Origin of the sequence: Sphingobium sp. Cam5-1, assembly GCF_015693305.1 — a bacterium.
Lineage (GTDB): Bacteria > Pseudomonadota > Alphaproteobacteria > Sphingomonadales > Sphingomonadaceae > Sphingobium.
This window is the reverse complement of the sequence record NZ_CP065138.1, coordinates 791,477-904,242: the sequence shown is the minus strand read 5'-3', so window position 1 is coordinate 904,242 and position 112,766 is coordinate 791,477. Positions and strand designations below refer to the sequence as shown.

General features: G+C 61.6%; 107 protein-coding genes, 5 tRNA genes and 5 pseudogenes (2 of these 117 running past the window's edge). 72 read left to right on the top strand and 45 right to left on the bottom strand.

From position 1 onward, the window contains the following. Both rodA and IZV00_RS04575 read left to right on the top strand, forming a co-directional pair. Positions 1 to 379 carry the end of a rod shape-determining protein RodA gene (gene rodA / locus IZV00_RS04580; RefSeq protein ID WP_196225981.1) on the top strand. 737 nt of this gene lie to the left of the window's left edge, so only the last 379 of its 1,116 coding nucleotides appear in the window; its start codon lies beyond the left edge, outside the window; the stop codon is at positions 377 to 379. A gap of 124 nt (positions 380 to 503) precedes the next feature. After that, a tRNA-Lys gene (locus tag IZV00_RS04575) sits at positions 504 to 579 on the top strand. Positions 580 to 807: 228 nt separating this feature from the next. Here IZV00_RS04575 and IZV00_RS04570 read toward each other — a convergent pair. Further along, on the bottom strand, positions 808 to 1,215 hold the full coding sequence (locus IZV00_RS04570; RefSeq protein ID WP_196225980.1) for a MarR family winged helix-turn-helix transcriptional regulator: 408 nt from the start codon (positions 1,213 to 1,215) through the stop codon (positions 808 to 810). 63 nt (positions 1,216 to 1,278) lie between these two features. On the opposite strand from IZV00_RS04570, the gene IZV00_RS04565 reads away from it, so the two are divergent. Next, a complete protein-coding gene (locus tag IZV00_RS04565; protein WP_230463300.1) occupies positions 1,279 to 3,030 on the top strand; it encodes a chloride channel protein in 1,752 nt (583 codons plus the stop codon). A 241-nt stretch (positions 3,031 to 3,271) separates the two neighbouring features. Here the strand turns inward: IZV00_RS04565 and IZV00_RS04560 are convergent, their stop codons facing one another. From IZV00_RS04560 to IZV00_RS04540, 5 genes are all read right to left on the bottom strand, one after another. Further along, positions 3,272 to 4,309: a rod shape-determining protein gene (locus tag IZV00_RS04560; RefSeq protein ID WP_196225979.1), complete on the bottom strand. Its 1,038-nt coding sequence runs from the start codon at positions 4,307 to 4,309 to the stop codon at positions 3,272 to 3,274. Between the two features lie 163 nt (positions 4,310 to 4,472). Continuing rightward, entirely contained in the window at positions 4,473 to 5,912 is a 1,440-nt protein-coding gene (locus IZV00_RS04555; RefSeq protein WP_196225978.1) for a glycosyltransferase family 2 protein, read from the bottom strand. Then, positions 5,912 to 6,883 carry a HEAT repeat domain-containing protein gene (locus IZV00_RS04550; RefSeq protein WP_196225977.1) on the bottom strand — a complete coding sequence of 324 codons (972 nt, stop codon included), beginning with the start codon at positions 6,881 to 6,883 and terminating at the stop codon, positions 5,912 to 5,914. Before IZV00_RS04550 ends, IZV00_RS04555 begins: the two co-directional genes overlap by 1 nt. Before the next feature lie 2 nt (positions 6,884 to 6,885). Then, positions 6,886 to 8,007: a YaiO family outer membrane beta-barrel protein gene (locus IZV00_RS04545; RefSeq protein ID WP_196225976.1), complete on the bottom strand. Its 1,122-nt coding sequence runs from the start codon at positions 8,005 to 8,007 to the stop codon at positions 6,886 to 6,888. Next, a complete protein-coding gene (locus IZV00_RS04540; RefSeq protein ID WP_196225975.1) occupies positions 8,004 to 8,378 on the bottom strand; it encodes a response regulator transcription factor in 375 nt (124 codons plus the stop codon). The genes IZV00_RS04545 and IZV00_RS04540 overlap by 4 nt, the downstream gene beginning before the upstream one ends. 936 nt (positions 8,379 to 9,314) lie before the next feature. On the opposite strand from IZV00_RS04540, the gene IZV00_RS04535 reads away from it, so the two are divergent. From IZV00_RS04535 to IZV00_RS04460, 16 genes are all read left to right on the top strand, one after another. After that, positions 9,315 to 10,706 carry a sugar transferase gene (locus IZV00_RS04535; RefSeq protein WP_196225974.1) on the top strand — a complete coding sequence of 464 codons (1,392 nt, stop codon included), beginning with the start codon at positions 9,315 to 9,317 and terminating at the stop codon, positions 10,704 to 10,706. A gap of 148 nt (positions 10,707 to 10,854) precedes the next feature. After that, positions 10,855 to 11,046 (top strand): hypothetical protein, encoded by a 192-nt coding sequence (locus tag IZV00_RS04530; RefSeq protein WP_196225973.1) that lies wholly within the window; start codon positions 10,855 to 10,857, stop codon positions 11,044 to 11,046. A gap of 400 nt (positions 11,047 to 11,446) precedes the next feature. Then, positions 11,447 to 12,520: an outer membrane beta-barrel protein gene (locus IZV00_RS04525; RefSeq protein ID WP_196225972.1), complete on the top strand. Its 1,074-nt coding sequence runs from the start codon at positions 11,447 to 11,449 to the stop codon at positions 12,518 to 12,520. A 25-nt stretch (positions 12,521 to 12,545) separates the two neighbouring features. Further along, positions 12,546 to 13,364: a polysaccharide biosynthesis/export family protein gene (locus IZV00_RS04520; protein ID WP_196225971.1), complete on the top strand. Its 819-nt coding sequence runs from the start codon at positions 12,546 to 12,548 to the stop codon at positions 13,362 to 13,364. Further along, complete coding sequence (locus IZV00_RS04515) at positions 13,361 to 14,782, top strand: ATP-binding protein (protein WP_196225970.1); 1,422 nt, start codon at positions 13,361 to 13,363, stop codon at positions 14,780 to 14,782. The genes IZV00_RS04520 and IZV00_RS04515 overlap by 4 nt, the downstream gene beginning before the upstream one ends. After that, positions 14,779 to 16,137 (top strand): GNVR domain-containing protein, encoded by a 1,359-nt coding sequence (locus IZV00_RS04510; protein ID WP_196225969.1) that lies wholly within the window; start codon positions 14,779 to 14,781, stop codon positions 16,135 to 16,137. Before IZV00_RS04515 ends, IZV00_RS04510 begins: the two co-directional genes overlap by 4 nt. Continuing rightward, a complete protein-coding gene (locus IZV00_RS04505; RefSeq protein WP_196225968.1) occupies positions 16,134 to 17,042 on the top strand; it encodes a capsular biosynthesis protein in 909 nt (302 codons plus the stop codon). Before IZV00_RS04510 ends, IZV00_RS04505 begins: the two co-directional genes overlap by 4 nt. Further along, entirely contained in the window at positions 17,039 to 17,839 is an 801-nt protein-coding gene (locus IZV00_RS04500) for a WecB/TagA/CpsF family glycosyltransferase (RefSeq protein ID WP_196225967.1), read from the top strand. The genes IZV00_RS04505 and IZV00_RS04500 overlap by 4 nt, the downstream gene beginning before the upstream one ends. 82 nt (positions 17,840 to 17,921) lie before the next feature. Continuing rightward, on the top strand, positions 17,922 to 19,208 hold the full coding sequence (locus tag IZV00_RS04495; RefSeq protein WP_196226503.1) for a polysaccharide biosynthesis protein: 1,287 nt from the start codon (positions 17,922 to 17,924) through the stop codon (positions 19,206 to 19,208). A gap of 4 nt (positions 19,209 to 19,212) precedes the next feature. After that, positions 19,213 to 20,577 carry an O-antigen ligase family protein gene (locus IZV00_RS04490; protein WP_196225966.1) on the top strand — a complete coding sequence of 455 codons (1,365 nt, stop codon included), beginning with the start codon at positions 19,213 to 19,215 and terminating at the stop codon, positions 20,575 to 20,577. Beyond that, on the top strand, positions 20,570 to 21,499 hold the full coding sequence (locus IZV00_RS04485; RefSeq protein ID WP_196225965.1) for a glycosyltransferase family 2 protein: 930 nt from the start codon (positions 20,570 to 20,572) through the stop codon (positions 21,497 to 21,499). The genes IZV00_RS04490 and IZV00_RS04485 overlap by 8 nt, the downstream gene beginning before the upstream one ends. Next, positions 21,496 to 22,440 carry a glycosyltransferase family 2 protein gene (locus IZV00_RS04480; protein ID WP_196225964.1) on the top strand — a complete coding sequence of 315 codons (945 nt, stop codon included), beginning with the start codon at positions 21,496 to 21,498 and terminating at the stop codon, positions 22,438 to 22,440. Before IZV00_RS04485 ends, IZV00_RS04480 begins: the two co-directional genes overlap by 4 nt. Beyond that, complete coding sequence (locus tag IZV00_RS04475; protein WP_196225963.1) at positions 22,440 to 23,408, top strand: glycosyltransferase family 2 protein; 969 nt, start codon at positions 22,440 to 22,442, stop codon at positions 23,406 to 23,408. Before IZV00_RS04480 ends, IZV00_RS04475 begins: the two co-directional genes overlap by 1 nt. Next, entirely contained in the window at positions 23,405 to 24,532 is a 1,128-nt protein-coding gene (locus IZV00_RS04470; RefSeq protein ID WP_196225962.1) for an endo-1,4-beta-xylanase, read from the top strand. The genes IZV00_RS04475 and IZV00_RS04470 overlap by 4 nt, the downstream gene beginning before the upstream one ends. Beyond that, positions 24,529 to 25,614: an acyltransferase family protein gene (locus tag IZV00_RS04465; protein WP_196225961.1), complete on the top strand. Its 1,086-nt coding sequence runs from the start codon at positions 24,529 to 24,531 to the stop codon at positions 25,612 to 25,614. Before IZV00_RS04470 ends, IZV00_RS04465 begins: the two co-directional genes overlap by 4 nt. Further along, the gene (locus IZV00_RS04460) at positions 25,611 to 26,537 is read left to right on the top strand and encodes a glycosyltransferase family 2 protein (RefSeq protein WP_196225960.1); all 927 of its coding nucleotides are present in this window, start codon (positions 25,611 to 25,613) and stop codon (positions 26,535 to 26,537) included. Before IZV00_RS04465 ends, IZV00_RS04460 begins: the two co-directional genes overlap by 4 nt. Here IZV00_RS04460 and IZV00_RS04455 read toward each other — a convergent pair. The 3 genes from IZV00_RS04455 to IZV00_RS04445 form a co-directional block, all read right to left on the bottom strand. Next, a complete protein-coding gene (locus tag IZV00_RS04455; protein ID WP_196225959.1) occupies positions 26,522 to 27,913 on the bottom strand; it encodes a family 16 glycosylhydrolase in 1,392 nt (463 codons plus the stop codon). The genes IZV00_RS04460 and IZV00_RS04455 overlap by 16 nt on opposite strands. Positions 27,914 to 28,033: 120 nt before the next feature. Further along, positions 28,034 to 29,377, bottom strand: a complete 1,344-nt coding sequence (locus IZV00_RS04450; RefSeq protein WP_196225958.1) for a UDP-glucose dehydrogenase family protein — start codon at positions 29,375 to 29,377, stop codon at positions 28,034 to 28,036. A gap of 268 nt (positions 29,378 to 29,645) precedes the next feature. After that, positions 29,646 to 30,419, bottom strand: a complete 774-nt coding sequence (locus tag IZV00_RS04445) for a competence/damage-inducible protein A (RefSeq protein ID WP_230463298.1) — start codon at positions 30,417 to 30,419, stop codon at positions 29,646 to 29,648. 78 nt (positions 30,420 to 30,497) lie between these two features. Here IZV00_RS04445 and map point away from each other — a divergent pair, with 78 nt between their 5' ends. The 4 genes from map (at position 30,498) to IZV00_RS04425 (ending at position 34,455) form a co-directional block, all read left to right on the top strand. Next, the gene (gene map, locus IZV00_RS04440) at positions 30,498 to 31,328 is read left to right on the top strand and encodes a type I methionyl aminopeptidase (protein WP_196225957.1); all 831 of its coding nucleotides are present in this window, start codon (positions 30,498 to 30,500) and stop codon (positions 31,326 to 31,328) included. Positions 31,329 to 31,561: 233 nt separating this feature from the next. Further along, a complete protein-coding gene (locus tag IZV00_RS04435) occupies positions 31,562 to 31,900 on the top strand; it encodes a P-II family nitrogen regulator (protein WP_196225956.1) in 339 nt (112 codons plus the stop codon). A 104-nt stretch (positions 31,901 to 32,004) separates the two neighbouring features. Beyond that, positions 32,005 to 33,417 (top strand): type I glutamate--ammonia ligase, encoded by a 1,413-nt coding sequence (gene glnA, locus IZV00_RS04430; protein ID WP_196226501.1) that lies wholly within the window; start codon positions 32,005 to 32,007, stop codon positions 33,415 to 33,417. Between the two features lie 189 nt (positions 33,418 to 33,606). After that, positions 33,607 to 34,455, top strand: a complete 849-nt coding sequence (locus IZV00_RS04425) for an FkbM family methyltransferase (RefSeq protein ID WP_230463344.1) — start codon at positions 33,607 to 33,609, stop codon at positions 34,453 to 34,455. A 26-nt stretch (positions 34,456 to 34,481) separates the two neighbouring features. On the opposite strand, the gene IZV00_RS04420 is transcribed toward IZV00_RS04425, so the two are convergent. Together IZV00_RS04420 and IZV00_RS04415 are read right to left on the bottom strand one after the other, a co-directional pair. Continuing rightward, a complete protein-coding gene (locus IZV00_RS04420; RefSeq protein ID WP_196225954.1) occupies positions 34,482 to 35,126 on the bottom strand; it encodes a histidine phosphotransferase family protein in 645 nt (214 codons plus the stop codon). Between the two features lie 90 nt (positions 35,127 to 35,216). Then, complete coding sequence (locus IZV00_RS04415) at positions 35,217 to 35,618, bottom strand: Mov34/MPN/PAD-1 family protein (RefSeq protein ID WP_196225953.1); 402 nt, start codon at positions 35,616 to 35,618, stop codon at positions 35,217 to 35,219. Between the two features lie 17 nt (positions 35,619 to 35,635). Between IZV00_RS04415 and IZV00_RS04410 the strand changes: the two genes are divergently transcribed. From IZV00_RS04410 to mtgA, 3 genes are all read left to right on the top strand, one after another. Beyond that, positions 35,636 to 36,586, top strand: a complete 951-nt coding sequence (locus IZV00_RS04410; RefSeq protein ID WP_196225952.1) for an RluA family pseudouridine synthase — start codon at positions 35,636 to 35,638, stop codon at positions 36,584 to 36,586. A gap of 77 nt (positions 36,587 to 36,663) precedes the next feature. Beyond that, positions 36,664 to 37,575 carry an RNA polymerase sigma factor RpoH gene (gene rpoH, locus IZV00_RS04405; RefSeq protein WP_196225951.1) on the top strand — a complete coding sequence of 304 codons (912 nt, stop codon included), beginning with the start codon at positions 36,664 to 36,666 and terminating at the stop codon, positions 37,573 to 37,575. Positions 37,576 to 37,715: 140 nt separating this feature from the next. Continuing rightward, a complete protein-coding gene (gene mtgA / locus IZV00_RS04400; protein ID WP_196225950.1) occupies positions 37,716 to 38,414 on the top strand; it encodes a monofunctional biosynthetic peptidoglycan transglycosylase in 699 nt (232 codons plus the stop codon). Positions 38,415 to 38,675: 261 nt separating this feature from the next. Here the strand turns inward: mtgA and clpX are convergent, their stop codons facing one another. The 5 genes from clpX to IZV00_RS04375 all read right to left on the bottom strand — a co-directional run bounded on the left by clpX (position 38,676) and on the right by IZV00_RS04375 (position 43,706). Next, a complete protein-coding gene (gene clpX, locus IZV00_RS04395) occupies positions 38,676 to 39,944 on the bottom strand; it encodes an ATP-dependent Clp protease ATP-binding subunit ClpX (protein WP_066523548.1) in 1,269 nt (422 codons plus the stop codon). 132 nt (positions 39,945 to 40,076) lie between these two features. Next, positions 40,077 to 40,712, bottom strand: coding sequence for an ATP-dependent Clp endopeptidase proteolytic subunit ClpP (gene clpP / locus IZV00_RS04390; RefSeq protein ID WP_196225949.1), 636 nt, complete (start codon positions 40,710 to 40,712; stop codon positions 40,077 to 40,079). Positions 40,713 to 40,801: 89 nt separating this feature from the next. Then, complete coding sequence (locus IZV00_RS04385) at positions 40,802 to 41,779, bottom strand: glycosyltransferase family 2 protein (protein WP_196225948.1); 978 nt, start codon at positions 41,777 to 41,779, stop codon at positions 40,802 to 40,804. Between the two features lie 173 nt (positions 41,780 to 41,952). Beyond that, positions 41,953 to 43,554, bottom strand: coding sequence for a trigger factor (gene tig / locus IZV00_RS04380; protein WP_196225947.1), 1,602 nt, complete (start codon positions 43,552 to 43,554; stop codon positions 41,953 to 41,955). 67 nt (positions 43,555 to 43,621) lie between these two features. Then, positions 43,622 to 43,706: transfer RNA gene (locus tag IZV00_RS04375), tRNA-Leu, on the bottom strand. Positions 43,707 to 43,822: 116 nt separating this feature from the next. Between IZV00_RS04375 and IZV00_RS04370 the strand changes: the two genes are divergently transcribed. From IZV00_RS04370 to IZV00_RS04360, 3 genes are all read left to right on the top strand, one after another. Then, on the top strand, positions 43,823 to 44,014 hold the full coding sequence (locus tag IZV00_RS04370) for a hypothetical protein (RefSeq protein ID WP_196225946.1): 192 nt from the start codon (positions 43,823 to 43,825) through the stop codon (positions 44,012 to 44,014). A gap of 140 nt (positions 44,015 to 44,154) precedes the next feature. Continuing rightward, positions 44,155 to 44,754: a sigma-70 family RNA polymerase sigma factor gene (locus IZV00_RS04365; RefSeq protein ID WP_196225945.1), complete on the top strand. Its 600-nt coding sequence runs from the start codon at positions 44,155 to 44,157 to the stop codon at positions 44,752 to 44,754. Then, a complete protein-coding gene (locus IZV00_RS04360) occupies positions 44,678 to 45,073 on the top strand; it encodes a DUF4880 domain-containing protein (RefSeq protein ID WP_196225944.1) in 396 nt (131 codons plus the stop codon). The genes IZV00_RS04365 and IZV00_RS04360 overlap by 77 nt, the downstream gene beginning before the upstream one ends. A 30-nt stretch (positions 45,074 to 45,103) precedes the next feature. On the opposite strand, the gene IZV00_RS04355 is transcribed toward IZV00_RS04360, so the two are convergent. Next, a complete protein-coding gene (locus tag IZV00_RS04355; protein ID WP_196225943.1) occupies positions 45,104 to 45,802 on the bottom strand; it encodes an NAD-dependent deacylase in 699 nt (232 codons plus the stop codon). Positions 45,803 to 45,906: 104 nt separating this feature from the next. Here IZV00_RS04355 and dapB point away from each other — a divergent pair, with 104 nt between their 5' ends. The 4 genes from dapB to IZV00_RS04335 all read left to right on the top strand — a co-directional run bounded on the left by dapB (position 45,907) and on the right by IZV00_RS04335 (position 47,978). Continuing rightward, positions 45,907 to 46,671: a 4-hydroxy-tetrahydrodipicolinate reductase gene (gene dapB, locus IZV00_RS04350; protein ID WP_196225942.1), complete on the top strand. Its 765-nt coding sequence runs from the start codon at positions 45,907 to 45,909 to the stop codon at positions 46,669 to 46,671. Between the two features lie 7 nt (positions 46,672 to 46,678). Further along, positions 46,679 to 47,338: an endonuclease III gene (gene nth / locus IZV00_RS04345; protein WP_196225941.1), complete on the top strand. Its 660-nt coding sequence runs from the start codon at positions 46,679 to 46,681 to the stop codon at positions 47,336 to 47,338. Positions 47,339 to 47,441: 103 nt separating this feature from the next. Further along, positions 47,442 to 47,828, top strand: coding sequence for a hypothetical protein (locus IZV00_RS04340; protein WP_196225940.1), 387 nt, complete (start codon positions 47,442 to 47,444; stop codon positions 47,826 to 47,828). Positions 47,829 to 47,901: 73 nt separating this feature from the next. Beyond that, positions 47,902 to 47,978, top strand: a tRNA-Arg gene (locus IZV00_RS04335). Positions 47,979 to 48,118: 140 nt separating this feature from the next. On the opposite strand, the gene IZV00_RS21480 is transcribed toward IZV00_RS04335, so the two are convergent. Beyond that, positions 48,119 to 48,316, bottom strand: a complete 198-nt coding sequence (locus IZV00_RS21480) for a hypothetical protein (protein WP_443020062.1) — start codon at positions 48,314 to 48,316, stop codon at positions 48,119 to 48,121. Positions 48,317 to 48,325: 9 nt separating this feature from the next. Between IZV00_RS21480 and IZV00_RS04330 the strand changes: the two are divergent. The 6 genes and pseudogenes from IZV00_RS04330 to IZV00_RS21110 all read left to right on the top strand — a co-directional run. After that, positions 48,326 to 48,919: pseudogene (locus IZV00_RS04330) on the top strand (IS3 family transposase); the annotation flags it as partial. A gap of 32 nt (positions 48,920 to 48,951) precedes the next feature. Next, a pseudogene (locus tag IZV00_RS21475) lies at positions 48,952 to 49,041 on the top strand (IS5/IS1182 family transposase); the annotation flags it as partial. A gap of 53 nt (positions 49,042 to 49,094) precedes the next feature. Further along, complete coding sequence (locus tag IZV00_RS21115) at positions 49,095 to 49,238, top strand: hypothetical protein (RefSeq protein ID WP_230463297.1); 144 nt, start codon at positions 49,095 to 49,097, stop codon at positions 49,236 to 49,238. Beyond that, a complete protein-coding gene (locus IZV00_RS04325) occupies positions 49,235 to 50,581 on the top strand; it encodes an aromatic ring-hydroxylating oxygenase subunit alpha (protein ID WP_196225939.1) in 1,347 nt (448 codons plus the stop codon). The genes IZV00_RS21115 and IZV00_RS04325 overlap by 4 nt, the downstream gene beginning before the upstream one ends. A 48-nt stretch (positions 50,582 to 50,629) precedes the next feature. Beyond that, complete coding sequence (locus IZV00_RS04320; RefSeq protein ID WP_196225938.1) at positions 50,630 to 52,039, top strand: aromatic ring-hydroxylating oxygenase subunit alpha; 1,410 nt, start codon at positions 50,630 to 50,632, stop codon at positions 52,037 to 52,039. A 230-nt stretch (positions 52,040 to 52,269) separates the two neighbouring features. Beyond that, a pseudogene (locus IZV00_RS21110) lies at positions 52,270 to 52,810 on the top strand (IS5 family transposase); the annotation flags it as partial. Positions 52,811 to 52,846: 36 nt separating this feature from the next. Here the strand turns inward: IZV00_RS21110 and IZV00_RS04305 are convergent. Then, a pseudogene (locus IZV00_RS04305) lies at positions 52,847 to 53,738 on the bottom strand (IS3 family transposase). A 53-nt stretch (positions 53,739 to 53,791) separates the two neighbouring features. Between IZV00_RS04305 and IZV00_RS04300 the strand changes: the two are divergent. After that, positions 53,792 to 54,220 (top strand): annotated as a pseudogene (locus tag IZV00_RS04300) (Wadjet anti-phage system protein JetD domain-containing protein); the annotation flags it as partial. Positions 54,221 to 54,355: 135 nt separating this feature from the next. Here the strand turns inward: IZV00_RS04300 and IZV00_RS04295 are convergent. The 4 genes from IZV00_RS04295 to IZV00_RS04280 form a co-directional block, all read right to left on the bottom strand. Continuing rightward, positions 54,356 to 54,901, bottom strand: coding sequence for a methylated-DNA--[protein]-cysteine S-methyltransferase (locus IZV00_RS04295; protein WP_196225934.1), 546 nt, complete (start codon positions 54,899 to 54,901; stop codon positions 54,356 to 54,358). 91 nt (positions 54,902 to 54,992) lie between these two features. After that, positions 54,993 to 57,890 carry a M16 family metallopeptidase gene (locus IZV00_RS04290; protein ID WP_196225933.1) on the bottom strand — a complete coding sequence of 966 codons (2,898 nt, stop codon included), beginning with the start codon at positions 57,888 to 57,890 and terminating at the stop codon, positions 54,993 to 54,995. A gap of 107 nt (positions 57,891 to 57,997) precedes the next feature. Next, complete coding sequence (locus IZV00_RS04285) at positions 57,998 to 59,374, bottom strand: DEAD/DEAH box helicase (RefSeq protein WP_196225932.1); 1,377 nt, start codon at positions 59,372 to 59,374, stop codon at positions 57,998 to 58,000. A gap of 274 nt (positions 59,375 to 59,648) precedes the next feature. Next, complete coding sequence (locus IZV00_RS04280; RefSeq protein ID WP_196225931.1) at positions 59,649 to 60,119, bottom strand: pyridoxamine 5'-phosphate oxidase family protein; 471 nt, start codon at positions 60,117 to 60,119, stop codon at positions 59,649 to 59,651. Positions 60,120 to 60,232: 113 nt separating this feature from the next. On the opposite strand from IZV00_RS04280, the gene IZV00_RS04275 reads away from it, so the two are divergent. From IZV00_RS04275 to IZV00_RS04225, 11 genes are all read left to right on the top strand, one after another. Continuing rightward, the gene (locus tag IZV00_RS04275; RefSeq protein WP_196225930.1) at positions 60,233 to 60,808 is read left to right on the top strand and encodes a NifU family protein; all 576 of its coding nucleotides are present in this window, start codon (positions 60,233 to 60,235) and stop codon (positions 60,806 to 60,808) included. 94 nt (positions 60,809 to 60,902) lie between these two features. After that, positions 60,903 to 61,553, top strand: coding sequence for a tRNA (adenosine(37)-N6)-threonylcarbamoyltransferase complex dimerization subunit type 1 TsaB (tsaB, locus tag IZV00_RS04270; protein ID WP_196225929.1), 651 nt, complete (start codon positions 60,903 to 60,905; stop codon positions 61,551 to 61,553). After that, positions 61,550 to 62,029 (top strand): ribosomal protein S18-alanine N-acetyltransferase, encoded by a 480-nt coding sequence (gene rimI, locus IZV00_RS04265; protein WP_196225928.1) that lies wholly within the window; start codon positions 61,550 to 61,552, stop codon positions 62,027 to 62,029. Before tsaB ends, rimI begins: the two co-directional genes overlap by 4 nt. A gap of 112 nt (positions 62,030 to 62,141) precedes the next feature. Continuing rightward, positions 62,142 to 62,564 (top strand): MucR family transcriptional regulator, encoded by a 423-nt coding sequence (locus IZV00_RS04260; protein WP_196225927.1) that lies wholly within the window; start codon positions 62,142 to 62,144, stop codon positions 62,562 to 62,564. Positions 62,565 to 62,684: 120 nt separating this feature from the next. Continuing rightward, a complete protein-coding gene (locus IZV00_RS04255; RefSeq protein ID WP_196225926.1) occupies positions 62,685 to 63,107 on the top strand; it encodes a Fur family transcriptional regulator in 423 nt (140 codons plus the stop codon). A gap of 5 nt (positions 63,108 to 63,112) precedes the next feature. Next, positions 63,113 to 63,871: a lysophospholipid acyltransferase family protein gene (locus IZV00_RS04250; RefSeq protein WP_443020061.1), complete on the top strand. Its 759-nt coding sequence runs from the start codon at positions 63,113 to 63,115 to the stop codon at positions 63,869 to 63,871. A 9-nt stretch (positions 63,872 to 63,880) separates the two neighbouring features. Then, complete coding sequence (gene miaB, locus IZV00_RS04245) at positions 63,881 to 65,230, top strand: tRNA (N6-isopentenyl adenosine(37)-C2)-methylthiotransferase MiaB (RefSeq protein WP_196225925.1); 1,350 nt, start codon at positions 63,881 to 63,883, stop codon at positions 65,228 to 65,230. Positions 65,231 to 65,352: 122 nt separating this feature from the next. Further along, on the top strand, positions 65,353 to 66,357 hold the full coding sequence (locus tag IZV00_RS04240; protein ID WP_196225924.1) for a PhoH family protein: 1,005 nt from the start codon (positions 65,353 to 65,355) through the stop codon (positions 66,355 to 66,357). 50 nt (positions 66,358 to 66,407) lie between these two features. After that, entirely contained in the window at positions 66,408 to 66,917 is a 510-nt protein-coding gene (ybeY, locus tag IZV00_RS04235; RefSeq protein WP_196225923.1) for an rRNA maturation RNase YbeY, read from the top strand. Positions 66,918 to 66,928: 11 nt separating this feature from the next. Further along, a complete protein-coding gene (locus IZV00_RS04230) occupies positions 66,929 to 67,876 on the top strand; it encodes a hemolysin family protein (RefSeq protein ID WP_196225922.1) in 948 nt (315 codons plus the stop codon). 235 nt (positions 67,877 to 68,111) lie between these two features. Beyond that, entirely contained in the window at positions 68,112 to 69,560 is a 1,449-nt protein-coding gene (locus tag IZV00_RS04225; RefSeq protein WP_196225921.1) for a DUF2142 domain-containing protein, read from the top strand. Here the strand turns inward: IZV00_RS04225 and IZV00_RS04220 are convergent. Genes IZV00_RS04220 through IZV00_RS04205 form a run of 4 tightly spaced genes read right to left on the bottom strand, consistent with a single transcriptional unit; the run spans position 69,522 to position 73,372 of the window. Then, positions 69,522 to 70,295: a phosphatase PAP2 family protein gene (locus tag IZV00_RS04220; protein ID WP_196225920.1), complete on the bottom strand. Its 774-nt coding sequence runs from the start codon at positions 70,293 to 70,295 to the stop codon at positions 69,522 to 69,524. The two genes, IZV00_RS04225 and IZV00_RS04220, sit on opposite strands and share 39 nt — an antisense overlap. Continuing rightward, positions 70,273 to 71,670 (bottom strand): dihydrolipoyl dehydrogenase, encoded by a 1,398-nt coding sequence (lpdA, locus tag IZV00_RS04215; RefSeq protein ID WP_196225919.1) that lies wholly within the window; start codon positions 71,668 to 71,670, stop codon positions 70,273 to 70,275. The genes IZV00_RS04220 and lpdA overlap by 23 nt, the downstream gene beginning before the upstream one ends. 5 nt (positions 71,671 to 71,675) lie before the next feature. Then, on the bottom strand, positions 71,676 to 72,092 hold the full coding sequence (locus IZV00_RS04210; protein ID WP_196225918.1) for an acyl-CoA thioesterase: 417 nt from the start codon (positions 72,090 to 72,092) through the stop codon (positions 71,676 to 71,678). After that, on the bottom strand, positions 72,092 to 73,372 hold the full coding sequence (locus tag IZV00_RS04205; RefSeq protein WP_196225917.1) for a pyruvate dehydrogenase complex dihydrolipoamide acetyltransferase: 1,281 nt from the start codon (positions 73,370 to 73,372) through the stop codon (positions 72,092 to 72,094). Before IZV00_RS04205 ends, IZV00_RS04210 begins: the two co-directional genes overlap by 1 nt. 208 nt (positions 73,373 to 73,580) lie before the next feature. Here IZV00_RS04205 and IZV00_RS04200 point away from each other — a divergent pair, with 208 nt between their 5' ends. Beyond that, a complete protein-coding gene (locus IZV00_RS04200) occupies positions 73,581 to 74,036 on the top strand; it encodes a universal stress protein (RefSeq protein WP_097092817.1) in 456 nt (151 codons plus the stop codon). Between the two features lie 203 nt (positions 74,037 to 74,239). Here IZV00_RS04200 and rnr read toward each other — a convergent pair whose 3' ends face one another. The 3 genes from rnr to IZV00_RS04185 form a co-directional block, all read right to left on the bottom strand. Next, positions 74,240 to 76,591, bottom strand: a complete 2,352-nt coding sequence (rnr, locus tag IZV00_RS04195; protein ID WP_196225916.1) for a ribonuclease R — start codon at positions 76,589 to 76,591, stop codon at positions 74,240 to 74,242. A 228-nt stretch (positions 76,592 to 76,819) separates the two neighbouring features. Continuing rightward, entirely contained in the window at positions 76,820 to 77,470 is a 651-nt protein-coding gene (locus IZV00_RS04190; protein ID WP_196225915.1) for an MOSC domain-containing protein, read from the bottom strand. A 42-nt stretch (positions 77,471 to 77,512) separates the two neighbouring features. Further along, entirely contained in the window at positions 77,513 to 77,731 is a 219-nt protein-coding gene (locus IZV00_RS04185; RefSeq protein WP_196225914.1) for a DUF2945 domain-containing protein, read from the bottom strand. A gap of 120 nt (positions 77,732 to 77,851) precedes the next feature. Here IZV00_RS04185 and IZV00_RS04180 point away from each other — a divergent pair, with 120 nt between their 5' ends. The 4 genes from IZV00_RS04180 to IZV00_RS04165 all read left to right on the top strand — a co-directional run bounded on the left by IZV00_RS04180 (position 77,852) and on the right by IZV00_RS04165 (position 81,343). Continuing rightward, entirely contained in the window at positions 77,852 to 79,030 is a 1,179-nt protein-coding gene (locus IZV00_RS04180) for a glycosyltransferase family 4 protein (RefSeq protein ID WP_196226499.1), read from the top strand. Positions 79,031 to 79,057: 27 nt separating this feature from the next. Continuing rightward, positions 79,058 to 80,380, top strand: coding sequence for a replication-associated recombination protein A (locus IZV00_RS04175; RefSeq protein WP_196225913.1), 1,323 nt, complete (start codon positions 79,058 to 79,060; stop codon positions 80,378 to 80,380). Next, positions 80,377 to 81,237 carry a hypothetical protein gene (locus IZV00_RS04170; RefSeq protein ID WP_196225912.1) on the top strand — a complete coding sequence of 287 codons (861 nt, stop codon included), beginning with the start codon at positions 80,377 to 80,379 and terminating at the stop codon, positions 81,235 to 81,237. The genes IZV00_RS04175 and IZV00_RS04170 overlap by 4 nt, the downstream gene beginning before the upstream one ends. Before the next feature lie 30 nt (positions 81,238 to 81,267). Continuing rightward, positions 81,268 to 81,343, top strand: a tRNA-Thr gene (locus IZV00_RS04165). Positions 81,344 to 82,227: 884 nt separating this feature from the next. Here the strand turns inward: IZV00_RS04165 and IZV00_RS04160 are convergent. The 3 genes from IZV00_RS04160 to folE are packed head-to-tail and all read right to left on the bottom strand — an operon-like array spanning position 82,228 to position 84,499. Continuing rightward, on the bottom strand, positions 82,228 to 83,004 hold the full coding sequence (locus IZV00_RS04160) for an enoyl-CoA hydratase-related protein (protein ID WP_196225911.1): 777 nt from the start codon (positions 83,002 to 83,004) through the stop codon (positions 82,228 to 82,230). 53 nt (positions 83,005 to 83,057) lie between these two features. Next, a complete protein-coding gene (locus IZV00_RS04155; RefSeq protein WP_196225910.1) occupies positions 83,058 to 83,894 on the bottom strand; it encodes an SDR family oxidoreductase in 837 nt (278 codons plus the stop codon). Continuing rightward, the gene (folE, locus tag IZV00_RS04150) at positions 83,891 to 84,499 is read right to left on the bottom strand and encodes a GTP cyclohydrolase I FolE (protein WP_196225909.1); all 609 of its coding nucleotides are present in this window, start codon (positions 84,497 to 84,499) and stop codon (positions 83,891 to 83,893) included. Before folE ends, IZV00_RS04155 begins: the two co-directional genes overlap by 4 nt. 193 nt (positions 84,500 to 84,692) lie before the next feature. On the opposite strand from folE, the gene IZV00_RS04145 reads away from it, so the two are divergent. Further along, a complete protein-coding gene (locus IZV00_RS04145) occupies positions 84,693 to 85,274 on the top strand; it encodes a nucleotidyltransferase family protein (RefSeq protein WP_196225908.1) in 582 nt (193 codons plus the stop codon). Between the two features lie 4 nt (positions 85,275 to 85,278). On the opposite strand, the gene IZV00_RS04140 is transcribed toward IZV00_RS04145, so the two are convergent. Continuing rightward, a complete protein-coding gene (locus tag IZV00_RS04140; protein ID WP_196225907.1) occupies positions 85,279 to 86,940 on the bottom strand; it encodes an MFS transporter in 1,662 nt (553 codons plus the stop codon). Between the two features lie 149 nt (positions 86,941 to 87,089). On the opposite strand from IZV00_RS04140, the gene IZV00_RS04135 reads away from it, so the two are divergent. The 5 genes from IZV00_RS04135 to IZV00_RS04115 all read left to right on the top strand — a co-directional run bounded on the left by IZV00_RS04135 (position 87,090) and on the right by IZV00_RS04115 (position 93,684). After that, positions 87,090 to 88,298, top strand: coding sequence for an acetyl-CoA C-acetyltransferase (locus IZV00_RS04135; RefSeq protein WP_196225906.1), 1,209 nt, complete (start codon positions 87,090 to 87,092; stop codon positions 88,296 to 88,298). A 126-nt stretch (positions 88,299 to 88,424) separates the two neighbouring features. Then, on the top strand, positions 88,425 to 90,602 hold the full coding sequence (locus IZV00_RS04130) for a 3-hydroxyacyl-CoA dehydrogenase NAD-binding domain-containing protein (protein WP_196225905.1): 2,178 nt from the start codon (positions 88,425 to 88,427) through the stop codon (positions 90,600 to 90,602). Positions 90,603 to 90,841: 239 nt separating this feature from the next. Next, a complete protein-coding gene (gene galE / locus IZV00_RS04125) occupies positions 90,842 to 91,858 on the top strand; it encodes a UDP-glucose 4-epimerase GalE (RefSeq protein WP_196225904.1) in 1,017 nt (338 codons plus the stop codon). Then, positions 91,848 to 92,537, top strand: coding sequence for a 6-phosphogluconolactonase (pgl, locus tag IZV00_RS04120; protein ID WP_196225903.1), 690 nt, complete (start codon positions 91,848 to 91,850; stop codon positions 92,535 to 92,537). The genes galE and pgl overlap by 11 nt, the downstream gene beginning before the upstream one ends. Before the next feature lie 7 nt (positions 92,538 to 92,544). Beyond that, positions 92,545 to 93,684 carry an aminotransferase class I/II-fold pyridoxal phosphate-dependent enzyme gene (locus tag IZV00_RS04115; RefSeq protein ID WP_196225902.1) on the top strand — a complete coding sequence of 380 codons (1,140 nt, stop codon included), beginning with the start codon at positions 92,545 to 92,547 and terminating at the stop codon, positions 93,682 to 93,684. Positions 93,685 to 94,137: 453 nt separating this feature from the next. Here IZV00_RS04115 and IZV00_RS04110 read toward each other — a convergent pair. Next, positions 94,138 to 94,222: transfer RNA gene (locus tag IZV00_RS04110), tRNA-Leu, on the bottom strand. Between the two features lie 197 nt (positions 94,223 to 94,419). On the opposite strand from IZV00_RS04110, the gene zwf reads away from it, so the two are divergent. The 5 genes from zwf to IZV00_RS04085 all read left to right on the top strand — a co-directional run bounded on the left by zwf (position 94,420) and on the right by IZV00_RS04085 (position 99,950). After that, entirely contained in the window at positions 94,420 to 95,874 is a 1,455-nt protein-coding gene (gene zwf / locus IZV00_RS04105) for a glucose-6-phosphate dehydrogenase (protein ID WP_196225901.1), read from the top strand. Next, on the top strand, positions 95,867 to 97,693 hold the full coding sequence (gene edd, locus IZV00_RS04100) for a phosphogluconate dehydratase (RefSeq protein WP_196225900.1): 1,827 nt from the start codon (positions 95,867 to 95,869) through the stop codon (positions 97,691 to 97,693). The genes zwf and edd overlap by 8 nt, the downstream gene beginning before the upstream one ends. A 99-nt stretch (positions 97,694 to 97,792) precedes the next feature. Continuing rightward, a complete protein-coding gene (glk, locus tag IZV00_RS04095; protein WP_329604485.1) occupies positions 97,793 to 98,767 on the top strand; it encodes a glucokinase in 975 nt (324 codons plus the stop codon). Beyond that, positions 98,767 to 99,384: a bifunctional 4-hydroxy-2-oxoglutarate aldolase/2-dehydro-3-deoxy-phosphogluconate aldolase gene (gene eda / locus IZV00_RS04090; protein WP_196225898.1), complete on the top strand. Its 618-nt coding sequence runs from the start codon at positions 98,767 to 98,769 to the stop codon at positions 99,382 to 99,384. Before glk ends, eda begins: the two co-directional genes overlap by 1 nt. A gap of 53 nt (positions 99,385 to 99,437) precedes the next feature. Then, complete coding sequence (locus tag IZV00_RS04085; protein WP_196225897.1) at positions 99,438 to 99,950, top strand: hypothetical protein; 513 nt, start codon at positions 99,438 to 99,440, stop codon at positions 99,948 to 99,950. 121 nt (positions 99,951 to 100,071) lie between these two features. Here the strand turns inward: IZV00_RS04085 and IZV00_RS04080 are convergent, their stop codons facing one another. From IZV00_RS04080 to IZV00_RS04065, 4 genes are read right to left on the bottom strand one after another with little or no spacing between them, the layout of a single operon-like run. Further along, positions 100,072 to 100,659 (bottom strand): gamma carbonic anhydrase family protein, encoded by a 588-nt coding sequence (locus IZV00_RS04080; protein WP_196225896.1) that lies wholly within the window; start codon positions 100,657 to 100,659, stop codon positions 100,072 to 100,074. A 4-nt stretch (positions 100,660 to 100,663) separates the two neighbouring features. Next, positions 100,664 to 101,659 (bottom strand): porphobilinogen synthase, encoded by a 996-nt coding sequence (gene hemB, locus IZV00_RS04075; RefSeq protein ID WP_196225895.1) that lies wholly within the window; start codon positions 101,657 to 101,659, stop codon positions 100,664 to 100,666. A gap of 57 nt (positions 101,660 to 101,716) precedes the next feature. After that, positions 101,717 to 102,208, bottom strand: a complete 492-nt coding sequence (locus IZV00_RS04070) for a 2'-5' RNA ligase family protein (protein ID WP_196225894.1) — start codon at positions 102,206 to 102,208, stop codon at positions 101,717 to 101,719. Between the two features lie 37 nt (positions 102,209 to 102,245). Further along, positions 102,246 to 102,785: a peroxiredoxin gene (locus IZV00_RS04065; protein ID WP_196225893.1), complete on the bottom strand. Its 540-nt coding sequence runs from the start codon at positions 102,783 to 102,785 to the stop codon at positions 102,246 to 102,248. A 96-nt stretch (positions 102,786 to 102,881) separates the two neighbouring features. On the opposite strand from IZV00_RS04065, the gene IZV00_RS04060 reads away from it, so the two are divergent. Further along, entirely contained in the window at positions 102,882 to 103,301 is a 420-nt protein-coding gene (locus IZV00_RS04060) for a sugar transporter (protein ID WP_196225892.1), read from the top strand. 90 nt (positions 103,302 to 103,391) lie between these two features. Here IZV00_RS04060 and mltG read toward each other — a convergent pair whose 3' ends face one another. The 6 genes from mltG to fabD all read right to left on the bottom strand — a co-directional run bounded on the left by mltG (position 103,392) and on the right by fabD (position 108,381). Further along, positions 103,392 to 104,363 (bottom strand): endolytic transglycosylase MltG, encoded by a 972-nt coding sequence (gene mltG, locus IZV00_RS04055; RefSeq protein WP_196225891.1) that lies wholly within the window; start codon positions 104,361 to 104,363, stop codon positions 103,392 to 103,394. 10 nt (positions 104,364 to 104,373) lie between these two features. Continuing rightward, the gene (fabF, locus tag IZV00_RS04050) at positions 104,374 to 105,633 is read right to left on the bottom strand and encodes a beta-ketoacyl-ACP synthase II (RefSeq protein WP_196225890.1); all 1,260 of its coding nucleotides are present in this window, start codon (positions 105,631 to 105,633) and stop codon (positions 104,374 to 104,376) included. Between the two features lie 174 nt (positions 105,634 to 105,807). After that, the gene (locus tag IZV00_RS04045; protein WP_006950224.1) at positions 105,808 to 106,041 is read right to left on the bottom strand and encodes an acyl carrier protein; all 234 of its coding nucleotides are present in this window, start codon (positions 106,039 to 106,041) and stop codon (positions 105,808 to 105,810) included. A 192-nt stretch (positions 106,042 to 106,233) separates the two neighbouring features. Further along, positions 106,234 to 106,974: a 3-oxoacyl-[acyl-carrier-protein] reductase gene (gene fabG, locus IZV00_RS04040; protein WP_196225889.1), complete on the bottom strand. Its 741-nt coding sequence runs from the start codon at positions 106,972 to 106,974 to the stop codon at positions 106,234 to 106,236. 4 nt (positions 106,975 to 106,978) lie between these two features. Then, positions 106,979 to 107,407 carry a GxxExxY protein gene (locus tag IZV00_RS04035; protein ID WP_196225888.1) on the bottom strand — a complete coding sequence of 143 codons (429 nt, stop codon included), beginning with the start codon at positions 107,405 to 107,407 and terminating at the stop codon, positions 106,979 to 106,981. Positions 107,408 to 107,445: 38 nt separating this feature from the next. Then, complete coding sequence (fabD, locus tag IZV00_RS04030; protein WP_196226498.1) at positions 107,446 to 108,381, bottom strand: ACP S-malonyltransferase; 936 nt, start codon at positions 108,379 to 108,381, stop codon at positions 107,446 to 107,448. Positions 108,382 to 108,552: 171 nt separating this feature from the next. Here fabD and IZV00_RS04025 point away from each other — a divergent pair, with 171 nt between their 5' ends. The 4 genes from IZV00_RS04025 to IZV00_RS04010 form a co-directional block, all read left to right on the top strand. Continuing rightward, positions 108,553 to 110,001 carry an efflux transporter outer membrane subunit gene (locus IZV00_RS04025; RefSeq protein ID WP_196225887.1) on the top strand — a complete coding sequence of 483 codons (1,449 nt, stop codon included), beginning with the start codon at positions 108,553 to 108,555 and terminating at the stop codon, positions 109,999 to 110,001. Further along, positions 109,994 to 111,427: an efflux RND transporter periplasmic adaptor subunit gene (locus tag IZV00_RS04020; RefSeq protein WP_196225886.1), complete on the top strand. Its 1,434-nt coding sequence runs from the start codon at positions 109,994 to 109,996 to the stop codon at positions 111,425 to 111,427. The genes IZV00_RS04025 and IZV00_RS04020 overlap by 8 nt, the downstream gene beginning before the upstream one ends. Continuing rightward, positions 111,351 to 112,130 (top strand): ABC transporter ATP-binding protein, encoded by a 780-nt coding sequence (locus IZV00_RS04015; RefSeq protein WP_329604482.1) that lies wholly within the window; start codon positions 111,351 to 111,353, stop codon positions 112,128 to 112,130. The genes IZV00_RS04020 and IZV00_RS04015 overlap by 77 nt, the downstream gene beginning before the upstream one ends. A gap of 184 nt (positions 112,131 to 112,314) precedes the next feature. After that, positions 112,315 to 112,766: the 5' end (the start) of an ABC transporter permease gene (locus tag IZV00_RS04010; RefSeq protein WP_196226497.1), read on the top strand. It continues 754 nt past the right edge of the window; the window shows 452 of its 1,206 coding nt (coding positions 1-452); its start codon is at positions 112,315 to 112,317; its stop codon lies off the right edge, out of view.

Here is a 112,766-nt window from a genome sequence, read left to right as displayed (position 1 = left end):
CCAGAGCCACCTGGATTATCTTCCCGAGGGGCATACCGACTTCGTCTTCGCCACCATGGCGGAGGAATGGGGTCTCGTCGGCGGGATATTCCTGATCGGCGCGTTCCTGCTGCTCTTCCGGTGGGGCATCGGCGTATCGCTGCGCGCGAACGACAAATATGCGCGGCTGGTCGCGGCGGGCCTGACCACGACGATCTTTTTCTATGTCGCGATCAACCTCATGATGGTGATGGGCCTCGCACCTGTCGTCGGTATTCCCCTGCCTTTCATGTCCTATGGCGGGTCGTCCATGTTGACCGTCATGCTGTGCATCGGGATCATCATGGCCATTGACCGGTCCAGCCGACGGGGCGGGAGACGGCCTGGAAATTGGGGCTGAAAGTAGCCGCGACGCAAAATTTTCCGCACTGCGGCGATTTACTGTTTGCAAAGCCGGAGGATAATGCTAACCGCCCGGCCACGCCAAGGCGAGGCTCCAAACGGGGCCATCCGAAAGCGAGTGTGGACGCATAGCTCAGTTGGTAGAGCAGCTGACTCTTAATCAGCGGGTCCTAGGTTCGAGCCCTAGTGCGTCCACCATTTTTTCCTGAAAAAAATGCAGCATTTCATCCCGCGATGGCGTTGCCGCGCCCTGTTCTAATGGACATGCGGTAAGAGCTTCCCGTCCCCGATGTTGCGACCGGTTTCGCTTCGCAGAAGCGGGCCGTCGGCTAGTCTGGCTGGCTGCGGTCCCACGATGTCACCTCAAAACATGACGAAGTGACGCGTTACGCGTAGAATTTACGCGAAGCGCGCAAGGCCCGCTCCTTAAACCGCAACCCTTTCCAATAACTCCGTCAACAGCGGCCGCAGCCGCCCGATTTCCTGCCGATGCGCAGCGCTGAGTGTGGTGAGTATCCCATGCGCCTGCTCAGTCAGTTCGAGCAGCGCCTGTCGGCGATCCTGCTCCGATAAACGGCGCCGCACGAGGCCCAGCGCCTCCAGTCGGTCGATAAGGCCAGTCGCGCTATGGGGTTTGAGGATCAGCCGTTCCGCGACATGTCCGACCGTCGCCCTGCCCCGTGGTGCGGCGCGGATCGCGAGGAGAGCTTGATGCTGCTGGGGCGTCAGACCGCACTGCGCCGCCTCCCTTTCGCTGAACGCCTGAAACTGCCGTAGGGAGAAGCGGAAATCGGCAAGGGCCGCATAGTCTTTGTCGGTCAACTCATCGGCCATGCAACATCATAGCGTGCTAAGGGGCATTGATAAATATCGTAACGCGATATAGTTGCTCCCCGCATGACATTATCGACCTCCTCTCCATCGCAAAGCCTTCTTGCCGATCATAGCGCCAACCTACGCATGATGATGCTGGCCGCCGCCGCACTGATCGTGGGGACGGGCGGTGCGCTGGGCGCATGGCTGCTGCTTCGGGCGATTGCGGTGGCCACCAATCTCTTCTGGTTTGGCCGTCTCTCTGCCGCGCCTGCAGCGATCACGGACAACGCGCTAGGGATCGGCGTCATCGCAGTTCCGGTCATAGGCAGCCTGATCGTGGGTGTGATGGCGCGTTACGGGTCGGAGAAGATTCGGGGGCACGGCATTCCAGAAGCGATCGAGGCTATCCTCTACGGCGAAAGCCGCTTGTCGCCCAAGGTCGCGGTGCTGAAGCCCCTCTCCTCCGCCATTTCCATCGGCAGCGGCGGCCCGTTCGGCGCCGAGGGGCCGATCATCATGACCGGCGGAGCGATCGGGTCTCTATTCGCTCAACTCTTTCATCTGAGCGCGGCGGAGCGCAAAACCCTTCTGGTCGCGGGCGCGGCGGCGGGTATGACAGCGATCTTCGGCACGCCAATGGCCGCTATCCTGCTCGCCGTCGAGGTTCTGCTGTTCGAGTGGAAGCCGCGCAGCTTCGTGCCAGTGGTTATTGCAGTGCTGATCTCACTGCTATGGCGGCCAGTGCTGATCGAAAGCGGGCCGCTCTTTCCCGTGCACCATGCGGTAATGCTAACCCCCGTGCTGATCGGAATCGCACTGAGCATGGGGGCGATCGCAGGGGTGCAGGCGACGTTGCTGTCTGCGCTGCTGTATCGGATCGAAGATATGTTCGGGCGTCTGCCCGTCCACTGGATGTGGTGGCCAGCGATAGGGGGGATTGCCGTCGGTATCGGCGGGCTGGTGGACGCGCACGTGCTGGGCGCGGGTTATGAGAGTATCAGGGGTCTACTGGACGGGTCGTTGGCCGTGCGGGTGGCGCTGGCGTTGCTGGTGGTCAAGGCGGCGGTGTGGCTGATCGCGCTAGGATCCGGAACGTCGGGCGGCGTGCTGGCGCCGCTCTTGATGTTGGGCGGAGCATTGGGCTTTTTGCTCGGCCAATATCTGCCGGGCGGAAGCGCGCTGTGGGCAATGGCCGGGATGGCCGGGACGATGAGCGGGGCGATGCGAGCGCCGCTGACCGCCGCTTTGTTCGCGGCGGAGCTAACTGGGGATTTCTCGATGCTGCCACTGACGATTGCGGCGTCGGTAGGGGCCTATGCGGTGAGTGTGCTGTTGATGCGGCGCTCCATTCTGACCGAAAAGATTGCACGGCGCGGGCGGCATGTTCTTCAGGAATATACGGTTGATCCGTTCGATTTCCTTCAAGCGGAGCAGGTGATGACGCGAGAACCGCAGACGCTGGAAGGAACGATGTCCATTGGCGCGGTCATCGCCTTCTTTGCGGGGCAGGCCGTCCATCGCAGTTATCCGGTGGTGACCAAGGAAGGGCGGCTCATCGGCCTTGTTTCCCGTTCCGATGCGCTGCGCTGGCAGGTGGACGGCGCGCCCGTGCAAGCGACCCTCGCGGAAGTCTTGTCCGATGCATCGCAGCCCTATGGCACGCCAAGTGATCCGATCAGCCGCATCGCGGACATGATGGTCGACGCAGGCATCGGCCGCATCCCGATCGTCGAGCCCGCATCGAGCCGGGTCGTCGGTATTGTCGCGCGGCAGGACCTGCTCAAGCTGCGTTCCGTCCATCACGGTGCGGAGGTGGCCCGGACGAGGGGGTGACCGAGCCGTTCGGTCGGCGGGGTTACACGATCAAGGCAATATCCGAGAAGATCGCTGATCCAACAACTAACCCAAGGAAGGAATTTGGGGCATGATCCGCGTCAGGAAGGTGCGATGCGCTCCATCGTGACGATCCGGGCAGGAGATCTTCAGAAACGATATTGCTAGATGGACCACCCTGTTGGGCGGAGCCATCTGAGCTACCTTTCTCCGCGCCTCAGTGCACAGATTCCCCGGATGATCAGGAAATGGCCAGAACGCCCTGATAGGCGGGATCTTCCAGAGCCTTGCCCGCTCCCATTGCCACGCACATCAGCGGCGTCTCGGCGACCTTCACTGGCAAGCCGGTTTCCTCCATCAGCGCCTCGTCGAGTCGCCGCAGCAGCGCCCCGCCGCCCGTCAGGGTGATGCCTTCCTCGATGATGTCGGCCGCCAGTTCCGGCGCGGTCTGCTCCAGCGCCGTCCTGACCGCCATCTTGATCTGGCCGACAGGTTCGGCAAGCGCGTCCGCGATTTCCGCCTCGCTGATCGTCATTTCGGCAGGGCGGCCATTCACCAGATCGCGGCCCTTGACCACTATCCGCCGTCCTTCGCCGTCGGGTAGCGTCGCCGCTCCGAGATCACACTTCACCCGTTCGGATGTTGCTTCGCCGATCAGCAGGTTGTGGTTGCGCCGGATATGCGATGCGATCGCGTCGTCCATCCGGTCACCGCCGACCCGCGCCGAATTGCTGTAGGCGATACCACGCAGTGACAAGACCGCGACTTCCGTTGTTCCGCCCCCGATGTCGACCACCATCGCGCCACGCGGTTCCGTGACCGGCAGCCCCGCCCCGATCGCCGCCGCCATCGGTTCCTCAATCAATTGGACACGGGCGGCCCCGGCATTGGCGGCGGCGTCGCGCAGCGCGCGTCGTTCCACCATGGTCGATCCAGACGGAACGCAGACCACAACCTCATGCCGCCGACCAAAGCGGCTGCCGTTCAGCGCCTTGTCGATGAAATGCTTGATCATTTGTTCGGCGACGTCGATGTCAGCGATGACGCCATCGCGTAAAGGCCTGATCGCCTGTATATTGGCGGGCGTCTTCCCCATCATCAGCTTGGCTTCATTGCCCACGACCTTTACGCGACGGAACCCCTGCCGGGTTTCGATGGCGATGACCGACGGCTCATTGAGGACGATCCCCCGGTCGCGGACGTGGATAACCGTGTTAACAGTGCCAAGGTCGATGGCCATGTCAAAGGCAGAGGACGAAAAAAATCGGGGCAATTTCATCGAACAGAGGCAATCTTTTTGCGGGAAAGGCTGGCCTCGCCCCTGCCGATGCCTCTAGGCGAGCAGAAGAGCGCTGCGACGACCCGTCCGGTAACCGGGTCCAACCGAAAGGCCCAGCCGTGGCACTAGCGCATTGGGAAATCTGCCCTCGCTCGGACAACGCTCATTCTTTAGAGAAGCCCGCCCTCCCCGCTGCGGCCCAACGATTGTCCTTCCTGTAGAAGCGCCACATGCCATAAGTCCGGAAGGCCAAATTCACCTGGCGATATCCCAGATTTTCAACAACGGCAGCGACGCCGATCATGAAAAGATCGCGTGCGCTAGGCGTGCGTCTGAGCTGCATTTCCTCAAGCGCCAGGGTTCCAAGACTGAGCGCGGTTCCGAACAGCACCGTCAGAGAGAAGAAGGCAAGCACGACCGTGCCCGATCCGATCCCCAAAAAGTAAAGGATAGGGATCAGAAGGTAGCCGAACAGTTCGCAAGGCGGTCCAAGCACATCCTCAATCACGATCAAAGGCATACCGATCAGGCCGATACGGCCGTAACGAGGGTTGAACAGCATGCGCCTATGCTCGACGATCGTCTCCAGCGCGCCCTGTTCCCACCGTGCGCGCTGGTTGCGCAGCCCTCGCCAGCTTTCAGGCGCGTCGGTCCAGCATACCACTTCAGGAACGAAGGCAATGCGATAAGGCCGCTTCTGCTCCCGCATCCGGCGGTGGATACGCGTGACGACTTCCAGATCCTCGCCGACGGTGTCGTGCCTGTAGCCGCCGATTTCTACCAGTGGCGCCCGCCGGAATATGCCGAAGGCTCCGGAAATCAGCATCAGCATATCCAGCCGCGCATTGGCGATGCGGGCCGTCAAAAAGGCCCGAAGATATTCCAGTATCTGATAGCGCGGCAACCAGCGCCGCGGCAGCCTGATCTGACGAACATGCCCGCCTTCGACAATTGATCCGTTCGCGATCCGAATTGCTCCGCCTACTGCCAACAACGAACCGTCATCCGTCATGAAAGGCTCGGCAGCGCGCAGCAAGCCATCGGGCTCTATGATGGAATCGGCATCAATGACGCAAACCAGCGGCGCGGCAGCAAAGCCCAATCCTGCGTTCACGGCATCAGCCTTCCGCCCATTTTCCTTATCGATCAGGATGAGGTTCGGATAGCGAGCGGAACCATAGATGCCCAAAATGCGCGTTTTCTGGAGCACCGCCAATTGTTCCCGTTCAATCGGGCGGAGATCAAATTCTTTAATCAGGACAGGCAGCGTTGCGTCGCTGGATCCGTCATTCACCAGTATCACTTCATGGTCAGGGTATTCCAGCGCCAGCAGCGCGCGCGCGCTGTCTGCGATCGACAGCTCTTCATTGAAGCAGGGCGCGATGACCGACACGGGAAGAGCAAGGTCCGCGTAGCGAGACCAAAGGTCATAAGATCGCTGAGCAGGTCTGACACGCGTCGCAAAAACTCGCGCAGCAAGCAGCAACTGGATGGTCGAAACGAGATTGCGGACGGTGACTACCAGAAAGCACAGGACGCCTATCGCGACCAGGGCGCTCAGCCCAACGCCTTCCACCATAGAGGATATAGAACCCACCCCCATCAAGCAGTCCCCAGCACCTGTTGAGCCTGCTGCGCCCGAAGGCGCACCCAGGGGGAAGGATCTTTACGCAGTTCCGCGATAGCGGGCAGGCTGCTGTTCAGCCTCATCAACTGACAGGTGCGGATAGCTCGGGCGCGGACGGGAGGAGCTGGGTCGTTCAAAAGCGGCAATATCCATTTGGCGCTGCCGGGGTGCCCCAATCGGGCGGCCGAATCCAATGCGGCCAGACGAACGGGCGCATGGGTGTCGGCGGCCGCAGCTTCCAATAGTGAAAGCGCAGAGAAATCCTCCGTCCACCCCAGGGCGTCGATCACTAGTGCCCGCACCGCTGGGGGCAAATCGACGGACTGAGCCAGGCTGAACAGTTCGGATGGATGGCGTGCAGCGATCAACCTGAACAACGTTCGATGCAGCGGCGTGATCTGCGCGCTTCGCAGGTCTAGATGGTCGATCAACTTGTTCGGCGGAGGCAAGGCATCCAACCGAGCAAGCAGCGACGCGGCCTCCAACCGGGTGTCGAGCTTCGGATCCTCCCGCAGCACAAGGTAGAGCATATCGATCGCCTGCCCTCCTCCTATACTGCCGAGTAGTCGCAACGCGTCGATCTGCCGCCTCGGCCGGGACCGCCTTGCCGCCAGCAGCGCCTGCTTGAGCAACCCTTGCTCCTCCACCAGGGCAACAAGCCGCTCTCGGTCTTCACCCCTGAGTAGTTGAACAATCCGGCTGATCGCCGCCAGCCTTTCAGCTGGGCGGGCGAGCTGGAAAGCGGGAGACGCGGCGATATTCTGGCCAGCTCCCATGATTTCCCTCGTCAGGGCGCGGGTCAGTTCCGCCTTGGCGACGCTCGCGCGCTCCTTCCGATCACGACGCATCACCAGAAAGAGCAACCAGGCCGCCATCGCCAGTGCCCCGTAGACGGATATGAATATGGCGATCCGGGCAACATGATCGGCGATGGGGAAGCCCGGCACGATCAGAACCTGACCTGAAGACCTAGAGTTCCACCTGTCCGCCTGTAGGTAGCGCGACGGCGGTCATAGTCGACCCCTGCCCGAAGTGAGACCTTGTCAGCGATCGGCATCGTCGCGCCCGCGAACAGGGAATGAACCTGCCGGGTTATCCCCGCTTCCGTATCGGGATAGGTGGCTGCTCCAGCATAGAGTGTTGCCCCGCCCGAGAAGGCGCGATCCAATCGGCCCGACACGCCCCACCGGTGGGTGCCATCTTCATCCCACAGGTTGATCATCCGGACGGTGGCGGCCAGTCCCAACTTTTGCGCTGCAAGCCGAACGCCGGGCTGAAAGACGGTGACCGACGCATCGCGATATTCCGCATGCCGCAGATCAGCCAGCACCGTAGCAAATGAGGCAATGTCCGCCTCTACTCCAGCTGTCACGCCCCATTTTTCCCGGAAGTTCGCGTTCGGCGTCACGGCTAAAGCGAGGAAGGTCCGAGACTTGTTGCCAAACCGACGGTCGATGCGGGTCTCCAGGCGGGTGTCAGCAAATGATCGCCGGTCTTCTCTTTCCACGGTCAAGGCTGCCGACGTCTTGGAGTCAATGGCGCCGAAAAGAGCGATATTCGTGTCATACCAGGTTTGGCTGGGCCGATTGGCAAAGGACACGCGGGAAACGCTCTGCGTGGCCGCCAAACCCCAGTTCATCGGCGCGGCACTGGCAGGATCGCGATCGTCCAATTGACGCCTGAGGGCAATAGCGTCCGCGTTTGCTGGAGAGCGCTGCTCCATGGCGACAAGCTCCCGCTCTGCCGCTGCCCGATCACCAGACCACAGGTAAGCGCGCGCCAGCGCTGCGCGGATGTCGAGGTCTTCTGGTGCCAGCAGTTCTGCCCGACGGAGCGTTGAGATTGCCTGTGGATAGCGTTTGTCAAAGGCATAAGCACTGCCAAGCATGCGCAAGATTTCCGCATCATTTGGATTGGCGGAATCCGCCTGCTCCAGCCTGCCAACTGCAGCAGCGAAGTCTTGCCGTGCCAAGGCTGCCCGTGCTTGTGCGATCAACTCCGCACGCTGCGAAACAATCGGGCCATCCGGCGTGACGGTTGCCGCTGCAATCGCCAGAACGAGCAGGCTCATTGAACGGGCCTCGCAGATTTCAGGATGGCGTTTACCCGCACAACAAGTTCATCCGGGATGAACGGTTTCGTCAAATAGTCACGAGCGCCAGCGGTCAGCGCCGCCAATATGTCAGCCTGCGCCTTCCGCGACGTCAGCATGACAACCGGCATCCCAGGCCTCTCTTCTGCGAGAGTCCTGAGCACATCGGGACCGGACATTACCGGCATCATGGCATCGAGTACGAGAAGATCATACTCGCCTCTCCGAGCTTCTCTAAGCGCAGATGCGCCATCCTGCTTGATCGTAACATCATGACCTGCCGCTTCGAGCTTGAACCGAACCAGTTCGCCCAGCAGATCGTCATCGTCTGCGACCAGGATATGCGCCACCTGACCTTTTCCTCCGTTTTTGCCGATCCCTTAAGTATCAGCCACATGCGACTAGTGCGAAAACTTTCTTTTCTTAACAACGGGTAAACCGCCATTCCGGTTCAATTCGCCGTAGCGGAAAAACGCTTTGGCAGACGTGCCATGCTTTGTGGAAAGCTGATTTGGGCGCTGGAGCGAGAAATTGAAACGGCGCGACAAGGTCTGCCCTGCCCCGAAGTGGACGACACATCCGACAAATTGGATGTCGGACACACCGTGATCTAACAGCGGGTCTCGAACTGTTCAGTTAATATGCTGCACGCCCCAAAATGACGCGGAATTCGCTCACCAAAATTTACAACTCGAGTAGAAAGCTCTTCTTTTTTACATCAAAAGTTCTATTTATGAGGGGCATATCGCATTGGGGCTATTGCAGATGATCGACCTGTCACCTCAACCTCAGGATGAGACTTCCGACGGGGCAGAACTTCAGTCGGGGCCGCGTCACGATACAGCCATTGGGAGCCGCCCCGCAGAACCTCATCATCGCGCGGGGCCGTTTACCTATGAAAGCGCCGAGGCGAGCGTACAGTTTTTATCGCGTTGGGCGGGACCGATCGCCCTGGCAGGGACTCTTGTTCTTCTCGGATGGTGGCTCGTCGCCTGATTCGCGAAAATGACGGCCTGATTCGAGCAAGCGCTTCGTAAAGGCGGTAAATTTTCGCTTGCACATTTCCGCCGTTGAATTTCGGGTCGTCGCAGATGTGGGGCGCCGTATCTCCCGATCCTAACGGATCATCGGAAAAGAGCATCCGAGCGTCCCAGCAATGATTGCCAGCCCGATACAATTATGTCCTGCTGCTCCGCAACATAATCACAAGGCAGCGGATGCCTGATGTACACATTCGTTCTTCGGGATGAAGCGTAGTTGACGTCAGGACACGAAAAGGGTTGCAGATGTCGAAAATCGATCTGGCGATCGAGGGATTTCCCGGTCGCCAGCCTACAACATCCGCCGTTCAGCGGAACGCAAGGCTTTGGCTGTGCCTATTACTCGTGGCAGCGGATATGGCCGCTCTCGCAACTGGCTTTGGTCTTGGCTTGCGGGCGGCTGGCGTGCCCTTACTCTTCTCGGGGCTATGGCAACCACTTGGCGGGGGCATGATCGTCTACGGGATCGTCGCCTTCCACAATCAGGCATTCAATCCCGTCTGCCTGACCCAATTAACGCCCAGCTTGCGCAATGCATCGCTTGCCCTGGCTGGGACGCTGCTGATCTTCCTGCTCACGGTTTTCTCGCTGAAGGCGACCGGTCAGCTTTCGCGGCTGGGCATTTCGGCGGGCATTCTTTGCAGTGCGACTCTGTTGGTTATGCAGCGCTTAATTATCGTTCGCACGGTGCGGAGACATTTCAGCGACAATTTATTCGCACAACTGATGATCATCGATGGCGGCATGATTCCTGAAGATGTCAGCGGCATGGTAATTGTCGACGCGGAAGGTGCGGGCATCAAGGCAGACCTAGACGATCCTTATATGCTGCACAGGTTAGGCACCTTGCTACGCGATTTCGACCGTGTGATCATATCCTGTCCTGCCGATCGCAAGACGGATTGGGCTCAAATGCTCAAGGGCGGCAATATCCTGGGCGAGATCATCGTGCCGGAACTGGATTCGATGGCGCCCTTGGCTGTGCAAACTTACCGCGGCGTTTCCACTCTCGTCGTGGCGCGTGGTCCTCTCAACCTCGCGAACCGCGCGCAAAAGCGGCTTTTGGATATTGCCATCACCGTACCGCTGCTGATCGCACTGACGCCCTTGCTGGTTGCGATCGCGATCGCGATCCGGCTCGATTCGCCCGGCCCCATCTTCTTCAAACAAGAACGTATCGGTCGCGGAAATAGACTGTTTCACATTCTCAAGTTCCGAAGCATGCGGGTTGAACAATGCGATGCCGCTGGCGCCTCGTCCACACGACGGGATGATGATCGCATCACTCGAGTAGGTGCGTTCATCCGCAAAACCAGCATTGATGAACTGCCTCAACTAATCAATGTTCTGCTAGGCGAGATGAGCCTGGTGGGGCCGCGTCCTCACGCTCTGGGCTCGACGGCGGAAGAACAGCTGTTCTGGCAAGTCGACCGCCAATATTGGCATAGGCACGCGCTGAAACCGGGCATCACGGGCCTTGCTCAAATCCGCGGATTCCGTGGCGCTACCGAGACGCGCAGGGACATTCTCAATCGCGTGGAGGCCGACCTGGAATATCTCCACGGCTGGAGCCTGATGCGCGACATCGCCATCCTGATCGGTACATTCAACGTCCTTATTCATCGCAACGCTTACTAAAGGGCAGGCGGTGTCGCCCTCTACGTAGGATTTTTGCACCACCTCATTGAATTTGCGACGGAATGAGTGACGCTGGGCGCGTACATGAACTATTTGTTAAGCGTAAAATAGGATATGTCTGCTATCTTGAACAGGGCGGACAAATTACGTGGCAGACGATCTTGCGCCGGTTGCCGTTGCGCAACATTCTTCCTTTGATAACAACAAGGATTGTGCGTCCAAACTGGCGTATTCATCCTTCGCGGATCGCGCCGATCGCGGCATCGAAATTCTGTCCCGTTGGGCAGGGATCGTCACCTTCGCAGCTGCAACCTGTTCGATCATCTGGTATTTGGTCTGATTGGGACCCGGCCTAATCTTGCTGCCAGATGAACGGCATCTTGTTTGATACCTTGCTGGCAGATTAACAGTCCTCGACCGCAACAAAGCGCCGACGATCGCTCGTTTTCACGATGAAACGAAGCGTGGCATAGTCGCGACAAGCTGCAGGTTAAGAGGTTCGTTTTGCCCGCAAAGGCGCCTAGCATGCCCTGATTGCTGCAATGCAATAAAGGGTTGCACATTTGGTTATCACTTACACTCCACATTTTTGGAGGCGCTTTAACGCGCCTGCATGTCATGATCTTTCTCCGGTCACTCGGGTGGTTGCCGCAGCCCTAAGCTGTGCTGCGCTCACGGCTCTGCCCTGCCCAGTCAGCGCTCAGACGGCGACAGTCGATGACGCTTCACGGCTCAAGACGATGGGCCTCCATGCGACGGCTGGCGTCGACCTTCTATATGACGACAATGTTTATCGTGTGGATGATCGGCTGGAGAATCCCACCGACGACATCATCGTAACGCCTTGGGCTGAACTGACTTATGGAAAGCCGATAGGACGACATGACCTGCTGCTGAGAGGCCGGGTCGGCTATGATCGGTTTATTTCAGAAGGGCAGCGCAGCAAATTGCGGCTCGATGCCGAAGCGAAGGCAATCATTCGTTTTGGCGCGACCTGTTCCATCACGCCCGTTGCATCTTACAGGCAGCAGCGCGCCGATTATGGCGACATCAATCAGCAAACGGAAAATCTGCAGCGGTTCACCACTTTTGGCGCAGACCTGAGTTGCGAGCGCCCGGGCCTGTTCCCGGTGGCATCCTACCGTCGCGACATGACACGCAACGATAACGCCTTCGATTATGCGGATCAGACGAGCGACACATTTGTAGCCGGGATCGGCTATAACATGCCGAGCCTCGGTACGCTGACCGCCTTTTACGAGCGCGTGAACAGCGACCGAAACAACCTTGGCATCGAAAATCGAACCAATAGCTATGGCCTGCGGTTCAAGCGTGCGGTGTCTCCAATCACGCAACTTGATGCCGAGGTGCGCTGGCTGGATGTGAGCAGCGATTCGGCAGCCGTTGGCAATTATGACGGCCTAGGCTGGGATGTGAGTATTTCAACCAGCATCGTTCCCCGGCTCAAACTGACAGCCACGACAGAACGCAGCATTGTTAACGACAGCCTGATAGCCAGTGGTTTTGCCATCCGGACCAGATATCGACTGGAAGGCGAGTTCAACATTTCAGAGCTCACCTCGGCCGGACTCTACGGCGAACTGGAGCGGCGCAGGTTCCGCCAGGACCCCGCTTTGCGGCCATTTTCCATAACCGCCGACCGCAACCAGAGGTTCGGAGCGATGCTGAAACGCAAGCTGTCGGATCGCGTCGACATCTCGCTCGATGCGCAACGCTACAAGCGGCGCACCGATACGGATGTGGCTGAATATAGCGGAACCCAGGTGACACTGGGCACGGCGATCCGATTTTGACCTCGAACATAAAGGAGCATGAACTGTGAAAGCAGAGGCTCTCCTGACCAGCCTTTCGATCTTCCTTGCAGTCGCCGCGGCAGCACCCGCTGGCGCGCAGACGGCCGAAATGGCGGTCACTACTGCGCCGCCGTCGGCCAAGCCCGAAGCCGATGCGGGTTATCAATTGGGGCCTGACGACGAAGTAAGGATTGCGATCTTCGGTCAACCAGACCTGTCATCCACTACTCGCATCAAGGCAGACGGCACCGTCACTCTCGCCTTGATCGGGCCGGTCCAGGCGCGAGGCAAGACGACGTCGCAACTGGCTCAGGCAATCGCGGCCAGTTACGCGAGCGGAGGCTTCCTCGCCAATCCTTCGGTCAACGTCGAGGTGAGCAATTATGTCAGCCGCTTTGTGACCGTTCTGGGCAATGTTCCTCAAGCGGGCAATTATCCGCTGGATCGCAACTATACGGTCGCGTCGATGCTTGCCAAGGCTGGCGGCTCGACGAAGGATGGCGCCAACGCCGTCATCCTGACGCCAGCCGATGGCAGCGGTGCCGTCCGCATCTCACTCGCCGACATGGCTGTCGGGGGCAGTCGCCAGCTAAAGCCTGGAGACATCCTGTTCGTCCCGCCAGCCGAGAAGGTTTATGTCTACGGCCAGGTGCAGCAACCTGGCGCCTTCTCGTTCGCGCCGGGCCAGAGCTTCCGCCAAGCGCTCGCGCTGGCGGGAGGGCCAACGCTCGCAGGTTCTACCAAGCGCATAAAAGTACGCCGGGGAGGCAAGGAAATACAGGCGAACCTGGATGATCCGGTTCAGCCTGAAGACGTCCTCATAATCCGGGAGAAGCTGTTTTGACGACAATCGATCATGGCTTCGCGCAGGATCGGTCCAGCGGCATGCGGGACTGGCTCCTGTCCTTTCGCCGCAGCACGGCACGTGCCGAGACTCCCAATGGTGGGCCTCGCGCAACAATGGCTGAGCCTCTGCTGCTCGACACGCCCGTGGCGCCCGGGTTCCGGCAACAGCAAGATGAGGTGACGGATGTACCACGCGCTCTTTCGATGGGGGCGATGGCCGCGCCCCTGAAGCCGATCAGCTTGCGGCGGGATTCCATCTACAGCGCTTTCAGCACGGCGATGCCGGTGACGGATCGTCATGGGCTGGCGGGGCGGAATAGCGAGCTGGAAAAGCTGGTCGAGGCCATTGTCGTTCAGCGGAAGCATGCGGTGATCTTTGGAACGCGCGGGTCGGGCAAGACTTCGTTGGCGCGGGTTTTTGGTGATCTGGCGGATGAGGCCGGATGCATCGCGCTTTATGGGTCGGCTAGCGGGGATGCGGACTTCGACGCGTTGTTCCGGCCGTTCCTGAGCGAATTGCCGATGAGTCCGGGGGGGCAGGAAAAAGCGCGGAAATTAATGAATGAAACCATTGATGGAACGCGGTTGGCGAACCTGTTGGTCGAGGACGTACGTCAGCGTACTATCTTGATCCTGGATGAGTATGACCGGGTCCGGTCCGACGAGGCAAAGGCGGATGTGGCGACGCTGCTCAAGTTGCTGACCGATATTCATTCGCCAGTTCAGGTGGTGCTGGTCGGCATCGCTGGCGATGTGGATGGGCTGATCGCGGCGCATCCGTCCTTGCGGCGGCATATCGCGCCTCAGCGGGTTGCGCCCATCCCAAAGCCGGAGTTGGAGCGGCTGTTGATGAGCTGCGCGGACAATGCGCGGTTGAGGCTTGATCCCGACGCACTTGATGCGCTGGCGGGGGCGGCGATGGGGTCGCCATACCATGCGCGGCTGTTCGGCATGCAGGCGGCGCTCGTCACCGAATCAGCCGGGCGCGAACGCATGACGCTGGCCGATGTGGAGCAGGGCCTCGCGTCGGCGCTGGAAGATTGGGCGGAGATGAGCGGGGCGACCCATGCGCTGTTCCGCCGCGTGCTTTGGGAAGCCAATGCGAGCCGCCGGATGATCGCGCTGGCAGGCGTGGCTGCTTCGCAGATGTCGGTCATCTCCTACGAGCGGCTCGTTCGGCTGGGCCATGAGGTGCTGGGCGGCGGATCGATCAATGAAGGTCAGGCGGCCGATGCGATGCGGCGGCTGGAACCCGCCCTTACGCCAATGCCCGGTGGCGAGCTGTTCATGTTCGAGGACACGCTGGCGCCGCAGTTCCTGTTGTTGATGGCGAAGCAGCCGGTGCCAGCGACGCCCCCCGCCCCCACCCCCGCCGAAGAAATGCGGGCCATGTTGCGAGGAGTTGACGGGCTATGACCATGAACCCGATCGATCTGCTGTCGGCCGTGCAGGCGCGATGGCGGACGGCAGCGCTGCTGGGTGGCGCGCTGTTCCTGATCATCGCCATATTGGCGTTTATCCAGCCGCGCCAATATGCGGCAACATCCTCACTGCTGCTGGACCTGTCGCAGACCGACCCCACGGACGCCAACAACCAGCCTGGCGTCCGGGTCGAGGTCGACAGCATCCTCGGCACGCAGACCGACGTCATCCGATCCGCCAAGGTGATCAATGCCGTGGCAAAGGAAGCCGGTTTCGTCGATGCCCTGCCAAAGGACATTCCCCTGGACGCGCGTGTGCAACAAGCCGCTGACCGGGTGCGAGCCAATCTGACCGTGACGACGGGACGGCAGAGCAATGTGCTGCAATTGCAGTATCTGGATGCCGATCCGGCGATAGCAGCCAAAGTCGCGAACCTTGCCGCCCAGATTTACATGCGTGAGCAGGTCGAACTGCGCGCCTCCCCCGCGCGTGGTTCCGCCAAATGGTTCGACGAGCAGACGCAGGAAGTGCGCCGCCGCTATGAACTGGCGCAGAAGCGTTTGTCCGATTTCCAGCGGGCGCATGACATTATCGGCATCAACCGCATGGACCTTGAGGCCGAAAAGCTGAAGAACATGTCCTATCAGCTGACGCAGGCGCAGGCCGAGGCGGCGGCGGCACGGTCAAAGGCTGGCGCGGGGTCCGTTTCGGACATCGAAGGATCGCTGATCGTCCAGAATTTGCAGGAGCAGGTGGCGACACAGTCCGGGCGGGTTTCGGAGCTGTCGAAGACATTAGGTCCGAACCACCCGAGCATGGTCGCGGCCAATGCGCAATTGTCGGAACTGCAATCCAAGCTGGCGGCGGCGCGGTCGAGCCAGGCGGGTGCGGTGAATGCAAACAGCGTCGCTGCAAACCGCCGTGAAGGCGACCTCAAATCCAACATGGCGGGCCAGGAAGATCGCATGATCCGGATGTCGGAGGTGCAGGACCAACTGATGGTCCTGCAACGGGATGTGGATGCCGCGCGACAGACCTACGATACGGTTCGGCAGCGCTTCAACGAGGCCACGCTGAAAAGCCAAATCTCGCAGCCCAATGCAAGCCTGCTGGATAAAGCTTCCGTTCCGCTGATGCCCGCCAAGCCCAATCTGATGCTGTGGCTGATCGCCGGGGTCGCCCTGGGCCTGATCGGCGGGGTGGCGGCAGTCGTGATCGCCGAGATTCTGAAGCCCCGCGTTCGATCCGCCGCTGGCGTCGCGAAGGCGACGGAAGTGGAAGTCATTACCGAAATGCTGCCGGTCCCGACCCGGGGCGGCTGGTTTCTCAAAAGGCAGGAGGCCGCATGAGACTGCGTTCCACGGCAGGCGCCCCACCCCAGTTGATGCCCGGCGGCGGGACCGCCGCGTTACGCCCGAGAGGACGGGACAAGCAGAGCCTCGCGAAGCTGGCGGTCGATCACGGGTTCCTGGCGGAATCCGACGTCACCCGCGTTGACATGCATGCGCGCGAACATGGCCTTGCCTTCCATGAGGCAGCTGTTGAGATGGGCGCGCTGGATGCCGAGGCGGCAAATCTGCTGGCGGCGCTGGCAGGCGGCTTTTCGCTGTTGCCGGCGGGTGACGAGCGGATCGACCCGGCGGTGGTCGCAGCCTTCGACCCCGCAAGTCCCTATGCAGCCAAGGTCAGGACGATCCGGGCGAAGATGCGGTCAGCCGCGAAGGCGGGCGATCCATCCGCACTGCGGCTGGCGGTGCTGTCCGTCGATGCCGGGGATGAGGCCGCGGTCATGGCCGCGAACCTTGCCGTCGTACTGGCGCAGATGGACGGGCAGACGATGTTGATTGACGTCGATATGGGCAACCCGTCCCTCGACCGGCTGTTCCGGGTAGCGAACAAGGCTGGTCTCGCCGAACAGTTGATGGGTAGCGCAGCGTTGCTGCCCGCAGCCAAGACGGCGATCGACGGATTGTGGTTGATGACCGCAGGGCGCGTTTCCGGCAGTGCGTCGAGCCTGATCACGCGCGGCCCGCTGGCCGACACGGCCAACGGATGGGGCCTTAAGGAAACATCGATGCTGTTCTACCTTGCCGAGCGCAAGGGCGAGCAGACCCCGGTTGGCAGCATATTGGCGGGTTTCGACGCCGTGGTCATCGTGGCGCGGCGGGGCGATACCGCGATCGCCGATTTGCGCCGCATCATCGACGATCTGGACCGGCAGGGCGTGCCGATCGCCGGGACGGTCATTGCATGAGCGCAGAGCGAGCCATCCCCCAGCCTTTTCCGTCCGTCGAGCCGCAAGACAAGAGCGTGCTGGTCGGCGGCGTGCCGGTTTCGACCCTCTCGCTTGACGCCCTGATTACGAAGATGGTGCGGGAGGCGCCGCTGCGCCGAATGCAGAAGGAAGCGCCGTTGCTGGTGTTCGACTGCAACGGACAGGGGCTGTCCATGAATGCCCTCGATCCGAACTTTCGCGCCGATCTGGCTCAGGCGGACCTGATCCATGCCGATGGGCAAATCATCGTCATGGCGTCACGCTGGTTTAGCAAGACGCCGATTGCCGACCGGTCGAGCACGACCGACATGTTCATCGACAGCCTGCCGCAGGCGGCTGCGGGCGATGTCCGCTATTATCTGCTGGGCGGCGAGGAGAAGGTGAACGCCGAATGCGCGCGGCGGATCACCGATGCGACGCCCGGCCTGAAGCTGGCCGGGCGGCGCAATGGCTTCTGGAGCGCGGAAGAGGAAGATGCACTGATCGAGGAGATCAACGCGGCGGCGCCGGATGTGCTGTGGGTCGGTACAGGAAAGCCGCGAGAGCAGGCCTTTTGCGTCCGCAACCGGCACCGGATCAAGGCGGGATGGATCGTCACCTGTGGCGGCCTGTTCAACTATGTGACGGGCGATTATCCGCGCGCGCCGATGTGGATGCAGAATGCGGGGCTGGAGTGGCTGCACCGGATGGTCACGCGGCCGCGGCAGTTGGCCTGGCGCTATATCACGACCAATCCCCATGCGCTTTGGCTGATCTGGAAGCATCGCCATGGCTGATGGGACGGCGGTTGCGCAGGCCCACCCCCTAACCCCCTCCCGCTTGCGGGAGGGGGAAAACAAGGAGCGCGCCCCCTCCCTCATGAGGGAGGAAGAGTCCTCCTGCTCGCCGGAGACGCGCGTGCGGAAACTTGGAAGCATCTTTGGCCGCTTCGGCTTGGCCAGCCTGTCGTCCGCTATTGTTTCGGTCAGTCATCTGGCCGTGCAGCTGTTTTCGATCCATCATCTGGGCACCGCGGCGATCGGTACGCTGGCATTCCTGCTGGTTATCATCCAGTTCGGGTACAGCCTGTCGAACGCGCTGGTTTCGACGCCTTATACGATCGCGGTCAATCAGGATGATGAGGCCGATCACAAGTCTTTCGACTTTTTCTTTCCGGTGAACCTGTTGCTGGCGGTTAGTCAGGGTTTGATCTGTGCGGCGATTGCATGGGCGACGGCTTCCCCTGCTGCGGCGGCGATGTTCGGACTGGCGGGCACCTTGTCGCTGGTGCGATGGTTCGGGCGATCCAATGCCTATGCGCATCATCGGCCCGCGCGAGCGGCGCGATCCGATCTTGCCTATGCCGGGACGATCGTCGCGGGACTTCTGGTGGCCTCCCGGACGGGTGCTGATCTGGCGAGCATCGGCGCGATGCTGGTGGTGGCGAGCCTTGCCGGACTGCTGCCGTTCGGGCTCTCCTATTTGCGGCGGCACTTTGCTCTGCGACCGACCAGGGCGATCAGCGCCTATCGTCCGGTCTGGCGCGAGCAATCCGGATGGACCCTCGTCGGTGTGCTTTCGACCGAGGCGACGTCCAACGCGCACAGCTATATCGTGACTCTGCTCGCGGGGCCAACGGCCTTTGCGCCTGTCGCGGTGGGCATGCTGTTCTTCCGGCCCGTCAATGTGTGCATAACCGCACTTACCCAACTGGAGCGTCCGCGCATGACCCGTGCGGTGGCACGCGGCGATCATCACGCCGCGATCAGGTCCGAGCGTATCTTCATGGGCGCGCTGGTCTTCCTTTGGGCGGGGACATGCCTGCTCGCGGCGCTGGTGCTGTTCGTGTTTCCGCAACTGATCCTCAAGCCAACGCTCGATTGGCGGCTGGTCGCCATCGCCGTCGGGCTCTGCGCGCTGCTGTCGCTGGTCCAGTGCGTGCAGACGCCGATGAGCGTCATGACGCAGGCGCGTAAGGCATTCCGGCCGCTTGCTCATCAGAGCCTGCGCAGCTGCGGCGTGGGGATCATCGCAGTGACGCTGCTGACACTGGCGGTTGCGCCTATTTTCTCGATCGCTGGCGTGGTGCTGTCGCAGCTGGTGATGATGCTGGGTATCTGGCAGCTCGATCGCAAATGGCGAGCGGGCCAGCGGGCGGAAGGCTGAACCCATGGCGTCGACATGGCATCGCATGGGCACTGCGCCGTCCCTCCCCTCTCCTGCCGCTTCGCAGGAAAGCCGGATGGTGGTGGTCGCGCAGATCTTTTACTATGTGTTCCTGATGATGGTCTTCATCGGCCAGCAGCCTTTCGCTTCCCGCACGCAAGACGAACTGGTCGCGATGGCGGCGGACAATGACGGGTCGGACCTGTTCAAGCAGGCGCTGTTCATCGGCTTTGCGCTGTTGCTGACGGGCGTGCAGATATTCCGTCAGCATCCGTTGAAGTACCGTTTCACCTTCTGGCCGCTGGCAATCATGCTGGTGTGGTTCCTGATCACCTGTAGCTGGGGCGTCGATCCGTTCGTATCCTTCAAGCGGGTGATGCAGCAGTTCATCGTGATCTACATCACCTTCTGCGCATTGGCGCTGATCGGGCCGGAACGGTTGTTCACTGCGCTGCGATGGGCGCTGATTACGTCGCTGCTCATATGTTGGGTTTCGATGCCGCTGACTTCGGCCGCGGTGCATCCGCCGACCGAGAGCGACAAGGCGTTGATTGGGGCGTGGCGGGGTTTCTTCTTCCACAAGAATATCGCGGGCGCGGTGATGGCGCTGTGTTTCATCGTGTGCGGCAATGCGTGGATCGACCGCCGGAAATGGTATTATGCGCTGTTCGCGATCATGGCGTTCGTCTTCGTGATCGGGACAAAGAGCAAGACGTCGCTGGCGCTGTGCATCGGCATGCTGGCGATCAGCAACATCTACCGGGCGCTTAGCGACAATACGCAGAAGCGGGCGATATTGCTCATCATGCTCGGGTTCGGGATGGTGGGGTTTCTGGCGCTGTACATCGCCTATCAACCGACGATCGAGCGGATGTTTGCCGATCCGACGAGCTTTACCGGGCGAGTGTCGATCTGGCGCGTGGCGTTGGACTATCTGGCCGATCACCCGTTCCTGGGCGCGGGGTTCGGCGGCTTCTGGCAGGTGGGGGCGAACTCCCCGGCGCATGATTATCTCAATCAGCAATTCCAGATGCTGACCGCGCATTCGCATGATGGATATCTGGAGATTTGGGTGACGACCGGGCCTTTAGGGCTGGTCATGCTGCTGGTGAGTTTCCTGGCTTTGCCAACCTATTGGTTCCTGACCGGATCGACCAAGGAGAACCAGCATCTGATGGTTCCGGCTTTCGCCATCTGGGTGTTCGTTATGTACCAGAATCTGCTGGAAACCTCCTTCTTCGACAAGGACCGGCAGGTCTGGGTGATCTTCCTCGCGGCGATCGCCACCGCGCACGCCACCTTCAAGGCCAAGCCGCGCCCGCAATGGCAGCGGCGGCGCATTTCTTCCCCGGAGGCTGTTGATGGCTAGGGTTATTATCTGCATCGCTACGTGCAATCGGCCGCAAGGATTGCGACGGACGCTGGAATCGATTGCGGCGCTGGACACGGCGCACAAGCTGGAGGTGCTGGTCGCGGACAATGATGCCGCGCGGGCCGAGGGGATGGGCGTGGTCGAGCGGCTGGCTTCGCAAGGCTATCGCTGGCCGATCAAGGCGCTACTGGTGGCTGAGCGGGGAATACCCGTGGTGCGCAATGCTCTGGTGGCGGAGGCGCTGGCGCGACCCGGCGTGACGCATGTCGCGATGTTGGACGATGATGAAGCTGCCTCCCCCGGTTGGATCGATGCGCTGGTGGATACCGCAATGCGCTGGAATGCGGATGTCGTGGGGGGAGCCGTGGCGCGGGAAATGGATGCGCGGGTTGCGACCTGGGCTGCGCGGCATCCTTTGTTGCAGGCCAAGCGGCGCGGGACTTCGGGGCCGGTGGCATTGGTGGACAGTACGGCCAATGTGCTGATGTCAGCGCAGGCGCTGCACCAGATGGGCGAACGGCCATTCGATGAGGGCATGGCGCTGACCGGCGGGTCGGACAAGCAGCTGTTCAGCCGGATGGCGCGCAAGGGCTTTCGCTTTGCCTGGTCGGAGGAGGCTCTGGTGACGGAGCTGATCCCGGCGAGCCGGGTCACTACCAAATGGCTGCTGATGCGCGGCTATCGGCTGGGGATGACCGACATGATGGTCGAGCGGTTCCACAGGGGGCGGCTACGCACCTTGCTGGGCGAGGCGCCGCGCATTGCCGCAGGATTCTTGGTGGGCACGCTGGGCGCTGCGGCAACGCTCGACCGGGGCAAGCGCGTCGTGCGGCTGGGTAAACTCTACCGTGCTATCGGCAAGATCGCCGGAATCGCGGGCTTCCGTTACGAAGAATATCGAAAGGTGCATGGCGCATGAGCGATGCCGCCCCCTTCTTTTCCGTCGTCATCCCGCTCTATAACCGCGCCGATATCGTGGGTGACACGATCCGGTCGGTGCAAGCGCAGGACTGGCAGCATTTTGAAATCGTCGTGATAGATGACGGATCGCGCGACGACCCCGCTCCGGTGATCGAGGCCATTGGCGACGCGCGCGTGCGGTATATCCGGCAGGATAATGCGGGGGGTGGAGCCGCGCGTAATCATGGGATCAAGGCCGCGCGGGGTCGGTATATCGCCTTCCTCGATTCCGACGACCTCTTCCTGCCGGGCAAATTGTCGATCATGGCGCAGGCGCTGAAGGATGATGACGGCCGCACGGTCCTCTATTCCAGGATGAAGGTCGACCGGGGCGTCGATCGTTATTGGATCAGGCCTGATCGCGGCATTCGCGATGGCGAGGATGTCGGCGAATATCTGTTCTGCGCCAATCAGTTCATGCAGACATCGACCATGGTCGTGCCGAGCGAAATGGCCCGCAAGGTGCTGTTCGATCCGGCGTTGAAAAAGGGACAGGATCTCGACTTCTGCGTCAGGTTGCAGGGCGCGGGAGCGCGCTTCAAGATGATCGATGAGCCGCTGACGGTGTGGCTGGATGCAACGGAAGATGGCCGCACATCCTATGTCCGGGGTTATGAAACCTCGCTGGACTGGCTGGATCGCTGCGGCCACATGCTCACCGATCGGGCACGGCGCGGCTATCGCGCGACGGTTCTGGCCTATCACATGGCGCCCGTGCGCCCTGTCGCGGCGCTACGCGATCTGGTGATCGGCATGTTCGCAGGCGGGGTGCCGCCACGGGTGGTCGCGCGGCAGATATTGCGATCCTACCTTCCAAAGCCGCTCTACCGTTCACTGGTCAACCTGTTCGTACTTCGGTTCGGCAAGGGCGAACCCGCCCATAGCGGAGCGCGGTCGTGATGAGCGCCTGGCAACCTCCATCGCAGCTTCAGGCTGCCGTCGCCCAACCGCTATTTTCGGTTGTCATCCCTACCTATCAGCGTCGGGACGCAGTGGTCGCGGCGGTGCTTTCCGCACTGGAGCAGAGCATCGCGGTGATCGAGGTGATCGTCGTCGTCGACGGATCGACCGACGGCACCGAATTGGCGTTGGGGGCAATCAAGGACCCGCGCCTGACCGTCGTCGTCCAGCAGAACCGGGGTGCGTCGGCGGCACGCAACGCCGGTGTCGATCGCGCACGCGGGCGCTACATCGCCTTTCTTGATTGCGATGACCGTTTCCTGCCGCATCACCTTGCTGACCTGCTGCCCCTGCTGGAGGAGAGTGACGATATCGTCGCCTATGGGCAGGTGCTGGCCGACCGGGGCGGCGGGCGGAATTTCCTGAAACCCCCGCGCGCCATACAAAGAAATGAGCCGGTCGATCGTTACCTGATGTGCGATCGGGGCTTTATCCAGACCAGCAGTGTGGCGCTCAGTCGTTCGCTCGCCGAGAAGGTCCGTTATCGCGAGGATGTGAAGTTCGGCGATGACACCGATTTCGCGTTGCGGTTGTCGCTGGCGGGCGCGCGTTTCGTGATGGCCAGCCGCCCTGGTACAATCTGGGCAGACCGTCAGGCAGAGGACAGGCTGTCGCAGATCCGGGGAAGTGTAGGCAGCCTGACCTGGCTGGCGGACCTGCGCCCCCATATCTCGGCGCGGGCTTTTTCGGGATATATGGGTTGGCACGCGGCAAAGAGCATCTGGCCGACCAAACGGCTTCGGGCCATCCGCTACTATCTGACGGCATTGTTCCATGGCGCCTATGGGCCGCGTCTGGCGGGCGCGGTGCTGATGCAGATCGTTCTGCCGGACGGCGTTTATCGCAAAATCTGTGATCGCTGGATCGATGTCATGCGATTATTGAGCGGGCGGAGGCAAAGCCTGTGAGGCGGCGGGATTTTCTGGTGGGGGCAGCGACGCTGACGGCCTGCTCTCCCATACCGCCCGGCGCCGCCCGCGTCGTGTCGCGCGAAGGATTGGCGGATCATGCCAAGGCTTCCGGGCGCTATTTCGGCGCGGCTGTGAAATCGCGATTACTGCGCGAGGACAGCGCGTATCGCGCAACGGTGGCGCGGGAATGCGACATTCTGGTGCAGGAATATGAACTGAAGCGCGGAACCACCGAACCAAAGCCCGGCAAATATGACTTTAGCGGCGCTGACCAGATCATCGACTTTGCGCAAGCACATGGGATGCGGGCGCGCGGACATACATTGGTCTGGTACACGGCCAATCCGCCGTGGCTGGAACCGGCGGTGCAACAGGCGAGCGATGCGCAGCAACGACAGTTGATGACCGGCTATATCGACGTTGCCATGCGACGCTATGCGGGCCGGATTTCCGAATGGGACGTGGTCAATGAAACGATCGAGCCCAATCAGGGCCGCGCCGACGGGATGCGCGCGGAGAATTTATGGATGAAAGCCATGGGCGAACATTATATCGACCTTGCCTTCCACCGCGCGCGCGAGGTGGATAGCGGCGCGGCGCTGTTCCTGGGCGACTATGGGCTGGAGCATGACTCTCCGCGCTGCGAACGGCGGCGAACCGCCATGTTGAAGCTGCTCGATCGTCTGATGAGCCGGGGTGTGCCAGTGGATGCCATTGGCATTCAGGGGCATCTGAAACCCTATAAGGAGCCGTTCAATCAGCGGCAATTTGCCGATTTTCTGGCAACGCTGAGCGGATATGGATTGAAGCTGGCGATCACCGAACTGGATATCGCCGACCGTGGCGGGCCACCTAATCCGGACAAGCGCGACCGTGAGGTTGCGGCCTTTGCCAAGGCATTCCTGGACGTGGCGCTGGATAATCCGGCGATGGGATCAGTCCTGTGTTGGGGCGTGTCGGACAGGGATTCATGGCTGTCCAAATATCCCGAATATAAATGGCCAGACGGGCAGCTGTCCCGTGGCCTGCCCTTTGACGGTAAGATGGCCCGGAAGCCATTTTGGGACGCAATCGCTGGCGCCTTCGATGCCGCACCTCCTGCAAGGAGGAACCGGGCATGAGGGTCGCCTCACTCACCGGCCTGCGCGGGGTCGCGGCCGTTTCCGTCCTGCTTTATCATATCCCGCATCAACCGGCCTTTTCGCAGTTTGCGATCCCATTGTTTTCACGCGCCTATCTGGCGGTTGACCTGTTCTTCATCCTGAGCGGGTTCGTCATTTCCTATGGCTATCATGATCGGGTGGTGAAGCATCTGGGCCGGGCGAGCTATGTCGATTTCCTGATCAATCGCATGGCGCGAGTGTGGCCGCTGCACCTGATCGTGACATTGGTCTTTGAGCTGCGCATCCTGCTCAACGTGTCGGGCAACCAGTCGATAGAGTTGAACCCGGCCAATATCCTCAGCAACCTGTTCATGGTGCAGAGCTGGGGCTGGGGCACGGAGCCGATCGCGGGCAATAGCTGGTCGGTCAGCACGGAAGTTGCCGCATATCTGATCTATCCGCTGATCGCGATCCTTGCCTTTTCGCGCTGGGCTTGGGCGCAGGCGGCGATCTGCATTGGATTGCTGCTGTTCGTGGCATCGTCGGGACTGGGGGCCAGCGGGCCGCTCGACGTCAATGACAGTGACAGCGTGCTGACGCTGCTGCGCTGCCTTGCGGGCTTTTCGCTGGGCGTGCTGACATATCGCGTTGCGGATCATCCTTTGTGCAAGGCCGTGATTGATCGTAAGGGCGGATTTGCCGCGGTTTGTGGTCTGATCGCGCTGGCGCTGCTGTTGCCGGGCGCCGATGTGCTGGTCGTGTGCCTGATGCCTGCGCTGGTGCTGAGCTGCTATTATGATGGGCCAGCCGCGCGCGCTGTGATGGCCAACCGGCTGAGCTTTCACCTCGGCCTCATCAGCTATTCCATCTATCTTTGGCATCCACTGGTGCGCGACGTCGCCGCGCGAGCAATGGGCGTGGCGCAGCGGCATGGGATCGTCGGGGTGGACTGGCTGTTCGTGCTTGGGATGCTGGTCGTCACCTGGCTGATCTGCTGGGTAAGCTATTTGCTGATCGAGGTGCGAGGGCATCAGTTCATTAAATGGCTGCAAAAAGGGCGCCCGCAGCGTCCCACTGCGCTGGAACCGGCGGCGCCATGATTGGCAAGCCGATATGGATTGCCATTCCGACGTTCCGGCGGCCCGCCGAATTGCGGCACTTGCTGGAAACGCTGGCAAAGATGGTGCAGCGGCAGGATGTCATGGTGCTGGTCGCCGACAATGACGGGACCGAGGCAGAGGGTGGCGCTGTCGTGGAGGCTTTGCGGGATAGCGGCTATCCCTTGCCCCTGACGCTATTGCCGGTAGTGGAGCCGGGGCTTTGCTCGGTTCGCAATGCGATATGTGATGTTGCGATGGCCGATCCGGCTATGCGGTTCATTGCCATGATCGATGATGATGAGTGGCCGCAGCCGGGCTGGCTCGACGCGCTGCTTGCCTGTCAGGCGCAGGGGGGTGCCGATGTGGTCGCGGGACCTGTTGATTTTCACTTCAAGGATGGGCCGCCGCGATGGGCGCAACAGACTTTGGTGTTCCGGCCGGAGCAGCGTGCATGGGGCGCGACGGGCATGTTGTGGGCGAGCAATAACCTGCTGGTGAACCGCAGGGCGCTGGAGATGGTGCCACGGCCGTGGTTCGACATGCGCTTCAACCGGAGCGGGGGTGAAGATCTGGATTTCCTTGCGCGATTGCGGGAAGCCGGTGCGCGGTTCGCCTGGGCACCCGATGCGCGGGTGAGTGAATGGGTGCCGCCGGAGCGGGCGAAGCTCAGCTGGGTGTTGAAGCGGATGTGGCGGATCGGATTTACCGAGACGCTGGCGTGGCGGAAGCGGCGGCCGGGGCGCGTTGCGCAGGTTGTGCTGGTAGCGCGGACACTCGGCATTCTGGGGTTGCGTACCGTCGGCCTTGCAGGACTGATTCTGCCCGGCGTGCGCCGCGTGGACGTTGCCGGGCAGTGGGTCAAATGCTGGGGGCGCCTCTATGCCCTGTCAGGCGGCGCCCATAGCCATTATGGCGCGCTGTAGATGCGCAGGCTCTTGATGATCATGTCTCCTGAGCCATCATCATAGGCGCCGCTGGTCTTCACCGCGACGTCCATGATCGGATACCAGCGGTGCCCCTGGAAGGGATTGACCGACTGATAGGTTTCGACGCCATCCACGAACCAGGTGATATAATCGCGCTGAATATCGACGGCGAAGCGGTGGAAGTCTTGGGCGAAGCCATTGAGGCCGTAAGCCTGCTCAGCCTGGATCGTGACGCCGCGTTGGAAGCTGCGGACGCCGTCCTTGCCGCCGAGGATGGTGTGGCTGATATGACGATCGAAATCCCAAAAGCTTTGATAGCCAAAGCCCTCATAGATATCGATTTCGGGCGGCCATCCGCTGGTGGAGATCAGCCAGAATGCGGGCCATGAGCCGCGACGGTTGGGCATCCGTGCCACCCATTCATATTGGCCGTAGCCGATCTGCGAGGCGATGAAATTGCGGCCATCCAGCACCGACGCGCCATAATACCAGTTCTGGCCTTCGTACCAGATGGGCGACTTCAGCTTCTGGCTGTGCAGGACGAGACCCTGTGCGCCCCAGTAGACTGGACCTTCAATGCCGGGGAATAGCGACGAATCCAGATAGAGGCCGGTCTCTCCATTGGCGATCTGGGTACGGCCATGCGACAGCGAGGTAGCCCAGCGATTCCAGCCGCCGTCGGGCGAGCGCTTGTGCGTTTCCTTGTTCAGCTCGAACTGGAGCGTGCCCGTTGCCGCGAAGGTTCGGGGCTGGCGGAAAGTGCCGGTTGCCTTGGGTGTCGGCGCGAGGGCGCTGGTAGCGGTGATGGTTGCCAGCGATTGTCCTTGAAGGCCGCCCCAGGGCGCTTCCCGCAGCTTCAACTGGAACTGCTGTCCCTCGGCAAGGCTGGTGATCGGTACACCGACCGTCTGGACGAGCGGATCGCCGGGGCGGAAGATCACGACGGTATCTACCGTCTGATAGTTATAGCCGGACAATGCGCGCAGCGTGCCTGACCCGTTCACCGTAATGACCCGCGCGATGACTGTGTTTGGCGTCGGACGATCCAGCGTTACCGGCACATAGGCAGTGCCGCTGCCCGGATGGACGGTCGCATTGCCTAGCGACAGGGTCGATTTGTCCGGCAGCCTTGTACCATTGGCGAAATCGAATGTGGAAAAGCTGGATGAAACGGTCGAAGTGGTATCAGTCGATAACGAAGTTGTCGAAGTGGTTGTCGATGTCGATCCACTACTGAGCAGAGTCGTGGTTGACCCCGTCTGCAAATTAGTCGATGTCGATCCACTCGATAACATCGTTGCGGCCCCCGCCGCCATGACGCATAGAAGCGATAATCCGGCTCCACACATGGAGCCGGTCAGTTTGATATTCATTTTTGCAACCCCCGCTTATTAGCCCCTTGAGGGTCCTATACGAAGATTAACAAAAACTTCCTGTCAAGCACGGCTCATCGCAAAGCCGGAGCTTTTGCGATGAGCCGATACAGCTAGGCTTTATTCTGCTGCCTGGATGAGCGTTTCGGGCTCGGGTTCTGCCCCCCGGCCTACGCTGACATAGGAGAAGCCCGCCGCTTCCGCGTCGGCGGCCCGGTAGATGTTGCGAAGATCGACAAGGCCCTCACCGCTCATCACGGATCGCAGGCGTGGCAGGTCCAGCGCACGAAGCGCGTCCCATTCAGTGACGATAACCACGGCCGCAGCACCCTGGGCGGCCTCATAGGGATTGGCGCAGAAATCGACGCCGCGCAGCATCGAGCGAGCGGCGTCCATACCTTCCGGATCATAGGCGCGCACCAGCGCACCCGCATCCTGCAACGCCTGTATGATCGAGAGCGAGGGCGCGTCCCGCATATCGTCGGTGTTCGGCTTGAAGGTCAGGCCCAGCACGCCGATCGTCTTGCCGCGAACAGAGCCGTTGCACACAGCGACCACTTTGCGGGCCATTGCTCGCTTGCGGCTTTCGTTGATCGCAACCGTTGTTTCGATCAGGCGGATCGGCGCGCCCGCATCTTCGGCGGTCTTCACCAGCGCCAGTGTATCCTTGGGGAAGCAGGAGCCGCCATAGCCGGGACCCGCGTGGAGGAACTTGCTGCCGATGCGGTTGTCGAGGCCGATGCCACGCGCAACCTGCTGAACGTCCGCGCCGACATGTTCGCACAGTTCGGCGATCTCGTTGATGTAGGTGATCTTCATCGCGAGGAAGGCATTAGCCGCATATTTGATAAGTTCGCTCGTGCGTCGGCCGGTGAACTGAATCGGTGCCTGGTTCAGATAGAGCGGGCGATACACCTCCTCCATCACGGGGCGGGCGCGATCATCCTCGATGCCGATGACGATGCGGTCAGGCCGCTTGAAATCCTGTATCGCCGCACCTTCGCGCAGGAATTCGGGGTTGGAGGCGACGGCAAACTCTGCTGCAGGATTGGCTTCGCGAATGATGCGGTCAACTTCATCGCCCGTTCCCACGGGAACAGTCGATTTGGTGACAACGACCGTAAAGCCGCGCAATGCGGATGCGATTTCGCGAGCGGCATCATAGACGTAGCTAAGGTCGGCGTGACCATCGCCCCGGCGCGCAGGCGTGCCAACGGCGATGAAGACGACGTCCGCCTCCGCCACCGCAGCGGCCAGGTCCGTGGTGAAGGTGAGACGTCCTCCCTTCACGTTTCGCGCGATCAGGTCGGCAAGCCCCGGCTCGTAGATCGGTACGCCACCGTCGCGCAGTACCTCGATCTTGGCTACGTCCTTGTCCACGCAGACGACATCATGCCCAAAGTCGGCAAGGCATGCGCCCGAAACCAGCCCAACATAGCCCGATCCGGTCATTACGATCCGCATCACCTATTCTCCTTAAAAAGCGGCTCCGCTTGCGCTGCGATCCAGAGAAAAAAGGCGCAAAACGCCGACCCCGCGAACGCGGGATGATCGGCTTAGCCTTTCACCATGGATCGGATGCCCAAGCGTGAAGCCTGACATCCAAAAGCTGGAACCAGCCAGCTGTTGACGCAGCGCAGCATAGCGTCTCGGCCCAGGTTGATGCAACGCAACCTGCCGCTAAGCAGACACATATGGGCGTGGAACCAGCCGGTTGCTGGTAGGAACCCTGTTAAATGCCGCCAGCCACGACCGGCCAGCCGCCTTCCTCCAGTCGAGCACTCAAATCGGCAATGCACTGTTCCAGCGCTGCGGCCCGGGTTGAGCGGATAACGAAGTTTGCCCCCGTCCGGCCTTCCCGGAAAAAGGGATAGCTGCCGATCTGGCAGCCTTCATGCGTGCGCTCTGTCGCGGCGAGAAGGTCGGCTATTTCGCTTTCCGCGACCCAGCAGCCAATCTGCGCCGATAGCAAGGGCTGCCCGCCCTCCAACGTGCCGGTCAGCATGTCGAGCATCCCAGCCGTGATGTGCGGCACGCCCGCCATGATGAAGATGTTGCCATGTCGAATGCCAGGCGCGCCTGACATCCGGTTTTCGATAAGGTCGGAACCGGCAGGCACCCTGGCCATGCGCAACCGGGCGTCGGTCAGCCCGCCGCGTGTTTCATAATAGCCCTGAAGCATGGCGCGGGCCTGCGGATGAATTTCGACATCGACCTCAAGGGCGCGGGCGATCGCATCGACAGTGATGTCGTCGTGTGTCGGCCCGATGCCTCCGGTGGTGAACAGATAGTCGTGACGCACCCGAAGCGCGTTTACCGCTTCAACGATGGAGTCGCTGTCGTCCGCGATCACGCGTACTTCCCGCAGCCTGATCCCCTGTACATTCAGCCAGGAAGCGATCTGGGCGATATTCTTGTCCTGGGTTCGGCCGGACAGAATCTCGTCTCCGATCACGATCAGCGCGGCGGTCCAGATACGTTCGGTTACGGGCATGAGGCTGGCCATAGCCTCTGACGAACCGGATGCCTAGCCCGACGCGATCGGGGCCTCGCAATATCGCTCTGCTCTGCCTATAACCGGGGCATGACCGAATATATGACGATGACGGCCGATGCGCCGATTTCGCGATCGACCGCGATCAAATTGTATGACGCCGCTGGTTTCGAAGGCATGCGCAAGGCTGGACGGCTGGCTGCCGAAATCCTTGATGCGCTGGTGCCTCATGTGGTTCCGGGCGTGACCACGGGCGAACTGGACGACATCGTTCGGCGCATGACGCTCGACGGCGGCGGCGTGCCCGCTACCCTTGGCTATCGTGGCTATACGCACAGCTGCTGCATCTCGCTCAACAATGTCATTTGCCATGGCATCCCGGGCGACATGAAGCTGAAGGATGGCGATATCCTGAATATCGATGTGACGCCGCTGGTCGATGGGTGGCACGGCGATACGAGCCGGATGTTTATTGTCGGTGAGACCAGCATCAAGGCACGGCGACTGGTAGAAGTGACCTATGAATGCCTGATGCTGGGCATCGAGCAGGCAAAGCCCGGCAACCATCTAGGCGACATCGGCCATGCTATTCAGAAGCACGCCGAAAAGCATCGCTATGGCGTGGTCCGCGATTTTTGCGGCCATGGTCTGGGCCGCGTTTTTCACGACAGTCCCGAAGTCGTCCATATCGGCCGACCGGGCGCTGGGCCGGAACTGCGCCCCGGCATGTTCTTCACCATCGAACCGATGATCAACATCGGCAAGCCCGGCGTGAAGATGCTGGAAGACGGATGGACCGCCGTCACGCGCGATCGCACGCTGTCCGCGCAATTTGAACATAGCATCGGGATTACCGAAACTGGCTGCGAGATTTTCACGAAGAGTCCGGCGGGCCTCGATGCACCGCCATATCTGAGTTAAATGACATTGCCTAAAAATCAGGCACGGTAGGACAATATTGCCCTGAAATCAGGCAATATGGACAAAGATTGCGGCATCGCCGAAAGCGTGGCGTAGCGATTCGCCGTTTGGCACGGTAATTGATTGTTGGAAGGCACGGCGCATGTCGCGGGGGCATGGAGATCGTCGCTTTTGAATAATGAGGGCGAAGATCACTTCGCCATCGCGCGCGCGTTTGAGTTGGGATTAGAGTGATGAAAAAGATCGAGGCGATCATCAAGCCGTTCAAGCTCGACGAGGTGAAGGAAGCGCTGCACGAAGTGGGCGTGTCCGGCATCACGGTTACGGAGGCCAAGGGCTTTGGCCGTCAGAAGGGCCATACCGAACTGTATCGTGGCGCTGAATATGTCGTCGATTTCCTGCCCAAGGTGAAGCTGGAGGTGGTCGTGGACGACGCCTTGGCAGACCGCGTGGTGGAGGCGATCTCCGCCGCCGCGCAAACCGGGCGCATCGGCGACGGGAAGATTTTCATCTCGGCGATCGAAGGCGCGGTTCGCATCCGCACCGGCGAGCGGGACAGCGACGCTATTTGATCTCCACCAATTTTGATTTCGCGTCAGCTTCGTAAAGGAGCTGACGAACTGTAAACATCCACTACCCCTTCGGGGGGGTAATCATGAAAGAAGGGCAAGCGCACATGGCCAACACGCCAAAAGACATCCTGAAGATGATCGAAGAGAAGGAGATCGAGTGGGTCGATCTGCGCTTCACCGATCCCAAGGGCAAGTGGCAGCACCTGACCATGGTGTCTTCGGTCCTGGGCGAAGATGAGCTGAACGAAGGCCTGATGTTCGACGGATCGTCGATCGAAGGCTGGAAGGCGATTAACGAGTCGGACATGATCCTGAAGCCCGACCTCGACGCCGTCTATGTCGATCCCTTCAGCGCCACCCCGATGCTGATCCTGTTCTGCGACATCGTCGAGCCCGACACTGGCGAACTCTACGCCCGTGACCCCCGTTCGACCGCCAAGCGCGCGGAAGCCTTCGTCAAGTCGGCTGGTTTCGGCGACACCGTCTATGTCGGTCCGGAAGCCGAATTCTTCATGTTCGACGATGTCCGCTTCAACAACGACTATAACGAGTCCTTCTACAAGATCGACGACATCGAACTGCCGACCAACACCGGCCGCGAATATGAGGGCGGCAACCTTGCCCACCGTCCGCGCGCCAAGGGCGGCTACTTCCCCGTCGCTCCGGTCGATCCGGCCACCGACATCCGCGCCGAGATGGTCACCACCATGCTCGAAATGGGCCTGCCCTGCGACAAGCACCACCATGAAGTGGCCGCTGCCCAGCACGAACTCGGCCTGACGTTCGGCACGCTGGTGCAGACCGCCGACCGCATGCAGATTTACAAGTATGTGGTGCAGATGGTTGCCCAGGCTTATGGCAAGACCGCGACCTTCATGCCGAAGCCGATCGCGGCCGACAATGGTTCGGGCATGCACACCCACATGTCGATCTGGGACAGCGGCAAGCCGCTGTTCGCGGGTGAAGGCTATGCCGGTCTGAGCGATATGTGCCTCTACTTCATCGGCGGCGTCATCAAGCACGCGAAGGCCCTGAACGCCTTCACCAACCCGACCACCAACAGCTACAAGCGCCTGGTGCCGGGCTTCGAAGCGCCCGTTCTGCTGGCCTATTCGGCCCGCAACCGCTCGGCCTCCTGCCGCATTCCTTATGGTGCCGGTTCGAAGGCAAAGCGCGTGGAATTCCGCTTCCCCGACGCGATGGCGAACCCCTACCTCTGCTACGCAGCGCTGCTGATGGCTGGTCTGGACGGCATCGAGAACAAGATCCATCCGGGTTCCGCGATGGACAAGAACCTCTATGACCTGCCGCCGGAAGAGCTGAGCCAGGTGCCGACCGTCTGCGGTTCGCTGCGTGAAGCGCTGAACAGCCTGGAAGCTGATTATGAGTTCCTGCTGAAGGGCGACGTGTTCACCAAAGACCAGATCGAAGCCTATATCGAGCTGAAGTGGCCCGAAGTGTACCGCTGGGAAATGGCTCCCTCGCCGGTCGAATTCGACATGTACTACAGCGCCTGATTTTTCAGGTTGCCGTCAAGAAAGAAGCTCGGTCACGCAAGTGGCCGGGCTTTTTCTTTGGGCAGGGCCAGCAAAATCAGAAACATTTGCGCAACCTGATAGCCATGATGAGTAAGCCTTCATTGATGATTGCCGCGCCGTCCATGTGGGATATCAACGTACCCAAAATGGAGGCAAGCCGTGACCAACATGCAACCGTCGGCGGGTATCCCCACGCTTAGATCCATGGGCCTGCATCGCCATCGCTTCTTGCGGCGAGCGGCTTTCGCTATCCTGCCGCGGCTCGCGTCCCGAGACATAACCATCTCTCATCATTGGGTCGACGGCGCGAAACTGCGCCTGAATCTGTTTCGTCACCGCGGCTACTGGTATCACGGCCGGGGGCGCGAAAGTGGTGTGATGTCCAGCCTTGCGCGGCTCGTCCAGCCCGGCGACACCGTGATCGAAGCTGGCGCCCACATCGGATATATCAGCATCTATCTGGCGAAGTTGACCGGTCGTGAGGGCAAGGTCTTCGTCTTTGAGCCCAGCCGCGACAATCTCCGCTACCTGACCGCCAACGTGGCATCATTCCCGCAGGTGGAAATCATCCCGGAAGCTGTCGGGGATACCGTAGGGCAGGCGTCTTTCTACGTCGAAAATCTGTCGGGTCAGAACTCGTCCCTGATCCAGGATTATGACAATCTGGAAAAGAATAACCAGAACGCCTTTGCAAACCAGCATTACAACCAGATGCAAGTGAACGTGACCACCATCGACAGCTTCGTGGCGTCAAGGATGATCAGGCCCGACTTCCTGAAAATCGATATCGAGGGAGCGGAACTGATGGCATTGAGCGGCATGACCGAATGCCTGGCCCGCGACCGGCCCAAATTGATGGTGGAAGTCACCAATCAGGAAGACGCCGTGATGCGCCTGATGGCGGCAGCGGGTTACAAGGCGTTCGATAATCGCCTGAAGCCCTTTGGCCCGGATGCCGATCAGGGGCCGAACCGTTTCTTCATACCCGAAGAACAGTCGGGAAGTATCCGCACCTGAACAGGCGGCGCCGGATCAGGACAACTTCATCCGGGGATAGAGGCCCCGAAGAGCAGCACAGGCTCTCCGGCGGGGGATAGCGCGACCTCCCCTCCCGCGCTCGTCACCAGGCTGCGGATCATCCACGCGGCCGCTGTGCGGGACGCGAGGCTGTCTTCCGGGAGCGTTCCTGCTAGAGCAGCGCGAAGATCGGGGTCCAGCACCAGCTTGGGACCTTCGGCACGGACCACGATTTCCGTCACGCCAGGCCGCTTTTCGGCGCCGATGTCCAGTTGGCCACCGCGCACCAGTGCGTCGCCCGCGATGAGGGCGAGGTTCAGCAACACCTTGACGGGCAGCTTGTCCAGCATGTCGTCATCGACAAGCCAGCCAACCTTTACCCGGCCCGCCGCGAACATGCCCTCGATCGCCACGCGGGCTTCGTGCGTGGGCACCGCGTCACCGAAGCCGCCCGCCGACCCGAAGGCAAGCCGGAAGAATTTCAACTTGTTGGCTGAAGTTTTCGCGCTGTCGGCTAGAAGATCGAGGCAGCGCTGGCGCATTTCGGGGTCGGTTTCATCCGCCATCAGCTCCAGGCCGTTGTTAAGGGCACCAACCGGGCTCAACAGATCATGGCACAGGCGCGAACAAAGCAAGCTGGCAAATTCGATGCTGTCGGTCGGGTTGGTCATGAAGGGTTCTGCCGCCGGAATAACTGGAAGGAATGACAGGCTAATGCGCTGCCGGGCCAGATGATGCAACCCCGGCCTGCCGCCTTTGCCTCACATGATGTCGAGCATTGCCTCGGAAAATGTCACCTTTTCCGACCGCCCCATGCTCGCGATCCAAAGCCGCGCCTTCCCATGACCTATGATAAGCCACAGGCTGCCGTCGGGGGCCGCGCAGGCCGCGTCGGTGGCGGATGGTTCAGGGCAACCGCCAGGGTGCGAGTGGTAATGACCCATCACGGCTGGCCCATCCGCTCTCGCGGCCTTGTGGGCGGCAAGGAGCGCCGCAGGGTCAAGTTCGAAATGCCTAGCCGGATCAGGCGCGACATTTGCTGCCGGGCGCGCTTGCGTGATGCAGCCGGAATGCCCCAGCAACAACCCGCAGACTTCGTCAGTGCTGCTCCCCGCGTGAGACATGATCTGTTCCAGCAGCAATCTTGAAATGCGAACCATCATTCTTACATGCTTAACCAATGGGTTCGGGGGATTCTATCATCGAGACGACGATAGGCGAAGCGCAGCATGGCCTTCGCCTGGACAAGGCGCTTGCCGAACTGGTTCCGGAACTTTCACGCGAACGATTGAAGAGCCTGATCGTCGATGGTCAAGTGACACTCGCGGGACGAACGCTGAGCCCGTCGATGAAGGTGGCCGATGGTCAGACTTTTACGATCAGCGTTCCAGCCCCCGCCGATGCCGAAGCGATCGCTCAGGATATTCCGCTGACCATCGTGCATGAGGATGCCGACCTGATCGTCGTCGACAAGCCAGCGGGTCTGGTGGTCCACCCGGCAGCTGGCAATCTGGACGGGACGTTGGTCAATGCCCTGCTCCATCATTGCCGCGGACAATTGTCCGGCATCGGCGGCGTGGCTCGGCCCGGTATCGTTCATCGGATCGACAAAGATACGTCCGGCCTTCTGGTCGTCGCGAAGTCGGACCGGGCGCATGAAGGGCTGGCACAGCAGTTCAAGGCGCACAGCATCGACCGGCTATATGCGGCGATCGTCTACGGGCATCCTCAACCTGCGGCCGGAACGATCGACACATGGATCGGAAGATCGGATTCGGATCGCAAGAAAATGGCGGTTCATCGCGAAGGACGTGGCAAGCATGCTGTCACCCATTACCGCACGATCGAACGCCTGCCCGGCGCCGCATTGGTGGAATGCAGGCTGGAAACTGGACGGACCCATCAGGTGCGTGTTCACATGGCGCATTTGGGTCACCCCTTGATCGGAGACCCGGTTTACAGTAGAGAGAGAAAAGGTTTCAAAACGATACTGGAAACGATGCGTTTCAGAAGGCAGGCATTGCACGCGAAACAGCTGGGGTTCATACATCCGGTGACGGGGCAAAAACTCAGCTTTGACAGCGCACTGCCTACCGATATGCAGGAACTGTTAAGCGAGCTCCACGTATAGGTTTTGACAAGTTTGCGACGGTGCATCGGACGCCTCTTCTGGGTCCCGCCGCGCACGAAAGGGAAAGGTGAAGCGACATGGCTGCAAAAAGCAATGTCCCCGCGGTTCCAGCGCTGGGCGGTGAAGCCAGCCTCAACCGCTATCTGTCGGAAATCCGCAAGTTTCCGCTGCTGACGCCTGAGCAGGAATACATGCTCGCCAAGCGTTACGCGGAACATCAGGATCCAGAGGCAGCGGCGCAACTGGTGACGTCCCATCTACGTTTGGTGGCGAAGATCGCCATGGGTTATCGCGGCTATGGCCTGCCGGTCAGCGAGCTGATCAGCGAAGGCAATATCGGCCTGATGCAGGGCGTGAAGAAGTTTGAGCCGGAACGCGGTTTCCGCCTGGCCACTTACGCCATGTGGTGGATTCGCGCGTCGATCCAGGAATTCATTCTTCGCAGCTGGTCGCTGGTGAAGATGGGCACGACCGCAGCGCAAAAGAAGCTGTTCTTCAACCTTCGCCGGATGAAGAACAACATCGAAGCGTTCGAGGATGGCGATCTGCATCCCGACGACGTCAAGAAGATCGCTACCGACCTGGGCGTGACCGAGGAAGACGTGGTCTCCATGAACCGTCGTATGGCGATGGGCGGCGACACGTCGCTCAACGTCCCGATGCGCGAGGATGGCGAAGGGCAATGGCAGGATTGGCTCGCTGACACCGACCCGTTGCAGGACGAGCTGGTCGCGGATGAGCAGGAAAAGACGCTGCGTCATGATATGCTGGTCGAGGCGATGGATGATCTAAACGATCGTGAAAAGCATATCCTTGCCGAGCGGCGTCTGGCCGAAGAGCCCAAGACGCTGGAAGAACTGAGCCAGGTTTATGGCGTGTCGCGCGAGCGTGTTCGCCAGATCGAGGTGCGCGCCTTTGAGAAGCTGCAAAAGGCCATGATGCGGATTGCTGGCGACAGGCTGGGCAAGATGCGGCTGGCGCTGGCCTGACCCTGATTGCAGTGAGATAGGAAGCCCCGGAGTGATCCGGGGCTTTTTTTGCGACCGTTAGCAGCGACCGATTTATGGCGGATTGGCTCGGCGGTGCGTGCCAGCTTGAATGCTCGACGGATCGCGCTACGAACGAGCAAATGAGTTCCACCATTGCCGCTTCGTCTCGCCGCCGCTTCCGTTGGGCCGGCTTCGTCATCCGGATATTGGGCGGCTTTGTGGCGCTCTCATTGCTGTTGGTGCTGCTCTATCGCTTCGTACCGCCCCCTGTGACGTTGACGATGCTGACTGATCCGAATGGCATCACCAAAGATTGGGTGGGTCTGGACGATATCGATCCGAACATGGCACGCGCGGCCATCGCAGGCGAAGACAGCCGCTTTTGCAGTCATCATGGTTTCGACGCGGTCGCGATCGCGCAAGCGCTGCGCCACAATGCCAGTGGCGGAAGGATTCGTGGCGGATCGACTATCAGCCAGCAGACCGCGAAGAATGTGTTCCTGTTTCAAGGTGGCGGCTTCATCCGCAAGGGGTTTGAAGCCTGGTTTACTGTCTTGATCGAGGCGATTTGGGGCAAGCGGCGGATCATGGAGGTGTATCTGAACGTCGCAGAGACGGGGATTGGGACTTATGGCGTGCAGGCTGGTGCCATGCGCTATTTCCGTCATGGCGCAGGCAAGCTGACGCGCGCGGAAGCGGCGCGGATTGCTGCCGTATTGCCGTTGCCCAAGAAGAGGGGCGCGATTGCGCCGCGAGGCTTTACCCGGCGATATGGCAACAGCATCACGAGCCGGATCGGGGTGGTGCAGCGGGATGGTTTGGATAGTTGCGTTCAGTGACTGAGGGTGTCGAGTTTGGGTGGATTTCGGACATTCCCCCTCCCGCAGGCGGGAGGGGGTTAGGGGGTGGGCTAGCGCAACTTTAGTGAAGTTCATTCCAAGGCTTGCCCGGAAGCTCGCTCCGCTCGCGCCCACCCCTAGCCCCTCCCGCCTGCGGGAGGGGAACGTCTGATTTTGGTCGGAAAGCCGCCCTATTCCCAACGCGACAAAAAATCCCGCTGGAGTTATCCAGCGGGATTTTGAACGCTCAGAATACCAAAATCAGGCAGCGTCTTCGGCGCGTTTGTCCTTTTCGCTGAAGACCCGGATCGGTTCCTTGGTTCCAGCCACGACATCCTTATCGACGACGACTTCGCCCACGCCTTCCATCGACGGCAGATCGAACATCGTATCGAGCAGGATCGATTCCAGGATCGACCGCAAGCCGCGCGCGCCGGTCTTCCGCTCGATCGCCTTCTTGGCGATTGCTGTCAGCGCATCGTCGGTGAAGCTCAGTTCGACATTTTCCATGTCGAACAATTTGCCATATTGCTTCACCAGCGCGTTCTTCGGCTCGACCAAGATCTTGACCAGCGCAGTGACGTCCAGATCCTCCAGCGTCGCGATCACCGGCAGGCGGCCGACGAACTCTGGGATCAGGCCGAATTTCAGCAGATCTTCCGGCTCAGACTGACGCAGCAGTTCGCCGGTCTTGCGCTCTTCGGGGGCCGCGACATGGGCACCGAAGCCGATCGACTTGGCTTCCAGACGGTCGCCAATGATCCGCTCCAGCCCGGCAAAGGCGCCGCCGCAGATGAACAGGATGTTGGTCGTGTCGACTTGAAGGAACTCCTGCTGCGGATGCTTGCGGCCGCCCTGCGGGGGAACCGAAGCGGTCGTGCCTTCCATCAGCTTCAGCAATGCCTGCTGCACGCCCTCGCCCGACACGTCGCGGGTGATCGAGGGGTTTTCAGCCTTGCGGCTGATCTTGTCGATTTCGTCGATATAGACGATGCCGCGCTGCGCCTTCTCGACATTATAGTCCGAGGCCTGGAGCAGCTTGAGGATGATATTTTCGACATCCTCACCGACATAGCCCGCCTCGGTCAGAGTCGTGGCGTCGGCCATGGTGAAGGGCACGTCGAACGTCTTGGCCAGCGTTTGGGCGAGCAGCGTTTTGCCGCAGCCAGTCGGCCCGACCAGCAGGATGTTCGATTTGGCCAGTTCGACCTCACCCGGCTTCGTGCCGTGGTTCAGGCGCTTGTAATGGTTGTGGACGGCGACGGACAGGACACGCTTCGCCCGATTCTGGCCGATCACATAATCGTCCAGCACATCGCAGATTTCCTGCGGGGTGGGCACACCGCCATCCTTCTTGCCGACGAGACCGCCCTTGGTCTCCTCGCGGATGATGTCGTTGCACAGTTCCACGCACTCGTCGCAGATGAAGACGGTCGGCCCCGCGATCAGCTTACGCACCTCATGCTGCGACTTGCCGCAGAAGGAGCAGTAAAGCGTGCTTTTGGAATCGGAGCCTGTAAGCTTAGTCATTCGCCAATCTTTCCTCCCTGCCCCAAGCGAAAAGCCGCGACGGCGAGGGATATTCTGGTCCTAGGATCATCCTAGACCGCGTCACGCCGATTTCACAAGGGGAGAAAACGGCGCGCGCGATTAAGATCCATGTTAGCTGTCAGTCGTTTCGGGTGCAGCGGGACGGCGATCAAATACTTCGTCCACCAGCCCGAACGCCTTCGCCTCATCGGCCTCAAGGAAGGTATCGCGGTCCATCGCGCGCTCAACCTCGTCCAGCGACCTGCCGGTGTATTGCACATACAGGTCATTGAGACGGCGGCGAATCCGGAGGATTTCCTTCGCCTGGATTTCAATGTCCGAAGCCATGCCCTGGGCGCCGCCGGACGGCTGATGCACCATGATCCGTGCATTGGAAAGCGCGATGCGCTTGCCCGGTTCACCCGCTGCCAGAAGGAAGCTGCCCATGGATGCTGCCTGACCGATGCAGACGGTGCCGACTTGGGGGCGGATATATTTCATCGTGTCATGGATCGCCATGCCCGCCGTCACCACGCCGCCGGGGGAATTGATGTACATCCAGATGTCCTTCTTCGGATTTTCCGACTCGAGGAACAGGAGCTGGGCGACGATGAGCGAGGCCATATGATCCTCAACCTGACCGGTCACGAAGATGATCCGTTCACGCAGCAGGCGGGAGAAAATGTCAAAACTGCGTTCGCCGCGATTGGATTGTTCGATGACGATAGGAACAAGCGCGGCCATGGGATCAGACATGATATTGGTCATTTTGCTCTTTCAGGGTGATTTTTGCCCGCTCTCTACATCGGCACAAAAGCGGGCAGGTTCAAGGGGTCCTGTGATCGCCGGTCGCGAGTTCAGCGGCGCGGTTCAAAATCGGAAGGCGCACGGAATGTCAGATAAGCAAGGCGCCGCACTTCCCGACGTCCGCGCACCACGGTGTCAAGGATCAGCCCACACATGACCGATAGGGTAGCAAGTATCATCAGCCCCGTCACGAGGATCGCGGTTGGAAAGCGTGGCACAAGCCCGGTATCGAGATAGGTAAGGATCAACGGCATCGCCAGAATGACGGCGGCTGCTGCCAGCAACGCGGCGATGATGCCGAAGAAAAGAATCGGCTTTTCGATCCGGTAGAGCGTGAAGATCGTTCGCAGGATGCGCCAGCCGTCGCGATAGGTCGAGAGCTTGCTGACCGAACCTTCCAGCCGGGCGCCATAGGCAGTCATGATTTCGGAAACGGGCATCGCCAGTTCCAGCGCATGAACGCTGATTTCCGTTTCGATTTCGAAACCTGCGGACAGGACGGGGAAGCTCTTGACGAAGCGGCGGGAAAATACGCGATAGCCCGACAATATATCGGTGAAGCTGCGGCCAAAAAGCTGCTTGAGCAGGCTGGTGAGCGCCCAGTTCCCAAAGCGATGACCGCGGCGATAGGCTTCTTCCACCTCGCTTTTGCGCGCGCCAACGACCATGTCGAGATTATCTTCCAACATGGCGGCCACGAGGCTGGGCGCGGCGGCGGCATCATAGGTCGCATCACCGTCGGCCATGACGTAGATGTCAGCATCCACATCGGCGAACATGCGGCGCACGACATGGCCCTTGCCCTGCTGCGTCACGCGGCGAACGATCGCGCCAGCTCCAACGGCGAGTTCAGCGCTACCGTCGCTGCTGTTATTATCGAAGACGTAGATGTCGGCGGTCGGCAGCGCGCGGCGGAAATCCTGCACCGTCTTCGCGATCGCACCAGCTTCATTATAGCAGGGCAGGATTACGGCAATGCGCGGACCTGCCGCCCCCTGCCCGCTTGCCACTGCCGGAAATTCCTTCATCTGCCCCAAACCTCACCCGAACTTATCGCGGCATGACGTGCCGGGATTAACATTTCGTCTGCCATGCCGAGTGCTAAATGAAAAGCGCCCGTCTTCCCTCTGGAGACGGACGCTTTTCATGTTTTGGCAGTGGCCCCGGCTCGCATCGACGCTGAGCCAGGCAACCCCAATCCTTATTCAGCCTTGGCAGCAGCCTTCTTGGCCGGAGCCTTCTTGGCCTTTGGCTTCTCCTCAGCGGCAGCTTCTTCAGCCACGGCCTCGTCCTTCTTGGCGGCAGCCTTCTTGGCCGGAGCCTTTTTCGCCGGAGCTTCTTCAGCCACAGGCGCGGCTTCGTCAGCGTCCGCAGCCTTCTTCTTGGGAGCAGCCTTCTTCGCCTTGGGCTTTTCGTCATGATCGTGATGATCATGGCCGCAACCCGGGCCGTGGACATGCGGCTTCAGATCGCCATCTTCTGCTTCGATCGCTGCTTCCAGCTCTTCGCGGCTGACAGCGCGATCGGTGACTTCGGCCCTGCCGAACAGGAAGTCTACGACCTTGTCTTCATAGAGCGGCGCACGGAGCTGAGCGGCGGCCATCGGGTCCTGGCGGACATATTGGACGAACCGTTCACGATCCTGCGGGCCGTACTGCTGAGCGGCCTGCATGATCAGGCGGTTCATTTCCTGATCGGAAACCGTCACGCCATTTGCCTGACCGATTTCGGACAGCAGGAGGCCAAGGCGCACGCGGCGAACGGCGATCGCGCGATAGTCCTCCTTCTCGGCTTCCATTTCCTTCAGAGCAGCTTCCGGGTCCGCCTCATGGCTGGCTTCGTGCTGAAGCTGCGCCCAGATCTGTTCGAACTCGGCTTCCACCATGCTCGGCGGGACGTCGAAATCATGGGCAGCGGCAAGCTGATCGAGCAGCTTGCGCTTCATGTGCGTGCGGGTAAGGCCGTTATGTTCCTGCTCGATCTGGCCCTTCAGCAGCTCCTTGAGCTTGTCGAGGCCTTCCAGACCCAGCGACTTGGCGAAATCATCGTCCAGCTTGGGCTTGTCGGCGTTCAGGATTGCCTTGACCGTGATGTCGAAGGTGGCTTCCTTGCCAGCAAGATGCGCAGCGCCATAATCTTCCGGGAAGGGGACGGTGATGGTCTTTTCGTCGCCCTTCTTGACGCCGGTCAGCTGCTCTTCGAAGCCGGGGATGAACTGGCCCGAGCCGATCTTCAGCTTCACATCTTCGGCCGAACCGCCTTCAAAGGGTTCGCCGTCGATCTTGCCGACGAAGTCGATGGTCAGCGTGTCGCCGTCCTTCGCCTTGTGCGAAGCGGCATGCTCTTCCAGCGCGCCCTGCTGGGTCGCGATGCGGCCAGCGGCTTCATCAACCTGCGAATCAGCGACTTCGACGGTCAGACGCTCCAGCTTCAGACCTTCGATGCTGGGCGCGGCGATTTCAGGAAGCACTTCCAGCGCGACCTTCACCTCGGCGTCCTTGCCGAATTCAAAGCCTTCATCCAGCTCCACGGAAGGCTGCATCGCCGGACGCAGCTTATTGTCCGCGATCAGCTTCTGAATGCCTTCCTGGATCGAATTGTTAAGGGCATCGCGCTGAAGCGATTCACCATGCATTTTCTTGACGAGGTTGGCAGGCACCTTGCCGGGGCGGAAGCCGGGCATACGAACCTGCGGTGCGATCGCCGCCACTTCCTTTTCCACGCGGGCGTCGATGTCCTTCGACGTGATGGTCACGGTGTAGGCGCGCTTCAGGCCCTCGTTCAACGTCTCGACAGTCTGCATCTCTTCTCTCAAACGCTTTCTTCAGCTGAATTCAGGTGGCGCCTGACATGATACAAGCCGGGCGCACTGGTGCGGGCGAAGGGACTCGAACCCCCACATCTTGCGATACCAGAACCTAAATCTGGCGCGTCTACCAGTTTCGCCACGCCCGCATCGGCCGCCGGTCGGCGCGGCATAGAGAAAAGCATCCGGGGAGGCAAGCAATTGTGGATAACTTGCCCGGAACTCACGCAGGGCTCCAGGCGTAACGTTTGCGAAGGAGAGAAATATGGCCACTCAGCCTGATCCGGAACCGATCGGCGTCCCGCCGCCCGACACGATTCAGCCGCAGTCACCCCCGGAGTCGCCTCCCCCCTCTACCCCGGATGAAACTCCAGCGGGCGAACCGCCCGAGTTCGTGCCGACACGGCCCGATTTTGACCAGCCGGATCGGTCCATCCCGGAATTGCCGCCGGATTGAGTGTATCGGTGGCGTCATATTCTTGCAGTAGCGAGAAATTTTCTCCCTCTCCTGTGCTGGACAGGCCCCTGCAAGCATGATTGAACCATGACAGATAGAAGAAAAGCGGGAGAGGCGCGGCTGACATCAAGGGGGTCATCGTGCATCGGGTTCGCGCCAAATTAGACTGGTTCAAGGCAGTTATATTACCACAGGAAGCCGCGCTTCGGGGTCGGCTCCGGAGGATTTTGCCTTCGTTCCTGGAACTTGACGACATCGTCGCCGAGGTCATGGCCCGTGCTTATGCCACAGAAAATTGGAACAATGTGACGACAGGCCGCGCCTATCTGTTCACGATCGCCCGCAATCTGATCATCGACAATGCCCGCCGCAACAAGGTGGTCAGCTTTGAAACGATCGCTGACCTGGAACTGCTGCAAACCGAAAACAGTGTCGAGGCTCAACTTCATGCTCGCGAAGCCCTGCGGCAGATCGAAGCGATCGTCGAAACGCTTCCGCCGCAATGCCGGAGGGTATTTGTCCTACGCCGTATCCATGAAAGATCGATGATCGAAATAGCGGCAGAAATGTCCTTGTCCGTTTCTACAGTTGAAAAACATCTGGCCAAAGCCATTGCGATAGTTATGCGGGCATGGTCGGAACGTGAGGAAACGGATTTCGAACGTGCAAACGTCGGGAGCAGGATCAAACTACAGGAGCGAAATCGAGGCGGAAGCCGCGCGTCTGCTGGCAAGGGCTAATACGGACCCGACTGCTCAGGATGAGGCGGAACTTTCCGCGTGGATCGAGGCGGACCCGCAGCACGCAATAGCTTACGCAAGGGCGGAGGCGGCATGGGAATCCGCTGAAGTGCTGAAGAGCGCGACGGCGGACAACGATTTGCCGACTACCGCGCACATCGCTAGCGAACCGCAGCGCCGCTTGTCGCGCAGTATCATGATCGCGGCTGGAGTTGCGGTAATCCTGTTCATCATCGCCGCCATCTTCTCGGTTCGCACGGTCGACAACGCCGATCATCAGGAAATGCGAATCGGAGAGATGCCCCTTCGCTCCGCTTGATGAGTGGTGCCGAGGCATCACTGGCGGAATCTAGGCCAGTAATTCCCGTACCAGATCAGGCACGAGATCGCTGGCGAGACCGATGCGAGTTTCCTCGAAATAGAATCTGCCCGCCGAGGGCTCCAGATTCAACTCCAACGTTCGGGCGCCTGCATGCCGGGCCGTCTGGACAAAACCTGCGGCCGGATAGACCGCGCCGGAGGTGCCGATCGACACGAATAGGTCGGCCCGGCGGAGCGCCGCATCGATAACATCCGTCTGGTACGGCATTTCACCGAAGAACAGGATGTCCGGACGCAAGCTCGCACTGCGGCACGCTCCGCACGGCGCGCCCGGAGGCAAGGAATCAAACCAGGGCCCCGCCTTGCCACAAGCCGCGCAGAAGGCCGATCGAAGTTCGCCGTGCATGTGTATCAGGCGACAAGCACCCGCCCTTTCGTGAAGATCATCGACATTCTGCGTGACGATGAGCAGCTCGCCTGGCCATTGCGCGTCCAACGCTGCCAAAGCCTGATGCGCCGCATTGGCCTCCACTTCATGCAGCTTCGCGCGCCGTTCATCATAGAAGCGATGCACAAGTGCGGCATTGCGCTCCAGCGCCTCTGGCGTGCAGACATCTTCCACATGATGGCCTTCCCACAGGCCATCAGGCCCTCGAAATGTCGCGAGGCCGCTTTCGGCGGAAATTCCGGCCCCAGTCAGAATGACGATGTTGAAGATGTCGTCCATCTTGTCATCATGTCTGCTGCTCAATCCAAAAGCTACATCTTCCAGATGACAAGGCTGGGTCATTCTGGCATCGGACGGGCGGATTTCCGGGGACAAGCACCATCATGACGAAGATCGGACTTTTTGGAGCAGCGGGCCGAATGGGACGCACGATCGCCCAGGTCGCGATCGAAGCAGGGCTGAACATCAGTGGTGGTACCGATCGCGAAGGCAGTGGAGAGCTTCTGCCGGGACTCGCGATCACGTCCGATCCGCTCGCACTGGCCGAACTGAGTGACGTTCTGATCGACTTTTCGGTTCCGGCTGCGCTTTCCTCCCATCTTGATGCGTGCGTTGCGGCCAGGAAGCCGATCCTCATCGGCACCACCGGACTGGAGCAGGTTCATCACAATCTGATCGATGAGGCCGCCCGGTTGATCCCCGTGCTCCAGACGGGCAACACCTCCCTGGGCGTAAACCTCTTATCGGCCTTGGTCGAGCAGGCTGCCGCCCGGCTCGGGGATGATTGGGATATCGAAATCGTCGAGATGCATCATCGGCATAAGGTTGATGCGCCGTCGGGCACCGCGCTTCTGCTGGGTGAGGCAGCGGCACGTGGCCGAGCCATCGAGCTTTCCAGCAAGAGCGAAAGGGGCCGCGACGGCATTACCGGCGCGCGAGCGCAGGGCGCGATCGGGTTTGCGGCACTGCGGGGCGGGTCGGTTGCGGGTGACCATCAGGTGATCTTCGCCACCGATGGCGAGCGCATTGAACTCAGCCATCGCGCGGAGAGCCGCGTCATCTTCGCACGCGGCGCCGTGAAGGGCGCGGCCTGGCTGATCGGCCAGCCTGCTGGGCGTTATGACATGAAGGCAGTGCTTGGCCTTTGATCCTGCGATGAACAAGGCGCAGATCTTCGACTTCTTCAGCCGTCTCGCGGAGGCCAATCCGGCGCCGCGAACGGAGCTGGAATATGGCAACGACTATCAGCTTCTGGTCGCGGTCGTGCTGTCCGCACAGGCGACCGACGTCGGCGTCAACAAGGCCACGCGCGCGCTTTTCAAGCAGGTGGAAACGCCCGCCGAGATGGTGGAGCTTGGCGAAGAGGGCTTGAAGCAGCACATCAAGACGATCGGCCTGTTCAATGCCAAGGCGAAGAATGTCATTGCCCTGTCCGAAATATTGGTGCGCGATTTTGGCGGCGAAGTCCCGCAGGATCGTGACATACTCACGACGCTGCCGGGGGTGGGCAGAAAAACGGCAAATGTAGTGATGAACACAGCCTTCGGGCATGAGACTTTCGCCGTCGATACCCATATCTTCCGCGTCGGCAATCGCACTGGCCTCGCGCCCGGCAAGACGCCGCTTGCGGTCGAACAGAAACTGGAGAAGCGCGTACCCGGCCCGTTCCGGCGCGATGCGCACCACTGGCTTATCCTTCATGGCCGCTATGTGTGCAAGGCGCGTCGGCCGGAATGCTGGCGCTGCATCGTCGCTGACCTCTGCCGATACAAGCCGAAGACCCCCGCTCCCAAAGGAGCCACGCCGATCAGCTGAACGCCCGCCATTATCATGCGGTTCAGTCAAGCTGTGCTAGGGCAAAGACGGAACGCGTCGTTCGACGACGTGTTACCCGTGACGACAATAAGGAGAGACAATCATGTTCGTCCCTGTTTCCCCGGCGCTTCGTCTGGGTGTCGCCGTGGCGCTCATGTCCCTGATTGCCCCGGCCACGGCCAAGACGCGGCCGGACAATCTGGTCGCAGCTGGCAAGCCTGTTGATTGCATCCAGATAAATTCGATCCGCCAGACCGATGTTCGTGATGATCGGACGATCGATTTCATTCTGAACGGCAATAAGGTGTACCGGAACACACTGCCTAACAGTTGCCCAAGCCTGGGTTTCGAAAAGCGTTTCATGTACAAGACAAGCCTGTCGCAGCTATGCTCCGTCGATATCATCACGGTTCTGTATAATTCGCCTGATCTGATGCGCGGTGCCAGTTGCGGGCTCGGCAAGTTCCAGCCCATGAAGAAGATCAAATAGTCGGCGCGTCGCGATTTTGGTGCTGGCGTCGGCAGTTGCGCTTTGCTAAGCGGCGCTTCGCACCAAGCGACACGCACCCATAGCTCAGCTGGATAGAGCGTTGCCCTCCGAAGGCAAAGGCCAGAGGTTCGAATCCTCTTGGGTGCGCCAACCTCTGCATTTATGCGTCCTTTTCCAATAGGTTATCGCTCGCGTTCGCTAACCTTTTGCGAAAGTTAGCCATCAACATCTCTCCGGCCTCGTCCGAAAGCGTGCGCTGATCGGCTGCCGCCGTGTATCGCGCGACCTCACTATCGGTTGTGTGGCCGGTCCACGATTTTGATCTGCTGGTTGGTGCATCCAGGCTCTGCGAAGCGGCGCGCAGCAGCCTTCCGCAGACCGTGCGCGCTGCACTCTGACAGGCCAGCCTCATCGCACCAGTCTCGGAACTTGTTGCCGAACCCCTTGCGCGTGAATGGCTTGCCACGCCCGTTGACAATGAACACCATCGCGCGGGAGTGCGCACCACGATCAGCGACAAGGCGGCGCCATGCCCGCTTGATCACGTCAACCGCCAGTTTTCCGCGCCCGCGCCGAATATACTGTGGGTGTCGGACTTCACCTACGTCGCGACCTGGATGGGGTTCGTCTATGCCGCCTTCGTCATCGATACCTATGCTCGGCGGATCGTTGGCTGGCGGGCCGGCAGGACGGCCCATGCAAGCTTCGTCCTTGATGCCTTAGAACAGGCGCTTCACGATCGACGGCCGACCCATCGGGGCGGCCTCATTCATCACAGCGACCGTGGGTCGCAATACGTGTCCATCAAATACACTAAGCGCCTCGCGGAGGCTGGAATCGAACCTTAGGTTGGCAGCGTAGGCGATAGCTACGACAACGCTTTGGCCGAAACAATCAATGGCCTCTACAAGGCGGAGGTGATCCATCGCCGTGGACCCTGGCGGTCCTTCGAAGCGGTGGAATACCCGACCCTTGAATGGATCGACTGGTTCAACCACCGCCGACTGCTGGAGCCGATCGGCAACATCCCGCCTGCCGAAGCCGAGGATCAGTATTATGCTGCCGCGGACAACATCGATATGGCAGCGTGACCCACAACCCTATGCCTCCGGCAAACCCGGCGCGGTTCAATACCCGCTACGACCGCTGCGCTCACACCTTCATGTCAGCCATCTGCATCGCTGCAACCGTCATCTTCTGGCTCAATCAATGAGTCCTGATCTTAATTTGATTCAGGTCAAAGTGTCGGGCTCCGTAAAGTGACATATGTCATTTAAATCGGATGCCGACATCAGAATGAGCGGGCGTACCGGCATTGAAAATGCCGCGGAGCGCGAAGAGTCCGGTTCGAGTGTTGATGCAGAGGCTCTGACGGCAAGGTTGCTCGTCATGCGGGAGAGAATGGAATGAATGTTCACTCAAGAGTCGAAGGCCAGCATCCGCTGACGGGCGAGCGCTACTTCGATCACGATTTTGCCCGGCGGGAATGGAATGCTGTTTGGGCTAGATCGTGGCTCGTAGTCTGCCGTGAAGACCAGATCCCCGAACCTGGTGATTTCATCGTCGAAGAATTTGGGCAGCAGTCGGTCCTGGTCGTGCGCCAGGAAGATTCCAGTGTGAAGGCATTTCACAACATCTGTCAGCATCGTGGCAACAAGCTGGTCATGTCCACAGAAGGATCCATGCCCTCGTTCACATGCAATTACCACAGTTGGAAATGGTCGCTGGATGGTACCTGCATTGATGCTCAGGACCCGGAAGATTTCCAGTCAGGAAGCCCGTGTGGCCGAATCCGTCTGGCCGAACTACGCTGCGAGTCCTTTGCCAGTTTCGTGTGGATCAACATGGACAAGGACGCGATCCCGTTGAAGGAATATCTTGGGGAGCTTTATTCCGTTCTGGAGAGATATCCGTTCGAGGACATGGTCGCCTATCAGGCCATCACCATCCATATGCCCTGCAACTGGAAGATCCTGCAGGACAATTTCCGCGAAACTTACCATATTCCGACGGTCCACCCGATAGGGCTCTATGTGAACGAGCCGGACTATCGTCAGGCGCGAATTGAAAATTTGGCCAATGGCCACTCGCTTCTGCACACCCCGGGGAGCCAACCGTCCCGTTACCTGCCCGGCAGCAAGCTCGTCGTCGATGATTACCTGATCAAGGATCTTCGGGCCTGGGAACTGGATCCGGAAGAGTACAGGGACAGTCCGCTAGCCGTCCGTACCGCCATCCAACAGCAAAAGCGCAAGCTGGGGCCGAAGCGAGGGCACAAACATTATGATCGAATGGACGACGACCAGCTGACAGACACGTTCCTTTATTCGGTTTTCCCGAATGTTACCTTTACCTGCTTTTCCGACGGGATGCTTTTCCTGCGCGCGCGGCCACATCCGGCTGATCCCGAGCAAGCGGAGTTCGACTGCTTCTTCTTCGCGAGCGGCGCGGAAGACTTCTTTACCCGCCAACTGACCGCATCGGGCGGCGTCCAGGGACAGGAACTGGGAAATGTCGAGCGCAAATACGTCAAGTTCGGAGAAGGCAGCGTCGGCGTCATTCTGGACGACGATGCCGGCATTATGGAAGCGCAGCAGAAAGGCATGCATTCTCTGGGCTGGAAGGGCGCGGACCTTGCCGGTCAGGAAAAGCGGATCGCGCATTATCACCGCCGCATCGATGAACTCATCGAAGCCGAAGAGGTGCTGCGGCAAGCTGATGGGCGCGGCAAATTGATGGGTGTCCACGAATAGACCGGCAGCGTCCGGCCAGCCTGGCAGTTTGCCAAGGGGATGGGAAAGATGACGGAAGGTTTCTTTGGAAAGAATTTCGGTCGGCCAGGCACCGGATGGAAGGTGCAGGGCGAACTCGACTATGACGATGTCCTGAGGGCCGACGGAAAGGCTCCATGGCAGTTGGAGGAACGGGGATGCCATGTTCCCAAGGCAGGACCTGTCGATCTCGCACGCTATTTCGATCCGAAATATGTCGAACTGGAGATCGAGCATCTCTGGAAGAAGCAGTGGCAGGTCGCTTGCCGGGAAGAGGACATTCCCAACGTCGGAGATCGCATTCGGTATGATATCACCAACTTGTCTTTCATGATCGTGCGAACGGGACCAGACGCATTCAAGGCTTTCTACAATAGCTGTCCCCACCGGGCGCGTTCGCTTTGCGACGGCAAGGAAAGTGGTCAATCGATCCGCTGCCGTTTCCATGCGTGGACATGGGATATCGACGGAACGATGCGTTGGCTGCCATCCGAAGAGAGCTTCCCGTTCGTTGACAAGAAGGCCTATGCCTTGCCCGAGGTCCAGACCGCAAGGTGGGGTGGGCACGTGTTTATCAACCCCGATCCAGAGGCCGCGCCGCTCGACGATTATCTTGGCGTGCTCAAAACCCATTTCGTCGAGCATCCGCTGGAGAAACGATATACTGCGGTGTTTGTGCGCAAGCGTTTCGATGCCAACTGGAAGATTGTGCAGGAGGCGTTTCTCGAAGCCTATCACATGGTGGAGACGCATTGGGACGCGCTTCCCTTCAGCGGCGATACGGCAACGCTTTATGATTGCTGGGAAGAGGGCAACGTCCACATTGACCGGCTGACGACGCCGCTCGCCGTACCGAGCGGCTGGTTCGATGGTGTCGTCAGTACGGAGGTCGCGCTTCAGCAGTTTCTCAAAAGCAGTGACCTGCCTGAGCAACCGCTCGAAGGGCACGCCGGAACGATCGGGGATTCGCGTCGCCGTGCGGCCGATTTCAAGCGCATGCTGCTGAAGGAAAACTTTGGTCTGGACTGTGATGATGCTCCCAACAGTTACCTGCTCGACGCCTGCCGTTACTTCCTCTATCCAAACTTCCATCCGTGGTGGGGCGAGGGCGTACCGGTCACGTACCGTTTCCTCCCCGATGGAAAGAATCCTGCCAGCAGTTTCATGGAAATCCGTATCCTGTTGCCGGTCATGGAGGGACAGGTTGCTCCTGCCGCCGCCGAAATGATCGAATTGAGCTCCGAGGATTCGTGGACTACCGTTGCTGCCCTCGGCTTCCTGGGCCATATTCTCGATCAGGACACGCAAAATATTGGGGAAATTCAGAAGGGCGCGCAAGCAGCCGCACCCGGCCGGGCCTTTCTGACCCTCGCCCGACATCTTGAAAGCAGCATATCGCATTTCCACGAATATTACGCGACTACTCTGGGGCTTAAATGAGGGCCAGATTAGCGGCTGGGGCCGCGTCGCGGGAGTGGTGCAGGTTCCGACGGTAGCACTGCTGGCCGGACGCGCGCTTTCCAAATGGCGCTGTAGCGGTCGGCTAGCAGCGCGGGAGGTCGCCGTGAGTTTCGGTTAGGTTTGGGTTGCGAAGCTAGGGTCACGGCCTATTAAATCTCTTGCCGAGCAGAAGGTTGATTGATTCAATGGCTGCGTGAGGAGACGTTGCCATGAGTGATCTGATCTGGCTGTCGGAGGCGCAGATGCGCCGGATCGAGCCCTATTTCCCTCTTTCTCACGGCGTGCCACGGGTGGATGATCGTCGGATCATCAGCGGTATCATCTTCGTCATCAGGAACGGCTTGCGATGGCGCGATGCGCCCGCCGACTATGGTCCGCCCAAGACGATCTATAATCGTTTCATCCGGCGGAGCCGGCTCGGTGTGTTCACAGGATTTTCTCCGCCCTTTCGGCGCAAGGCGGCAAGCCAGACCAGTTGATGATCGATGCGACGCATCTGAAGGCGCACCGGACAGCTGCCAGTCTGTTAAAAAAGGGGCTGTTCCCAGACGTATCGGACGCACCAAAGGCGGCCTGAACTCGAAGCTCCACGCCGTGTGCGACGGCAAGGGCAGGCCACTGGTCATGCTGCCAAGCGAGGGCCAGATGAGCGACTACAAAGGAGCAGCCCTGATGCTCGACGCTTTGCTCCGTGCCAAAGCCCTGCTCGGCGATCGAGGCTATGACGCCGACTGGTTCCGCAAGGCCCTTGGACTTGTAACGGTTTTGTGCCGGTCACCTATCTCATTATGCCACCTTGGCTTCGAACGCGAGCGGGCTGATGCCGCCCAGGTATGAATGGCGGCGACGGGTGTTATAGAAACCATTGATGTACTGGAAGATGGCAGCTTCCGCCTGACGCCGCGTTGGCCAGCTTTGCCGCCAGATGAGTTCCGCCTTCAGGGATTTGAAGAACGTCTCAACAGAGGCGTTGTCGTAACAATTACCCTTGCCGCTCATCGATGGACGCAGGCCATAGGCCTGCAGCTTTTTCTGATAGTCGTAAGAACAATATTGGCTGCCCCGATCCGAATGGAAAAAAAAGCAGCCCTCCGGAGGCTGGCGCAGGCGCACCGCCATATCCAATGCCCTGATCGCCGGGTCCTTGTTGGCTACGCCGCCCTTCGGGTCATCAGACGCCCGACCCGGCGCTCACCAACATCGAGCCCCACTTCTTTCAACTCCATCGTCATGCGAGGGCGGCCGTAGCTGCCAAGGCTCAGCCTGTATTGTTCGCGGATATGGGCCAAAACCTTCATGTCTGTCTGTTCCCGGCGGCTGATCGGTCGCGAGCGCCAGGAGCGATAGCCGCGTTCACTGACAAGCGACGGGGCAGAGCAGTTCAACAGGCCAGCGGTGCCGCCAGCTATGCACAAAGGCGAACTTCACGGCCTTTGGCACGCGAAGAACTGCGTGGCCTTTTTTAGAACTTCCCTCTCCTCCCGGAACACACGGTTCTCAAGGCGAAGCCGTTCATTCTCGCGCGCCAGATCTGCCTGCGGCGCTGAAACCAGATCACTGGGCCGATACTGCGACACCCACTTGTTCAGCGTCGACTTGCCGGCCCCCAAATCCGACGCAAACCGCTGGTCAACGCAATGCGCACCGCCTCCTGCTTGAACTCTTCGCTATGCTTCATCATCTCGTCGGTCTCCTTGATCGAGCTCTAAACTCTCAAGTGACCGGCACAAAACCGTTACAAGTCCAGTGCGGTCACTCCTCACCATCGAGAATCTCGAAAGTTTCCACCGTCACGTCCGCGAACGCAGGACAGACGGGGATATCATCGTCTATTGCGGCGGCTTTCCTGCGCCGCCGGTGATCCGCGCGTTGCGCCGACTATCTGAATTGTCTGGCGTGGCCCGCCTCCATCATTGGGGGGATGTCGATGCGGGCGGCGTGCGCATCGGTCGGTTTCTTGAGGAATCTCTACCGTTACCCATTGTTCCGCACCTGATGACTGACGCATTGGCGCTTTCCAGCGGGCGGGCCGTGCCCCCTCTCAATGGCATGGAGAATGTCCCGACCCATTCCGCCTTCGCGCTGCTGGCGCGCTTCCTTGCGTCGGACAGCGCGCATGTTCTGGAGCAGGAGGTTCTCGATCCTCAACCTGTGTCGTGAGAGGTGCATGCATAAACTGGCCTGGACCTTCGCTTTATGGTCGGATCCATCTCGCCCCGGTGGTTGGTGGGCGAGGCAGAATCAAAGTGGCGATAAAGGGGTGCGAAGTGGACGTAACCGGTGCGTTTCCGGCGCTCAAACAATGATCACCCTGTTCTTATCTTCGTCATCTTGGGTGCGCCATTCTCCTCCGCTTCGCAGCACAGACTGCTCATGATCCAGCAGGTATCGCTTGGCCTCCAGCCCGCCAGCAAAGCCGGTCAGCGCGCCCGCCGATCCGATGACCCTATGGCAAGGCGCAATGATCGAGAGCGGATTGCGGCCGTTAGCGGCACCGACCGCGCGGGAGGCTGAGGGACGGCCTATATCCAATGCGACCTGACCATAGCTACGCACTTGCCCGAACGGAATGCGAAGCAGGGCTGCCCAGACCTGTTTTTGAAAATCCGTCCCATGAAAATCGAGCGGAATATCGAAGCGGGTGAGTTTGCCTGAAAAATAGGCGCACAATTGCTTCGACGTTTCCTGGAGCAGTGGGTGATCCGGGGCCTTCGCCCCAGGTCTGGCCCGTACTCGCAGGGGATCGTCATTTGCCCATAACAGGGCGGCCAAGCCCTTTCCGCTGGCGATCATGGTGAGATCGCCCACCGGCGACCGGAATATGTCAAAGGCGAATGTCACGGCCTGTCCTTCCGACTTCGGAAAGACTGAAGAATAGCTCGCCCTCTTCGCGTTGGCTTCCTGCCGCTTGCCTTCAAAGATCGCCGTGCAATCAATGAGCGTCCACCCCCTCCGGCAGCACCACAGCGGACCAGCTCTTCCCCGGAACCAGATATTTGGCGGCAAGCGCCTGAAGCTGAGCGGGGGTCACCGACAGCATGTCCTTCGCCATGGTCTGCATGGCCTGCACATATTGCGGGTTCTGGGTCGCGCCTTCCATCTGGTTCATCCAGAAGGCATTGCCAGTGCTCGCCCGCATCAATAGCTGGCGCATTGGCGCGACGGCGCGCTGAAGCTCGTCATCGCTGACCGGATTTTTGGCGAGGTCAGCCGCCGTATCCTTAACGACGTCGTAGAAATAATTGATGCGGTCGGGACGCACCTGGCTGGTCACCAGAATATAGCCGCCGCTTTCATAGGAAAACGGCCAATTATTCTGCACGCTGGGCGAATAGGCCGCCCCTTCCGTCGATCGGAGGCGGTCGAACAAGCGATCATTGAAGATTTGCGTGAGGATTTCGAGCTGGCGCGCTTCCTTCGTGAGCGCAAAACCGCCTGCCGTTGGCCAGGCCATGACCGCCGCCGCTTGCTCCTTGTCGCCCTTGTGCCGCAGAATGACCGGCGTCGCGACATGGGCGGGGAAGCGCATCTGCTCGTTCGCGGGCGGAACCGGGACATCTGGCCTTGCGGGCATCGCGCCGAAGGTGGCTGCCACCGCCTCTATCGCCTCTTCGGGCTTCACCTGCCCAAAAATCTGCACTTCGATTGGGCCGGAAGCCAGCAGCGGTTCCCAAGTGGAGCGAAACGCCTGCGGGGTCAGCGCCTCTATCTCATTTCGTGAAGGGGTGCGAAACCGGACGTCCTTATCATGCAGCAACCAGTTGAGATCGCGTGCCAGCACCGAATCCGGCGCGCGCGCCATCGCATCATAGGCAACGGCGGTGCCTGTCTTCACCCGGGCGATCGGCGCAGGGTCCCACCCGGGAGCAGCCAGCTTGGTCGCGAAGAGCTGCAACTGATCCCGGTAATCAGCCGGGCGCGTGACGGCCTGCATTTCGAAGGCATCGTCATCGATGGAGAAATCCATTCCCATTCGACGGCCGTTGGTCAGGTCATCCAGCTCACGCTGACCCAGCTTGCCGATGCCACTGGCCACCAACGCATAATTGGCGGCCCAGCCCGGTGCCGCCTTCGTAGGCGAAAATGCCAGCTGTCCGTGACCGAAGCGGACGTTGATCCGCACCTTTTCCGTTTCAGCATTGTTGGCGAACAGGGTGAGTTTCACACCATTAGCGAAGGTCACGCTCTCCATGCCGGGCAATCCGACCTGCGTCCGCGACACCACTTTTCCGGGAGGACCAAGCTTAGGAAGGTCCGCCATCGTGATCGCCTTGTCCGCCAGCCGGGCGTTGGTGGCGGCCTTCACGGGCGCGGCAAGCGCAGCGGACAGGCGGGCGTCGATCCCCGGCACCGGCTTGCCCGTAATCAGGAGGGCTCGGAACACACCGGCAGAAAACAGGCGGCGCGAGGAGTCCAGTATCTTCTGCGGCGTCATCGCCGGTTTGCCGGATCGGAATATCTCCAGCGCAGCCTGAGGGCTGACGGTGGTTTCGCGAATATCGACGGCGCTTACCAGATCGCTCGCCTGCTTGGCTCCTGCTTCCGTGTCGGCGTTCTCGACCTGAATGGCGAGCGCCGTGTCGATCTGGGCATATTCCCGGTCAATTTCGAGCTGGCTCGGCGCGCTAGCCTTCGCGTCCTCGATAATCGCGCGGACATCGCCCAAGGCCTTTTCCCAATTCTCGCCGGTCGGGACCAGGGTGACGAAGGTCCCGTCGGCCGAGCGGCTGACATCCTGCTGATCGACGCTGGCCTGAATGAAGCTGCCGCCGCTGCGGGCCGCTTGTTCAAGGCGGCGGCTGATGATCTGCAACGCCAGCATGTCCGTCAGCTTGTCCTGATTATAGACGATGGTGTCGGCATGGGGCTTCCATGGACGGAGCCAGGCCATGGTCAGGCCCGTTGGCGCGCCGGGCTCAACGGCGACGCTGGTCGCAGGTGCTTTGGCATCCGGCTCACCGAAATCCGGGAGCGCAGCCCCCTGCCCCGGCACCGACCATGATGCGAAATTATCCTTGATGATCTGCTCGGCTACCGCGGGATCGATGTCGCCCGCTATCGAGATCACTGCATTTTCCGGGCGATACCAGCGCTGATGAAAGGCTTCCATCCGCGCGGCCGTGGCAGCATTGAGGCTGGCGACCGTGCCAATGGGACTACGCTCTGCCAGAAGCTGGCCAGCGAAGAAGTGGCGGCGACTTGCGTCGGAGATGCGCATTTGCGGCCCATCCCCTTCCCGCCGTTCGGCCAGCACGACCGCCCGCTCCGCTTCAACGGCACTGTCCACGATGTTGGGATCGACCATCATGCCCGCGAGAATTTTCATGCTCTCGCCGAGGCTGGCCGGTGTCGCCTGAGGAAGGTCGAGCGCATAGGTGGTGCCGGTGGGCGTCGTCTGCGCATTGCTGTCGCTGCCGAAGGTAACGCCCAGCCGCTGCCATATTCGTTTGGATTCGCCATCGGGCACATGGCGCGATCCGCGAAAGGTCAGATGCTCCATGAAGTGCGCAAAGCCCTGCTCATCGGGCTGCTCCATCAGGGCGCCCACATCCATGCGCAGGCGGACGGAAACCTGTCCCGGCGGAACGCCATTGCGGCGAACCGCATAGCGCAGGCCATTGGGCAAGGTGCCGAAGTGCCATGCCGGATCGATGGGCACGTCGCTATTTTCATAGAGCCACGGCCTGACCTGCGCCTGCGTATCGTTGGTCGCCGACGCCGACTTTGCCGGGGCCGGGCCAGTTCTGGCTGACAGGGAAGCAGGAACGCCCGAAAGCAGTAACGCAATGACGGACAGCGAAACGGCAGGACGCCGGAGGAAAAAGCTCATGGCGCCGTAGCCTAGAGCCAAAATTCTGAATGGCTACTGACAAAGAGCAACCATGTTTCACGAAGGAGGTCAGGATGGCGCCACCCGGCACCATCCTGCCTGAAAACTTAACGGCCGCCGGTCTTTTGCACAGCACCCTTGTGTGCGCCGACCCCGTTCCGGTTGCGACGGAAGTTCTTCTTCGCGGGCTTTGCTTCTCCGTCGGGGCGGTGAGCCCGTTCTGCGGTGCCGCGCTGTTGCTTCTGCTGGTCCTGATAGCGGCGCTGGCCATCGGCCCGACGCGTTTTCTGTTCCGGCGTTTGCTCGCGACCCTTGCGCTGGGGTGCGGGCTTCGGAAGATTGCGGACGGCTTCGGTGAAATTGTCTGGCAAGGGCACGATCTCGAGCTTCACCTTTGCGGTACGCTCGATCGCCTTGAGATAGGGCCGTTCATCATCAGCCACGAAACTGATCGCAATACCTTCCGCGCCTGCCCGCGCGGTGCGGCCAATGCGATGGACATATTGTTCGGGCACATTGGGAAGCTCGAAATTGATGACGTGGCTGACGCCAGACACGTCGATGCCGCGCGCAGCAATGTCGGTGGCGACGAGCAGCTTAACATGGCCGTGGCGGAACGCCTGGAGGGCTGTGGTCCGCTGCCCCTGACTTTTGTTGCCATGGATCGCGACGGCCTGAATGCCCGCGCCTTCCAGGAAACGGACGACGCGGTCGGCGCCGTGCTTGGTGCGGGTAAAGATCAGCGCACGATCGATCGGCTCGTTGCGAACCGTGAGAGTGAGGAGCGCCTGCTTTTCCGCCTGATTGACGAAGGTCGCCTGTTGCCGGACGCGCTCTGCCGTGGTGGACTGCGGCGCGACGCTGACCTTGACCGGGTTGTTCAGGAACTGGGCGGCCAGCGCCTCGATCTCACCCGGCATGGTGGCGGAGAAGAAGAGGTTTTGCCGTTCCTTGGGAAGCAGCTTCGCGATGCGCTTCAAGGGGTGGATGAAGCCCATGTCCATCATCTGGTCGGCTTCGTCGAGGACGAAGATTTCCGTGTCCTTGATGGTGAAGGCGCGCTGATCGATCAGGTCGAGGAGACGGCCCGGCGTGGCAACGACGATGTCGACACCCCGGCCGAGTGCGCGGATCTGGCGATTGATGGGGACGCCGCCGAAGACGACTTCGACTGACAGCTTCATGAAGCGGCCATAATCGCGGAAGCTCTGCGCGATCTGGGCGGCCAGTTCGCGGGTGGGGGAGAGAACCAGCATCCGGCAGCCCTGAAGCGGCGTCGGCTTGGGATTGCGGGCGAAATGGTCGAGGCTGGGCAGCGCGAAGGCAGCGGTCTTGCCGGTGCCGGTCTGGGCGATGCCGCACAGGTCCTTGCCCTGAAGCAGGACGGGAATTGCCTGCGTCTGGATGGGTGTGGGATTGGCGTAATTCTTGGCGGCGAGCGCCTTCAGGATGGGCTCGGCGAGACCAAGGTCGGTGAATTGCATGAATGAACTCTCGAATTAAAAAGGCTCAGGCGTCCATAGGTTGCGAATCGCAACTGGATGCAAAGCGGGTTGCGAAACGACCCGCGTGAATAGGGAAGCCTCAAAAGCTTGGCGCAGACTTTCATTGGCCGGCCCCGTCACCCCTCAAGGGTCGGGACGATCACGCTGCCAATCGCTGATGGGCCATGAAGGCCGCCCGCTGCGCTGCGGGCCATATGCTTTCATTCATGCAAAAAAGCAAGGGCTTCGCCGAAACGAAGCCCCCGTCGAGACATTAGAGCGAGATTTCCACATGCTTCCCGCGCATCTCATCGCGCACGTCGCCGCCGAACAATTGCTTGAAGACCCCGCCCAGCGACATGTCCGCGCGCCAGATTTCCGCATGGCCAAGGTCAAAGCGGAGCATGAGCAGATTGGGGTCTTGCCGCCCGCCGGGATACCAGGCCGCGACTTCATGGGTCCAGTAGCGGTCGATCACCGCCGGGTCGGTTTCCTCCACAAGAGTACCGTCGATGCAGGCGAACAGGTAATGCCCCTTCCCCGCAAACTGCGCCATGGCGGGGCCGCCCTTCGCCAGACGATTGTCCCGGGTGGTGTAGAACCAGAAGCAATGGTTGGCACCGGGGTCGAGCTGCGCCGTCATCGGCAGGCTATGTTCGTGCGATCCTTGTAAGCCGATCATCAGAAAAGGGCTCTGCGACAATTCTGTCCAGAAACGGTGGCGGATATCGGATTCGGTGCTCATCCTTCTGTCTCCTGCTCATGCTGATAGGAGTTTAATCGCCAGCATGTGGCGAAGTTCCCCAAAAGCCCGTCAGCACGCTTGATCTTGAGCAAGCTTCTCTCCACATAGCGGCCATGCTGATCGAGACCGAACCAACGCCAAATCCGGCAACCGTCAAGTTCATCCCCGGCCGGGTCGTCATGGGCATGGGTACGCGCGATTTCGCGACGCCCGAGGAAGCGGAAGCCTCTCCGCTCGCCGACGCCCTTTTTGGCCTTGGCGACGTCACCGGCGTGTTTTTCGGCGGCGACTTCATTTCCGTCACCATCGCGCCCGGCGCGCAGTGGAGCGATGTGAAGCCCGATATCCTGTCGATCCTGCTGGAGCATTTTTCGGCGAACATGCCGCTGTTCACCCCCGGATCGGCGGGCGAAATCTTTATCCCCGAAGAGGAGGAAGAGTTCACCGATGATCCCGCCGACGCGGAGATCGTTGCGCAGATCCGTGACCTTATCGACACGCGCGTGCGGCCCGCCGTCGCCAATGACGGCGGCGACATCGTTTATCGCGGCTTCGAGCGCGGAACGGTCTATCTGCGTATGCAGGGCGCCTGCTCCGGTTGCCCGTCCTCAAGCGCCACGTTGAAGAACGGGATCGAGCAACTGCTCAAACATTATGTCCCGGAAGTGACGGAAGTGCGCGCCGTCTGAAATAGCAGCGGCGGCGTTTGGCAAAACGATCGCGATCGACTAACCGCTTGCCACAGGCCGCCCGCTCCCACGCCGGTTTTCACAGGGGATTTTCTTGCGCACTCTCGTCATCGACACCGCTACGCAGGCGCTGTCCGTGGCGCTGCTGGAGGATGGCAGGACGATCGGCCATTTCCATGAGATAGTCGGCCGGGGCCATGCCGAAGCCCTGGTGCCCGCGATAGCCGCCCTGCCCGACGGCGGCCGGGCGAACGCGATTGCGGTCGACCTTGGCCCCGGAAGCTTCACCGGCGTGCGCATCGGCATAGCGGCGGCAAGGGCGCTTGCCCTCGCATGGTCGCTGCCTTTACATGGTTATTGCGCGCTGTCGTTGATCGCGGCCAAGGCGGCCCAAGGTCAGGACCAGCATCAGGATGACGGGCCGATAGCGGTCACCATCACCGGAGGGCATGGCGAACTGTTCTGGCAATGTTTTAAAGCCGATGGCCTGACCGCCATCAGCCCGCCCGCGTCGACCGCGATCGCGATGCTTGCCGCGATGCTGGACCAGCCGGTAATATATGGCACCGGCGCCGAAGCATTGGTGACAGCGCGCGGCCATGGCACGGCCATCAGCCTTTATCCCAATTCGGCCGATTATCCGTTGATCGCGGGGCTGCCATCGCTGCCCCCCTCCCCCATTTACTGCCGCGATGCCGACGCGCAGCCCATGATGCAGCCTACCCCGCAGCAGGGCCGTTCATGATCCCCGGCCTGACACTGGACATATATGAGGATGGCGAACGCAACGCGCTGGCCGACGCGATGGATGTCATGGCGGAGGCATTCGACCCCGCCTATGGCGAGGCATGGACGCTGCCACAGCTTTCCGGCGTCATGATGATGCCGGGCACATGGCTGACGATCGCGCGCGTGGATGCGGCGGCGATGGGTTTCGCACTGGTCCGGTCGGTGCTGGACGAATGCGAACTGCTGTTGCTGGCCGTCCATCCGGCATGGCGCGGACGGGGCATTGGCCGGGAACTGTTGATCGATAGTTTGAAGACGGCGCGACGGCGAGGCATCAAGTCGATGAATCTCGAAGTCCGTTCGTCAAATACAGCAATCAAACTATATGAAAAAGCTGGGTTCGAATATGTGCATAGGCGTCCCGGTTACTACCGGGGTGCCGACGGACAACTTCACGATGCCCTGAGCTTTCGTATAGAAATGCTGGGATAGACTGGATCGCCCTTGCTAAGCGGCGTATCCGGGTATAACGCCGACATACCGCTCCTGAAACGAATTCACCTGAGCGGGTCGCACTCAATTCAGCATTCGCGGGATAAAAGAAATGGAAATCGAATCAGCCCAGAGCGAGCTGCTCATTACTTTGACTTCGGACATTGTGGCAGCACATGTTTCTAACAACAGTGTCGCCGTGTCTGACGTTTCGACGCTTATCCAGAACGTTCACGCCGCCCTTTCTGGTCTGACCAAGCCCGCTGCTGCGCCGGAAGTAAAGCCGGAACCAGCGGTGTCGGTGCGTTCTTCGATCAAGCCCGACTATATTATCTGCCTGGAAGACGGCAAGAAGTTGAAGATGCTGAAGCGGCACCTGATGACCCATTATCAGATGACGCCGGACGATTATCGCGCGAAGTGGGGTCTGCCCGCCGACTATCCGATGGTCGCCCCCAACTATGCCGAACAGCGCCGTTCGCTGGCGAAGAAGATCGGCCTTGGGACGAAGCGCCGCCGCACTCGCGCGAAATAGGCAGCAATTGCGGGCGATCCGTGATGAGAGGGGCGCATTTGCCATGCGCCCCTTTTATAATGACGTTTATGCCGCTAGATTCCCGCTGATTATCCGACACACCTGAATGAGCGAGCCCGCATGAACCGCAAGATCGATGTAGAAGCCCTCTGCCATGAGAAGGGCCTGCGCATCACCGAACAGCGCCGCGTGATCGCTCAGGTGCTGAGTGACGCGGTGGACCATCCCGATGTGGAGGAACTGCACAAGCGGTCGTCCGCCATCGATCCGGGCATTTCAATCGCGACCGTGTACCGCACCGTCCGCCTGTTCGAAGAGGCGGGCATATTGGAGCGACACGACTTTGGCGATGGACGCGCCCGTTATGAGGCAGCGCCCGAAGCGCATCACGACCATCTGATCGATGTCGAGACCGGCAACGTCATTGAGTTCGTCGATCCGGAACTGGAGCAGTTGCAGAAGCAGATCGCCGAGAAGCTCGGCTTCCGCCTGGTCGACCATCGGATGGAATTGTACGGCGTATCGTTGGACCGCAAGAACTGACAGCCTTGCGGCGACTGCGCTATTTTTACCGGCTGGGCGCGCTTGCCGCATGCCTGTTCCTATGCCTGATCCCGCATCTGTTGTGGCGGGCCGTAGGAGCGCGATCGCCCTGGCCTCCCCGCTTTCTGGGAATGGCGGCAAGGGCCGTCGGTGCGCGGGTGCGGGTAGAAGGGCATCCCTTTCACGGCGACAGCTTCATCATCGCCAATCATGTCAGCTGGGTCGATATATTGGCGCTGGGCGGCGAAACCGGCGCTGCCTTCGTCGCGCATGACGGGATTGCGGGCTGGCCGATCGTCGGGTGGCTGGCGGCGCAGAATAATACCCTGTTCGTCGCGCGAAACCGGCGAGGTGCGCTTGGCGGACAGATCGAGGCGCTGCGCGCGGCGCTGGCGGGGCACCAGCCGGTTGCGCTGTTCCCAGAGGGTACGACCAGCGATGGGCAGGGCCTGCTGCCGTTCAAGCCGTCGCTGCTGGCGGTTCTGCTGCCGCCGCCGCGCGCGGTGATGATCCAGCCCGTGCACATCGACTATGGCGCGGCCACGGCGGAGATTGCGTGGCATAGCGACGAACCGGCGGGGCAGAATGTGCGGCGACTGCTGGAACGGCGCGGCAGGTTGAACGTCACGCTGCGTTTTCTGGAGCCGTTCGACCCCGCGCTTTACCCCGATCGCAAGCAGTTAGCGGCAGTGGCGCGCGAAAGGATCGCCGCGAGCATTGCGATGCACCTGCCGCCTTTCACTCCGGTCGTGGCCCCTGTATAGATGGACGGCATGAATCGTAACGACGCCCCAAAGACTCCAGCGACATTCCACGTCAAATCCTTCGGCTGCCAGATGAACGTCTATGATGGCGAGCGCATGGCCGAGATGCTGGGCGAACGGGGCATGACCGCAGCGGCCGATGGGGCTGAGGCGGATCTGGTGATCCTCAATACCTGCCACATTCGCGAAAAGGCGGTGGACAAGGTTTATTCCGACATTGGCCGCTTGAACCGCGGGGATGGGACGCGGCCGATGATCGCGGTCGCTGGCTGCGTTGCGCAGGCCGAAGGGAGCGAGATAAGTCGCCGGGCGAAGAGTGTCGATATCGTGGTGGGGCCGCAGGCTTATCACCGGCTGCCTGACCTGATCGAAAAGGCCGGGCGTGGCGAAGAGGCGGTCGATACCGACATGCCGCTGGCGTCCAAATTTGCTGCCCTTCCGGGGCGGACGAAGCAGGCGCGGCCGACCGCTTTCCTGACGATCATGGAAGGGTGCGATAAGTTCTGCACCTATTGCGTGGTGCCCTACACGCGTGGGGCGGAGATCAGCCGGACTTGGGGCGCGATCCTGGATGAAGCGAAGGCGCTGGTCGATGGCGGCGTGCGGGAGATCACGCTGCTCGGGCAGAATGTGAATGCCTGGGCTGGCGAGGATGACAAGGGCCGCATGCAGGGCATGGACGGGCTGGTGCGCGAGTTGGCGAAGATCGGCGGGCTGGCGCGTATCCGCTATACGACCAGCCATCCCAATGACATGAGCGATGGGTTGATCGCGGCGCATGGCGAAGAGGCGAAGCTGATGCCTTTCCTGCATCTGCCGGTGCAATCGGGGAATAACCGTATATTGAAGGCGATGAACCGTAGCCATAGCGTGGACAGCTATTTGCGGATCATTGAACGGGTGCGGCAGGCGCGGCCGGACATTGCGCTGTCGGGCGACTTCATCGTCGGCTTTCCGGGCGAGAGCGATGCGGAGTTCGAGGATACGTTGAAGATCGTCGAGCAGGTGCGTTATTCGCAATGCTATTCGTTCAAATACAGCCCCCGCCCCGGCACGCCTGCGGCGGACATGGGCGGGCAGATTCCTGCGGCAGTGATGGACGAGCGGCTGGCGCGGCTGCAGGCGGTGATCAACCGGCATCAGGTGGACTTCAACGCCGCCACGGTGGGCCGCACGACCGAGATATTGCTGGAGCGCAAGGGGCGCCATGCCGGGCAGTTGATCGGGAAGACGCCGTGGCTGCAATCTGTCCATGTCACAGCGCCAGAACTTTCCATCGGCGACATGGTCGAAGTGGATATCATCAGTGCCGGTCCGAACAGTCTGGCCGGCGAACTCAGCAGGAGGAAAGCCGCTTGAACCCAAAACCCGTCGTTCCCGCTTTTGCAGGAACCCATCTCCGAGCCTGTCCACCGGGATCGAAGACCAGGAGATGGATAACCGCCAGCGCGGTTGTGACGGATGGAAAGGGAGGCTGCTGAATGTCCAAGAAACCGAACCATAATCATCGCGTGGATGTTGCCGAACGTGCGCGGTTGGAAGTGACTTTCGAGAAGCCGCACCTACTGGGCGCGCTGTTCGGGCAATATGACCAGAATCTGGTGGCGATCGAGAACCGGTTGGGCGTCTATATCGCGGCGCGGGGCAACAAGTTGCAGATCGAGGGCGATGCTGAAGCGGCGGCGCGGGCACGGGACGTGATGACGGGGCTCTACAACCGGATCGTGGCTGGACAGGAAATCGACAGCGGCGCGGTGGAGGCGGTGATCGCGATGTCGGCCGAACCGATGCTGGATGGCATCATCCGCCATGACGTAGCCGAACCGCCCAAGGTGATGATCCGCACCCGCAAGAAGACGATCGTCCCGCGCTCCGCCACGCAGGTCACCTATATGGAGGCGCTGACCCGGAACGACATCATCTTCGCGCTGGGTCCGGCAGGCACGGGCAAGACCTATCTCGCCGTCGCGCAGGCGGTGAGTCAGCTGATCACGGGCAGCGTCGATCGGCTGATCCTGTCGCGGCCTGCGGTCGAGGCGGGCGAGCGGCTGGGATTTCTGCCGGGTGACATGAAGGAGAAGGTCGATCCCTATCTGCGGCCGATCTATGACGCGCTGTACGACACGCTGCCCGCCGAACAGGTGGAACGGCGGATTGCCAGCGGGGAGATCGAGATCGCGCCGCTGGCCTTCATGCGTGGGCGGACGCTCGCCAACGCGTTCATCGTGCTGGACGAGGCACAGAACACGACCATCGCGCAGATGAAGATGTTCCTGACCCGCTTTGGCGAGGGGAGCCGAATGGTGATCTGCGGCGATCCTCGTCAGGTCGACCTGCCGCAGCCGGGCATTTCGGGACTGGCTGACGCGGTGGCGCGGCTGGAGGGGGTCGAGGGCATATCGGTCGTGCCGTTCGGGATCGGCGACGTCGTGCGCCATCCGGTCGTCGGACGGATCGTGCAGGCTTATGAGGGGCCGGATGCTTAAGTGCGGAGCCTGTTTCTCGACTTCGCTCGAAACGAACGGAGCTTATTTGGATGATTGAAGTTGCGGTCCTTCATGATGAAGGCTGGCCGGGTGAGGATTGGGAGTTACTGGCGCAGCGGGCGGTTGTGGCGGCGATTACGCATAGCCCCTATGCGTCCTTTGCCGCAGACCAGGCGCTGTATGAGGTCGCGGTGAAGCTGACCAGCGATGAGGAGGTGCATCAGCTAAACCGCGCCTATCGGGACAAGGACAAGCCGACCAACGTCCTGTCTTTCCCGATGGTGCAATCCGACCTGCTGGAAGGGACTGGCAACACCGACGATGGCGAGGTGCTGCTGGGCGATATCGTGCTGGCGGAGGGCGTTTGCGCCAGCGAGGCGGCGGAAAAAGGCATAACGGTCGCCGAACATGCCACCCATCTGATCATCCATGGGACTTTCCATTTGCTGGGATATGATCATATGGAGGATGCCGAGGCAGAAGCGATGGAGGCGTTGGAGACGCAGTCGTTGCTGAGCCTTGGCATTTCCGATCCCTATGGGGATCGCCTGACAGGATAATAGGAAGAACAATGGCTGAAGGCAGTCCGAAGGACGGCAACGGTTCAAAGGAATCGGACAGTAGTAGTCACGAGGGCGGTTTATGGAGCGGCCTGAAGTCGCTGCTGTTTGGCGAGGAGGAGAGCCCCAGCCTGCGGCGCGAGCTGGAAGAGGCTCTCGACGATTATGATGAGGATGCGCAGGACGAAGGCGCGCCTGCTGCGGCCAAGGGCGACCTGTCAGCGATAGAGCGGCAGATGGTTCGCAACCTGCTGCATTTTTCCGAGCATACGGTCGATGACGTCGCGGTGCCGCGCGCCGACATCATCGCGATCGAGGAGCGGGCAAGCTTTGCCGAACTGGCGGCGCTGTTCGCCGAAGCGGGGCATAGCCGCATCCCGGTCTATCGCGAGACGCTGGATACGATCGTGGGCATGGTCCACATCCGCGACGCCTTTGCGATATTGGCGGGTAAGTCCCCCGTGCCGGATACGCTGGAGCCTCTGATCCGTCAGCCGCTTTATGTGCCCGAGAGCATGGGCGCGCTGGACCTGCTGGCGGAGATGCGTGCTAAACGCACCCATCTGGCGATTGTGCTGGACGAATATTCGGGGACAGAGGGCCTGCTGACCTTCGAGGATCTGGTCGAGGAGATCGTCGGCGATGTCGAGGATGAGCATGATGATGCGCCCGAGGCCCTGCTCGTTCCGCTGGAGGGCGGATTGTGGGAAGCGGACGCTCGCGCCGAACTGGAGGACGTCGCCAAGGAAATTGACGAGCGGTTGGCCGATGTCGAGGAAGATGTCGATACGCTGGGCGGGCTGGCCTTTGTCATCGCCGGGCGAGTGCCTGACGCCGGTGAAATATTGAATCACGAACAGAGCGGCTGGAAGCTGGAAATCGTGAGCAGCGATGGACGCCGGGTGACGCGGCTGCGGCTTCATCCTCCGGCTGAAAAAGAAGAAAATGACGACGAATGAAATGGGACGCCTGCGCAATGGTGGAGACGCGCGGGCAATGCTGGGGAAATGTTAAGAGCTGATCGTTAGGGTGCTGCCTGCTTTGTTGCTTCCGGTTGGGAGTGATTTGGTGAGGGTGTGAGTCCGACGAGTGTTGCGCTGCCCCCTCTCCCTGCCCTCTCCCCGAGGGGAGAGGGTTTTGTGGGTGGAGCGGCTTGTGCGGCACGAACGACTATCGATTTCTTCGGGGCGGGCGATGCTTTCGCCTATTGCCGTGCCGGTCACGGCGGTGGAGCGGTGGCTGCTGGCGCTGGTCTGCGCCGTCACATTGGCATTTGCGATCATCACGCCGCCCTTTCAGGCGCCGGACGAAAATCAGCATTATATGAAGGCCCAGCTGCTGGCGGATGGCCGGGTCATGACCGAGCAGCGGGGTGCGGCGATCGGGGCTGAGCTGCCACGATCGGCGTTGGAACTACACGGGATCGACTTTCCCACCGATGTTACGGGCAAGGCGCGGCGCTTTGATCGCGCGATGGTGGAGCGGGCGTGGAGGGCGGACGCAGGGCGGGCGGGTACGGCCTTTGCCGACTTCCCTAATGTCGCCAATTATGCGCCGACACTTTATGCGCCATCGGCCGCCGGTCTGCGGGCTGGAGAGGCGCTGGCCCTGCCGCGCATGGGCAGTTTCTATGTGGGGCGGTTGGTCAATGCCACGGCCGGACTGATATTGCTGGCGGTGGCATTCGGGCTGATGCCCTTTGGACGCGGGGCCTTGCTGGCGACGGCATTGTTGCCGACATTCTGTTATCAGACGGGGTCGCTCTCTCCCGACGCCGTCATCAACGGGATGGGCTTTGTGGGATTGGCGCTGTCCTTGCGCCTTGCCGCAATGGGTAGCAGTCCGGGCCGGTCGGCTGGCCTGATGATTACCGCGCCTCTGCTTGCGTTGGCGAAGGGGGTTTATCTGCCGCTGATGGCGGCGGGATTGCAATGGCCGCAGCATCGGCGGGACAGGCGGCCATGGCTGCTGCTGGGCGCGATGGCGCTGGGAGCGGCGGCTTTCATCGGCTGGATGAAAATGTCCGGCGGCAGTCAGGCGCTTTATCATATCGTATCGCGCAAGACGGGCGAGAATGTCATGACCGCGCCGCTTGGCGCGCAGTTGGCGGTCATCTTGGCCGATCCCGTCGCCTATGTTCGGACGTTGGCGTCCAGCATTATCGAGCGGTCGCCGGTTTATGCGTTGCAGCTTGTTGGGCGCTTCGGGTGGAATGCTATATTGTTACCGCTTGGCGCCTATCTGCTAGCGGCTGTGATGCTGGGGGTCGCGGTGTTGAGCGGATCGGGCGTCCGGGTCGGTGCGGGGCAGAGGCTGTGGTGGCTGGCTGTGGCGGGCGGCACTGCGCTGCTGATTGAGACGGCTATGTATCTGACGGGCACGCCATTGGGGGCGGATTATGTGCAGGGGACGCAGGGGCGCTATTTTCTGCCGCTGTTGCCTTTGGTGTTGCTGGCGATGATGCCGGAAGCCGGGTTGCGGGCGGCGCGAGGCGTCTTTGCCGGGTCGGCGGTGTTGTTGCTGATGATTGCGCTCGCCAGTGCCTATGACAGTTTCTGGGTGCATGGCTTCGTCACGGCGGACGGGATGCCGCCGCATGGGCAGCTAAGCGACGCTCTGATCCTGCCCTCGCCCCGTTGGTAGCCAGTAGCGGCAGAGGCATAGCCAGCCCAGGCCTTCGATCCAACCGGCAAGGACGTCGGTCGGCCAGTGGACGCCTAGCCAGACGCGGCTGGTGCCGATTAGGGCGATGATGAGGGCGGCGGCGAGGTAGGCTGGAGCGTACTGCCCTTCTCCTGGAATAAACCACCCCGTTCGGGCTGAGCCTGTCGAAGCCCTCTTCTTTCTAAAAGAGGAAGTAGAGCCCTTCGACAAGCTCAGGGCGGACGGTGAGGGTGGGGCGCCAAGTTCCAAACGTGTCAGCATGGCGAGCGCGCCGAACAGGATCATGGTCCCGGCGGAATGGCCGCTGGGGAAGCTGTAGCTATGTATTATGTCTAGATGCGGCAGGAGCTCGGGGCGCGGCGCCGCGAAAATCTGTTTGAGGCCGGTGTTGAGCAAGGTGCCACCGACCGTGACCAGCGCGAGCCATTGAGCGGCATAGCGCTGCCGCCGATAGAGCAGGCCGATCGCAACGGCGGCCATGATGAGTAATCGCCCGACCGTGTCGCCGATGATGGACGCAGCCATCATGACTGGCGTGATCCACGGGGCGCCCGCCCTGCCCGCTCCTGCTGCCTTCATCGCGGCGATGTTCAGCGGATCGAACCAGCCCGATCGCTGGAGCAACGCGATTGCCAGAACGGCGAGGAGCGCGAGGAGGAATATCCCCGCGCCCCTTTGCCATGAGCGGCGGTCAGATATGGAGCGCGCGTCCATAAGCGGCGAGCACGCTTTCGTGCATCGATTCCGAAATGGTCGGATGCGGGAAGACGGTGTGCATCAGTTCCGCTTCGGTCGTTTCCAGCGTCTTGCCGACCGTGAAGCCCTGAATCATTTCGGTGACTTCGGCGCCGACCATGTGTGCGCCCAGCAGTTCGCCGGTTTTGGCGTCGAACACGGTCTTGGTGAAGCCTTCCGCCTCGCCGAGCGCGATCGCCTTGCCATTGCCGATGAAAGGGAACATGCCGACCTTTACCTCATAGCCTGCCTCCTTCGCCTTGGCTTCGGTGAGGCCGACCGAGGCGATTTGGGGGTGGCAATAGGTGCAGCCGGGAATGTTGCGCGGGTCCATGGCGTGGGGGTGCTTGCCTGCGATGGCTTCGGCGGTGATGACGCCTTCATGGCTAGCCTTGTGCGCGAGCCATGGCGGGGCGGTTATGTCGCCGATTGCCCAGAGGCCTTCGATGTTGGTGCGGCACATCTCGTCGGTTTTCAGGAAGCCGCGATCGTCGACGGCGACGCCGAGTTCCTTTAGGCCGATATTTTCGGTGTTGGGGACGATGCCGATGGCGACGATCATATGGCTGAATTCGGCAGCGCTTTCCTTGCCTGCCTTGTCCTTCAGCTTGGCCTTGATGCCATTCGCGCCGACCTGAATATCGCTGACGCCAGCGCCGGTCAGGATGGTCATGCCCTGCTTCTTGAGCGCCTTTTCGAGGAAGGCGGAAACGTCCGCATCCTCGACTGGCACGACGCGGTCCATCATTTCGACCACGGTCACGTCAGCGCCCATATCGTTGTAGAAGCTCGCAAATTCTATGCCGATCGCGCCGGAGCCGATGACGAGCAGCTTGGTCGGCATTTCAGGCGGGGTCATGGCGTGGCGGTAGGTCCAGACGCGCTTGCCGTCAGCGGGGGTGCCGGGCAGGTCGCGGGCGCGGGCGCCGGTGGCGAGGATGATGTTCTTTGCGGTCAGTTCTTCGGTCTTGCCGTCCCTGGTGACGGAGAGCTTTCCTTTGCCGGTGAGCTTGCCGTCGCCCATGTGGACAGTGATCTTGTTCTTCTTCATCAGGTGCGTGACGCCCTGATTGAGTTGCTTGGCGACGCCGCGCGAGCGTTTGACGACGGCGGCGATGTCCGCGCTGATCTTCTCAGCGGCCAGGCCATAGTCGCCTGCATGCTGCATATAGTGGAAGATTTCCGCCGAGCGGAGCAGCGCCTTGGTCGGGATGCAGCCCCAGTTGAGGCAGATGCCGCCGAGATTTTCACGCTCGACAATGGCGGTCTTGAGGCCCAGCTGCGCTGCGCGGATCGCGGCCACATAGCCGCCAGGGCCGGAGCCCAGAACGATGACGTCGTAATTTTCAGCCATGGATTTCAGTCTCTCTTGTCTGAAGCCGCCGTCATGGGCGGGACGGTGCGGGGCTGGCGATCTTCACCGATCGCCACGAAGGTGAAGGTGGCACGGGTCACGCGGTAGGAGCGATCGTCATGGCGGGTGCGGCGCCATGCTTCGACATCGATCTTCATCGATGTACGGCCAACAGAGGCGAGCTTGGCGAAGACCGATACCTCGTCACCGACGACGACCGGGCGGAGGAAGGTCATGCCTTCGACCGCGATGGTCACGGCGCGGCCCTTGCTATGGCGGGCGGCGACGGAGCCTGCCGCCGAGTCCATGAGGCTCATCAGCCAGCCGCCGAAAATATCCCCATAGGGATTGGTGTCGGCGGGCATAGCTATGACGCGTACCGCCGGGCTTTCCTCCGGCGGCAGCTCGTCGGCGGCGCGCATCAGGCGAGCATACCGAGGGGGTTCTCGATCAGTTCGCGGAAGACCTGCATCAGGCGGGCGCCGTCCGCGCCGTCGATGGCGCGGTGGTCGAAGCTGCCGGTCGCCGACATGACGGTCGCGATCTGGAGCGAGTCATCGACGACGAACGGACGCTTTTCGCCCGCGCCGATCGCCATGATCATAGCCTGGGGCGGGTTGATGACGGCTTCGAACTGCTTGATGCCGAACATGCCCATGTTGGAGAGCGAGGCGGTGCCGCCCTGATATTCTTCAGGCTTAAGCTTGCCGTCCTTGGCGCGGGTGGCGAGGTCCTTCATCTCGTTCGAGATGGCGGCGACGCCCTTGCTGTCCGCGCCGGTCACGATCGGCGTGATGAGGCCGCCGGGGATCGATACCGCGACGGAGATGTCAGCGCGGCTGAATTGCAGCATCTGGTCGCCTGCAAACTGGACGTTGCATTCGGGCACCTGGATGAGGGCGACGCCGAGTGCCTTGATGAGGAGGTCGTTGACCGACAGCTTGACGTTGCGGCTGGCAAGACCGGCGTTGAGTTCGGTGCGCAGCTTCAGCAGCTTGTCGAGCTGAATGTCGACGGTGAGGTAGATGTGGGGGATCTGCTGCTTGGATTCGGTCAGGCGGCGGGCGATGGTCTTGCGCATGCCGCTGAGCTTGATGACTTCGTGCGGGATGCCGAAGTCCTGCGCGGCTGCGGTTGCGGTGGGCGCGGGGATCGGGGCTGCTGCGGTCGGAGCCGGGGCGGCCGTGGGAGCCTTGGCCGAAGCGCCTTCCAGATCGGCCTTTACGATGCGACCGTTGGGGCCGGTGCCGGAGAGATTTGCAAGGTCGATGCCTTTTTCCTCGGCGATGCGGCGCGCGAGGGGGCTGGCCTTTACGCGGTCGCCGGATTGGGCGGGCGCAGTCTCGGCTTTTTGCGCCGGAGCTTCTGCCTTGGCGGGCACGGGATCGGCCTTGGGCGCGGCGGCGGCTGGCTTGGCGGCAGGAGCGGCGTCGCCTTCGACTGCCTGGGCGAGGTCTTCGCCTTCTTCGGCGATGATGGCGATGACCGTGCCCACCTTCACGCCTTCGGAGCCTTCGGACACGAGGATCTTGGCGATCTTGCCTTCGTCCACGGCCTCAAATTCCATCGTAGCCTTGTCCGTCTCGATCTCGGCGAGCAGATCGCCCGACGACACGGTGTCGCCTTCCTTCACCAGCCATTTTGCCAGCGTCCCCTCTTCCATCGTGGGAGACAAGGCGGGCATCTGGATTTTCTTGCTCATGCGTGAAGGCCTCTCTTCTTTTCCCGGGCGAGCGGGTAAGCGTTGGAGGCCGTTTTGACCCTTTGGGCGGGAGGGTCAAGGGCGTGGCTTGCGCCTTGGGCGATAATCCGCCACATTTCACCAGACTGGTTCATAATTTACCAGATGGGTTCAGACAGAAAGGCAGCCGGAGACCAAGCTGCCCATTTCGGCGTGGGGTGCGGCAGCTATGCGGACTTATCTGGTTGTAGTGGACGAATCGCCGGAGGCCGAAACCGCGCTGCGTTTCGCGGCCCGGCGCGCGGCGAAGACGGCGGGGTCTATCCGTATTCTCGCGCTCGTGCCGCCAGCCGAGTTCGTACAGTGGGGCGGCGTGCAGGCGACGATGGAGGATGAGGCGCGGCAGCGGGCCGAGGCGCTCGTCACCAGCGCGGCGGGCACGCTGACCGAGGAGTCCGGCATTCGCCCGAGCATCACTGTGCGGCAGGGGGACGCGGTGGCGGTGGTGCGCGAGACGCTGGACGAAATGCCCGACGTCGCGGCATTGGTGCTGGGCGCGGCGGCGAGCGGGCATCCCGGCGCGCTGGTGTCGCACTTTGCGGGGGCGGATGCGGGCAAGCTGCCCTGCCCTATCATGGTTATTCCGGGTGGGTTAAGTGCTGAGGCGATTGATCGGTTGAGTTAGAGATCGGGGCTTGGACCTGCATGCTCTCAATTGGCGCCGCCTCCTATTTTCGTTCGCGCTGAGCCTGTCGACCCGAAGGGCGGCGATAGCCAACGGCTCTACTTCTTTAGAAAGAAGAGAGCTTCGACAGGCTCAGCCCGAACGGGGTTAGGTAGTTCAGTTAAAACGCGGTGATGGTTCAGTTAAGAGGCGTGATGCCAGGCTCAGCGGCGGTGCTTGCCGCGTTTTGCGCCCATGTGCCGGATGTTCGCGGGGCGGCCGCGTTTCGCGCCGGGACGTGTCCTGTCCTTCTTGAAGCTCGGCCGCTGCGGCGGGGCGTCGGGGAGTTCGAAGCGGAGGGAGCCGTTTATTGGGTCGGCTTCAGCAAGGCGTAGCTGGAGATGTTGGCCGACGGTGTAGCGGTCGCCGCTCTCGACGCCTTCCAGCGCACGGCCTGCTTCGTCGAAGAAGAAGCGTTCGTCACCCATGGTTGAGACGGGGACGAGGCCGTCGCCACCGAGTCCTTCAACAGTCGCGAAGAAGCCGAAATTTTGCACGCCCGTGATGCGCGCGTTGACCATTTCGCCAACATGAGCAGCGAGAAAGGCCGCGACATAGCGGTCGATCGTCTCCCGCTCCGCCTCCATCGCGCGGCGTTCATGCTGGCTGATCATCTCGCCGACGCGGCCCATATTTTCATGATCGTCGGCGCTGAGCGAGGTGCGGTCCGGCAGCGCGCCACCCTTGGGCGCGGGAAGTTCAAGCTTGTAGCCGCCGACGAGCGCGCGGTGGATCAGCAAGTCGGCGTAGCGGCGGATGGGTGAGGTAAAATGCGCATAAGAGCCGAGTGCCAGGCCGAAATGGCCCATGTTCGCGGGGCTGTAATAGGCCTGGGTCTGGCTGCGCAGGATCTGCTCCATGATCTGCGGCTTTTCCTCCGCCTCGCCGATGCGGTCGATCAGCCGGTTGAAGGTGGAGGGCTTGATGACCTGCCCCAGCGCGAAGTCGATGTCGAAGGTCGCGAGATAGTCCTTGAGCGCGACCAGCTTGTCACGGCTGGGCGGTTCGTGGACGCGGTACATGACAGGGGCCTTTTTGCCTTCGAGCGCCTTGGCGGCGGCGACATTGGCGGCGATCATATAGTCTTCGATCAGCATGTGCGCGTCGAGGCGTTCGCGCACGGCTACGCTGACGATCTTGCCATGCTCGTCGAGGACGACCCGGCGTTCGGGGAGGTCGAGGGCTAGCGGGCCGCGCTTGTCGCGGGCCTTGCGGAGGAGGTTCCAGCAGGCCCAGAGGGGTTTTAGGGCGGTTTCGAGGAGGTCCGGCTGATTTGGAGAGGTTTCGCCTTGCCCACCCCCGGCCCCTCCCGCCTGCGGGAGGGGAGATGCGCCGTCGATTGCGGCTTGCGCGTCTTCGTAGGCGAGGACGGCGGCTACGCGGATTATGGCGCGGGTGAAGCGCCAGGCGGTTACCTTGCCGGATGCGTCGATGGTTAGGTGGCAGGCCATGGCTGCGCGATCCTGCCCGGCGCGCAGCGAGCACATGTCCGACGATAGCTGGTGCGGTAGCATGGGGACGACCAGGTCAGGGAAATAGACGCTGTTGCCGCGCTTGCGGGCTTCCTTGTCGAGCGCGCTGCCGGGGCGGACATAGTAGCTGACGTCGGCGATGGCGACGATGGCGCGGTAGCCGCCGGGATTGGCGGGGTCTTCGTCAGGCGTGGCCCAGACGGCGTCGTCATGGTCGCGCGCATCGACGGGGTCGATCGCGACGATGGGCAGATGGCGCAGATCCTCGCGCTTGTCCTCATGCAGGGCGATGCCGGAGGCGGCGAGGGCCTCATCCTCCACCCGTTCGGGGAAGACATGCGGGATGCCATATTTGTGGATCGCGATGAGGCTGAAGCTGCGGGGGGCAAAGGGGTCGCCCAATATATCGGTCACGCGGGCGCTGATGCGCGGCGGGCGGCCTACGGGCTCGGCCAGGACCAGGTCGCCGGGATTGGCGCTGCCCACATCGCTGATCGGTGTGTCCTTGCGGATGCGCTTGTCGACTGGGCGTAGCCACAGCTTGCCGCCCTCCCCCGCTTCCACCACGCCAAGCAGTTCCTCGGCCGCCTTGGCGAGCTTTTTCATCGGATGGGCGACCCAGCCGCGCCCAGCCTCTTCCGTGCGGGCGAGGATGCGGTCGCCGATGGTCAGCGCACCTCGCTTGCCGCGTTCCATTACGCGCAGGCGGGGTGCGGGCTGGCCTTCGGCCTCCCACCGTTCCGGCGTGGCGATGAGGGTGGTGCCGTCGACATCGACGATGCGGAGGACGGTGACCTTTGGCACGCCGCCCATTTTGTGGAAGGCGCGCGCGGGGCCAATGTCGAGCAGCCCTTCGTCGGCCATGTCCTTCAGCAGCGCTTTCAGCGCGATCTTTTCCTGCCCCTTGAGGCCGAAGGCTTTGGCGATTTCCCGCTTGCCTGCGGGTTGATCGGATGAGGTGACGAATTCCATCACCTGATCGCGAGTGGGGAAGCCGGCGGGCCGGACTTTTTCGGGTTTCTTCTGCTTTCGGGTCGATGCCATGGATCAGCTATAGGGAAGGCCCGGGCAGCGTACCAGATGGCGGGGTGAATTTGGCAGCCTGAACGGTCAGAGGGTGATCGTCTTACAGAAAGGCATCCGCATTAAGGCTTCTTTTCCGACACCCCGGGCTCGACCCCGGGGTCCCGCTACCTATTCAGCGTCAGAAAGAAGCGGGACCCCGGAACAAGTCCGGCGTGACGCGTTAAAGTGGCGTACGGATGTGAAACACTACTCAACCAGATTGCGGGCTCGATCGCGCCAGACCTCGGCCAGGACGGGCATATTTGCCAGTGCCCGGACGGCTTCCGGTTCAACCTTGTGCCGCCCGCCGATCAGCAGGCGAAAGACGCGCGCTATGGGCCATTCAGGCAAAGGACGGTCGAGTAGTTCCATGCGCCCTTTCGCTTCCGCCTCCCCTTCGCGCAATACGCGGAAATAGAGGCCCGCGCGGCCGGTCTTCACGATGGTGGCCAATATGTCGCGTGAACCGAAGCGGTGGTCGAGCTTCCAGCAGGGTTGGCGTCCATGGCTGACCTCTACCAGCGCGCTGCCGAGGGAGAAGCGGTCGCCGAGGCAGATTTCCTCCTCCGTCATGCCCAGCGAGGCAATGTTTTCGCCGAAAGCGCCGGGGGACTGAAGCAGTGGGTGGTCGGGCTTTCGTTCGCGCCACCAGCTGTAATGATCCTGTGGGTAGAGGTGGATTGCCTTATCCCAACCCCCATGGTGGACAGGGTCGGCGACAGCATCCCCTTCAAACCCCTGCCATCCGATCCGGACGACGCCGTCCATAGGCCGTTTCGCGATGGCGCTATAGTCACCGTCGCGGAAGGGCATGGGCGTGCCGGTCAGCAATGCCTCGATGGTAAGATGTTCAGCCATTCCGCCCCTATGGCAGCGGCGCGGAAAATTGGCGAGAGGGGGTCAGGCGCGGCTTAGTTCCGACGCCAGTTTCAATACTTCACTGCCGCTGTCGGTCTGGACGAGATAGGCGGGGTTCTTTGCCGTTCCATTGCGGCGGATCAGCGCGCCCTCGATCGTCTTTTCAACATGGCGGTCGAACCGTTCGGCCACGCGCCCACGGCCTACGCCCTGCCCCCAATTCCACTTGACGCGCATACCCCTGCGGAAAGCTTCGGACATCTTAATCCTTCTCCTGCCGCGACAGCATTGCGGCGGTTCGATATGGTGATGACGACAAAAATCCCGGTTGCGGATGCGGTTCCCTTGGGTTTTTCGTTTGGCTGGGTTAAGGCGCGGCGGATGGACGTTACTGGCCTTCGCGTCGCGCTCTTCAGCGGCAATTACAATTATGTGCGTGATGGCGCGAACCAGGCGCTCAACCGCTTTGTGGGCTATTTGCTGCGTCAGGGTGCGGCCGTGCGCATCTATTCGCCGACCGTTGCGACACCCGCGTTCGAGCCGACCGGCGATCTGGTGAGCGCGCCTTCCCTGGCGATACCGGGGCGGAAGGAATATCGCGTACCCTATCGCATGTCGGGGCATGTCCGGCGCGACCTGAAGCGGTTTCGGCCCAATCTGGTGCATGTATCGAGTCCTGATCCATTGGGGCACCGGGCGGTGACATGGGCGAGGAACAGCGGGCTTCCGGCGGTGGCCTCGGTCCATACGCGATTTGAGACCTATCCGCGCTATTATGGGCTGGCCTTTCTGGAACCTGTGATCGAATCGATGCTGCGGCGATTTTATCGGCGTTGCGATGCTATCGTCGCTCCTTCGGAGTCCATGGCGCAGCTGCTGCGCGAACAGCGCATGAGCTATGATGTCGGCATCTGGACGCGGGGGATTGACCGGGACATCTTCAATCCGGGACGTCGCGACATGGCGTGGCGGCAATCGCTGGGGATCGAAAATGATGAGCCGGTGATCGGATTCATCGGTCGTCTGGTGATGGAAAAGGGGCTGGACGTCTTTTCCGATGCGATCGACCAGCTGAAGATGCGTCATGTGCGGCACAAGGTGCTGATCATCGGCGAAGGCCCGGCGCGGGAGTGGTTCCAGAACCGGCTGCCGGACGCTGTTTTCACCGGGTTTCAGAAGGGTGATGAGCTTGGCCGGGCGGTCGCCAGCATGGACATGCTGTTCAATCCATCGATCACCGAGACGTTCGGCAATGTGACGCTGGAGGCGATGGCTTGCGCCCTTCCCACGGTGGCGGCGCGGGCGACGGGTAGCGAAAGCCTGGTTACCGAGGGCGTTACTGGCCGCCTGATCCGTCCGGGGGCGATCGGGGCCTTTGCCGATGCGTTGGCGAGCTATTGCACAAATCCCGACGCGCGGGCCGATGCCGGGGCAGCCGCGATGGCGGAGGCGGAGCGATATGGGTGGGATCAGGTGAACCAGGCGCTGGTCGATACCTATGTCCGGGTGATCCGCCAGCGGATGCAGGGCGCGCGGTTGCCCTCCAGCCCGGTTCCTTAAATCGCGCACTTTCCCTATATCGGGGTAATGGCTGATCTTTTTGCTTCCGATGCCGTGAACGAGCCCGGTGACGCCGGGGAGAATGCGCCGCTGGCCGACCGCCTGCGGCCGCGTACTTTGGCCGATGTCGTGGGGCAGGAGCATCTGACCGGGCCGGAAGGCGCGATCGGGCGAATGGTGGCGGCTGGGCGGCTTTCGTCCATCATCCTGTGGGGACCTCCGGGTACGGGCAAGACGACGATCGCGCGGCTGCTGGCCGACGCGGTGGATATGCGGTTCGAGCCGATCTCCGCAGTGTTTTCGGGCGTGGCCGACCTCAAGAAGGTCTTTGCGGCGGCTAAGGAGCATGCGCGGCGCGGGGACAAGACTTTGTTGTTCGTGGACGAGATCCACCGCTTCAACCGGGCGCAGCAGGACAGTTTCCTGCCCTTTGTCGAGGATGGGACCGTGACGCTGGTGGGGGCGACCACGGAGAATCCCAGTTTCGAATTGAACGCGGCGTTGATGTCGCGAGCGCAGGTGCTGATCCTGCATCGGCTGGATGCGGCCGCGCTGGAGCTGTTGCTGGAGCGGGCGGAGGGGATCACGCAGCGACCTTTGCCGCTAACGGCGGCCGCACGGGACGCGTTGCTGGCGAGTGCGGATGGCGATGGGCGGTTCCTGCTCAATCAGGTCGAGACGTTGTATTCGATCGATATTGGGGAGCCGCTTGATCCGGCTGGGCTGTCCGCGCTGCTGCATCGGCGCATGGCGGTCTATGACAAGGATCGGGAGGGGCATTACAACCTGATCTCGGCGCTGCACAAGGCGCTGCGCGGATCGGACCCGCAGGCGGCGCTCTATTATCTGGCGCGGATGCTGACGGCGGGGGAGCAGCCGCTTTATGTGCTGCGGCGGCTGGTGCGGTTCGCGAGCGAGGATATTGGCTTGGCGGACCCTCAGGCATTGGTGCAGTGCCTTGCGGCCAAGGACAGCTATGACTTTTTGGGAAGTCCGGAGGGAGAACTCGCGATCGTGCAGGCGTGCCTCTATTGCGCGACGGCTCCGAAATCGAATGCGGCCTATGCGGCGATGAAGGCGGCGTGGAAGTCGGCGCGGGATACCGGGTCGCTGATGCCGCCGAAGAATATCCTGAACGCCCCTACCCAGCTGATGAAGACCATCGGCTATGGCAAGGGCTATCAATATGATCATAACAGCGCTGAGGGCTTTTCCGGCGACAATTACTGGCCCGAGGAGATGGAGCCGCAGACCTTCTTCGCGCCGACCGATCGCGGGTTTGAGGCGCGGATAGCCGAGCGCATGGCCTATTGGGACAAGCTGCGGGCCGAGCGCGGCGGAGGCGAATGACGCCGCGCTTCGCCCGCTATGCTGCGATCGACTGGTCAGGCGCGAAGGGTGTGCGGCATAAGGGGATAGCGGTGGCGCTGTGCGAGCGTGGTGACGCCGTGCCCCGGCTTATCCATCCGAAAGACGGCGGCTTTTGGTCCCGCGCGGCGGTGGCGGAGTGGTTGATCGCCGCGGCTGCGGAGGCGCCGACGCTGTTCGGTTTCGATTTCAGCTTTGCGCCGCCCTTTGTGGCGCGGGAGGCGTATCTGCCGGGCGATGAGGTGCCAGTGACGGGGCCTGAATTCTGGGCCTATGTCGATAGTGTCTGCGATGATCCCGATCTGGGCGCGGGAAGCCTGCTACACGTCACGCACCGCCGCCATTTCTACTTCGGCAAGGCGGACGGAGTGAAAGCCGACTTCATGCACAACCGGGTGTGCGAAGCCCATTATAATGCGGGCGGCGGGGGCAAGCCGTCCACCGTCTACGACGCGATCGGCGCGGCGCAGGTGGCGAAGGCGAGCTTTGCGGGGATGCGCCTGCTCCATCATGTGCGGGATCAAGTTCCCGTCTGGCCATTCGACCCGGCACCACGCGACGGGTCGCTGGTGGTGGAGATTTATACCAGCATCGCGGCGCGGGCGGCGGGGCGGCCCAAGGGGCGGACGAAGATGCGGGACCTGGGCGCTTTGGACGATGCGCTATCCACGCTCGGCTCTCAGCCCTATGAGGGATTGCCGCCGGATGATCATGGCGCGGACGCGATCGTGACCGCCGCATGGATGCGCAACGTCGCGCCAAGGCCGAGCCTCTGGACCCCACCCGCGCTCAATCCGCATATTGCCGCAACGGAGGGCTGGACGTTCGGTGTCATCTGATAGTAAGGCGCTTTTCCGTCCAAACGACGTGCCGGCTTAGCTCAGTTGGTAGAGCACCTGATTTGTAATCAGGGGGTCAGGGGTTCGAACCCTCTAGCCGGCACCATCGCTCTTGCAGGACGGGCTTCTACAGATCGGTGAGACCTACGTGCGCGGTTTATCCCGTGGCACTTCCACCGTCTTTATCCCAGTGTCGAGTGAGCCATATTTCGGCGTGGAATCGGGGCCGGGTTTGGGGCCGCTGTCCCTGGGGCCTCGGTCTCCTCCGCCCCCACCGCCACTGGATGCGGCGATTGCTTCGGAGCTTAGCGAAGTGGATAAAAGGATGGTCATGGCAGGCGGGACCGTTGCCGCGAACCGGCCGCAGGTCTTCAGAAAATTGCGTCTGTCCTCCGTTACCGACGAATTCAGCTGGTCATCCATGATGCGATCCTTCTCTATCCTCCTCATAGAGTACAGAAGAGCCGCGCCGATGGATTGGCAATAAAGAGACATAGACTTTAGGATAATGGGAAACGGCGCAGGCAGCCCAAAAGCAAAATGGGGGCCGACATTGCTGTCGGTCCCCACTTCCGTCGTGTCCCGGATCCGCTTCCCTTTCAGGATGCGATCATCGGACTCGGCGCGCGATGCTTCTACCGCGAAGGTTTGGCATCGTGTCTGCTCCGGCTGTCCGGCTATTCGCCATATTCCGCAGCCGTCTTCAAAATTCCACGTCCGACGTTCGCTTTCGCGCGTGCATGACCGGTCTTTAGAAGACCATCAGTTTCCATTCGAACCTTGCAGTTCCAATTTCAGCCTGATGACCGAAACGTCAGTCAAATCTTTGATATGATCGCCGATTTGATGATCCGGATTTCTCCGTTTCTTCTTCCGTTTCGATAGGTCGAAGGTCTCACCAAATGTGAGTCGTTCAAAGCGGAATCTGACGGTTCAGCGACAGTCCCTGTCTAAAGCTGTGGATAAGTGTGGATATTTTTTTCGCGCCGGTCAGCGGCCCTTCCACACGCCCGGGCGCTTCTCGACGAAGGCGGTCATGCCCTCTACCCGGTCTTCCGTGGCGGTGAGCAGCTGGAACAGACGCCTTTCGGTAAGCAGCCCCTGACCCAGCATGGTTTCGAAGGCGAGGTTCACCATCTCCTTGTTCACCATGGTCGCCATGGGCGGCATGGAAGCAATGGCCGCAGCGGTCTTGAGCGCGTCATCCACCAGCTCCGCCGCCGGTACGATGCGTGACACCAGGCCCGTACGCTCGGCTTCTTCCGCGCCCATCATGCGGCCGGTGAGGCACATTTCCATCGCCTTCGCCTTGCCGACCGCCTTGGTCAGGCGCTGCGACCCGCCCATGCCCGGCGCGACGCCAAGCTTGATTTCCGGCTGACCGAATTTGGCGGTATCGGCAGCGATGATGAAGTCGGCCATCATGGCCAGTTCACAGCCGCCGCCCAGCGCAAAGCCCGCGACAGCGGCGATCCACGGTTTGCGCGTCGCCACCACATGTTTTTGCCAGCCGGAGAAGAAGTCCTCCAGGAAGAAGTCTGCGGCTTCCTTGCTGACCATTTCCTTGATGTCGGCGCCTGCGGCGAAGGCCTTTTCGCTGCCGGTCAGGACCAGGCACAGTTGCGAAGGATCAGCGTCATAGGCCGCGAAAGCGGCGCTGAGATCCGCCAACACCTGCGTGTTGAGCGCGTTCAGCGCCTGCGGACGGTTCAGCGTGACCAGCGTCACCGCTTCGCGCTGTTCGACCAAAATCGTTTCGAAGCTCATCGTCATCTTCCTTCAAATCTGCGGTGCAGCGGGGCAGCAAGAGCCACCGCCGATCACCGTCCCATATGCATGAAGTCGCGGTCGTAGCTGCGCATATGCGCGCCACCGTCAACATAAAGCGTCTGCCCGGTGACGGCGCTCGCCTGCGCCAGATAGAGGACCGCCTCCGCAATCTGCTCCGCCAACGGCAAGCGGCCGAGCGGCATGGCCGATTGGAGCCGTTCCATCTGCGCTTCATCATAATCGGGCGTTGCGATGGTGAGGCCGGGCGCGACTGCGTTGACCCGGATATGTGGAGCGAGGCTGGCGGCGGAAAGGCGGGTCAGCCCCGCCAGCGCCGACTTCGACAAGGTATAGGCCAGCTGATCGGCGTGCGGATGATCGATCCGCTGATCAAGGATATTGATGATGCACCGATCCGCCACCCCGGCCGGGATGGTTGCGAAGGATTTTGTGAGCAACGCGGGCGCGGCGCAATTGACGGCATAATGCCGCATGAGATCGTCGGCGGAGACATTATCCAGCCGGTCCTGACCGAAGATCGCGGCGCTATTCACCAATATATCGGGCGGACGGCCGAAACGTTCGGCGACCTTGGCAACCAGTTCCTCGGCGCTTTCAGGATCAGAGAAATCGGCGGTAAAGCCGTCCCATTCGGTGCCATTTTCATCGAGGGTCAGGGCAAGCGCCGAGTCCAACCGCGTGTCATGGCTGCCGTGAATAGCGAGGGAATAGCCGACGCGTGCGAACCCGGCGGCAATGACGCCACCCAGCCGCCTGTGGCCGCCGGTGATAAGCGCCAACCGCTTGTTCGCCAGCGGAAGCGGTCCTTCGGCCTGCCCGCGCGCGCCGCCGAGCGGGCGGTATGCGGGTGTTTCCTTGTCGTTCACGATTCGATGAGCTTCAGCACTTCCTCGCGACTTTTTTCGTCCTCGCGGAATACGCCGAGCATGCGGCTGGTCTTCATCAGGACATTGGGCGTACGAACGCCCCGCCCGGTCATGCAACCGTGCGTCGCCTCGATCACCACGGCCACGCCCTGGGGCTTTAGATGTTCCCAGATGCAGTTCGCAACTTCAGCTGTCAGCCGTTCCTGAACCTGAAGGCGGTTTGCGAAAGCGTGCAGCACGCGCGCCAGCTTGGAAATGCCGACCACATATTTGCCGGGCAGATAGGCGATGTGCGCGCGGCCGATGATCGGCGCCATATGATGTTCGCAATGCGACTGGAACGGAATGTCCTTCAGCAGCACGATGTCGTCATAGCCGCCCACTTCATGGAAGATGCGCGACAGATGAAAAGCCGGATCGTCGCCATAACCACGGCAATATTCCCGCCACGCACGCGCGACGCGTTCGGGGGTTTCCAGCAACCCCTCGCGTTCAGGATTGTCGCCGGACCAGCGGATCAAAGTGCGGATCGCCTCCGCCACTTTCGCGGGTACAACTTCCTTAATCGCTTCGCCTACAGCCTCGGCATCGGGATCATAGTCCATGGATGGCACTACTCCTCATTATCTTTGTTCAGGGCGCATATGGCGGCTATGTTTGCGGAACGCCAGCCCCCTTTACCGGGACTATGGACAGGGGTCATGCCGGGTGGCACATCAACGCGCATCACAAGAAGCCGATCCGATAAGCATGGCCGTCCCGTCGCCCTTCCCCCACCCATGGCATCAAGGCTGAGGCGTGCGGACTGAACGTATCGCAGCCGTGTTGCTGGCCGCGGGGACGTCGTCGCGCTTTGGCGAGGCGGACAAGTTAATGGCTGACCTCAATGGCAAGCCGGTCGTTGCCCATACGCTGGAGGCCGTTGCCTCCCTCGCCTTCGCAGAACTGGTGGCGGTGACGCGGCCCATCGCCGATGCTCCCGATATCCATCGGAAACTGGAGAGGCGTGGTTACAGCATATTGGTCAATGACAAGCCTGAAGAGGGGCTGGCGAGCAGTATCGTGCTGGCCGTGAGCCATGTCATGCCGATCAGGCAATGTCGGGGCATTCTCATCTGCCTTGCCGACATGCCGTACGTCCCGCAGTCGCATTATAACCGGATATGCCTGGCGGCGGAGGATGTGCGGTCGGTGGTGGCGAGTACGGACGGCTTTTCTTCCTCGCCGCCCGCCTTCATCGGACGAAAGCATTTTCCCGAGTTGCTGACCCTGCGCGGTGATCAGGGCGCTAGGGCATTGTTAAGCCGAGGGCTTCAAATCGAAGCGATGAGCAGTTCGTTGGTCGATATCGACACGCCGGACGACCTGCCGCAGGGATAGCCGTTCAGCTCGACCGGGTCGGGTCGGTCATCGGGTCGTCCATCTCCCGCACATCGGGCATCCTGCCGATCGGCAGCGAGCCGGTCTGCCTTTCCAGCATGCGGTGAACGACTGGCGGATGAGGTCCGCTGTGCAACGCTGCAAGAGCGTCGGAATTGGCGGTATCGGCCATGGTCCGGCGGCTGTTGTGGCGGACATAGTCCAGCCAGGTGGAGACATGATAACGCTCGACCCATAATTCGGGGTCGGCAAGGTCCCTGAGCAGAGACCAGCCATGCGCGCCGTCGCGCCGGCGAATGCGGCGGCGCTCGCTCATCGCGGTGAGGAACGGCACGACGGAGCCTGCCGGGATGCGATATTCGATGGTGATGACAACCGGCCCGCTGCGTGGCTCGATGGGCACCGAGGTTTGCGGTTCCTGCCAGCGGTTCAGAAGGTCGAGATTTTCATCGCCGGTCTGGGATAGCGGCAGGAAAAGGCCGACCATCGCCGCCGCGAACTGCACCCCGGCGGCGACGTGGAGTGACGTCACCACGCCCATATGTTCCGCCAGCCAGCCGAACAGCCAGGCGCCCAGTGCCATGCCGCCAAACGCCGTCATCTGGTAAAGGGCGACGGCGCGCGCCAGCACCCATCGGGGGGCCGACATCTGGACCGAGACGTTGAAGGTCGACAGCGCGATAACCCAGCCTGCGCCGCAGAGCAGGAGCCCTGCTATGGTCACAAGCAGCCAGCCGGTGGAAGCCGTGATCGCGGTGCCTATTGCCAGCGCAAGGGCGGCCGTGCGAACGATGGTTTCGATCGCGAAGCGGCGGCGGAGCCTGCCTGACGAGAGCGCGCCCAGGACTGCGCCGATGCCGAACGCCCCGCTCAGGATGCCGAAGGTAAGGGCGTCGCCATTCAACAGGTCCCGCGCCACCAGAGGCATGAGGGCGGACACCGCGCTCGCTCCGATGCCGAAAGCTCCTGCGCGCAGGAGGACGAGCTGGATCTTGGGCGACATGGCGACATAGCGCGCGCCTGCCCTCATCGCGAGGCCGAGGCGTTCGCGCGGCAGGAGTTTCGGCCCGCGTTCGGGCTGCCAGCGGAGGAGCACTATGGTCAGGGCGATGTAGCTTAGCGCATTGGTGAGGAAGGCGGCGGCTGCGCCTGCGGCTGCGACGATGATGCCGCCGAGTGCGGGACCGACACTGCGCGCAAGGTTGAAGCCCATGCTGTTGAGCGCGACGGCGCTGGGCAGCTGGGAACGCGGGACCATGTCGCCGACCGATGCTTGCCACGCCGGGCCGTTGATGGCGGTGGCGCAGCCGACGAGAAAGGTGAAGGCGAGCAGCGACCAAGGCGTGAGTAGCCCTGCCCAAGCGAATAGCGCGAGCGATGCGGACACCAGCAGCATCGACAGCTGGCAGGCGAGCATGACAAGGCGACGGTCGAGATTATCCGCGACCGCGCCTGCCCAAAGGGAGAGCAGCATGATCGGCAAGGTGGTCGATGCGGGCACCAGTGCGACGAGCATGGGGGAGCCAGACAGCGAGGTCATTATCCACGCCGCGCCGACCGATTGGATCAACCCGCCGAAGTTGGACGCGAGGCTGGCGAACCATACCGCGCGGAAGATGGGGATGGCGAAGGGCGATGGCGCTGGAGGAGAATCTGCCTCTGACACGAAAAATGCATGAACCCGAAAACGATTGGAGCGTCAAACGCGGAAGGTAGGAAAGCAGTTCAATGTTAAAGCGAATAGACTTGCACTTTACGTAAACGTAAATACATTTGCGGCGCGCCGGACGCCAAGCGGAGAGGAATGACAGAGCAATGGAAGCCTTTATCTACGATGCCGTGAGGACGCCCCGAGGCCGGGGCAAGCCGGACGGGTCGTTGCATGAAATCACCCCTATCCAGCTGGCGACGCAGGTGTTGCAGGCGGTGCGGGACCGCAATGCCATCGACACGGCGGACGTGGACGATGTGATCCTTGGCTGCGTCACGCCGATCGGTGAGCAAGGCGGTGACATCGCCCGCGCCGCCGTGCTGAACGCCGATTATGCGCAGACCGTGCCGGGGGTGCAGATCAACCGCTTCTGCGCGTCGGGACTGGAGGCGGTGAACATGGCGGCGGCGAAGGTCTATGCGGGGGAAGCGGGCCTGGCGATCGGCGGCGGTGTTGAATCGATGAGCCGGGTGCCGATGTCGTCGGACGGCGGCGCGATCGCGATGGACCCGGCGGTCGCCTACAAAACCTATTTCGCGCCACAGGGCATTGGCGCTGACGTGATCGCGACCAAGTTCGGCATTAGCCGCGACGACGCCGACGCTTATGCGGTGGAAAGCCAGCGGCGGGCGAAGGCGGCGTGGGACGAAGGGCGGTTTGCCAAATCGATCATTCCTGTGCGTGATGTGATCGGCCAAGTCGCGCTGGACCATGACGAGCATATGCGGCCCGACGCGACGATGCAGTCGCTCGCCGCGCTGAAACCGAGCTTTGCGGCGCTGGGCGAGGAGATGCCGGGCTTCGACGCAATCGCGCTGCTCAAATATCCCGAGTTGGAGCGGGTCAACCATGTCCATCATGCGGGCAACAGCAGCGGCATCGTCGATGGTGCGGCGGCGGTGCTGGTCGGCAACAAGGAGATGGGCGAGAAATACGGCCTGAAACCCCGCGCCCGGATCAAGGCGATGGCGTCGATCGGCTCTGAACCGTTGATCATGCTGACAGGGCCTGAGTTCGTGGCGGGGAAACTGCTCAATCGGGCGGGGATGAGCAGCCATGACATCGACCTGTGGGAGCTGAACGAGGCCTTTGCGAGCGTGGTGCTGCGCTACATGCAGGCGATGGACCTCGACCATGACAAGATCAACGTGAATGGCGGTGCGATTGCCATGGGCCACCCGCTGGGTGCGACGGGCGCGATGGTGTTGGGCACGGCGCTGGATGAACTGGAGCGGTCTGGCAAGGGCACGGCGCTGGTGAACCTGTGCGTCGGTGCGGGGATGGGGACTGGAATTATTATCGAGCGGGTTTGAGCGAGATTGTTCCCCCTCCCGCTTGCGGGAGGGGGTTAGGGGGTGGGCAGGTCCAGGCGCAAGGATAGCGCGGACACCCCCACCCCAACCCCTCCCTTAAAGGGGAGAGGCTTTAGGGAGCCAATTATGCAGACCATCAATTTTGACATCGATGCGGACGGTATCGCTACGCTGACCATCGACGTGCCCGGCCAGTCGATGAATGTCATCGGCCCCGACTTCCTGACCGATCTGGATGAAGCGATCACGCGGATCGGGTCGGAGGATGCGATCAAGGGCGCGGTCATTGCTTCGGGCAAGGACAGCGGGTTCATGGCGGGCATGGACCTGAAATATTTCGGATCGATGCTGGCAAGCGGCGCGGGCAAGCGCCCTGCCCCGGCCGAGATTTTCGACAAGCTGTTCGTATTGAACCAGCTGTTCCGGAGGCTGGAGACATGCGGTAAGCCGGTTGCGTGCGCGATCGAGGGGACTTGCGTCGGTGGCGGGTTCGAGCTGGCGCTGGCGTGCCATCGGCGCGTGGTGGGCGACAGTCCCAAGACGCAGCTTGGCCTGCCTGAAATCCTGATCGGCCTTTTTCCTGGCGGTGGCGGATCGCAGCGTTTGCCGCGCCTGATCGGGGTGCAGGCAGCGCTGATGTATATGTTGCAGGGCAAACTGTTGCGGCCAGCCGAAGCGGCGATGCTGAAGGCGGTCGATGAAGTCGTGCCACAGGGCACGGCGGTCGCTAAGGCGAAGGCGTGGGTTAAGGCGAATCCGTCTGCCAGCGCGCAGCCGTGGGATGTAAAGGGCTTCAAGTTCCCCGGTGGCGCGGGGGCTTTCAACCCCGGCTTCGTGCAGACGATGGTCGGCGCGGTGCCGATGACATTGAAGCAGACGCAGCGCAACATGAATGCGCCGGTCGCTTTGTTGTCGGCGGTTTATGAAGGCGCTCTGCTGCCCTTCGACCGGGCGATCCGGGTCGAGAGCAAATATTTCGCCAAGGTCGCGGCCGAGCCGCAGGCGGCGAACATGATCCGAAGCCTGTTCGTGAACAAGAATGCCGCCGAACGCGGCGCGCGACGGCCGAAGGATCAGCCCAAGGCGCCGACGAAGAAGCTCGCCATGCTGGGCGCGGGCATGATGGGCGCGGGGATTGCGACGGTGGCGGCGCAGGCGGGCCTTGAGGTGATGCTGTTCGATCGGGACCTGGCCTATGCGGAAAAGGGCAAGGCGCATGTCGAGGACGTGCTGAAGAAGCGCCTGGGCCGTGGCATGACGCCCGAGAAGATGGCCGAGACGCTAGCGCGCGTGACGCCGACGACTGACTATGCGGCGCTTGCCGGAGCTGACTTCGTCATTGAGGCGGTGTTCGAAGATGTGGCGATCAAGGCCGAGGTCACGAAGAAGGTCGAGGAGGTTTTAGGGCCTGATGTGATCTTCGGATCCAACACATCGACCCTGCCGATCACCAAGCTGGCCAAGGCGTGGAGCAAGCCCGCCAATTTCATCGGCATCCATTTCTTTTCGCCGGTCGAGAAAATGCCGCTGGTCGAGATCATCCTGGGTAAGGAAACCGGCCCGGCGGCCATCGCCAAGGCGCTGGATTTCGTCAGCCAGATCAAGAAGACGCCGATCGTCGTCAATGACTCGCGCGGCTTCTATACCTCGCGCTGTTTCGGCACCTATGTGCAGGAAGGCGTGGAGATGGTGGCCGAGGGGATCAACCCGGCGCTCATTGAAAATGCCGGGCGGCAGCTGGGCATGCCGGTCGGGCCTTTGGCAGTCGGCGACGAGGTGTCCATCGAGCTTGGCCACAAGATCGTCGTCGCGGCTCAGAAGGAATTGGGGGACGCTTATGTGGCGCAGCCGTCCGATGCAGTAATGGCGCGCATGGTCGAGATGGGGCGGCTGGGCCGCAAGAGCGCGAAGGGCTGGTATGATTATCCTGAGGGCGGCAAGAAGCATCTGTGGGCTGGGTTGGATGACATGTTCCCGCGCGCGGCGGTGCAGCCTGATGTGGAGGAAGTGAAGGAACGGCTGCTTTATCGGCAGTTGGTTGAATGCGCCCGCTGCTATGAGGAAGGCGTGCTGGAGACAGTGGAGGACGGCGACCTCGGCGCGATATTCGGCTGGGGCTTTGCGCCTTGGACGGGTGGGCCGTTTTCCCACATGGATACGGTCGGGATCGGCCATGTGGTGGCCGTGCTGGAGCGGCTGGCGGCGCGGCATGGGGATCGCTTTGCGCCGACCGTGCAGTTGCAGGACATGGCGGCTAGCGGGGCGACTTTCTATGATGCGGGGGTGAAGGCTGCGGCGGCTTGAGGGCTGAAGCTGATGGTTTAGGTTCCTCTCCCCCGTTCGGGCTGAGCCTGTCGAAGCCTTCTCCTACTAAGAAGAAAAGTCCTTCGACAGGCTCAGCCCGAACGGGGGTTGGGTGGGGGTAAGCCGTGCCCCCGGTCGCGGCGTTCGTCCAGATGATCTCGCAGCGCAACACGGAAGGCTGTTAATCGTTCGGACAGTGGGTTAGGTCTCGCCCGACATTTTCGGGAGACATGCCTTTTATGAGCGAAAAGCCGACGGTTCTGGTCACGGGTGGTGCCGGGTATATTGGCAGCCATGCAGTGCTGGCGCTGCGCGACGCAGGTTATGGCGTCGTCGTGATCGACAATCTGGTAACGGGTTTTCGTTGGGCGGTGCCGGACGATGTGGCCTTCGTAGAAGGCGACATTGCCGATCAGCCACTGGTGCAGAAGGCGCTGCGCGATCATGACGTCAAGGCGATCATGCATTTCGCAGGCTCCGTCGTGGTGCCGGAATCCGTCGAGAACCCGCTCAAATATTATCACAATAACAGCGCGAAGACCCGTGACCTGATCGAGAGCGCTGTGACGGTCGGCGTGCCGCATTTCATCTTTTCCTCCACCGCCGCGACCTATGGGATTCCAGAAGAAAGCCCGGTCAAGGAAACGACGCCGCAGCGGCCGATCAATCCCTATGGCATGTCCAAGCTGATGACCGAATATATGCTGCGTGATGTCAGCGCGGCACATGCGATGAACTTCTGCGCGCTGCGATATTTCAACGTCGCGGGCGCCGATCCGCAGGGGCGGACGGGTCAGTCGACGGCTGGCGCGACGCACCTTATCAAGGTGGCGGTTGAGGCGGCGCTGGGCAAGCGGGAGTTTGTGTCGGTGTTCGGGACGGATTTCGATACGCCGGATGGGACGGGTGTCCGCGACTATATCCATGTCACCGATCTGGCGGCGGCGCATGTGCTGGCGTTGGACGCGCTGATGGCGAAGCCCGAACAGAATTATCTGCTCAATTGCGGCTATGGGCGCGGTTTTTCGGTGCTGGAAGTGTTGGATGCGATCGATCGGGTGACGAACATCAAGATCGAACGGCGGATGGAGGGGCGGCGCGCGGGCGATCCGGACTCGCTGATCTCCGACAATCGGGCGATCATGGCGGAATTTCCGTGGCAGCCGCGCTATGCCGATCTGGATCAGATCGTCACGCATGCGCTGGCGTGGGAGCGCAAACTGACGGACATAAGGGGCAATCGCGATGCCCACTGAGCATCTTTTCGTTGATGGGGGTCTGGCGGCGGCCGACATGGCGCGGCGGATCACGGTCGTATTGAACGACGCCATTGAGGCGCGGGGCGTGGCGACCATTGCCCTCTCTGGCGGACGGTCTCCCCGGCCGGTGCTGGAGGCGCTTTCGGCGGCGGCGCTGGAGTGGGACAAGGTCGTCGTGACGCTGGTCGATGAGCGATGGGTGGCGCCCGATCATGCGGACAGCAATGAACGGCTGGTTCGCGAGACGCTGTTGCAGGGCGCAGCGGCGAAGGCGCGGTTCGTTGGCATGAAGAATGACGCGGCGGATGCCTATGCCGGACAGGCGGCGTGTGAGGCGGCGCTGGCGGATCTGCCCTGGCCGCTCGACATCGTGCTGCTGGGGATGGGCGAGGATGGGCATACGGCTTCGCTGTTCCCGGAGGCGAAGGAGCTGGCGGAGGGGCTGGCTGCGAGCGCGCTGACGCTGGCCGTGACGCCGCCTGCCGCGCCGCATCAGCGCATGTCCTTGAGCGCGAAGGCCATCCTGAAGAGCCGGCATATCTTCTTGCAGATCGGCGGGGCGGCGAAGAAGGCGATTTATGACCGGGCGCTGGCGGGCGGGCCGATCGAGGAACTGCCGATCCGGGTGGCGCTGTGCCAGCATGGCGTGTCGGTCGAGGTCTGGATTTCGGAGTGAGGCGCGCATGATTGCGCAGATCGATCCTTTTCACGCCATCGCCATTGGGGTGGAGGCGCACCGGCTGGAGGCCGAGGGGCGGTCGATCCTGCATATGGAGTTCGGCCAGCCTTCGACCGGCGCGCCTGCTGCTGCGATTGCCGAGGCGCATCGGGTGCTGGACAGTGATCCGATGGGCTATTGGGAAAGCCCGGCTCTAAAGGAGCGGATCGCGTTGCTGTACCGGGAACGATATGGCGTTGCGGTGGCGGCGGAGCAGATATTGCTGACCTGTGGGGCCTCGCCCGGCTTGGTGCTGGCGCTCAGTTGCCTGTTCGCGCCGGGCGCGCGGGTGGCGACGGCGCGGCCGGGCTATGTGGCTTATCGCAATACGATGCGGGCAATGTATCTGAAGCCGGTCGAGGTCGACTGCGGGCCTGCCGAGCGATACCAGATCAGTGCGGCGGCTCTGGAGGCGATAGAGCCCGCGCCCGATGGGGTGATCATCGCGAGTCCGGCAAATCCCACCGGCACGATCATCCCTGCCGACGAGATGGCGCGAATCGCGGAGGTTTGTGCGCGGCGCGGGATCAGGATCGTGTCGGACGAGATTTATCACGGCCTCTCCTATGGCGAGGCGGCGCATTCGATGCTGGAGTTCGCGCCGGATACGGTAGTCGTGAACAGCTTTTCGAAATATTTCTCGATGGCCGGGTGGCGGCTTGGCTGGGTGGTGTTTCCGCCAGCGCTGGTCGAAGCGGCGCGGGCGCGGATGGGGAATTTGTTCCTGACACCCCCTTCCCTCGCCCAGCATGCGGGGTTGAAGGCGTTCGACTGCTTCGACGAGCTTGAGGGGCATGTCGCGAATTATCGGCGGAATCGGGAGTTGCTGCTGGCGGCGCTGCCCGCGCTCGGCCTCAAGGAAATCGCGCCGCCCGATGGGGCCTTCTACATCTATGCCGATGTCGGGCATTTGACGGATGACAGCTTGGCTTTTTGCCGGAAGCTGCTGGAGGAGACCGGCGTAGCGACGGCGCCGGGGGTTGATTTTGATCCGGTGGATGGGCACCGGCATATCCGCATCAGCTTTGCCGTTTCTACGGATCGGGTGGAGGAAGCAATCCGGCGGTTGGTGCCGTGGTTTGCGGCGCAGCGGCGGCGGGTTTAGTTTTTTCCACGGGAGGATTGTTGGAGTCCCTTGGCGCGTCAGATGGAAGTGCGCTGGAGTAGCCATGATCCCGCTGCCCCTTCACGACATCCATGCGGCTCCGCATGAATATTTTTCGCGCAGAGCTCGCAGAGGCGCAGAGAAAGAAAGAGCAGGAACGCAAATACTACTCTGCGCCTCTGCGGGCTCTGCGCGATACAGAATCTCGCTGCGCGGGCCGGACATGGGTGTTTGATCCATTATGAACCGAACTCCGGCCGATTAACTAGAGTTGTCATCTTTTTACGCTAGGGAAGCCCCGCGACCCGAGGCTTTTACCTGGTAAAAGTCCCCCTTGGCCCGGCGGCTTCGTGCTGCCGGGTCTTTCTTTTTCTCGATGGGGGATGGTCCGGCTGAGCGGAGCGAAGTCGAACCCGCGCGATGGGTTGGGGGGCGGCATCGCGCAAACAAAGATGGTGCGGGCGGTCGGAATCGAACCGACACTCCTTTCGGAACCGGATTTTGAGTCCGGCGCGTCTACCAGTTTCACCACGCCCGCGTGCATGGCTGCTCGCGCCAAATGGCAAAATCAGTTGCCAGCGTCCAGACAAAAATCAGCCGGGGTGCACGATAAGGCTACCCGGCGGTTGCAGGGGCGACTGCGCGCCGATAGCCTGCTTGCGTAACGAAACCGGACCGCTATAGGACCGTTTCGTGCAGACCTGAAAAATTCCTCCCAACGGAAAAGGGCATCCTTTGACCGATCCGTCTGCCACGTTCCTGCTTTTCGGTGCCACCGGCGATCTGGCGCACCGCATGATTTTTCCGTCCCTCTACAATCTGCTTAGCGACGGGCTGCTGCCCGACGACTTCATGATCGTGGCGTCGGGCCGCACGGAGATGGATGACGAGGCGTTTCGCGCCGACATCGACAAGGCGCTGCGAAAGTTCGTCGGCGCCGATCGCTATGATGCGGAAGTCGCGGCGCGGCTGAAAGCGATGATCGCTTATCAGCCGGTCGAGGCGGGGAAGCCGGAGCAATTCAAGAAGCTGGCGAAGCGGCTAGACGGACGCGCGGAGCGCGGGCTGTCGGTCTATCTGTCGACGCCCCCTTCCCTTTTCGCGCCCACGGCGCAGGGGCTGGCGGACGCGGGCCTCATCACGCCGACGACGCGGATCGCGATGGAAAAGCCGATCGGCAAGGACCTCGCCTCCTCAAAGGAGGTGAATAACGGCATCGGCGCGCTGTTCGACGAAAGCCAGATTTTCCGGGTCGACCATTATCTGGGCAAGGAGACGGTGCAGAACCTGCTCGCCCTGCGTTTTGGCAATGTGATGTTCGAGCCGTTGTGGAACGCCACGGCGATCGACCATGTGCAGATCACGGTGGGCGAGACGGTGGGGCTGGAAGGCCGGGTGTCCTATTATGACGGCGTCGGCGCGCTGCGTGACATGGTGCAGAACCATGTGCTGCAAATCCTGTCGATCATCGCGATGGAGCCTCCTGCCCGTATGGACCCGACCGCCGTGCGCGATGAAAAGGTGAAGGTGCTGCGGTCGCTGCGGCCCATGACGGCGGAGTCGGTGAAGGCCAACAGTGTGCGCGGGCAATATACGCCGGGCGCGGTCGGTGGCGAGATCGTCACCGGATATTCCGACGAACTGGGCAAGCCTTCCGACACGGAAACCTTCGTGGCGCTAAAAGCCCATATCGACAATTGGCGCTGGCAGGGCGTGCCCTTCTACCTGCGCACGGGCAAGCGGATGCCGACCCGGCAATCGGAAATCCAGATCCAGTTCAAGCCGGTGCGCCATTCCATATTTGGCCGCGCCGGTGGACTGGAACCCAATACCCTTATCATCCGGCTTCAGCCCGACGAATATATCCGCCTGTTGATCATGAGCAAAAGGCCGGGGCTGGAGCGCGACGTCCATCTGGAGGAGGTGACGTTGGACGTGTCGCTGACCGCCGCCTTTGCCGGGCAGCGGCGGCGGATTGCCTATGAACGGTTGATCCTGGATCTGCTGGCAGGCGACCAGACTTTGTTCGTGCGCCGGGACGAGGTCGAGGCGCAATGGACATGGATCGATTCCATCATCGACGGCTGGCAGGAAGCGGGGGTGAAACCATCGCCCTATGCTTCGGGGAACTGGGGGCCGTCTTCGGCCATTGCCCTGATAGAACGAGACGGAGCCAGCTGGCATGACTGACCTTCATCCGGTGATCGCCAAGGTCACCGAACGCATCGTGAAGCGGAGCGCGCCGCGCCGCCGCCAATATCTGGACCTGATCGAGCGGGGCCGCGACGCCGGGACCAATCGCGCGCAACTGTCCTGCGGCAATTTGGCGCATGGCTTTGCCGCGAGCGGCGAGGACAAGCCGGTGATCCGCACGGGCAGCGCCATGAATATCGGCATCGTCACTGCCTATAACGACATGCTGTCCGCGCATCAGCCCTATGGCCGCTATCCCGAAGCGATCAAGATCGCGGCGCGCGAGGTCGGGGCGACGGCGCAGGTAGCGGGCGGCGTGCCCGCCATGTGCGACGGCGTGACGCAGGGACAGGCGGGCATGGACCTGTCGCTCTTTTCCCGCGACACGATCGCGCTGGCGACCGCGATCGCGCTGAGCCATGCGATGTTCGAGGGCGCGGCGCTGCTGGGCATATGCGACAAGATCGTGCCGGGACTGCTGATCGGGGCGCTGCGTTTCGGGCATCTGCCGACGATCCTGATTCCCGCAGGGCCGATGCCATCGGGCCTCGCCAACAAGGAAAAGGTGCGCATCCGCCAGCTTTATACTGAGGGCAAGGTCGGCAAGGATGAGCTGCTGGAATCGGAAAGCGCCAGCTATCATGGCGCGGGGACCTGCACATTCTACGGCACGGCCAACAGCAACCAGATGATGATGGAAGTGATGGGGCTGCACATGCCCTGCGCGTCCTTCGTCAATCCGGGCACGAAGCTGCGCAGCGAACTGACGCGGGCGGCGGTGCATCGGTTGGCGAGCATCGGCTGGGACGGCGATGATTATCGGCCGCTCGGCCTTTGCATCGATGAGAAGGCGATCGTCAACGCGATCATCGGCCTGATGGCTACCGGTGGATCGACCAACCATGCGATCCATGTGCCAGCGATAGCGCGGGCGGCAGGGATCAGCGTCGATTGGACTGACTTTGCGGAGATTTCCGACGTGGTGCCGCTGCTGGCGCGGGTCTATCCCAATGGCGCGGGCGATGTGAATAATTTCCACATGGCTGGCGGCATGTCTTTCGTCATCCGCGAACTGCTGGACAACGGCCTGCTACACCGGGACATCATGACGGTCGCTCGGGCCGACCTGACCGATTATGGCAAGGAGCCGGTGCTGGAGGATGAAGCGCTGCAATGGCGCGACGTTCCGGTATCGCGCGATGACGCCATCCTGCGGCCGGTATCCAGTGCGTTCAGCCCTGATGGCGGCATGCGCCTGCTGGCGGGCAATCTGGGCCGCTGCGTCATGAAAGTGAGCGCGGTCGAGAAGGAACGCTGGACCATCGAGGCTCCGGCGGCCGTATTCCACGATCAGGATGATGTGCTGCGCGCCTTCAAGGCGGGTGAGTTGGAACGCGACGTTGTAGTCGTGGTCCGATTCCAGGGACCGCGCGCGAACGGGATGCCGGAATTGCACAAGCTGACCCCGGCGCTGGGCGTTTTGCAGGATCGCGGGTTTCGCGTGGCGCTGCTGACGGACGGGCGCATGTCGGGGGCTTCGGGGAAGGTGCCTGCTGCTATTCACCTGTCGCCTGAAGCTTTGGGCGGCGGGCCGATCGCCAAGCTGCGCGATGGCGACATGGTGCGGGTGTGCGCCGACAAGGGCATAATCGAAGCGCTGGTCGACGCGGCGGAGTGGGAAGCGCGGGACATGCCCGTCCCGCCGCCCCCGCCCTATGACACGGGCCGTGAGCTGTTTGCGCTGTTCCGCCATCATAGCGATCTGGCGGAACAGGGCGCTTCGCCGGTGCTGGCGGCAATGGAAAGTGAACTTTGACTAGCCGTCATCCCAGCGCAAGCTGGGATCTCGTGAGGCTGGGCCGTGCCCTCTCGCCCGAGATGCCAGCGTTCGCTGGCATGACGTAGAATAAATGGGATGCCCAGAATGACCGACATCATCGCCGCCGACATTGGCGGAACCAACGCCCGCTTTGCACGCGCCAAACTGAGCGCGCGGAACGTGCCCACGTTGGGCAAGGTGCGGAAATACAAGGTCGCTGACTTTCCCAGCCTGCAAGCCTGTTGGGCCGCTTTCGCGCATGATGAAGGCGGCAATCTGCCCAAGGCGGCATCGATCGCCTTCGCCACCGCGATCGGGCGCGATGTTATCAAGCTGACCAATAGCAGCTGGATGATCCGGCCCGACACGCTGGACGAGGAACTGGGCCTGAAGCAGATGCGGCTGGTCAATGATTTCGAAGCGGTGGCGCATGCCGTCGCGCGCCTGCCGGACGACAATCTGCCGCTGCTGTTCGGGCAGGACCGGCCATTCCCCCGCGACGGCGGCGTGACTGTGGTGGGTCCGGGCACAGGCCTGGGCGTCGCGATGATCGCATTCGACGATGGCGAGCCGCACGTAATCGCGACCGAAGGCGGGCATATCGACTTCGCACCGCTCGACACGATGGAGGAAAAGATCCTCGCCTATCTGCGCGACAAGTTCCTGCGCGTGTCGACCGAGCGGATTGTGTCAGGGCCGGGCCTCAACAATATCTACAAAGCAATGGCAACCATCGGTCATGACCGCGTCATCCTGATGGAAGACGCCGAATTGTGGCAGGCAGCCATTGACGGCACGGACGAGTTCGCCCGTGCGGCGTTCGATCGCTTGTGCCTTTGCTATGGATCGGTCGTGGGCGACCTGGCGCTGGCGCAGGGGCCGAACGCGGTCGTGCTGGCAGGCGGACTGACGCAGCGGATGCGCGGCTTGCTGCCACAGAGCGGCTTTCATCGACGCTTCATCGCCAAGGGGCGGTTCGAAAGCCTGATGGCGACGGTGCCGATCCGGCTGGCGGTGCATGAAGAGATTGGACTTTACGGGGCGGCCGCCGCCTTTCGGGAGAAGAAATAATGTCGCTCAGCGTTGAACAGGTCATGGAGCTGGCGCCGGTCATCCCGGTGCTGGTGGTGGATCGGGTGGAGGACGCGCTGCCCATCGCGCAAGCGTTGGTGAAGGGCGGCCTGCCTGCGCTGGAAGTCACGCTGCGCACGCCCGCTGCGCTGGACGTGATCCGCGAGATGGCGAAGGTGGAGGGTGCGGTGGTCGGCGCTGGCACCGTGTTGAACCCATCGCAGCTGGACGCGGCGATGGAGGCAGGCGCACGGTTCATCGTTAGCCCCGGCCTCACTGAACCGCTGGGCAAGGCGGCGGTCGCGGCACGGGTGCCGTTTCTTCCCGGAACGGCCACGGCGGGCGACATCATGCGCGGACTGGACCTGGGCCTTACCCATTTCAAATTTTTCCCGGCGGAGACTTCAGGCGGGCTGCCCGCTTTGAAGGCACTGGCCGCGCCCCTGCATGTCGCGCGCTTTTGCCCGACGGGCGGCATTACGGCGGAAAGCGCGCCCAAATGGCTGGCCGAACCCTTTGTGAAGTGCGTCGGCGGAAGCTGGGTCGTGCCCAAGGGGCCGGCCGATGCCGCGAAGATCGAGGCTTTGGCACGTGAGGCGGCGGCGCTGCCGCGCTGACGTTTCGCGCTGACGCCATTGCGCGGCGGGATTTCCCGCCCTAGATCAGCGCCATGATCCTGCGTCGGCTGCTCCCTTCCATCGCCCTTTTCCTTTCTGGCTGTGCCGGGACGCTGACGGGCTATCCTTCACTCGCCAAGCGGGCGATGGAGAATGCGCCAGTGGGAGAAGCTCCGGCTCCTCCGGCACCGATCGCGGCTGATCCGGCGTTGCTGGCGCAGGTTGACCGACTTGCGGCGCAGGCACAGGCGGGCAATGCGGCGTTCGATAAGGCATGGCCCGGCGCGGATCGGGCAACGCGGGCTGCTTCGGGCGCGGCGGTGTCCAGCGAGTCCTGGGTCACGGCGCAGCTTGCGATCAGTGCGCTGGAGGCGGCGAGGAACGATAGCGTTTCGGCGCTGGCTAGCCTCGACACGCTTTATGTCGAGCGCAGCAATGCGCTGGCGGAGGACCAAGCCAAAGGTGGGGTGGAGCAGATCGATGCGGCGCGCAAGGTGGCGCTGGCGATCGTGGATGCTCAGAATGACCGGATCGATGCAGTGAAGGGGCGGTTGGCTCAGCCTTGAGCTTTTTTGGGAATATGCGAACGTTAGGTCTCCGTTCGGGCTGAGCTTGTCGAGGCCCCTTTCCTTCTAAAGAAATAGAGCCCTTCGACGAGCTCAGGGCGAACGGATGGAAGTATGTGGTTCAGCCGTCAGACTTCAATGCGCCCTTGTGCGCCTTTGCATTGTGGACATAGCGGTCAACGCCTTCGCGCATGTCGATCAGCGCTTCATCGCTCAAGTCGCGCACATATTTGGCCGGGCGGCCGGTCCAGAGCTGGCGGTGCGGAACTGTGCGGTTTGGCGATAGCAGCGCTCCGGCGGCCAGCATCGCGTCGCTTTCGATCACGCAGCCGTTCATCACCACCGCGCCGAGGCCGACGAACGCCCGGTCCTTGAGTCCGCAACCGTGGATCATCGCCATATGGCCGATCAGAACATCATCGCCGATGATCGTGGGCCAGCCGTCCGGCTTGGCGGGATCGGGGCCGTCGCAGTGGATGACGCTGCCGTCCTGAATATTCGTGCGCGCGCCGATGCGGATGGCGTTGACGTCGCCGCGTACGACGCAATTATACCAGATGCTGCTGTCCGGGCCGATCTCCACATCGCCAATGATGCGCGCACCAGGCGCGATGAAGGCGCTGGGGTGGATGACAGGGGTCTTGCCGCCAAAGGTCAGGATGGTTGCGCCCGGATGATCGAGATGGGCGGCGCGCGGATGATCGGGCATGATGTCAGGCTCCCAGCAGCCGCGCGGCGTGGAGCGCGTGGTAGGTGAGGACACCCGAACAACCGGCGCGTTTGAACGCGAGCAGCGTTTCCAGCACCAGCGCGTCGCGATCCCCTACTCCCGCTGCGACGGCGGCTTCGATCATCGCATATTCGCCGGACACCTGATAGGCAAATACGGGCACCTCGAACCGGTCCTTCACTCGCGCGATGATGTCGAGATAGGGCAGGCCCGGCTTCACCATGACGCTGTCCGCACCTTCGGCGAGGTCGAGCGCGACTTCGCGCAAGGCTTCCTCGCTGTTGGCAGGGTCCATCTGATAGCTTTTCTTGTCGCCCTTCAGCAGGCCGCTGGAGCCGACCGCGTCGCGGAACGGGCCGTAAAAGGCGCTCGCATATTTGGCGGCATAGGCCATGATCTGGACATTGGCGTGGCCTTCTTCCTCCAGCGCCTCGCGGATCGCGCCGACGCGGCCGTCCATCATGTCGCTGGGCGCGATGATGTCCGCGCCCGCCGCTGCCTGGTTGAGGGACTGGCCGATCAGCACATCGATGGTGGCGTCGTTGATCACATAGCCTTGCTCATCGAGCAGGCCGTCCTGGCCATGGGCGGTATAGGGATCGAGCGCGACGTCGGTCAGGATGCCGATTTCCGGCACCGCATCCTTGATCGCGCGGATGGCGCGGCACATGAGGTTGTCGGGGTTAAGCGCTTCCTCCCCGTCATCGCTGCGGCGATCAGCCTGCGTGTTAGGGAACAGCGCGAGGCAGGGAATGCCAGCGTCGCGGGCTTCCCGCGCACGGGCCACCATGCCATCGACCGACCAGCGCGAGACGCCGGGAAGAGACGCGATCGGCTCTTCCACCCCCTGCCCTTCGGTCACAAAGAGCGGCCAGATGAGGTCGCTGGGGTGCAGGCGATTTTCGGCGTGCAGCGCGCGAGTCCAGGCGGCGGCGCGGGTGCGGCGCAGGCGGAGCGCCGGATAAGAAGCGTGGGTCATCGGCGGGGTTTAGGCTGCCCGGACCGCCCGATCAAGGTTCCGCTGTCCCTTCCAAAGCTATGTTAGAATGCGGGCAGAGCGAAAGCTGACTTTCTTGGCGAGGTCCCACGATCCACCGTCACGATAATGCCAGGCGGCTAGACCCACGATGCGGAGCGGGCGGGGACGAAACTCTGCCTTCAGCTGATCGGCAAGTGCGCGAGCGACCGAAGGCTCCACCTTGTTCTGGACAGTGATGTGCAGGCGGGCACGCGCTTGATCCTGCGGGGTGAGCAAGCCGCGAAAAGCTTCGGCCAGTTCGTCCCGGATAGCGAGCAGGCCGTCACTGCGCACGTCGAACGCGACGCCCCGGCCGAGCAACATGACGCCGGTTATCATCGCGAGCGGCGGTGCCCCGGCACACAGCCCTTTCATCCTGTCGCTCAGTTCCGGCAGCAGGGTCGGCGGCAGATGATGGAACAGCGAAATATGCGCGGGCACCTTATTGCGCTCCGGCGGGAAATGGGCGCGGCGCAGCCCATCCGCCCAGGCGAAGTCCTCCGCTCCCATAAGCGCCGTTAATAGGATCGGCGCGGTGCCCGTGCCTTCAGTCAGCCGGATGTTCCTTCAGCCATTGCAGCACCGGTTCCGGGCTCGTCTGGCCGTAGGGATCATCATCCTCCCCGATATCGTTGATGCCGGGCTCCTCGAACCATGCGACCACCTGACCGTCATCGACGACCATGGCGTAGCGCCAGCTCCGGTCACCAAAGCCAAGATGATCCTTCTTCACCAGCATGCCCATGCGGCGGGTGAAGTCGCCCGATCCGTCGGGCAGCAGCTTCACATTCTTGATGCCGAGATGCTTGCCCCACTGGTACATGACAAAGGAGTCATTGACCGAAATGCAGTAGACATCGTCCACTCCCAGCGCCTTGAAATCGTCGTAGAAGCGTTCGAAAGCGGGACATTGTTCGGTCGAACAGGTCGGGGTGAAGGCGCCCGGCAGTGAGAATACGACCACCCGCTTGCCCTTGAACAGGTCGCCCGTCTGGACATCCTGCCAGCGGAAAGGATTGGGGCCGCCGACGCTTTCATCGCGCACGCGGGTCTTCAGCGTTACATCAGGTACGGAACGTCCGAGCATTTCATCATCTCCCGGTCAGCATCGCTTTCACGCGGTGAAGCGCATCTATATGATGGTCGGCTACGTGGGCAAAGGCTTCAGGGAGGGAAAACTCATATGAGCGCGTCACGATCCTTCAAATTCATCGCAATCGGCCTGCTGATCTGGAATTTGATCGGCGTGGCGGCCTTTGCCATGCAATATGGCGCTGATCTGGCGGCGCTGGCGAAAAGCGATCCCTACACCGCTCGCATCTTTGCAGAGATGCCGGATTGGGCTTGGGCGGCCTATGCCGTCGCGGTGGGCGCGGGGACAGCCGGAGCCATGCTATTGTTGCTGCGGAAGGCGGCGGCGGTGGCGTTGTTCGCGCTGTCGATGGTCGCTGTCGTGATGCAGTTCGGGTACAGCTTTTTGGGCACCGATTTGTGGGCGGTGAAGGGCGCGGTGGCGGCGGTGTTTCCGGCGGTAATATTCGCCATTGCGGTTGGGCAGTTGTTTTATGCCGTGCGGTTGAGGGCGCGGGGTGTGCTGCGGTGAGTTGGCGGAAGGGTGCTATTTCCCCTCCACCACCGCTTTGCGGCGGTCCCCCTCCCCACGCCTTTGGCGTAGGGAGGATTTACAACACTCTTAAAGCTCCCCGCGCGCGCGGCGGATTTCGAACCATTTGCGGACATTCTCATTATGCTGCTGGAGCGTGTCGGCGAAGATGTGGCCGCCTTTTCCGTCAGCGACGAAATAGAGCGCCTTTGTTTCGGCGGGATGCAGCACGGCCAGGATCGACAGCTTGCCGGGGTTGGCGATCGGCCCCTTGGGAAGTCCGGTCATCGCATAAGTGTTATAGTCGTTGACCGCAGCGATCTCCGACTTTTTGATACGGCGGCCGAGCGGCTTGCCCTTGGTGATCGGATAGATGATGGTCGGGTCTGCCTGAAGCATCATCCCGGCCTTCAGGCGGTTGCCATAGACGCCCGCGACGGTGGGCCGCTCAGCAGGGACCGCGGTTTCCTTTTCCACGATGCTGGCAAGGATGATCGCTTCGCTGGGTGATTTCGCCACGCTATTGGGCGCGCGTTCGGCCCATAGCTTGGCGAGAGTGCGCGTCATCGCGTCCTGCATGCGTTTGAGCACAGCGGCCCGGCTTTCGCCCTTGTCAAACGCATAGCTGTCGGGAAGCACGCTGCCCTCGGCGGGGACCGAGACATCGCCGGTCAACTCGTCATTCGCCATCAGCCGTTCATGAACCATGATGGAAGGCATTCCCTCCGGTATGGTGACCAGCCGTGTCAGCGTCTTGCCGCCTTGAAGGATCGAGAAGATGTCGGCGTTGCTGGCGCCCTTGGGGATCAGGAATTCGCCCGCCTTGATCGACTTTCCACGCCCGAACACCTTAGTCCGGGTGAGGAATGCGTCTGCTGAACGCACCGCACCCGCCTGTTTCAAGAGGACGGCGGCGTCCGCTACGGTCGCTCCATCGGGGACGACGACCGTTATGTCGCGCGGCGCAGGCCCCGCTTCGGTCCAGCCATATACGAAGCGGAACGCCACGAAGGCGGCGACGGCCAGGCCGATCGCAAGGATAACCAGCCCGAACCGCCGCATGGCTTTGTCCTCAGATCGCCTTCATGATGAGCGACGCGTTGGTGCCGCCGAAGCCGAAGCTGTTGTTGAGGACGGCGCGGACCTTCCGCTCCTTCGCCACATGCGGGACGAGGTCGACGCCCGCGCAGCTTTCGCTCGGCTCATCAAGGTTGAGCGTGGGCGGTACGATCTGGTCGCGGATGGCGAGGATGCAGAAGATGCTTTCCACCGCGCCCGCGCCGCCGAGAAGGTGGCCAATCGCCGACTTGGTGCTGCTCATCGACATGGTCGAGATATTGTCACCGAACAGCCGCTTTACCGCGCCCAGCTCCAACTCGTCGCCGAGCGGGGTCGAGGTGCCGTGGGCATTCACATAGTCGATGTCGGCGAGGCTGAGGCCGGACTTTTTGAGCGCCATTTCCATCGAACGGTAGCCGCCGCTACCCTCTGGATGCGGAGCAGTGACGTGATAGGCGTCGCCGGACAGCCCATAGCCGATGACTTCGGCATAGATGTGCGCGCCGCGCTTCTTGGCATGCTCATATTCTTCGAGCACGACAACGCCCGCGCCTTCACCCATGACGAAGCCGTCGCGGTTGACGTCATAGGGGCGGCTGGCTTTTTCGGGCGTGTCGTTGAAGGCGGTCGACAGCGCGCGCGCCTGAGCAAAACCGGCAATGCCGATCGGGCAGATCGCGCTTTCGGCGCCACCCGCCAGCATGACGTCGGCGTCGTCCATCGCGATCATGCGCGCGGCGTCGCCGATCGAGTGCGCACCGGTCGAGCAGGCGGTGACCACCGCATGGTTGGGACCCATGAGGCCATATTTGATCGAAACCTGACCGGAAATCAGGTTGATGAGGCGGCCATGGACGAAGTGCGGGCTAACGCGGCTCGGCCCCTTGTTGGCCAATACCAGCGATTCGCTTTCGATGCCCGGCAGGCCACCGATCCCCGACCCGATCGAGCAACCGGCGCGCAGACGCTCTTCCTCGCTCATATTGTCGAGGCCCGCATCACGCAGCGCCTGGCTGGCGGCGGAAATGCCATAGACAATGAAAGGATCGACCTGGCGCTGGATCTTGTGATCGACATCCAGGCCCGGATCATAGCCATATTCATGGTCCGCGGGCTTCACTTCGCAGGCGATGCGGCACTTATATTCGCTGGCGTCAAAGCGCGCGATCGTCGCAGCGCCGGACTTCGAAGCAAGGATGTTCTTCCAGGTAGTTTCGACATTCCCGCCAAGCGGGCTCACCATGCCGAGGCCGGTTACGACAACGCGACGCATATATCTGCTCCGAAAATCTTCATAGGTTTGGGCCGCTCCTTAGCTGCTTCGAGAGCGCTTGTGAACGGTGCACCAGATACGAAAAGGCTCCCCAAGACCGGATTCGCCGGACAGGAGGAGCCATTTCCTTCAAAAAACGCAGGCAGCCGACCCCCGGTCAGCCACACAACATTCTTACTGCTTGCTGTCGATATAATCGATCGCATCCTTGACGGTGCCGATCTTTTCGGCGGCGTCGTCAGGGATTTCCACGCCGAATTCTTCTTCGAACGCCATCACCAGCTCAACGATGTCGAGGCTGTCTGCGCCCAGATCATCGATGAAGCTTGCATCCTCGGTCACCTTTTCGGCTTCGACGCCCAGATGTTCGACGACGATTTTCTTAACGCGATCCGCGGTCTCACTCATGAGTGGTCCTTTTTACTGGGTATCGTTGAGGTTGTGAATATTTGTTAAGGCATGCCCTAGAGGCAAGCCCCGACGGAGGCAAGAGGCAAGAAAAGATCGAAACGCATGATTCCCGCCCTTCCATGCGCCTGAATGGCACATTGCCACCCGATTGGGACGGAACAGCGAGCCCTTTCAGCCTATTACCGAGCGTCAAATCATCGCCATGCCACCATTAACATGCAGGGTCTGGCCAGTGACGTAGCCTGCCTCGCGACTGGCGAGATAGACAACGGCAGCGCCGATATCCTCGCCTGTGCCGAGGTCGCCTGCGGGGATCTTTTGAAGGATGGCGCCCTTCTGCGCATCATTGAGCGCGTCGGTCATAGCAGAGCGGATGAAGCCCGGCGCGACGCAGTTGACGGTGATACCTCGGCTCGCCAGTTCCTGGCCGAGCGATTTGGACATGCCGATGATGCCCGCCTTTGACGCGGCATAGTTGGCCTGGCCGGGATTGCCGGTGACGCCGACCACGGAGGTGATCGAAATGATGCGGCCGAAGCGCGCCTTCATCATCGGCTTGGCGGCGGCGCGTGCGAGGCGAAAAGCGGCTTCCAGATTAACGGAGATGACATCCGACCATTCCTCATCCTTCATCCGCAGTATGAGGTTGTCGCGGGTGATCCCGGCATTGTTGACGAGAATGTCGATCTTGCCCCCCAGCGCTTCGACAGCCTGAGCCACGAGGCCGTCGACTGCTGCGGGATCGGCCAGGTTGCAGACCAGCGTCTTGTGATTACCGCCCAACTCAGCAGCGAAAGCCTTGAGCTTTTCCTCATTGCTGCCCGAAAGCGCCAGCGTCGCCCCCTGCGCCGCGAGCGACCGGGCGATTGCTGAGCCGATGCCACCCGAAGCGCCAGTCACCAGCGCGGTCATGCCTGTCAGATCGAACATATTCTTACTCCGTTATAATTTGTTCGCGCAGAGGCGCAGAGGACGCAGAATCATTATGGTTATTCACGAGACGACGGATACCTTCCCTCATTGTCTCGGCGCCGAAATTGAGGATCAGCCCAACAGGTTGCCTAGTGAGCCGGAGATACGTCAGCAGTTGCTTCGCATGAACCTTGTGTATCTGCTCGACCGATTTGATTTCGACGATCAGTCTTTCATCAACCAAAATATCGATACGAAATGCGGCTTCGAAACGCAGCCCATCAAATTCCATGTTGATCTGCCGTTGCCGATCGACCCTGTAGCCCAGACGATGCAGTTTTGCCGCCAGCACCATCTCATAAACGCTTTCGAGGAGCCCTGGACCAAGTTCGCGATGTATGTGCATCGCGATACCGATCACATCTCGCGTGATGTCATCGATCGGTCTCAACGCCCCTCCGCGTTCTCTGCGCCTCTGCGCGAAAAAGATCAAAAGCCAGCGAGCGCCGCCTCAATGTCGTCCATGGTGACGACGCTGCGGACGGTGGCCTCGGGGGCGATGCGCTTGACCATGGGGCCGAGCACTTTGCCGCCCAGTTCGACGAACTCGGTTACGCCCGCGTCCCACATGGCAGCGACAGATTCGCGCCAGCGGACGCGGCCGGTCACCTGTTCGACCAGGCGACGCTTGATTTCTTCGGGGTCTGCGATCGGGGCGGCGAGGACGTTGGCATAGACGGGGAGCAGCGGGGTGTTGATGGCTGCCTTGGCAAGGGCATCTTCCATCGCTTCGGCGGCGGGCTGCATCAACGGGCAGTGGAACGGTGCGGAAACCGGCAGCAGCACGCCGCGCTTGATGCCATGGTCCTTCACTAGGGCGACCGCGCGCTCGATTGCGCCGCGATGGCCGGAAATGACCACTTGGGTCGGATCATTGTCGTTGGCGACGGTGCAGACTTCGCCCTCAGCCGCCGCGTCAGCCAGCGCCTGCGCCTTTTTGATATCGGCGCCCAGCAGGGCCGCCATTGCGCCCTCCCCCACTGGAACCGCCGCTTGCATCGCCTGGCCGCGCAGCTTGAGGAGGCGCGAGGTGGTGCCGATGTCGAAGGCTTCTACAGCACAAAGCGCGCTATATTCGCCAAGGCTGTGCCCAGCGACGAAATCGCCCTTTTCCGCCAGCGAGAAGCCGCCCTCGCGCTGCATCACCCGCAACGTCGCCAACGCATTAGCCATGATCGCGGGCTGCGCATTTTCGGTGAGGGTAAGGTCGCTTTCAGGACCTTCCACCATGATGCGGAACAAATGTTGCGACAGGGCGTCATCGACCTCTTGAAACAGTTCCTTTGCGGCTGGGCTTGCTTCGGCCAAAGCATTCCCCATGCCAACCGACTGGCTACCCTGCCCCGGAAAAAGAAATGCCCTCATCATTCACCTTCTGACGCAAGGACGCCTGCAAAAGCGCCGTTTTTCAACATCGTTACACTTTGAGACACAAATGCCGTTGAGACATAAGGTCCCTTTCGGCAGTTTCCCTGACTGGACCGCCTCAACCCCCAAGGTGGCGTCCCTTTAACGACGACGGAGTGCAAGGAAAAGGTGCGATATCGCATTGGCTGGATCAGCGGGACGGCTTTGACGCTCTCGGCTTGCGCGGCGGGACCCGATTACCGGGCGCCGCAACCGGCTGCATTGGGTGTGCCGGGCAGATATCATGCAGCTCCAGCGGGCGGTGCGCTGAGCGAAGCAGAGCTTGCGCACTGGTGGACCCGGCTCGATGACCCGGTGCTCACAGGGTTGATCGACCAAGCGGTGGCCAGCAACCTCGACATCGTGCAGGCGCAGGCGCGGTTGCGGCAGGCGCGGGAGTCCCTTGTGCAGGCGGGGGCAGCCTTCCTGCCGCAGGTCAATGCGTCGGGTTCTGGCGGGCGTAACTATTCCAATCGTGGCGGCGGCACGCGCGTTATCGACGGCAATGTCGTGTCCACCGGATCGGATAGGTGGAGCAGCAGCTATTCGCTGGGTGCGAATGCGAGTTGGCAGATCGACCTGTTCGGGGAGTTGGCCCGATCAGCCGAGGCTGCGCGCGCGGATCTGGCCGCGTCCGGCTATGACCTTGCCAATGTGCGGCTGACCATCATAGCCGAACTGGTCACCAACTATGTTCAGGCAAGGCAGGCGCAGGAGCAGTTGCGCATCGCCCGCGAAACGCAGGCCATTCAGCAGGATAACTACAACATCGCCAACTGGCGGTTGCAGGCGGGGTTGGTATCATCGCTCGATGAGCAGCAGGCCCGCGCCCAGCTTGCCCAGACGAACGCGGCGATCCCGCAACTGGAGGCCAGCCTGCGCGGCAGCCTGAACCGCATTGCTGTACTGACCGGGCAAGCGCCGGGCGAAGCGACCCGCGCGCTGGAAGCCGCCGCACCGATCCCGGTTGCTACGACCACGATTACGACCGGCATCCCCGCTGATACGCTGCGCCAACGGCCCGATGTCCGCGCAGCAGAGAGGAATTTGGCGGCGGCGACAGCGCGGATCGGCGTGGCGCAGGCGCAGCTTTACCCGTCATTGGGGATCAGCGGGAATATCGGCACCAACGCGACCAGCATCAAAAACCTGTTCGACATCATTACCGGCGGCGTGTTCGCCAATGTCGCACAGGTCATCTTCGATGGCGGACGGCTCGCTTCCCAGGTGCGATCGCAAAGGGCGGCCACGGATGCTGCCTTCGCTGCCTATAAGCAGAGCGTGCTGACCGCGCTTGAGGATGTCGAGAATGCTATGGCGTCCCTTAACAGCGCCCGCCAGCGCAAGGCAGAGTTCGCCACTGCCTTCGACGCGTCGAACAATGCCGCCCTTCTCGCGCGTAGCCAGTATCAGTCGGGATTGATCGATTTTCAGACGCTTTCCAACACCGAAACGACGCTGTTGAACGCGCGCAACAGCCTTGCGGCTGCGCAAGCCGACGAGGTCCTTGCCATCGCCCAGCTTTACAATGCGCTGGGTGGCGGCTGGCAGAATATGGACAACCGCCCCGATGAGTGAAGATGTGAGCACGGACAAGGATCTGGACGAATTTCTCGGCGCGCGTCCCGAAAAGCCCTGGCGCAAGTGGGTGGTGCGGGGTGCGGTCGGGCTGGCGCTGCTGATCCTGATCCTGCTGCTCGCCCGCTGTTTTTCGGGCGAGGACAAGCCGAACTTCGCCACGCGGGAGGTGCGGCGCGGCGACCTGACGGTGACGGTGTCGGCCACCGGCAATTTGAAGCCGATCAATCAGGTGGATGTGGGCTCCGAACAATCAGGAAAGATCACGCGCGTCTATGTCGATGTGAATGATCGCGTCACCAAGGGCCAGCGGCTGGCTGAATTGGATACGCGGCGTCTGGTGGACTCGGTGACGCAGAACCGGGCGCAGGTGGCCGCATCGCAGGCGAGCGTTACTCAAGCGCAGGCACAGGTCGCTCTCGCCAAAGCGACACTCGACCGGCAGCTGAACGTCTTCCGCCTTTCGGACGGGCGTGTGCCAGCGAAGACGGAACTTGATGCGGCGCGGGCGGATTATCAGTCAGCGCTTGGTAATTTGAGGGCGCAGCAGGCGCAGGTCAGTGTCTCGCGCGCGCAGCTTGCGACGGCGCAAACCAATCTTTCGATCGCGCAGATCGTGTCGCCGGTGACTGGCGTCGTCCTTTCGCGCGACATCGAGCCCGGCCAGACGGTCGCGGCTTCCTTCAATGCCCCCGTGCTGTTCACCATTGCCGAGGACCTGACCAAGATGGAGGTCGAAGTCGCGGTGGACGAAGCCGATGTTGGCCAGGTGAAGGAGGGTCAAGCCGCGACCTTTGCCGTCGATGCTTTCCCGGGCAAGAGCTTTCCAGCGCGGGTGACGCGGGTCAATGTCGGCTCCAATGCCTCCAGCAGTTCCTCATCCTCGTCATCAGGCAGCAGCACGGCCACCAGCACCGCTGGCACGGTAGTGGCGTACACGGCGGTGCTTGCCGTCGATAACAAGGACGAGACTTTGCGCCCCGGCATGACGGCGACCGCCGACATCGTGACGCAGCAATTGAGCAACGTCCTGCTCGTTCCGAACGCAGCGTTGCGGTTCAAGCCTAGCGCAGGCGCCGGTCAGGGGGGCGGCATTACCAGCCAGATCGTGCCCGGCCCTCGCCGCTTCCGCCGTGGCGGCGCCAACCGGCAGGTCAGCTTCGGCATCGGCAGCAGCCAGACCGTTTATGTCGTGGGAGAGGACGGCAATCCCAAGGCCGTGCAGGTAACCGTCGGCGCCAGTGACGGAGCGCGCACGGCAATCACTGGTGGCGGATTGAAGCCCGGCATGCGAGTCATCACGGGCCAGCTCGCGGCGGGACAGGAACAGCCTGCGGAGGATAGCTCGGATGGTGGCGGCCAGCGGCGTGACCGCTCCGGAGGCGGCGGGGAGCCTCGCGGCACCGGGCGGCAGAACGGAAGCTGACGCAGTGGCTGATCCGATCATTTCCCTGCGCGGCGTGACCAAGGTCTATGGTTCAGGCGCCACCGCCTTTCAGGCGCTGAAGGGCATCGATCTCGACATTGAGGAAGGGGATTTCGTCGCGGTCATGGGGCCTTCGGGTTCGGGCAAGTCCACGACGATGAACATTATCGGTTGCCTCGATGTGCCGAGCGGCGGGGAATTTCTGTTCAAGGGCCGACACGTCGAAACACTGGACCGCGACCAGCGGGCGCTGCTCCGTCGCCGCTATCTTGGCTTCGTGTTCCAGGGCTTCAACCTCTTGTCCCGGACGAGCGCGCTGGAGAATGTCGAATTGCCGCTGCTCTACCGGGGCGAGGACAAGAAGGCGCGCTATGATGCGGGCATGGCGGCGCTCGACAAGGTGGGATTGAAGGAATGGTGGGACCATACGCCCGCTGAACTGTCTGGCGGCCAGCAACAGCGTGTCGCCATCGCGCGTGCAATCGTGACGCAGCCTGCCGTGCTGCTGGCAGACGAGCCTACGGGCAATTTGGATTCAGAACGATCGATAGAGATTATGGAACTGCTGGCCGACCTCAACCGGAACAGCGGCATTACCGTGCTGATGGTCACGCATGAGCCCGACATGGCCGCCTATGCCCGCACGATCGTGCATTTCAAGGATGGACTGGTGGAGCGGATCGATGCGGGGGTGAAGGCGTGAGGATGCTACGGCCCAGACCTTCTCCCTCAAAGGGAGAAGGATACGTAGCCTTGCTCGCGCAGCGAGTTAGGCGCAGTTGGATGAGGGTGAGAGGCTGGGCACTTCCCCCTCTCCCAGCTTCGACTAGGCAGCAAGCTGCCAAGTCTGCGCAACCCTCTCCCCTGAAGGGGCGAGCGACGTGGAAATGCTAGGCACCACTGTCACCCTGGCGTTCCGGGCGATCAACCGGCACAAGCTGCGCAGCTTTCTGACGACGCTGGGCATCATCATCGGCGTGGCGGCGGTGGTCACGATGGTGACGCTGGGCAATGGCGCGACGGCGGCCGTGCGGGAGCAGATCAGCTCGCTCGGCGCCAACGTCTTGCAACTGCGGCCGGGCCAAGGCTTTGGCCGGGGCGGCGGCGGGCCGAGGCCACCCGACTTCAAGCCAGCCGACCTAACGGCGATCGAGAACCAGCTGACGGGCGTCCGCGCCGTCGCGCCACTGGTGCAGTCCAGCGGCACAGCTATCTATGAAGGCAGCAATTGGTCGACCACCGTCTATGGCACAACCGCCGCCTATTTCGAGGTGCAGAGCTGGAAGGCTGACGCGGGCCGCCTCTTCATGCCCGAGGAGGAGGAAGCGGGCAAAGCCGT

Excerpts from the sequence above, each read along its gene's own strand:
- IZV00_RS04200 (WP_097092817.1), top strand. The coding sequence starts at position 73,581 with ATGCGGACTTATCTGGTTGTAGTGGACGAATCGCCGGAGGCCGAAACC.
- IZV00_RS04505 (WP_196225968.1), top strand. The coding sequence starts at position 16,134 with ATGAGACTGCGTTCCACGGCAGGCGCCCCACCCCAGTTGATGCCCGGC.
- nth (WP_196225941.1), top strand. The coding sequence starts at position 46,679 with ATGAACAAGGCGCAGATCTTCGACTTCTTCAGCCGTCTCGCGGAGGCC.
- IZV00_RS04495 (WP_196226503.1), top strand. The coding sequence starts at position 17,922 with ATGAGGGAGGAAGAGTCCTCCTGCTCGCCGGAGACGCGCGTGCGGAAA.
- IZV00_RS04020 (WP_196225886.1), top strand. The coding sequence starts at position 109,994 with ATGAGTGAAGATGTGAGCACGGACAAGGATCTGGACGAATTTCTCGGC.
- glnA (WP_196226501.1), top strand. The coding sequence starts at position 32,005 with ATGGCCAACACGCCAAAAGACATCCTGAAGATGATCGAAGAGAAGGAG.
- IZV00_RS04085 (WP_196225897.1), top strand. The coding sequence starts at position 99,438 with ATGATCCTGCGTCGGCTGCTCCCTTCCATCGCCCTTTTCCTTTCTGGC.
- IZV00_RS04170 (WP_196225912.1), top strand. The coding sequence starts at position 80,377 with ATGACGCCGCGCTTCGCCCGCTATGCTGCGATCGACTGGTCAGGCGCG.
- IZV00_RS04490 (WP_196225966.1), top strand. The coding sequence starts at position 19,213 with ATGGCGTCGACATGGCATCGCATGGGCACTGCGCCGTCCCTCCCCTCT.
- miaB (WP_196225925.1), top strand. The coding sequence starts at position 63,881 with ATGAATCGTAACGACGCCCCAAAGACTCCAGCGACATTCCACGTCAAA.
- IZV00_RS04370 (WP_196225946.1), top strand. The coding sequence starts at position 43,823 with ATGGCCACTCAGCCTGATCCGGAACCGATCGGCGTCCCGCCGCCCGAC.
- IZV00_RS04385 (WP_196225948.1), bottom strand. The coding sequence starts at position 41,779 with ATGAAGGAATTTCCGGCAGTGGCAAGCGGGCAGGGGGCGGCAGGTCCG.
- IZV00_RS04510 (WP_196225969.1), top strand. The coding sequence starts at position 14,779 with ATGACCATGAACCCGATCGATCTGCTGTCGGCCGTGCAGGCGCGATGG.
- IZV00_RS21480 (WP_443020062.1), bottom strand. The coding sequence starts at position 48,316 with ATGGTGTTCATTGTCAACGGGCGTGGCAAGCCATTCACGCGCAAGGGG.
- IZV00_RS04080 (WP_196225896.1), bottom strand. The coding sequence starts at position 100,659 with ATGCCCGATCATCCGCGCGCCGCCCATCTCGATCATCCGGGCGCAACC.
- IZV00_RS04060 (WP_196225892.1), top strand. The coding sequence starts at position 102,882 with ATGAGCGCGTCACGATCCTTCAAATTCATCGCAATCGGCCTGCTGATC.
- IZV00_RS04230 (WP_196225922.1), top strand. The coding sequence starts at position 66,929 with ATGGCTGAAGGCAGTCCGAAGGACGGCAACGGTTCAAAGGAATCGGAC.
- IZV00_RS04460 (WP_196225960.1), top strand. The coding sequence starts at position 25,611 with ATGATTGGCAAGCCGATATGGATTGCCATTCCGACGTTCCGGCGGCCC.
- ybeY (WP_196225923.1), top strand. The coding sequence starts at position 66,408 with ATGATTGAAGTTGCGGTCCTTCATGATGAAGGCTGGCCGGGTGAGGAT.
- IZV00_RS04255 (WP_196225926.1), top strand. The coding sequence starts at position 62,685 with ATGAACCGCAAGATCGATGTAGAAGCCCTCTGCCATGAGAAGGGCCTG.
- IZV00_RS04485 (WP_196225965.1), top strand. The coding sequence starts at position 20,570 with ATGGCTAGGGTTATTATCTGCATCGCTACGTGCAATCGGCCGCAAGGA.
- mltG (WP_196225891.1), bottom strand. The coding sequence starts at position 104,363 with ATGCGGCGGTTCGGGCTGGTTATCCTTGCGATCGGCCTGGCCGTCGCC.
- IZV00_RS04450 (WP_196225958.1), bottom strand. The coding sequence starts at position 29,377 with ATGCGGATCGTAATGACCGGATCGGGCTATGTTGGGCTGGTTTCGGGC.
- IZV00_RS04355 (WP_196225943.1), bottom strand. The coding sequence starts at position 45,802 with ATGGACGACATCTTCAACATCGTCATTCTGACTGGGGCCGGAATTTCC.
- IZV00_RS04410 (WP_196225952.1), top strand. The coding sequence starts at position 35,636 with ATGGGTTCGGGGGATTCTATCATCGAGACGACGATAGGCGAAGCGCAG.
- clpP (WP_196225949.1), bottom strand. The coding sequence starts at position 40,712 with ATGACCAATATCATGTCTGATCCCATGGCCGCGCTTGTTCCTATCGTC.
- fabG (WP_196225889.1), bottom strand. The coding sequence starts at position 106,974 with ATGTTCGATCTGACAGGCATGACCGCGCTGGTGACTGGCGCTTCGGGT.
- IZV00_RS04535 (WP_196225974.1), top strand. The coding sequence starts at position 9,315 with ATGTCGAAAATCGATCTGGCGATCGAGGGATTTCCCGGTCGCCAGCCT.
- fabD (WP_196226498.1), bottom strand. The coding sequence starts at position 108,381 with ATGAGGGCATTTCTTTTTCCGGGGCAGGGTAGCCAGTCGGTTGGCATG.
- IZV00_RS04015 (WP_329604482.1), top strand. The coding sequence starts at position 111,351 with ATGGTGGCGGCCAGCGGCGTGACCGCTCCGGAGGCGGCGGGGAGCCTC.
- IZV00_RS04525 (WP_196225972.1), top strand. The coding sequence starts at position 11,447 with ATGGGCCTCCATGCGACGGCTGGCGTCGACCTTCTATATGACGACAAT.
- IZV00_RS04210 (WP_196225918.1), bottom strand. The coding sequence starts at position 72,092 with ATGCGCGCCGCCGACGAGCTGCCGCCGGAGGAAAGCCCGGCGGTACGC.
- rpoH (WP_196225951.1), top strand. The coding sequence starts at position 36,664 with ATGGCTGCAAAAAGCAATGTCCCCGCGGTTCCAGCGCTGGGCGGTGAA.
- rimI (WP_196225928.1), top strand. The coding sequence starts at position 61,550 with ATGATCCCCGGCCTGACACTGGACATATATGAGGATGGCGAACGCAAC.
- IZV00_RS04115 (WP_196225902.1), top strand. The coding sequence starts at position 92,545 with ATGATTGCGCAGATCGATCCTTTTCACGCCATCGCCATTGGGGTGGAG.
- galE (WP_196225904.1), top strand. The coding sequence starts at position 90,842 with ATGAGCGAAAAGCCGACGGTTCTGGTCACGGGTGGTGCCGGGTATATT.
- IZV00_RS04340 (WP_196225940.1), top strand. The coding sequence starts at position 47,442 with ATGTTCGTCCCTGTTTCCCCGGCGCTTCGTCTGGGTGTCGCCGTGGCG.
- fabF (WP_196225890.1), bottom strand. The coding sequence starts at position 105,633 with ATGCGTCGCGTTGTCGTAACCGGCCTCGGCATGGTGAGCCCGCTTGGC.
- IZV00_RS04190 (WP_196225915.1), bottom strand. The coding sequence starts at position 77,470 with ATGGCTGAACATCTTACCATCGAGGCATTGCTGACCGGCACGCCCATG.
- IZV00_RS04180 (WP_196226499.1), top strand. The coding sequence starts at position 77,852 with ATGGACGTTACTGGCCTTCGCGTCGCGCTCTTCAGCGGCAATTACAAT.
- IZV00_RS04420 (WP_196225954.1), bottom strand. The coding sequence starts at position 35,126 with ATGACCAACCCGACCGACAGCATCGAATTTGCCAGCTTGCTTTGTTCG.
- IZV00_RS04320 (WP_196225938.1), top strand. The coding sequence starts at position 50,630 with ATGACGGAAGGTTTCTTTGGAAAGAATTTCGGTCGGCCAGGCACCGGA.
- IZV00_RS04570 (WP_196225980.1), bottom strand. The coding sequence starts at position 1,215 with ATGGCCGATGAGTTGACCGACAAAGACTATGCGGCCCTTGCCGATTTC.
- IZV00_RS04135 (WP_196225906.1), top strand. The coding sequence starts at position 87,090 with ATGGAAGCCTTTATCTACGATGCCGTGAGGACGCCCCGAGGCCGGGGC.
- IZV00_RS04545 (WP_196225976.1), bottom strand. The coding sequence starts at position 8,007 with ATGAGCCTGCTCGTTCTGGCGATTGCAGCGGCAACCGTCACGCCGGAT.
- IZV00_RS04480 (WP_196225964.1), top strand. The coding sequence starts at position 21,496 with ATGAGCGATGCCGCCCCCTTCTTTTCCGTCGTCATCCCGCTCTATAAC.
- IZV00_RS04205 (WP_196225917.1), bottom strand. The coding sequence starts at position 73,372 with ATGAGCAAGAAAATCCAGATGCCCGCCTTGTCTCCCACGATGGAAGAG.
- pgl (WP_196225903.1), top strand. The coding sequence starts at position 91,848 with ATGCCCACTGAGCATCTTTTCGTTGATGGGGGTCTGGCGGCGGCCGAC.
- IZV00_RS04185 (WP_196225914.1), bottom strand. The coding sequence starts at position 77,731 with ATGTCCGAAGCTTTCCGCAGGGGTATGCGCGTCAAGTGGAATTGGGGG.
- glk (WP_329604485.1), top strand. The coding sequence starts at position 97,793 with ATGCCCAGAATGACCGACATCATCGCCGCCGACATTGGCGGAACCAAC.
- folE (WP_196225909.1), bottom strand. The coding sequence starts at position 84,499 with ATGGACTATGATCCCGATGCCGAGGCTGTAGGCGAAGCGATTAAGGAA.
- IZV00_RS04465 (WP_196225961.1), top strand. The coding sequence starts at position 24,529 with ATGAGGGTCGCCTCACTCACCGGCCTGCGCGGGGTCGCGGCCGTTTCC.
- tig (WP_196225947.1), bottom strand. The coding sequence starts at position 43,554 with ATGCAGACTGTCGAGACGTTGAACGAGGGCCTGAAGCGCGCCTACACC.
- IZV00_RS04325 (WP_196225939.1), top strand. The coding sequence starts at position 49,235 with ATGAATGTTCACTCAAGAGTCGAAGGCCAGCATCCGCTGACGGGCGAG.
- IZV00_RS04500 (WP_196225967.1), top strand. The coding sequence starts at position 17,039 with ATGAGCGCAGAGCGAGCCATCCCCCAGCCTTTTCCGTCCGTCGAGCCG.
- IZV00_RS04560 (WP_196225979.1), bottom strand. The coding sequence starts at position 4,309 with ATGAAATTGCCCCGATTTTTTTCGTCCTCTGCCTTTGACATGGCCATC.
- IZV00_RS04435 (WP_196225956.1), top strand. The coding sequence starts at position 31,562 with ATGAAAAAGATCGAGGCGATCATCAAGCCGTTCAAGCTCGACGAGGTG.
- IZV00_RS04285 (WP_196225932.1), bottom strand. The coding sequence starts at position 59,374 with ATGCAATTCACCGACCTTGGTCTCGCCGAGCCCATCCTGAAGGCGCTC.
- rnr (WP_196225916.1), bottom strand. The coding sequence starts at position 76,591 with ATGGCATCGACCCGAAAGCAGAAGAAACCCGAAAAAGTCCGGCCCGCC.
- edd (WP_196225900.1), top strand. The coding sequence starts at position 95,867 with ATGACTGACCTTCATCCGGTGATCGCCAAGGTCACCGAACGCATCGTG.
- IZV00_RS04260 (WP_196225927.1), top strand. The coding sequence starts at position 62,142 with ATGGAAATCGAATCAGCCCAGAGCGAGCTGCTCATTACTTTGACTTCG.
- IZV00_RS04275 (WP_196225930.1), top strand. The coding sequence starts at position 60,233 with ATGCTGATCGAGACCGAACCAACGCCAAATCCGGCAACCGTCAAGTTC.
- IZV00_RS04240 (WP_196225924.1), top strand. The coding sequence starts at position 65,353 with ATGTCCAAGAAACCGAACCATAATCATCGCGTGGATGTTGCCGAACGT.
- IZV00_RS04065 (WP_196225893.1), bottom strand. The coding sequence starts at position 102,785 with ATGCTCGGACGTTCCGTACCTGATGTAACGCTGAAGACCCGCGTGCGC.
- hemB (WP_196225895.1), bottom strand. The coding sequence starts at position 101,659 with ATGACCCACGCTTCTTATCCGGCGCTCCGCCTGCGCCGCACCCGCGCC.
- IZV00_RS04445 (WP_230463298.1), bottom strand. The coding sequence starts at position 30,419 with ATGGCCAGCCTCATGCCCGTAACCGAACGTATCTGGACCGCCGCGCTG.
- IZV00_RS04220 (WP_196225920.1), bottom strand. The coding sequence starts at position 70,295 with ATGGACGCGCGCTCCATATCTGACCGCCGCTCATGGCAAAGGGGCGCG.
- IZV00_RS04160 (WP_196225911.1), bottom strand. The coding sequence starts at position 83,004 with ATGAGCTTCGAAACGATTTTGGTCGAACAGCGCGAAGCGGTGACGCTG.
- clpX (WP_066523548.1), bottom strand. The coding sequence starts at position 39,944 with ATGACTAAGCTTACAGGCTCCGATTCCAAAAGCACGCTTTACTGCTCC.
- IZV00_RS21115 (WP_230463297.1), top strand. The coding sequence starts at position 49,095 with ATGTCATTTAAATCGGATGCCGACATCAGAATGAGCGGGCGTACCGGC.
- IZV00_RS04415 (WP_196225953.1), bottom strand. The coding sequence starts at position 35,618 with ATGATGGTTCGCATTTCAAGATTGCTGCTGGAACAGATCATGTCTCAC.
- IZV00_RS04555 (WP_196225978.1), bottom strand. The coding sequence starts at position 5,912 with ATGGGGGTGGGTTCTATATCCTCTATGGTGGAAGGCGTTGGGCTGAGC.
- IZV00_RS04565 (WP_230463300.1), top strand. The coding sequence starts at position 1,279 with ATGACATTATCGACCTCCTCTCCATCGCAAAGCCTTCTTGCCGATCAT.
- IZV00_RS04175 (WP_196225913.1), top strand. The coding sequence starts at position 79,058 with ATGGCTGATCTTTTTGCTTCCGATGCCGTGAACGAGCCCGGTGACGCC.
- map (WP_196225957.1), top strand. The coding sequence starts at position 30,498 with ATGACCGAATATATGACGATGACGGCCGATGCGCCGATTTCGCGATCG.
- IZV00_RS04045 (WP_006950224.1), bottom strand. The coding sequence starts at position 106,041 with ATGAGTGAGACCGCGGATCGCGTTAAGAAAATCGTCGTCGAACATCTG.
- mtgA (WP_196225950.1), top strand. The coding sequence starts at position 37,716 with ATGAGTTCCACCATTGCCGCTTCGTCTCGCCGCCGCTTCCGTTGGGCC.
- IZV00_RS04070 (WP_196225894.1), bottom strand. The coding sequence starts at position 102,208 with ATGGGAGCGGAGGACTTCGCCTGGGCGGATGGGCTGCGCCGCGCCCAT.
- eda (WP_196225898.1), top strand. The coding sequence starts at position 98,767 with ATGTCGCTCAGCGTTGAACAGGTCATGGAGCTGGCGCCGGTCATCCCG.
- lpdA (WP_196225919.1), bottom strand. The coding sequence starts at position 71,670 with ATGGCTGAAAATTACGACGTCATCGTTCTGGGCTCCGGCCCTGGCGGC.
- IZV00_RS04290 (WP_196225933.1), bottom strand. The coding sequence starts at position 57,890 with ATGAGCTTTTTCCTCCGGCGTCCTGCCGTTTCGCTGTCCGTCATTGCG.
- IZV00_RS04425 (WP_230463344.1), top strand. The coding sequence starts at position 33,607 with ATGCAACCGTCGGCGGGTATCCCCACGCTTAGATCCATGGGCCTGCAT.
- IZV00_RS04225 (WP_196225921.1), top strand. The coding sequence starts at position 68,112 with ATGCTTTCGCCTATTGCCGTGCCGGTCACGGCGGTGGAGCGGTGGCTG.
- IZV00_RS04280 (WP_196225931.1), bottom strand. The coding sequence starts at position 60,119 with ATGAGCACCGAATCCGATATCCGCCACCGTTTCTGGACAGAATTGTCG.
- dapB (WP_196225942.1), top strand. The coding sequence starts at position 45,907 with ATGACGAAGATCGGACTTTTTGGAGCAGCGGGCCGAATGGGACGCACG.
- IZV00_RS04130 (WP_196225905.1), top strand. The coding sequence starts at position 88,425 with ATGCAGACCATCAATTTTGACATCGATGCGGACGGTATCGCTACGCTG.
- IZV00_RS04475 (WP_196225963.1), top strand. The coding sequence starts at position 22,440 with ATGAGCGCCTGGCAACCTCCATCGCAGCTTCAGGCTGCCGTCGCCCAA.
- IZV00_RS04455 (WP_196225959.1), bottom strand. The coding sequence starts at position 27,913 with ATGAATATCAAACTGACCGGCTCCATGTGTGGAGCCGGATTATCGCTT.